This window comes from Kitasatospora sp. NPDC101801 (assembly GCF_044766665.1).
GTDB lineage: Bacteria > Actinomycetota > Actinomycetes > Streptomycetales > Streptomycetaceae > Kitasatospora.
Window position 1 is genome coordinate 1 of record NZ_JBIWML010000027.1, and the last position, 101631, is coordinate 101631.

Here is a 101631-nt window from a genome sequence, read left to right on the forward strand (position 1 = left end):
GCCGATCCCCGCTCCACAAAGCGAATCCAGCCGCAATCCATATAAACGCACACAGCAAATAGAACCGACCCGCGAGAAAGCGCGAATCAGCACGACCAGAAGATGTGTTCAGAGGATTGGCCACCCCGGGACCGTCCGCGCCGATGCGTGTCCGGTGCTCCCTGCCGAGCGACTAGGGAACACTACCCCTCCCTTTGCCCGCGCGCAAACTCCAGGTCGAGGCACCACTCGAACCGGACCGCTACCGCCCCCGGCTGGCGCAGGCCGAGTCGCTGCGTGACCTGCTCCGGGCCGGCCGGGAGCTGCACGAGGAGGAGCGCGGACACGGGAACGTGGCGCTGCTCGGCCAGTTCCTGGCGGGTGCGGCCCGCTATCCGGCGTTGGGCGCCGCGACGGCCGACGCGCTCCGGCTCTGGAGTGCGGAGATCGAGCGGGTGCTGGACCGGATCTTCGCCGGGCATCCGCTCGCCGACCTGCTGGACGTCCCCCGGCTGGCCCGGGCGGTCTCGGCCTCGTTCGTCGGGCTTGAGCTGTACGAACTTGAGCTGTACGAAGGGGTCGACCCCGACGGTGCGTCGGCCGCCTTCGACGCGCTGGACCGGATGGGCGCGCTGGTCGAGGTGGTGGACGGCCTCGGCCCGGTCGCCGCTAAGGCCCTCCGGGTCAAGCTCAGGCTGAGCACCCGGCCGGCCGGCACCGCCAAGGACCGGAACGACTGACGGCGGCCCGCCCCGAAGGGCGGACCGCCGTCAGTGGGGACCGACCGGTCTCAGGAGTTGGTCGGGAACCCGAGGTTGATCCCACCGTGCGACGGGTCCAGCCAGCGCGAGGTGACCGCCTTGCCGCGGGTGAAGAACTGGACGCCGTCCGGGCCGTAGGCGTGCGTGTCGCCGAACAGCGAGGCCTTCCAGCCACCGAACGAGTAGTAGGCGACCGGCACCGGGATCGGCACGTTGATGCCGACCATGCCGACCTCGACCTCGTGCTGGAAGCGCCGGGCCGCGCCGCCGTCGTTGGTGAAGATGGCGGTGCCGTTGCCGTACGGGTTGTTGTTGATCAGCTCCAGGCCCTCCTGGTAGGAGGCGACCCGGACGACCGAGAGCACAGGGCCGAAGATCTCGTCGTTGTAGACCGACATGCCGGGCTTGACGTGGTCGAACAGGGTCGGGCCGAGCCAGAAACCGTCGGCCGTGGGGGTGCCGGCGGCGTCCTCGCCCGCAATCGCGTGCTTCCGGCCGTCGACGGCCAGCTCGGCGCCGTCGGCGAGGCCGGACTCGACGTACGAGGTGACCTTGTCCCGGTGCTGGCCGGTGACCAGCGGGCCCATCTCGCTCTCGCCGTTGCAGCCGGGGCCGACCTTGAGGGTGGCCATCCGCTGCTTGATCTTGTCGACCAGCTCGTCGCCGATCGGGTCGACGGCGACCAGGACGGAGACCGCCATGCAGCGCTCGCCGGCCGCGCCGAACCCGGCGTTGATGGCGGCGTCGGCGCTCAGGTCGAGGTCGGCGTCGGGCAGCACCAGCATGTGGTTCTTGGCGCCGCCGAGGGCCTGCACGCGCTTGCCGTAGCGGGTACCGGTCTCGTAGACGTAGCGGGCGATCGGGGTGGAGCCGACGAAGCTGACGGCCTTGACGTCCGGGTGCTCCAGCAGGCGGTCGACCGCGACCTTGTCACCGTGCACGACGTTGAAGACGCCGTCCGGCAGGCCGGCCTCCTTCCACAGCTCGGCCAGGAAGTTGGCGGCCGAGGGGTCCTTCTCGGAGGGCTTGAGGATGACGGTGTTGCCGGCCGCGATGGCGATCGGGAAGAACCAGAGCGGCACCATGGCCGGGAAGTTGAACGGCGAGATGATCGCGACCGGGCCGAGCGCCTGACGGATCGAGTAGACGTCGATGCCGGTCGAGGCCTGCTCGGTGAAGCCGCCCTTCACCAGCTGCGGGATGCCGCAGGCGTACTCGATGACCTCCTGGCCGCGGGCCAGCTCGCCGAGCGCGTCCGAGTGCACCTTGCCGTGCTCGGAGACGATGATCGAGGCCAGCTCGTCCTTGCGGGCGTTGAACAGCTCGCGGAAGGCGAAGAGCACCTGGGTGCGCTTGGCGATCGAGGCGTGCCGCCACTCGCCGAAGGCCGCGGCGGCCGCGGCGACGGCCTGGTCGACCTCGGCGATCGAGGCGAAGTCCACCTGCCCGGTGACCTGGCCGGTGGCGGGGTCGAAGATGTCGCCGCGCCGCGGGGCGGAGCCGGCGGTGGCGACGGCGGCGCCGTCGATCCAGTGGGTGATGTGCTTGCTCAAGGTCGTCTGCCTCCGAAGTCCGTTCGGCGCCTCGGCCGACGGTCCCTGTACGGCGCCGCCGGCATCGGCCGGGCGGCGGGATCACGGGCTACCGCGCTCGTTCTCCAGTCTGCTCACCCCGGCGCCCCGGCTCAACGAACAGGCTGACGGGGAATGGAGATTCAGCCTTACAGGTCGTCGCCGCACCGCCCCAAGCAGGGACGTTTCTGCGCTGCCCGGGCAGAACCGCACCCCTCGGCAGCGACGCACCGTCACATCAGCCGTCCCGCTACCTCGTGCAGCGCCAGTTCCAGCACCGCCGGATCGGTCAGCCGGCCCGAGCCGTCCGGGGCGGCCAGCCAGCGCAGCCCCCGGCCGGCCCCGGCCGGGTGCGGCAGTGCCACCCAGGTGCCGGGGCCCGCGCTGCGCACCCCGGTGCCCACCCAGCGCGCGGCGGTGCCGACCGGGACCAGGAAGCCGAGCTGCCCGTCCGCGAAGTCCGCGTACACCGGCCCGGTCGGGGCCCGGCGGGCGAGCAGGTCGAAGGTCGGGTGCCCGAGCGGTCCGGGGACGAGTAACACGTCCCAGCGCCGGCCCGCCGGGAGCAGCATGACGCCCCGTCCGCTGTGCTCCCACTCCGCACGGCAGGCCTGTGGATCGGGCGCGGCGTCCGCCAGCCAGTCGACTCCTCGGCCGCCAGGGGTGCTCTCCATCGGTCCTCCTCCTCGGGTACCTGTCAGGAGGGAGAGGAGCGCGGCACCGCTCTCTTACACGTAAACACCGAGGCAAACGCCGAAAGGGTGGGGCGCCCCGTCGAAACGGGACGCCCCACCCTTGTGGCGCACGGCCGACCCGCAGCCGGCCGGGGGTCAGCTGTCGAAGCCGAGCCCCATCCGGTCCAGCGTGCGCAGCCACAGGTTGCGCTGCCCCCCGCGCCGGTCCGAGCGGTCCAGCGACCACTTGGTCATCTCGATCCCGGCCCAGCGCACCGGCTCGGGCGGGAACGGCAGTGGCTTGCTGCGCACCATCTCCAGCGCGGTCCGCTCGGTCCGCTCGCCCGCCAGCAGGTCGAGCATCACCTCGGCGCCGTACCTGGTGGCACCGACGCCCAGACCGGTGTAGCCGGCCGCGTAGGCGACCCGTCCCTTGTAGGCGGTGTCGAAGAACGCCGAGAACCGGGTGCAGGTGTCGATCGCGCCGCCCCAGGCGTTGGTGAACCGGACGCCCTCCAGCTGCGGGAAGGTCTGGAAGAACTGCCGGGCCAGGGTCCGGAAGGTCTCGGGACGCTGGTCGTGCTCCGCCTGCACCTTGCTGCCGAAGTGGTAGATGGTGTCGTAGCCGCCCCAGAGGATGCGGTTGTCGGCGGAGAGCCGGAAGTAGTGGAACTTGTTGGCGCTGTCGCTCAGCCCCTGCCGTCCGCTCCAGCCGATCGAGGCAAGCTGCTCGTCGGTGAGTGGCTCGGTCATCAGGGCGTAGTCGTACACCGGGACGATGTACGGCCGGACCCGCTTGACCAGCGAGGGGAAGACGTTGGTGCCGAGCGCGACCCGGCGGGCGAAGACCCGGCCGTACGGCGTGCGGACGGCCATCCCGCTGCCCTGCTCGGCGAGCGCCAGGCCCTTGGTGCGCTCGAAGATCCGGACGCCCTGGGCGAGGCAGGCGTCCCGCAGACCCCAGGCGAGCTTGGCGGGGTGCACCATGGCCACCCCCTCCTTGTCCCAGATCCCGCCCAGGAAGGTGGGGGAGTCGACCTGCTCGCGCAGCTGGTCGGCGTCCAGGAAGGTGAGCTCGCCGCCGTACTCGGCGACCGCCTCGGCCACCTCGCGCAGTTCGGCCAGCTGGTGCGGCTGGGTGGCGATGTCGATCTCGCCGGTGCGCTCCCACTCGCAGTCGATGCCGTAGTGCTTGACCGCGGTCTCGATCGCGGTCAGGTTGGCCAGGCCCTGGCGCTCCAGCTCGGCCAGCTCGCCGGGCCAGCGCTGGAGGCCGTTGCCGAAGCCGTGGGTGAGGCTCGCGGCGCAGAAGCCGCCGTTGCGCCCGGACGCCGCCCAGCCGATCTCCTGACCTTCGATCAGGACCACGTCCAGCGAGGGGTCCCGCTCCTTGGCGATCAGTGCGGTCCAGAGACCGGAGTAGCCGCCGCCGACCACCAGCAGGTCGCACCTGGTGTCACCCACCAGGGCGGGCAGGGCCTCCGGACGCCCCGGGTCCTCCAGCCAGAAGGGGGTCGGTCGGGCATCACTGAGCGCACGGGCGGAGTCCATGCCTATCAGCTACTTTCTACGGATTGACGGTGTTTCGAGGGGATGTGCACCAGGGTGTCAGGTGCTGGCCTTCCGACGGTTGCCGACCCACTGGCCGACCACCGTCAGCACCACGGCGGCGAGGAACATCGCGGTGCCGATCACGTTGACCTGCACCGGGATGCCGCGCTGCGAGGCGCCCCAGACGAACATCGGGAAGGTGACCGTGGTCGGTCCCGAGTTGAACTGGGTGATGATGAAGTCGTCGAAGGAGAGCGCGAAGCTGAGCAGCGCGCCGGCCGCGATGCCGGGGGCGGCGAGCGGCAGGGTCACCTTCAGGAAGGTCTGGACGGGGGTGGCGTAGAGGTCCTGGGCGGCCTGCTCCAGCCGCGGGTCCATGCTCATCACGCGGGCCTTGACCGCCGTCACCACGAAGCTCAGGCAGAACATGATGTGCGCGATCAGGATCGTGGTGAACCCGAACGGGATCCGCATGTTGAGGAACAGGGTGCCGAGCGAGGCGGCCATCACCACCTCGGGCATCGCCATCGGCAGGAAGATCAGGCCGGTCGCGCCGCCCCGGCCGCGGAACCGGTAGCGGGCCAGCGCGAAGGCGACCATGGTGCCGAGCACGGTGGCTCCGACGGTGGCCAGCACCGCGATCTGCAGGCTGAGCGAGAGCGAGCCGCACATGTCGGCGACGCCGCACGGGTCGGTCCAGGCGTCAGTGGAGAACTCGTTCCACTCGTAGTTGAACTTGCCGCTGGGCTTGTTGAACGAGAACGCCAGCACCACCAGGTTGGGCAGCACCAGGTAGGCCAGGGCGAGCACCCCTGCCAGCACCACCAGGTGGGACCGGACCCACTTCACGATTCGGCTCATCAGACCAGTTCCTCCGTCCCGGCCTTGCGCATGTAGACCGTCACCATGCCCAGGATCAGGGCCATCAGAATGAAGCTCAGCGCGGCGGCCGTGGGGTAGTCGAGCACGTTCAGGAACTGCTTCTGGATCGCGTTGCCGATCATCTGCTCGCTCGGCGAGCCGAGCAGCTGGGCGTTGATGTAGTCGCCTGACGCCGGGATGAAGGTGAGCAGCGTGCCCGCCACCACACCCGGCAGCGAGATCGGGAAGGTGACCTTGCGGAAGGTGGTGAACGGCCGGGCGTACAGGTCACCCGCGGCCTCGTGCAGCCGGGGGTCGATCCGCTCCAGCGAGGTGTAGAGCGGCAGGATCATGAACGGCAGGAAGTTGTACGTCAGGCCGCAGATCACCGCGAGCGGGGTGGCCAGCAGCCGCTGACCGGTGGTCAGGCCGAGCGCGTCGGTGACGGTCAGCAGGTGCAGCGCGTTCAGCGTCTCCACCACCGGGCCGCCGTCCGACAGGATGGTCTTCCAGGCCAGCGTCCGGATCAGGAAGCTGGTGAAGAACGGCGCGATCACCAGGATCAGGATGACGTTCCGCCACCGCTTGCTCGCCTTGAAGGCGATCGTGTACGCCAGCGGGTAGCCGATCGCCAGACAGAGCAGGGTGGCGATCGCGGAGAAGCCGAACGAGCGGACGAAGTGCCACTTGTACTCGCTCAGCGCGTCCCAGTAGGTCGAGAAGTGCCAGGTCAGCCGGAAGCCCTGCTCCAGCGAGCCGGTCTGCAGCGAGGTGCTGGCCTGGTAGACCATCGGCACCACGAAGAAGACCACCAGCCAGGCGAGGCCGGGGAGCAGCAGCCAGTACGGCGTCAGCCTGCGGCGCGCGGGCCGCTCCTGAAGAGGTATCACCTGGGTCGGCGCGGCCTCGGTGGTCGCGGTCACGCGGCGGCCTCCCCGGTGCCGGCGTCGATCGCCTGGGCGGCGTCCAGGCCGAAGGAGTGCGCCGGGTTCCAGTGCAGGACGACCGGGGCGCCGGGGGTGAGCCGGGCGTCGCGGTCCATGTTCTGCTCGAAGACCGCGATCTCCTGGCCGGTCTCGGCGCGCACCACGTACTGGGTGGAGACGCCGATGAAGCTGGAGTCCACCACGGTGCCGGTGAGCCGGTTGCGGCCGTCGGCCACCTCGGCGTCGGCCTGCGCGATGGTGATCTTCTCCGGGCGGACGCCCAGGTAGACGCCGCTGGCCTCGGTGGCGCAGCGGGCCTTCGGCATCGCCAGCCGGACGCCGCCCGCGCTGAGCAGCAGCGAGCCGTCCGCGCTGCCGGTGACCTCGGCCGGGATCAGGTTGGACTGGCCGAGGAAGTTGGCCACGAAGGTGCTGCCCGGGTTCTCGTACAGCTCGGCGGGCGCGCCGAGCTGCTCGACCCGGCCGCCGTTCATCACCGCGATGGTGTCGGCCATCGTCATGGCCTCCTCCTGGTCGTGGGTGACGTGCACGAAGGTGATGCCGACCTCGGTCTGGATCCGCTTGAGCTCCAGCTGCATCTGCCGGCGCAGCTTGAGGTCGAGGGCACCGAGCGGCTCGTCGAGCAGCAGCACCTGCGGGTGGTTGATCAGCGCGCGGGCGACCGCGACCCGCTGCTGCTGGCCGCCGGAGAGCTGGTGCGGCTTGCGCCGGGCGTACGGGCCGAGTTCGACCAGTTCGAGCATCTCCTCGACCTGCTTCTTGACGTCCTTCTTCCCCCGGCGGCGCAGGCCGAAGGCGACGTTCTCGAAGATGTCCAGGTGGGGGAAGAGCGCGTAGCTCTGGAAGACCGTGTTCACCGGCCGCTTGTACGGCGGCAGTGCGGTGACGTCCTGACCCCCGATCAGGACGGTGCCGCTGGTGGGCTCCTCCAGGCCGGCGATCATGCGCAGCGTGGTGGTCTTGCCGCACCCGGAGGCGCCGAGCAGGGCGAAGAAGGAGCCCTGGGGCACGGTCAGGTCGAGCGGGTGGACGGCGGTGAAGGCGCCGTAGGTCTTGCCGATACCGGTGAGGCGCACGTCGCCACCGGCCGTCGCCGCCTCGCGCAGCTGCTCAGTCATGGTGTCTCTCTGTCGGGAAGGGGCCGAGTGGTGGGGGTCAGGCGCCGATCAACTTGGAGAACTTCTCCTCGAAGTCGCTCTCCTCGGCCTCGGTCAGGCTGCGGAAGACGTGGACCTGGGCGGCCATCTCCGGGGTGGGGAGCACCAGCGGGTTCTCCGCCACCTCGGGGGCCAGCTTGGCGAGTTCGTCCTTGATCCCGGCCACCGGGGAGACGTAGTTGATCCCGGCGGTGAGCTGGGCCGCGACGGTCTGCCGGTAGTAGAAGTCGATCAGCAGTTCGGCGTTCTTCTTGTGCTTCGCCCGGGCCGGGACCAGCAGGTTGTCGGTGGAGGCGACATAGCCCTCGGCCGGGATGACGAACTCGATGTCGGGGTTGTCGGCCTTGAGCTGGATCAGGTCCCCGCCCCAGGCGATGCAGGCCGCGATGTCCCCGGAGGAGAGCTCCTGGCCGTAGTCGTTGCCGGTGAACTTGCGGATCTGCTTGTTGTCGACGGCCTTCTGCACCCGCTCGATCGCGGCGTCGTAGTCCGCGGCGGTGAACTTGGCCGGGTCCTTGCCGAGCGAGAGCAGCACCATGCCGATGGTGTCGCGCATCTCGGAGAGGAAGGTGACCCGGCCCTTCAGCTCGGGGTCGTCGAGCAGTTGGGCGACCGAGGTGACGGCCTTCCCCTGGGTGGCCTTCCGGTTGTAGGCCACCACCACCTGGATGCCGGACCAGGGGTAGGAGTACAGCCGGTTCGGGTCCCAGTCCGGAGCGCGGTAGCGGTTCTCCAGGTTGGTGATCGCATGGGTCAGGTTGGCCGGGTTGAGGCGCTGCGCCCAGCCGAGCCGGATCATCCGGCCGGCCATCCAGTCGGTCAGCACCATCAGGTCCCGGCCGGTCTCCTGACCCGCCGCCAGCTGCGGCTTGACCTTGCCGAAGAACTCGACGTTGTCGTTGATGTCCTCGGTGTACTTCACCTTGACGCCGGTGGCCGCGGTGAACGCGTCCAGGGTCGGCCGCTTGGACTCGTCGGCCGGGTCCACGTCGATGTAGAGCGGCCAGTTGGAGAAGTCGACGACCTTGTCGCTGTCGGAGTCGTCCGGGCCGGCGGTCGCCTCACCGGTGCCGCTGCTCCTGGCCGGCGGGATTCCGCAGGCTGCCAGGGTGCCCGCACCGGCCACCAGGCCGGCGGCCCGTATCAGGGCCCGCCGGCTCATCGCGGCCCGGCCGTTCGTCAGGCTGCGTTCCCAGGCCTTGCGGACCGGGTCCGGCAGACCGTCGGCGATCTCGTTGAACTCCATGCGGGGACACCCTCCGGGGGAAGAGGTGAAGGAGCAGACGGGGGTTATCTGTCTCCGAAGACCGTGCGGTGCCAGTCCTTGCGGGCGACCGCGGTGGTGTCGAACATGACGTGCTTGAGCTGGGTGTACTCGTCCAGCGAGTACTGCGACATGTCCTTGCCGTAGCCGGAGGACTTGTAGCCGCCGTGCGGCATCTCGCTGATGATCGGGATGTGGTCGTTGACCCAGACGCAGCCGGCCTGGATCTCCCGGGTGGCGCGCAGCGAGCGGTGCACGTTCTGCGTCCAGGCGGAGGCAGCCAGACCGTAGGGGGTGTCGTTGGCCAGCCGCAGGCCCTCCTCGTCGGAGTCGAAGGGCAGCACGACCAGCACCGGGCCGAAGATCTCGCCCTGCACCACCTCGCTGTCCTGCGCGGCCCCGGTGATCAGGGTGGGACGGTAGAACGCGCCGGGGGCGAGGTCGGTGCCGTCGTGGCCGAGGCCCTGGGCCTGACCACCCGTCACCACGGTGGCGTACGAGCGGGCCCGCTCCACGAAGCCGGCCACCCGGTCCCGGTGGGTGTACGAGACCAGCGGGCCGAGGTCGGTCGCGGGGTTCAGCGGGTGGCCGATCCGGACCTGGCCGTACAGCTCGGCGACCCCCGCCACGAAGGCGTCGTACAGCGGGCGCTGCACGTAGGCGCGGGTGGCGGCGGTGCAGTCCTGGCCGCCGTTGATCAGCGAGGCGGCGACCGCACCGTGCACGGCGGCGTCCAGGTCGGCGTCGTCGAAGACCACGAACGGGGCCTTGCCGCCGAGCTCCAGGTGGGTGCGCTTGACGGTCGCGGTGGCCAGTTCGGCGACCCGCTTGCCGACCGGGGTGGAGCCGGTGAAGGAGACCATCGCGACGTCCGGGTGCGAGACCAGGTGCTCGCCCGCGCCGCGACCGGCGCCGGTGACCACGTTGACCACGCCGTCCGGGATGCCCGCCTCGGAGCAGGCCCGGGCGAACATCAGCGAGGTGAGCGGGGTCAGCTCGGCCGGCTTGAGCACGATGGTGTTGCCCGCCGCGATGGCCGGCAGGATCTTCCAGGCGGCCATCTGCAGCGGGTAGTTCCACGGCGAGATCGAGCCGACCACGCCGATCGCCTCACGGCGGACGTACGAGGTGTGGTCGCCGGAGTACTCCCCCGCGGCCTTGCCCTCCAGGTTGCGGGCGGCCCCGGCGAAGAACGAGGTGTTGTCCACTGTGCCGGGCACGTCGAACTCGGTGGAGAGCTTGATCGGCTTGCCGGTCTGCGCGGTCTCCACCCGGGCGAAGTCCTCGGCGTGCTCGGCCAGTACCGCGGCCAGCCTGAGCAGCGCCTCCGCACGGGCCCCGGGGGTGGCCGAAGACCAGGCGGGCAGCGCGGCCTTCGCCGCGGCCACGGCGGTGTCCACATCGCCGGTCGAGGCGAGCGTGACGTGCTGGACGACGCTGCCGTCGGCCGGGTTGACGACCTGGAAGGGCTCCGTTCCGGTGCCCTCGGTCAGCCGACCCGCGATGTACTGCGCGCCTGCGCTGAAGTCGGTCAGGTCCATCAGGTTCCTCCAGGGTGCCCGGTGAGTCGGCCAGGGATCCTCGGGGTCCGGCGATCCTGACACCCGAGGGTTGCCTCTACAAGGGATTCCGCGGTTGCGTTCTCGTTACGCGACGGATTTCGGGGGCAACACCGTATTCATCCCACGACCCGGGGTCCGGGTCGGTACTGCCGACCCGCTGACGATGCCCCCTCACTCGTCAGGGTGACAAGGGCCACTCCGACAGCCTCGGTCACAAGGGCCTTACAGGGTGGAAAGGCAACAGGTCGTCTGGCCGATGCATGATTCACCTGACACCCTGCTGCCCATGGAAGGTCCTCCCGTGCTCCCCACCGTCGCCCGCGTGCTCGACCTCGACGTGATGCGGCGCGGCCTGCCCGAGGTGGTGGCCGGTGCCCAGCACCTGGAGCGCCCGGTCCGCTGGGTGCACGTCAGCGAGCTCCCCGACGTGGCGGGCATGCTGCAGGGCGGCGAGCTGGTGCTCACCACCGGGATCGCGCTGCCCGAGGACCGCGAGGGGCTGGCCAGGTACGTCCGCGAGCTGGCCGAGATCGGCGCCGCCGGGCTGGTGGTCGAGTTCGGCCGCCGCTACTTCGACAGCCTGCCGCGCGCCCTGGTGCACGCCGCCGAGCAGCGCGGCCTGCCGCTGATCGCGCTCCGCCGCGAGCTGCGCTTCGTCGCCGTCACCGAGGCCGTGCACGCGCTGGTGGTGAACGCCCAGCTGGAGCAGCTGCGGATCTCCGAGGCCGTCCACCAGGTCTTCAACGAACTCGCCGTCGAGGGGGCCGAACCGGCCGAGGTGGTCCGGCAGGTGGCCCGGATGGCCGGCGCTCCGGTGGTGCTGGAGAACCTCGCCCACCAGGTGCTCGCGCACGAGACGGCCGGCCGCCGGGAGACCGACCTGCTGGAGGGCTGGGAACGCCGCTCGCGCGGGGTCCGCCCGGCCGGCCGGACGGGCTACGACCCGCGCAGCGGCTGGCTGGTCACCGCGGTCGGCGCCCGTGGCCAGGACTGGGGCCGGCTGATCCTGGTCGACGACCCCCGCCCACTGCCGGACGGCGTCCCGCACCCGCACGCCATGCTGCTGGAGCGCGGCGCCGCCACCCTCGCCCTGAACCGGCTGGTGGTCCGCGACCGCGAGTCGCTGGAGCGGCAGACCCACCGCACCCTGCTCTCCGGCATCCTCACCCACGCCCTGACGGTCAGTGAGGTCGCGCTGCGGGCCGCCGCCCTGGGCGTCCCGCTGGACAGCCGCCGCCTGGTCGGCGTGGTCCTCCGCCAGCGCCGGGGCCCGATCCCGGCCGCCCTGGAGGCGCAGGCCCGGCTGCGCGACTTCACCGAGCTGGCCGCCACCGCGATCCGCAGCTGCCGGCTCTCCGCCCTGGTCGGCGCCCTGGACGACGAGGGCGTCGGCGTCCTGGTCGCGCTCGGCTCGCAGCAGGACGAGCACTCCGCGCTGGAAGGCTTCGCCGCGGCGCTGCGCAAGCTGGTCGCGGACGGGGCCCGGGACGGCGTCACCGGGCATCCGGTCTTCGAGCCGGTGATCGCGGTCGGCTCCTCGGTCGGCTCGGTCCGCGACGCCCGCCGCACCCTGCTGGAGGCCACCCAGGTCGCCGACGCCGCCCTGCACGACTCCCCCGGCGGCCGGGCCGCCTCCTACTACCGGCTGCCCGACGTCCGGCTGCGCGGCCTGCTCCACCTGCTCCGCGACGACGCCCGCCTGCAGACCTACGTCGAACGCGAGCTGGGCCCGCTGCTGGCCCACGACGCCGAGCACGGCGGCCAGTTGGTGCAGTTGCTGCGGGTCTACCTCGAACAGGGCCGCAACAAGTCGGCCGCCGCCGACGCCGCCCACCTGTCCCGCCCGTCCTTCTACGACCGCCTGCACAAGGTCGAACGCATCCTCGCGGTCGACCTCGACCAGGTCGAGTCCTGCCTCTCCCTGCACGTCGCGCTGCTGGCGCTGGACGCGGTCCGCAGATAGCCCAGGGGCTCGGGGAACTGCGAGGAGATCTGGCGGGCGGGCATCACTGCGAAAGCCTGACCCCCCTGAACGGATCACCTTGTACGACGCCGGCGTCGCCCACGCGGCGGAGCCGCACATCAGCAGGGCCCCGAGCCCCTCGGTGGTTCCGTGTGTGGTCAGACGCCCGCGACCTTGCCCCAGATCCGGTGGAAGTCCGGCCGCTCCGTCGCGGTGACGTCCCGCATGGTGTGCAGCCGCGCCCGCATCTCGTCCGTCGGGAACATCAACGGCTCCTCCGCCAGCGCGGCGGTCTCCGGGTCCGCACTTGTCGCCAGGACCTCCCGCGCCGCCGGCACCGGGCAGATGTACTGCACCGCCGCCGCCAGCTCGGCGGCCACCTCGGGCTGGTAGTAGTAGTCGATCAGCAGCTCGGCGTTGGTCTTGTGGGCGGCCTGGTTCGGCACCATCAGGCTCTCCGCCCACAGCTCGCCGCCCTCCTCGGGCACCACGAATTCGATGTCCGGGTTCTCCGCCTTGAGCTGGATCGCGTCGCCGGAGTACGCCTGGCAGGCGATCGCCGCGCCCGAGGCCAGGTCGCTGGTGTAGTCGTTGCCGGTGAACCGCCGGATGTGCTGGGTGTCCACCAGCTTCTGCACCTGGGCCATCGCCTTGTGCGCGTCGTCCGCGGTGAACTTCGAGACGTCCGCGCCCTGGGCCAGCATCAGCAGCCCGAGCGCCTCGTCCATCCCGGCGAACAGGGTGACCCGCCCCTTGAGGTCGGGCGCCCACAGGTCGGCCGTCGAGCGTAGCTCCCGCCCGAGCGCCTTCCGGTTGTACGCGATGCCGGTGATCCCGGACTGCCACGGCACGCTGTGCCGACGCCCGGGGTCGAAGGCCGGCGAGGCCAGCTGCGGGTCGAGGTGCTTGGCGACGTTCGGCAGGTTAGCGGCGTCGAACTGCTGCACCCAGCCGAGCGCCACGTACCGGCCGGCCATCCAGTCGCTGACCACCATCAGGTCGCGCCCGGGGTCGCCGCCCTGGGCCAGCACCGGGCTGATCTTCCCGAAGAACTCGTCGTTGTCGTTGATGTCCTCGGTGTACGCGACCTCGACCCCGGCGTCCTGGGCGAAGGCGTCCAGGGTCGGCCGCCCGCCCTTGTCGTCGGTGTCGATGTACTGCGTCCAGTTGGAGAAGGTCAGCGCCTTGTCGCGCTCCGAGCGGTCGGTGGCGGCCCGCCGCTCCTCCGGCACGTAGGCGGCGGGGATCCCGCAGGCGGAGAGGCCGAGCAGGCTCGCGGCGCCGAACAGGGCGCGACGGGTGAAGGTCATGGTGACTGGTCTCCGAACAGGGTGCGGCCCCGGACCGCACGAGCCCGGGGCCGCGACGGACGGTACGTCAGCTGGTGTGCGCGTCGGTGAGGGTGAGCACCTCGTCGAGGATCGCCAGGCCGGTCTTGGCCTCCTCCTCGGTGACCGTGCACGGCGGGACCACGTGGAAGCGGTTCATGTTGACGAACGGCCAGAGCCCGCGCTGCTTGCAGGCGGCGGCCAGCTCGGCCATCGGCGCGTTGGCGGCACCGGCGGCGTTGTACGGGACCAGCGGCTCCCGGCTCTGCCGGTCCTTCACCAGGTCGAGCGCCCAGAACACGCCCAGCCCGCGCACCTCGCCGATCGAGGGGTGCCGCTCGGCCAGCGCGCGCAGGCCGGGGCCGATCACGGTGTCGCCGATGTGCTTGGCGTTCTCCACGATGCCCTCCTCGGCCATCGCGTTGATGGTGGCCACCGCCGAGGCGCAGGCCAGCGGGTGGCCCGAGTAGGTGAGCCCGCCGGGGAACGGCCGCTCCGCGAACGTGGCCGCGATCTCGGCCGAGATCGCCACGCCGCCGAGCGGCACATAGCCGGAGTTGACGCCCTTGGCGAAGGTCAGCAGGTCGGGGACGACGCCCCAGTGGTCGGCGGCGAACCACTCACCGGTCCGGCCGAAGCCCGCCATCACCTCGTCCAGGATGAAGACGATGCCGTACCGGTCGCAGATCTCCCGCACCCCGGCCAGGTAACCGGCCGGCGGGATCAGGATGCCGGCCGTGCCGACCACGGTCTCCAGGATGATCGCGGCCACCGTGCCGGGACCCTCGAACGCGAGCACCTGCTCCAGGTGCTCCAGCGCGCGCTCGCACTCCTGCGCCTCGTTCTCGGCGTGGAAGTTGGAGCGGTAGGCGTACGGGCCCCAGAAGTGCACGATGCCGGAGACGCCGGTCTCGTTGGCCCAGCGACGGGGGTCGCCGGTCAGCGCGATCGCGTTGGCGGTGGCGCCGTGGTAGGAGCGATAAGTCGACATGACCTTCTGCCGACCGGTGTGCAGCCGGGCCATCCGGATGGCGTTCTCGTTCGCCTCGGCGCCGCCGTTGGTGAAGAAGATCTTGTCGAGGTCCCCCGGCGTGCGCTCGGCGATCAGCCGGGCCGCCTCGCTGCGCGACTCCTGGGCGAAGCCCGGGGCGATGGTGCAGAGCTTGGCGGCCTGCTCCTGGATCGCGGCGACCACCTTGGGGTGCTGGTGACCGATGTTGGTGTTCACCAGCTGCGAGGAGAAGTCGAGGTAGCGGTTGCCGTCGTAGTCCCAGAAGTACGAACCCTCGGCACCGGCCACCGCTAGGGGGTCGATCAGTGCCTGGGCGGACCACGAGTGGAAGACGTGCGCGCGGTCGGCGGCCTTGACAGCCTGCCCGGCGGCCGAGTCAGCAGTGGGGGTGCTCATGCCGCCAAGCGTAGGGAACCACTCGCCGCAGGTGCAGGTGCATCCTGTCAGCCGGTCCGCGTCTCACCCGACAGCCTGACAAGCGGGAGGGGCGCACCCGCCCGGGTGCGCCCCTCCCGTGAGCCTGCGTCAGGACTTCACGCTCTCCTGCACGCTGTCAGAATCCGAAGACTCAGAGCGCCGTCATGACGTGCTTCACCCGGGTGTAGTCCTCGAAGCCGTACGAGGAGAGGTCCTTGCCGTAGCCGGACTTCTTGAAGCCACCGTGCGGCATCTCGGCGACCAGCGGGATGTGGGTGTTGATCCAGACGCAGCCGAAGTCCAGTCGGCGCGACATCCGCATCGCCCGCGCGTGGTCCTTGGTCCACACCGAGGAGGCGAGCGCGAACTCGACGCCGTTCGCGTGGTTCACCGCCTGCTCCTCGTCGGTGAACTTCTGCACGGTGATGACCGGGCCGAAGACCTCGTTCTGGATGATCTCGTCGTCCTGGTTCAGGCCGGAGACCACGGTCGGGGCGTAGAAGTAGCCGACCTCGCCGACCCGGTGGCCACCGGCCTCGACCTTGGCGTGCGCGGGCAGGCGCTCGATGAAGCCGGCCACCTGCTTGAGCTGGTTGGCGTTGTTCAGCGGGCCGTAGAGCACGTCCTCCTCGTCCACCCCGCCGGTCTTGGTGTCGGCGGCGGCCTTGGCCAGCGCGGTCACGAAGTCGTCGTGGATGGACTCGTGCACCAGCACCCGGGTGGCGGCGGTGCAGTCCTGGCCGGCGTTGAAGAAGCCCGCCACCGAGATGCCCTCGACCGCCTCGGCGATGTCGGCGTCCTCGAAGACCACGACGGGCGCCTTGCCGCCGAGCTCCAGGTGCACCCGCTTGACGTCCTTGGACGCCGACTCGGCGACCTGGATGCCGGCGCGCACCGAGCCGGTGATCGAGGCCATCGCCGGGGTGGAGTGCTCGACCATCAGGCGGCCGGTCTCCCGGTCACCGCAGATCACGTTGAAGATGCCGGCCGGGAGCTCCAGGTCCTTCAGCACGCCGCCGATGATCTCGGCCAGCAGCACGGTGGAGGCCGGGGTGGTGTCGGAGGGCTTGAGCACCACGGCGTTGCCCGCCGCGATGGCCGGGGCGAACTTCCACACGGCCATCATCATCGGGTAGTTCCACGGCGCGACCTGGGCGCAGACGCCGACCGGCTCGCGGCGGACGATCGAGGTCATGCCGTCCATGTACTCGCCCGCGGCTTTGCCCTCCAGCAGGCGGGCGGCACCGGCGAAGAAGCGGAGCTGGTCCACCATCGGACCGATCTCCTCGGACAGCGTCAGCGACCGGGGCTTGCCGGTGTTGCGACACTCGGTGTCCACGATCTCGTCGGCCCGCGCCTCGACCGCGTCCGCGATCTTGAGCAGCAGCTTCTGCCGAACGGACGGCGTGGAGTCACGCCAGAGGGGGAACGCCGCGGCGGCCGAGGCCATCGCCGCGTCCACATCGGCCGTACCGGACAGCGGCGACGTCGCGTACACCTCGCCGGTGGTCGGGTCGATCACGTCCAGCGTGCGGCCGTCCGCCGCATCGACGAACTCACCGTTGACGTAGTTGCGCAGCGTACGAAGCTCGCTCACGGGTCTCTCCTCGGTCGGGGCCTGCGACGTTGCAGGAACCGGCGCCAGGGTACTCCGGCGCCGAGTGGCCGGGCTGCGGGAGCCGCGGTCCACTGTTGGGGTGTGCACGCCTCCGCGTGTACCTGACCAGCTTAACCGGTTGCCTTCGCTTCTCGGCAGTACTCCCGGACAAGTGCCACGCAATCCGCATGCAATTTTGGAAATGGCGACGAAATCAGCAGCAGACGCGGTTGCGCACGACGAAACGATCAGGCACAGTGGCGACGTGGCCAACCGCGACCGGAACGCGAGCGTTCCCCTCGATGCCGCCTCCAAGGCGATCATCGAGCAGCTCCAGGAGGACGGGCGTCGCCCGTACGCCGCCATCGGCAAGGCCGTCGGCCTGTCCGAGGCGGCGGTACGTCAGCGGGTCCAGAAGCTGCTCGACCAAGGCGTGATGCAGATCGTCGCCGTCACCGATCCCCTCACCGTCGGCTTCACCCGGCAGGCGATGGTCGGGATCAATGTGGAGGGCGACATCGAACCCGTCGCCGACGCGCTGGCCGCCCTCGACGAGGTCGACTACGTGGTCTGCACCGCAGGCTCGTTCGACCTGCTGGCCGAACTGGTCTGCGAGGACGACGAGCACCTGCTCGAACTGATCAACAAGCGCATCCGCGCGCTTCCCGGCGTGCGGAGCACCGAGAGTTTCGTTTACCTGAAGCTCCGGAAACAGACCTACACCTGGGGCACCAGATGACTGCCGACCCGGCGCAGAAGGACCTTTCCAAGACCGCCTACGACCACCTGTGGATGCACTTCACCCGCATGTCGTCGTACGAGAACTCCCCCGTGCCGACGATCGTCAAGGGCAAGGGCACCTACGTCTGGGACGACAAGGGCAAGAAGTACCTGGACGGCCTGGCCGGCCTGTTCGTCGTGCAGGCCGGTCACGGCCGCGAGGAGCTCGCCGAGGCCGCCGCCAAGCAGGCCAAGGAGCTCGCGTTCTTCCCGGTGTGGAGCTACGCGCACCCGAAGGCGATCGAGCTGGCCGAGCGGCTGGCGAACTACGCCCCGGGCGACCTGAACAAGGTCTTCTTCTCCACCGGTGGCGGCGAGGCGGTCGAGACCGCCTGGAAGCTGGCGAAGCAGTACTTCAAGCTGACCGGCAAGCCGACCAAGCACAAGGTCATCTCGCGCGCCGTCGCCTACCACGGCACCCCGCAGGGCGCCCTCTCCATCACCGGCCTGCCGGGCCTCAAGGCCCCGTTCGAGCCGCTGGTGCCGGGCACCCACAAGGCGCCGAACACCAACATCTACCGCGCCCCCGCCTTCCTGGAGCGCGACGGCAAGATCGACCCCGAGGCGTACGGCCGCTGGGCCGCCGACGAGATCGAGGTGGCGATCCTCAACGAGGGCGCCGACACCGTCGCCGCCGTCTTCGTCGAGCCGGTGCAGAACGCCGGTGGCTGCTTCCCGCCGCCGCCCGGGTACTTCCAGCGCCTGCGCGAGATCTGCGACCGGCACGACGTGCTGCTCGTCTCGGACGAGGTCATCTGCGCCTTCGGCCGGCTGGGCACCATGTTCGGCGCCGACAAGTTCGGCTACCAGCCCGACATGATCACCTGCGCCAAGGGCATGACCTCGGGCTACAGCCCGATCGGCGCCACGATCATCTCGGACCGCCTGGCCGAGCCGTTCTACAAGGGTGACAACACCTTCCTGCACGGCTACACCTTCGGCGGCCACCCGGTCTCCTCCGCGGTGGCGCTGGCCAACCTCGACATCTTCGAGCGCGAGGGCCTGAACCAGCACGTCCTGGACAACGAGGCGAACTTCCTCGGCACCCTGGACAAGCTGCGCGACCTCCCGATCGTCGGCGACGTGCGCGGCAACGGGTTCTTCTACGGCATCGAGCTCGTGAAGGACAAGGTCACCAAGGAGTCGTTCAACGACGACGAGGTCGAGCGCGTGCTCTACGGCTTCCTGTCGAAGGCGCTCTACGACAACGGCCTGTACTGCCGCGCCGACGACCGTGGCGACCCGGTCATCCAGCTGGCCCCGCCGCTGATCTCGGACCAGTCGACCTTCGACGAGATCGAGCAGATCCTGCGGGTCAGCCTCACCGACGCGTGGGCCAAGATCTGACTCAGGCCGACCGGCCGCAGGCTTTCCGTCCCACCCTCCGCCGAAGGCGGCCCCGCTCCCCGGGGCCGCCTTCGGGCGTTCCCGGCCGTACCGGAGGGGTTTTCTTGCCGCCAACACGCCGGATTCGCCGGTATTTGAACCTGATTGGGTCAGTGTGCCGCATCCTCGACCCGCCCCGGTCGTTCTAATCTGACGACTGTCATATCCCCGTCGGCACCAGGATGGACCTCATGTCAGCGGCCCCGCCCGACAACGACGTGCTGTGGGCCCGAGGGATCGTCAAGTCCCACCACGGCACCCCCGCCCTGCGCGGGATCTCGATCGGCGTCCGGGAGGGCGAGGTCCTCGCCGTCACCGGCCCCCGCGGCTCCGGCAAGAGCACCCTGCTCGGCTGCCTCTCCGCGCTGCTCCCGGTGGACGAGGGCGAGGTCTGGTTCAACAGCGCCCCCGTGCACACCCTGAGCCGGACCGGCCGGGAGCGCCTGCGCCGGGACCGCTTCGGCTTCGTCGGCTCCGAGCCGCACCTGGTCCCGGAGCTGACGGCCCGGGAGAACGTCGCGCTGCCCCTGCTGCTCTCCGGCGCCGGCCACAAGGCCGCGTACACCGCCGCCGCCGAGTGGTTGGAGCGCCTCGACGTGGCCGACCAGGCCAAGTGCCGCCCCGCCGAACTGATCCAGAGTCAGCGCCAGCGGATCGCGGTCGCCCGCGCGCTCGCCCCGCTGCCCGCGGTGGTGTTCGCCGACGACCCGACCGCCCCGCTGCACCGCGAGGCCAAGGACCAGGTGCTGCGGATACTGGCCAGCGCCGCCCGCTCCCACCAGCTCACCCTGGTGCTCGCCACCCACGACCCGGAACTGGCCAGGTACGCGGACCGCACCGTCGCCCTGCTGGACGGGCGGCTGACCGGCCCGGTCACCCCCGTCCCGCGCGGCGCGGCCGCCCTCACCGCGGGGCGCTGACCGTGCTGTACTTCCGCCTGGCCCGCGGCTACCGGCCCGCCGACCTCGGCCGCTGGCTGCTCACCGCGACCGCCGCCGCCCTGGTCGCCGCCCTGCTGCTGCGCGCGCTCGGCCGCGCCCTCGGCGAACCGGCCGTCGACTCGCTGCCCCGGCTGCTCTGGTGCCTGCCTCCGCTGGCGGCGGTCGGCTGGTTCGCCGCCGTCGCGGCCCGCGCCGTGCCCGCCGCCCGCCCCGAACGGATCAACGGCCTGACCGCCGCCGGGGCCGGCCCGGTCCGGATCCGACTGCTGATCGCCGGGGAGATCGCGCTGGCCTGCGCCCTCGGCAGCGCCCTCGCCCTGGTGCTCTTCCTGGTCCTGCGCAACGACATCGCCGACCCGGCACTGGCGGCCGACCTCGGCATGGGCAGCCCGCTGCCCGCCGCCGCCCCCGTCACCCTGCTGGCGATGGTGCCGCTGGTGGCCGGGGTCTCGGCCGGCTGCGCCGTGCCGCTCGCCGACCCGCTGCCGACCGGCCGCGAGCAGACCGGCCCGACCGGCTTCGGCCCGCTCCGGCTCGCCCTGCCCGTCGGCCTGCTGCTGACCGGCCTCGCCCTGGAGCTGTACGGCCTGCGGCCGGGCGGCTCGGTGGACGGCCGCCCGGTCGGCCTGCCCGGTGGCCTCGGCGACACCGGCGTGGCGGCCCTGGCCGGCTGGAGCCTCGCCGCGCTCGGCCTCGCCCTGCTCACCGCCCCGCTGCTGGCGCTGGCCGGCCGGCTGCTGGCCCTCGGCCGGCCCGCCCCGCTCCGGCTGCTGGCCGGCCGCGGCCTGACCGCCGAGGCTCGGCGGATCGGCACCCCACTGGCCGTCCTGGGGCTGGCCGGGGCCGCCGTGCTGGCGGCGTTCCGGTACTGGATCGGACGCCCCGGCAGCTCCGAGACGCTGACCGGCCTCGAGGGCCTGCTGGTGGTCGGCTGCGCCCTGGCTGCCCTGGTCGCCCGGGCAGCCGAGGTGCGCAGCGCCCGACGGGACGTCAGCGCCGCGCTGCTCCGGCTGGGCGCCGCCCCCGGGCTGCTGATCGGCGCGGCCGCCCTGCGGGTGCTCACGGCCGGCACGGTGCTGCTGCTCACCGGTGGGCTGACCGCGGTGCTCGCGGCGGGCGCGCTCGGCTGACGGTATGACAGTGGGGCCCGGACATCGTCCGGGCCCCACTGTCATACCGTCAGTTCACCCTGCGGCGGCCAGCTGGCCGCAGGCGCCGTCGATCTCCTGGCCCCGGGTGTCCCGGACCGTGGTCGGCACCCCGTGCGACTGCAGCCGCCGGACGAACTCCCGCTCGTCCTCGGGGCGCGAGGCGGTCCACTTCGAGCCGGGCGTCGGGTTCAGCGGGATCAGGTTGACGTGCACCCGGTGGTTCTTGATCAACCGGCCGAGCAGGTCGGCCCGCCACGCCTGGTCGTTGATGTCCTTGATCAGCGCGTACTCGATGGAGATCCGCCGGCCGGACTGCTCGGCGTAGTTCCACGCGGCGTCCAGCACCTCGGCGACCTTCCACCGGGTGTTCACCGGCACCAGCTCGTCGCGGAGCTCGTCGTCCGGGGCGTGCAGGGAGAGCGCCAGGCGGCAGGACAGGCCCTCGTCCGCGAGCCGGTTCATCGCCGGGACCAAGCCGACGGTGGAGACCGTGATGCCGCGCTGGGAGAGGCCGAAGCCGTCGGGCGCCGGGTCGGTCAGGCGCCGGATCGAGGCCAGCACCCGGTTGTAGTTGGCCAGCGGCTCGCCCATGCCCATGAAGACCACGTTGGACAGCCGCGCCTCGCCGCCGGGGATCTCGCCGGCCTTCAGCGAGCGCATCCCGGCCGCGATCTGCTCGACGATCTCGGCGGTGGAGAGGTTCCGGGTCAGCCCGGCCTGACCGGTGGCGCAGAACGGGCAGTTCATCCCGCAGCCGGCCTGCGAGCTGATGCACATGGTGACCCGGTCCGGGTAGCGCATCAGCACCGACTCGACCAGCGTGCCGTCGAACAGCTTCCACAGCGTCTTGCGGGTGGTGTCGTCGTCGCAGGAGACGTGCCGGACCACCGACATCAGCTCGGGCAGCAGCGCGTCCGTCAGCTTCTCCCGACTCGCCGCGGGGATGTCCGTCCACGCACCCGGGTCGTTCGAGAGCCGCCCGAAGTAGTGGTTCGACAGCTGCTTGGCGCGGAACGGCTGCTCGCCCAGCTCGGCGACGGCCGCCTTGCGGTCGGCGGGGGCGAGGTCGGCAAGGTGTCGCGGGGGCTTGGCGCCACGCGGCGCGACAAAGGTCAGTTCTCCGGGCTTAGGCATGGTTCAACAAGTGTCGCAGATCGACAAAGCCCCGGATGCCGTGGCATCCGGGGCTCCGGGACCGACCGGGTGGCAGCTGCCGGCCGGTCGTCAGCCGCCGACGAAGGCGGCCAGCAGCAGCCAGACCACCGGGGCGGTCGGCAGCAGCGAGTCGAGCCGGTCCATGATGCCGCCGTGACCGGGCAGCAGCGTCCCCATGTCCTTGATGCCCAGGTCGCGCTTGATCATCGACTCGGCCAGGTCGCCCAGCGTCGCGGTGACCGCCGCGCAGCCGCCGAGGATCAGGCCCTGCCACCAGGTGCCGTCGTCGATCACGTACTGCATCAGCAGCGCGCCCGCGATCATCGACAGCCCGATGCCGCCGGCCAGGCCCTCCCGGGTCTTGCCGGGGCTGATGGTCGGGGCCAGCTTGTTCTTCCCGAACTTGTAGCCGACCGCGTAGGCGCCGGTGTCACTGCAGATGGTGACGATCAGGAACAGCAGGATCCGCCGCGGGCCGTCGTCCGCCGCCAGCATCATCACCACGAAGGTGGCCAGGAACGGCACGTAGAACGCGGTGAAGATGCCTGCCGTTATGTCGCGCAGGTAGTTCTCCGGCGGCTCGCTCATCCGCCGGACCATCACCGCGAGACCGGTCAGCGCCAGCGCCGCGGCCGCCCACTGCGGACCGGCCCAGTAGCCGGCGCCAAGCATCGCCAGGCTGCCCGCCAGCAGCGGGACCAGCGGCGTGCTGATCTCCTTGCGCTCGGCCAGCCGGCTGGTCAGCTCCCACACGCCGACCAGGACCGCGGCGGCCACCACGAAGAGGAAGAGCACCTTGACCACGAACAACGAGGCGACGATCACCGCGCCGAGACCGAGCCCCACCCCTATCGCGGCCTGCAGATTGCGGCCACCGCGCTGCTTGCGGGGCTGCTGGTCGGGCTGGGCCACGGCTGTCTCCTGCCCTGGGGCGGACGTCGGTGTCGGGTGGTGCGGCATGACAGGAGTCTGTGCCGAGGGGCCGGGTCGGTACACCGGCAGCTGCTGCGAGTGACCCGTTTGGGGTCCAAGGTCACCCGCAGCAGAGGAGTCGGGCGCCGGGGACCGGCGCCCGGAAGCGTCGTGCATCAGACCTCGAGCAGCTCGGCTTCCTTGTGCTTCAGCAGCTCGTCGATCTGCGTCACGTACTTCGCCGTGGTGTCGTCGAGCTCCTTCTCGGCACGACGGCCGTCGTCCTCGCCGATCTCGCTGTCCTTGACCAGCTTGTCGATCGCGTCCTTGGCCTTGCGGCGGATCGCCCGGATCGAGATCTTGGCGTCCTCGCCCTTGCCACGGGCCTGCTTGATGTACTCGCGGCGGCGCTCCTCGGTGAGGACCGGCAGCACCACGCGGATGATCGAGCCGTCGTTGGACGGGTTGACGCCCAGGTCGGAGTCGCGGATCGCGGTCTCGATGGTCTTCAGCGCGGTCTTGTCGAACGGCGAGACCACCGCCATCCGGGGCTCCGGCACCGAGAACGAGGCGAGCTGGTTGATCGGCGTCAGCGCACCGTAGTAGTCCGCGAAGATCTTGGCGAACATGGCCGGGTGCGCCCGGCCGGTGCGGATCGCCGCGAAGTCGTCCTTGGCGACCGCGACGGCCTTCTCCATCTTCTCCTCGGCCTCGAGGAGGATCTCGTCGGTCACTGTCTGCTCCCTGTCCCGTTCATCTGCTGTGGTCCCGGCCGGCGCATTGCCCCGGTCGGCTGATTGCTGCTCAGGTGACGACTGCTCAGGCCCGGGCGGAGTCCTGGCTGATGAGTGTGCCGATCTTCTCACTGTTCACCGCGCGGGCGATATTGCCCTCCGCCAGCAGTTCGAAGACCAGCATCGGCAGGTCGTTGTCCTTGCACAGCGTGATCGCGGTCAGGTCGGCCACCTTGAGGTCGCGCGCGATGACCTCGTTGTAGTCGAGGGAGTCGAACTTGACCGCCTCGGGGTTGGTGCGCGGGTCCGAGTCGTACACCCCGTCGACGCCGTTCTTGCCCATCAGCAGCACCTCGGCGTGGATCTCCAGGGCGCGCTGCACGGCGGTGGTGTCGGTGGAGAAGTAGGGCATGCCCATACCGGCGCCGAAGATGACCACGCGCCCCTTCTCCAGGTGCCGGACGGCCCGCAGCGGCAGGTACGGCTCGGCGACCTGGCCCATCGTGATGGCGGTCTGGACCCGGGTCTCGATGCCTTCCTTGATCAGGAAGTCCTGCAGCGCCAGGCAGTTCATCACGGTGCCGAGCATGCCCATGTAGTCGGAACGGGCCCGGTCCATGCCGCGGACCTGCAGCTCGGCGCCGCGGAAGAAGTTGCCGCCGCCGATGACCACGGCCACCTCGGTACCGCCGCGGACCACCGTGGCGATCTCCCGCGCGATCTTGTGCACGACGTCCGGGTCGACGCCGAGGCCGCCACCGCCGGCGAACGCCTCACCGGACAGCTTGAGCAGAACCCGCCGACGGTTGCTCTCCTGCACGGTCTCCTGCGTCTCCGTCATGGACTTCTCCTTCTCCACCTACTGGTTCACAGACGGGGCCTCCGGCGGGCACTGCCGGGCCCCTGACCTGCGCGTACACGCAAGGAGGCCACTGCCGCGGGAACCGGTACGGTGTCCTGCACGGCAATGGCCTCCTCGTCGTTCATGGTGCCGACGTGGCCCGCCCGTTGACTTCCTGGCGCTGGTCGAGCCCGATCGGCGCGTTCCTGGCCGCCCTGATGAGCGGCCGGGCGCTTCCTACCTTAGGCGGGAAGCACGGTGGAACGTGGGTCAGGCGCCGACGCGGAAGCGGGCGAAACGCTTGAGCGCGACGCCGTTCTCCTCGAGCACCTTGGCGACGGACTTCTTGTTGTCCTTCGCGAAGGCCTGCTCCAGGACGGAGTTCTCCTTGACGAAGCCGGTGACGCGACCCTCGACGATCTTCGGCAGGGCAGCCTCGGGCTTGCCCTCCTCGCGCGCGGTGGCCTCGGCGACGCGACGCTCGTTCTCGATGTCCTCGGCCGGGATGTCCTCGCGGGACAGGTACTTCGGCGCGAAGGCGGCGATGTGCTGCGCGACGTCCTTGGCGACCTCGGCGTTCTCCTTGTCGAGCTCGACGAGGACACCGATGGTCGGCGGGAGGTCCGGGTCCGACTTGTGCATGTAGACGCCGACGTAGCCGTCACCGTCGAACTGCGCGAAGCGGCGGAACACGATCTTCTCGCCCAGGGTCGCGTTGGCCTCGTCCACGAACTGCTGGACGGTCTGGCCGGCGGCGATCTCGGAGGCCAGCGCGGCCTCCAGGTCGGCCGGGGAGGTGGCGGCCACGTGGGCGGCGATCGCGTTGGCGACCTCGACGAACTTGCCGCCCTTGGCGACGAAGTCGGTCTCGCAGTTCAGCTCGACCAGGACGCCGGACTTGGCACCCTCGGCGATGAGCGCGGCGACGGCGCCGTTGGAGGCGTCACGGCCCTCGCGCTTGGCAACGCCCTTCTGGCCCTTGATACGAAGCAGCTCGACGGCCTTCTGGACGTCGCCCTCGGCCTCGTCCAGCGCCTTCTTGCAGTCCATCATGCCGGCGCCGGTGAGCTCACGGAGCTTCTTGACGTCCGCGGCGGAGATGTTCGCCATGGTGTGAATCTCTTCTCGCGTCTCGCGTGTCTGCGTGGGGAGGTGCCTGGCGGGCTGGGTTCAGCCCCCGGCACGGGAGAGAGGGGCACTTACCGGTGTCGTACCGGCGAGTGCCCCTCACCCTTGGTACGTCAGGCCTGCTCGGCCTCGACGGCCGGAGCCTCGGCCTCGGCGGCGGGGGCCTCGACCTCGGCGGCCGGGGCCTCGACGGTCTCGGCAGCAGCCTCGGTGGCCTCGGCGGCGGCGGGGGCCTCGACGGTCTCGTCGGCCTTCGGCTCGCCCTCGAGGATGTCCTTCTCCCAGTCGGCCAGCGGCTGGTCGGCACCCGGCTCGGCCTTGACGTCACCCTTGGCGACACCGGCACGGGCCTTCAGGCCCTCGGCGACGGCGTCGGCGATGACGCGGGTCAGCAGCGTGACGGAGCGGATCGCGTCGTCGTTGCCGGGGATCTTGTAGTCGACCTCGTCGGGGTCGCAGTTGGTGTCCAGGATCGCGACGACCGGGATGTGAAGCTTGCGTGCCTCACCAACCGCGATGTGCTCCTTCTTGGTGTCGACGATCCAGACGGCGCTGGGAACGCGCTGCATGTCACGGATACCACCGAGGGTCTTCTCGAGCTTGGTGTGCTCGCGCTCGAGGACCAGGAGCTCCTTCTTGGTGAGACCGGAACCGGCCACATCCGAGAAGTCGATCTCGCCGAGCTCCTTCATCCGCTGAAGGCGCTTGTAGACGGTCTGGAAGTTGGTCAGCATGCCGCCGAGCCAGCGCTGGTTCACGTAGGGCATGCCCACGCGGGTGGCCTGCTCGGCGATGGCCTCCTGGGCCTGCTTCTTGGTGCCGACGAAGAGGACGCTGCCGCCGTGGGCAACCGTCTCCTTGACGAACTCGAAGGCGCGGTCGATGTAGTTCAGCGACTGCAGGAGGTCGATGATGTAGATGCCGTTGCGCTCCGTGAAGATGAAACGCTTCATCTTCGGGTTCCAACGACGGGTCTGGTGACCGAAGTGGACGCCGCTCTCCAGCAGCTCCCGCATCGTGACGACGGCCATGGCCGTGCTCCTCGGTGTTCTGCCCGGCGCGCCTGGTCCTCACGGACCCGGGGTGCCAGGTGTTCTCGGTTGTCCCGTGCCGGTCGGGCGACCGCCACGCCTGACGCCCCGACGTGCCGAGCCACCTGCGCCTGTGCGGTGACTTGACCGCGCCAGGCTCGGCGGACCGAGCGGCACTCGCACCGAGCGGGCCTCGGCTCCCCTTGCGGGTGGCCTCTGCCGCCGGTGGCGGGGCGTGCGAAGTCGACCCGGGCATACCGGGTCGCGTGTGAAGTGTACGGGAAGCCCCGAGCCGGGAGCGACTCCGGCTTTTCGGGGTCGGGTGGGCGTCGTCAGCGGTGCTGGGGGTGGGCTTCCCGGTGGGCTCCGGTGGGCTCCGGCGGGCTTGGAGCTGGGCTTGGAGGTGGGCTTCGGGGGCTGCGGTTGGCGGTTCGTCCGCTGACCGGTGGGCGGACGGCCTCCGGCGGATTCACCCCTGTGAGGGAATGTCGATGTCCCCAGGGCCGGGTTGTCCACAGGGTGGGTGCGGGTGCTGGTCGCTGACGGCAGCGGTCGGGAGCCTGCTCGGCATGGGCACTCCTCTCTTCCGTCCGCTCGCTCCGCTGCCACTGGCCGCCGCCGCTCCGGGCGCGGGCCCGCTGCCGCAACCTCCGCATCCGCCGGACCGGCGGGTGGTCGTGCTGCTGGTCGCGCTGCTCACCGCACTGCTGTTCGTCGGGCTGCCGCCCCGTCCGGCGTCCGGGGTGGTGGGGGTGGGGATGGCCGGGGCTCCGGCGGTTGGCCCGGGGCCCGGGCGGGCCTGGCCGGTGGGCGGGCCGGGCAGTCTGCTCCAGCGGTTCGACCCGCCGCCGGTGCGGTGGGCGGCGGGGCACCGGGGTGTCGACCTGGCGGCCTCGGTGGGGGCGACGGTCCGGGCCGCCGCGCCCGGGGTGATCTCGTTCTCCGGGATGGTCGCGGGCCGGCCGGTGGTGACGGTGACTCACCCCGCCTCGGGGAGCCCTCCGTTGCGCACCACCTATCTGCCCGTCACCGGCAGCGTGCCGGTCGGCACGGCCGTCGCGGGCGGCGAACCGATCGGTGTGCTGGCGACCGGCGTCGGACACTGCGCCACGGGGTGTCTGCACTGGGGGCTGCTGCGAGGCAAGCGCTACCTGGATCCGCTGGCCCTGCTGGGGACCGGCCAGGCGAGGCTGCTGCCGTTCGACGGCCCGGTGACTCAGGCTCAGGCCCGACTCAGGTAGTGGCGCCCTTCGGGGTCGTCGCGTCCGCGCCGAGTTGGTGGGCGGGGCAGAGGCCGTGCAGCACCATCGAGACGGCGGAGTCGGAGACCGAACCGCTCCCGTCCTCACCGGCCCGCTCGACCTGGCGCACGGCCGCCTCGACCACTCCTTGGAGCAGGGCGGCCGCCACCCGGGGCTGCTCGTGCCCGATCTCCTGCAGGGCCTGGACCACCAGGTCGACCAAGGCGTGGTGCGCCGCCCTGATCCGGCCGCGCGCGGCCTCGTCGAGTTCCAGCGCCGAGATCGCGACCACGGCGCGGTGCCGAGGGTCGGCGGCCAGTACGAGCTGGCCGCGCACATAGGCCTCGACCTTGGCGTGCGGGGTGTCGCAGGCGGCCATGCCGGCCTCGATCTCCGCCGCCCAGAGCGGGAAGTCGACCGCGCACAGCTCCTCGATGACGGCCGCGCGCGAACGGAAGTACTCGTACACCGAGGAGCGCGCGAGGCCGGCCCGCGCAGCCAGCGCGGGGAAGGTCATCGCCTCCGTGCCCCCCTCGGTGAGCAGCGTACGGGCAGCGTCGAGGAGCGCTGCGCGCTGCAGCTGACGATGCTCGGCCACGGTGGCCGCCCGGATTTTCGGCACGCCCCTACTGTACGGAGGCCGACGAAGTTCCGGGACCGCGCCATGGGGATCGCCGGGCGTGTGATGCAGCACCCCGGCGCACTCGCCTCGCCGTACGCTCTGGTCCGGCCACCTGGTACTGCGACTTGGTGTGCCGGCCAGGGCTCAGCAGACCTCGGAGAGTTTTGCGCGCAGCTGGATCACCGACTTGGTGTGGATCTGACTGACCCTGCTCTCGGTCACACCGAGCACCTGGCCGATCTCGGCGAGCGTGAGGCCCTCGTAGTAGTAGAGGGTGACCACGGTCTTCTCGCGCTCCGGCAGGGTGTTGACCGCGGTGGCGAGCAGCCGGCGGAGCTCCCGGTCCTCCGCGACCTCGACCGGGTTGTCCGCGCCGGTGTCCTCCAGGGTGTCCATCAGACTGAGCCGGTCGCCGCTCTCCCCGGCCGGGTGCAGCAACTCGTCCAGGGCCACCACGTTGGCGAGCGAGAGCTGACTGAAGATCGCGTGCAGCTCCTCGATCGCGATGCCCATCTCGGCCGCCACCTCGGGCTCGTGCGGTGTCCGGCGCAGCCGGGCCTCGAGGGTGGCGTAGGTGCGCTCCACCGCCTTGGCCTTCTGCCGGACGGAGCGCGGGATCCAGTCCAGCGCCCGGAGCTCGTCGATGATCGCGCCACGGATCCGGCTGATGGCGTAGGTCTCGAACTTGATCGCGCGCTCGATGTCGAACTTCTCGATCGCGTCAATCAGACCGAACACACCGGAGGAGACGAAGTCGGCCTGCTCCACGTTGGCCGGCAGACCGACTCCGACCCGGCCGGCCACATATTTGACCAACGGCGAGTAGTGCAGGATCAGTTGCTCCCGCAGTCTGGCGTCTCCGGTCTCCTTGTACGACCGCCATAGCAGCTCCAGAGCTGATCGGTCGTCACCTGCGGGCCTTACCGCGCTTGACGCCGACGGCTTGGCGGCTTCGCCCTCGCGACGGGCGGCCGGGGGCCGGGACGGCGCTTGGACCGGAGCCTCCTCCGTCGTACTGCGGGGTCGCACCCGACCGGCTTGCCTGGTCACACCCATCGCGCCTGGCGCTCTGCTCTGCGCCTCGGCGGCGGGTCGTGCCTCGGCCCCCGGCCCTGGCCCTCCCGAGGACCGGAGGGCGCCGGTAACCCTGTGTCCGGGAATGTGTGTGGGCATACGTTGGTCTGCGCCGTTCTGCCGAGTCATGTGCTGATAGGGAAGCCACTGCGAGCGTAGCGTGACCGAGTCGCTGCACAGTGCTACCGCCACTCGGTCGTCGCTCGAACCGGTGGTGCACCCGGCGTGGCGTGCCCCTCGCCGACCCCCGGCGTCACTCCTTCCTGGCGCGGCCACTGCGCACCAACCGCCAGTGCGCACCGCATCTCTCGACGAACCCGAGCGAGCCCAACTCGTAGAGCCGTTGCAGGACTTCGTCCGGCGAGAGCCCCGCCTCCCGGGCCAGTCGGTCCACCGGCGCCCCCTCCGCCGAGGCGGGGACGGCCTCCAGCACCCGGGCCACCGGCGGGGGCAACAGGTCCCTGGGGAGTACCGGGCCGGACCGGCGTGGCGCCAGGTCGTCCCCGATCGCGCCGACCAGCTCACCGATCTCCGCCGCGTCCGTCACCAGCGTCGCGCCGCCGCTGCGGATCAGCGCGTGGACCCCGGCCGACAGCTCGGAGGTCACCGGGCCGGCCACCCCCATGGTGTGGCGGTTCAGGTCGCGGGCCCGCCGGGCGGTGCTCAGCGCCCCGCTGCGCATGGCGGCCTCGACCACCACGGTGCCCCGGGTCAGTGCGGCTATCACCCGGTTGCGGAGCACGAACCGGAACCTGTTCGGGTGCTCGCCCGGAGGTAGCTCGCTGAGCAGCAGACCCTGGGCGGCGATCCGGGCGATCAGCTCCGAATTCCCCGCCGGGTAGGCCACGTCCACGCCGCAGGCGAGTACGCCGAGGGTGACGCCGCCGACCGCGAGCGCACCCCGGTGCGCGGCCGCGTCGATGCCGTAGGCAGCACCTGAGACCACCACCCATCCTCGCTCGGCGAGTTGGGCCGCGAGCTCACCCGCGACGTGCGCGCCGTACGCGGTGCAGGCTCGGGCGCCCACCATGGCCACCGACCGCAGGGCGAGCATCCGCAGTGATCCGGTGCCACGGATCCAGAGGCCGACCGGTCGGCCGTCACCCAGGTCGTCGAGCTGGGACGGCCACTCGATGTCGCCCGGAATGATGAACCGGCCACCGGCGGCTTCCACTCGTCCCAGGTCCGCGTCGACGTCGACCAGTGGGAGCCTGGCGCGGTAGGCGCCGAGACGGTCGGCGTCCAGGTCGAGGTAGCCGGGGACGGTGCGGCGGTGGATGGCCTCGATCAGGGTGGATGCGCCGACCTGGCCCAGCCACCGGCCGATCACCGCGTCGCCGGGCTCGATCAGACGGGTCAGCGCGGCCCGGGCACGGCGCTCGGCATCGACGGCCGGGCGGGGCGTCGGCTCCGCCTCCGATGGCGTGGACGGGCGCATCCTCGGTGCCGCCCGGGAGTTGACGGGGGCTGTCGGGGACTGGTTGCTACGGTTCACCTGCACCTCCACGGTGACGGCGGGTCGGCCGAGTCGGACGGATCTCGTGGCCGGTGCCTCCTGCTCGGCCGTCCGATCGCGCGGTCAGGACTCACCGCCGATGTCCGCGTCCGGCTCCTCGTCGGAGTGGACAGCCGGGTCCCGGACGGGCAGCCCCCGCTGCACGCCGGTGCGAAGCACCAGGGCCGTCCGGACGTCGATGCGGGTGGGTTGCTCGCGCCCGGCCAGGTCAGCCACCGTCCAGGCCACCCGGAGCACCCGGTCCAGGCCACGCGCGGTCAACAGGCCGCGCTCCAGGTCCCGTTCCGCGTCGGCCAAGGCGCCCGGGGCCAGTCGCCAGCGGGTACGGAGGGTGTGGCCCGGGACCTCCGCGTTGGTCCGCCAGGGTGTGTCGTCGAGCCGCTTGGCAGCTCGCTCACGGGCCGCCAGCACTCTGGCGCCGACCTCCCGGGTGCCCTCGGCCCGGCTCGCCTGCCCCATCAGCTCCGCCCTGGTCACCGGATCCACCTGGACCTGGAGGTCGACCCGGTCCAGCAGGGGCCCGGAGAGCCGGCTCTGATACCGGCTCACCATGGTCGGCGTGCACTCGCAGCCCTCGCCCCGGCGGGAATGGCGTCCGCAGGGGCACGGATTGGCCGCCAGGCAGAGCTGGAAGCGGGCGGGCAACCGCACGGAACCCGCCGAGCGCGCGATGGTCACCTCGCCTGACTCCAGGGGCTGGCGGAGGGCATCGAGGACCCGTACCGGGAATTCGGGTGCCTCGTCGAGGAACAGGATGCCCCGGTGCGCCAGCGACACCGCTCCCGGACGGGGCAGACCGCTGCCGCCTCCGACGATCGCGGGCATCGTGGTCGAGTGGTGCGGCGCGTAGTACGGCGGACTGTCGATCAGCGGCCGGTCGGCCGGCAACAGCCCCGCGACCGAGTGAACGGCCGTCACTTCCAGGGCCTCGGCCTGGGTCAGCGGTGGAAGCAGCCCCGGAAGTCGCTCGGCCAGCATCGTCTTCCCTGCGCCGGGCGGGCCCTTCAGGAACAGGTGATGGCCACCTGCGGCCGCGATCTCCAGCGCACGGCGGGCCTGGTGCTGGCCTGCCACATCGGCCAGGTCGAGTTCGGCGGCGCGTTCTGCGGAGAGCCCCCGGACTCCGGCGCCGGGCAGCACCAACCCGGCCAGTGCCGGATCCCTGCGGCCGACACCGTGGCCGGCCTCCTCCTCGGGCTCCGGAGCGCCGGTGAGGATCGCGATCAGTTGGCGCAGGCTGCGGACGCCCCGCACCGAGACGTGCGGGACCAACGCGGCCTCTGGCGCCGTCTGCTCGGCGACGATGACCTGCCGATAGCCGGCGTCGGCCGCCGCCAGCACTGAGGGCAGTACGCCCCGGACCGGCCGGACCCTGCCGTCGAGACCCAGCTCCCCGATGATCAGCAGGTCCGCGATCGCGGCCGGATCAAGCCGCTCGGCGGCCGCCAGGACGGCACAGGCAACCGCGAGGTCAAAGCCGCTGCCACTCTTGGGGACCGAAGCCGGACTCAGACCGACCGTCAGCTTCCGCTGGGGCCAGGGCTCCCCGCTGTTGACGACAGCGGCCCGGACGCGGTCCTTGGCCTCGGACAGCGCCTTGTCGGGAAGGCCGACCAGGGCAAAGGTCGCGAGGCCAGGCTCAAGATCGGCCTGCACCTCCACCACGACTCCGTCCACCCCGACCAGGGCGACCGAGCAGGTACGGGCGAATGCCATCTCAGACCGCCCCGCGCAGGTGTTCCACCAGGGCAGCGCCCTTGAGGCGGTTGACCACGGCGACCAGGTCGATCCGCACGCCGCCGGGCGGCAGGGGTACCGGGAGGACCGGCGGGACCGGCTCAGCGGTCTGTCTGCCCCCTCGGCTGCCCCTGCCCGAACGTGCCTTCTTCGGGCCGGCCTCGGCGGCCTGTTCCGGCGGCATCGGCACGGGGAGCCCGGCCGACGACTGGACCGCGTCGGCGAGGCGGGCGAAGTGCTCGGGCCAACGCTCACCGAGCCAGCGTTCGGCCAGCTGGCGCAGTCGAACGGCCTTGGTCTGGTCGATGCCCTCGCTCGGCTGCTGGAACCCCCGCTCGGAGCGGGTCTTCACCTCGCAGACGGCGATCGTGTCCCCGTCCAGCGCGATGATGTCCAGCTCTCCTTCGGCGCAACGCCAGTTGCGCTCCAGGATTCGCAGCCCGCCCTCGGTGAGCCAGCGGGCCGCGACTTCTTCGCCGTAGCGGCCGAGACCGTTGTTGGAACTCTGCACGGCAATCACCTCCGTGCCAGGAGGCTGTCGTATCAGTCCGAAAACGGTCCAGAGTTGATGATTTCTGTGGATAACTCAGGGGTTGTGGAAAACCGAATCACCCCTGAGGGAAGTTTTTTCGGTGACCTCTGGACATCGCGGCACCAGCTGGTAGAGCGTCTCCTCGCAAGGCCGACCTCGTCGCCGTCCCGCAGACTCAGCTGCCGAAGGAGGCATCGTCCGAGGGCAGCTCCAGATCGCTCTTGGCCAGTTCCTCGATGTTGACGTCCTTGAAGGTCAGCACCCGCACCTTGCGGACGAACCGGGCCGGCCGGTACATGTCCCAGACCCACGCATCCGCCATCGACACCTCGAAGAAGACCTCACCCTGCACCGAGTGCACCTGGAGCTCGTAGTCGTTCGTGAGGTAGAAACGCCGCTCGGTCTCGATCACGTATTTGAACAGGCCGACGACATCCCGGTACTCCCGATAGAGCTTGAGCTCCATCTCGGTCTCGTACTTCTCGAGGTCTTCGGCACTCATCCAGGTGTCCCCTCAACTCGATACGTCCACCCCATTGTGGACCACCCGGCCCTTCCGCAGAGCCGTACCGGTCGGACTGGCGGGCCGTCCGTCAGCAACCGCTCGACCAGGTCGGCCAGCTCGACCGGGTAGACCGTCTCCTCGGTCGCCCGGAGCTCCGCCACCGTCCACCACCGTGCCGTCAGCAGCTGGGCGTGCTCCTCGGCCGCTGCGGCCGCCGGCACGCTCAGCCCGGTCTCACGCGTACGAGCCAGATGGAACCACTGGTCCTGCTCGTACTGCCGTTCCAGATAGGAGAAGGACACCGTGTCGTACGCCACCACTGGTCCGAGCTCCACCCCGGTCAGGCCGGTCTCCTCGGCCAGCTCACGCAACGCGGCAGCACACAGTTCCTCACCCGGTTCCACTCCCCCACCGGGGGTGAACCACCAGAACACCCCCGGCACCGCCGGATCAGTGCCCCGGAAGAGCAGCAACCGGTCCGCATCGTCCAACAGCAGGACCCGTGCCGCCCGGCGCCGCTCCGCCGCCATCGCCGACTCCTCCGCCCAGCCGCCCGGGCCACCTCGATGTTCCTGCTGCGCCTGTTGTCGCTGTTGCGGGTCAGGCCCGGCGAAACCGTCGCACCAGCGAGGCAAGTCCACCCACCAGCGAGGCCAACACGATCATCGCCGCACCCGCCACCATCGCGAGCGTGGCGGGCCCCAGCGGCCCGGGCTTGGCGGCCACCGGGCCGGCCAGCCCGTCGAAGGCCACCGTACGCTTGCTCACCCCGGCCCGGTCGGCAGGCCAAGCCGTCCCCTCGACCCGGCCGAGCACCTCGTCGGTCGCCACCGTGCCGCCCGCCAGGTCGAGGTGGCTCCGGGAGTCGAGCGAGGAATCCCGGTTGTCCCCCATCAGGAAGAGCCGCCCCGGCGGCACGACAGTGCTGAACAGCTTGTCGTCGAGCTGCTGCTTTGCCAGGTACGGCTCGTCGATCGGGTGGTCGTTCACCGTCAGCCGGTGCTGCGCGTCGCAGCACACCACGGTGTCGCTGCCGACCGCGACCACTCTCTTGACCATCGGAACATTGCCCCAGAGCTGGTCCTGGAAGACCACGATGTCCCCTCGGCCCACCGACTCTCCACCAACCGACCGGGCCAGCACCGTGTCGCCCATGGTGAGGGTCGGAGTCATCGACTGGGTCGGGATCCGGTAGGGGCGGTACTGCATCGCAAGCACGCCGAAGGCACCGACCAGGAGGACGAAGCCGAGCCCGATCACCAGCCCCTGGGCCAGCGACCCGGCACTTCGCCGAGCCTTCACCGGGCGCGGCGGGGCAGCCGTCGGGGTCTTCACGTCGCTCATCGCCGCCACCTCCAGGTCGACCCGCAACCCACACGGGTGGGCCACGGCGGGTCCGGGAAAGCCGGCGGGCCGTGGCACCTGCGAGCAGATTACTCGCCAGTACCACGGCCCGCGCAAGACCCTGCTCCACCTCGAGGGGAGCAGCCCGAGAGGTCAGCGGCGGTATCGCCGCAGCCACCAGACCGCAGGCAGTGCGATCGCCGCACCGGCCGCGGGCGGCGCGTAGGGCAGTGCAGCGGCCGCGAGCCCCTTCTGGTCGAAGGTGTCAGGCACCGGCAGCGTCGCCCAGTTGCCGATCGGCCAGGCCACCACGAAGGCCCGTCCCACCACGTTGTCCACGGGGACGGTGCCGCCACCGGGCTGGTCCTGGTGGAACCGCGAGTCGAGCGAGTCGGCCCGGTGGTCGCCCATGACCCAGATCCGGTTGTCCGGCACCTGGACCGGCCCGAACGGCTTGTCACCGCACGGGGTGTTGCCGGGGAAGATGTAGGGCTCGTCGAGCGCGATCCCGTTCACCTTGACCGGCCCGGTGCCCTGGCATTCGACCGTGTCCCCGCCGACCGCGATGACCCGCTTGATCAGGTCCTTCTCGTTCGCCGAAGGCATCAGCCCGACAAAGCTGAGTACGTCCTGCACACCACGGACGAAGGCGTTGTCGCTCTGCTGGGCCGGCTCGTCGCTCAGCCAGCCGCCCGGGTCGTGGAAGACCACGACCTCGCCGCGCTCCGGCTCGGCGCCGAACCACGGTGTCAGCTTGTCGACCAGCACCCGGTCGCCGATCTGCAGGGTGTTCTGCATCGACCCGGAGGGGATGGAGAACGCCTGGACGAAGAAGGTCTTGATCACCAGAGCCAGAATCAACGCGATTCCGACCAGGATCGGAAGTTCCTTCCAGAAGGAACGCTGCTTCGGCTGCTTCTTCTTGGAGCTCCCTGCCTCGTCGTCGGCCGGAGCAGCCGACGCGGTCTCCGCGGACCGGTCGGAGCCGTCCAACTGCTCAGCGCCTTCGCCCTCGGGCTCAGGGCCCCCGGAACGGGCACCGATCACCAGATCCCCCACAACATCTCCTCCCTGCTGTGCGGACGCCCGCGCGTCCGCGCTCACAGTGCCGCACAGCGGGCACCACGTTGTGTGACCGGCCGTCAGGCCGCGTCAGCTCCGCCCGTCACAGGGCGATCCGACATCGGCGCACCAGCACAGCCGCCGGAGGCGATCGGACCGTACACCGAGCACTCCAGCACTTCTCTACCACTCCAGGCCAGGACGTCCGTGCTCCCACACGGCAAGACGGACGAATCAGCCGACGGGCGGCGCGCGACGCACCCGCGCGCGCCTGGGCCGCACGAGGATCGGGGTGACGCCCAACACACCCATAACGAGCGGAGGTTCCGCAAGATCCGGTTGAGTTCGAGGCAATTTAGCCCGATCAGGCTCGCTCGGGTACCGACGCGCTCCGGGAACGCTACGCCCGAACGCCTCGGTCCGCACGGGAAGCCCCGACAGGGAGGCCGGGACACCGAGTTGGCCCATCCGCTGAACCGGCCAGGCGATCACGAAGGCCCGGCCGATCACGTTGTCGATCGGGATCGTGCCCTGGCCGGCCTCGTTCAGGTGGTAACGGGAGTCTGCGGAGAGATCCCGATGATCCCCCATCACCCACAACCGCCCTGCCGGGACAGTGATTTTGAACGGCTGCTTCGACGGTACGTTCCCCGCTGCGAGGTAAGGCTCGTCCACCGGTGTGCCGTTGACGATCAGTCGGCCACTGGCGTCACAGCACTCGACGGTGTCACCGGGCACGCCGATCACACGCTTGATCAGGTCCTGCTCGTTGTCCGACGGCAACAACCCGACGTAGGAGAGTGCCTGCTTGGCCCCGCGCAGCGCGAAGTTCTCCTGCTCCGGCTGGGGAACGGGCTCGAGCCAGCCGCCCGGGTCCTTGAAGACCACGATCTCGCCCCGGCTCGGCAGGTTGCCGAACCACGGTGTCATCTTGTCGACCAGCACCCGGTCGCCGATCAGGATGGTCTGCTCCATCGAACCCGAGGGAATCACGAAGACCTGGACCGCGAAGGTCTTGAGTCCCAGGGCGATCAGCAGCGCGGCCACGGCGATCAGCGGTATCTCGCGCAGCAGCGACCGGCGCCTGCTCCGAGCGGCCCGACGAGCGGACCTGCGGCGCTCCGCCCTGCCGCGCGTGGAGGGAGCCGTCGCGCCTGGCCCCGCCGCTGCGACCGGTGCTGCCTGGGGGGCGGACCGGTCATCGACCGACACCTGGGCGGTGGCGGTCCTGACCCTACTTCTGGCCCCCATGGCCACCCGTCCCCTCCACCGGAGCGAAGCTCGCGGGCCGGTCCAACGACGTCCAGCGACCGATCGGGAAGACGATCCAGTCGGCTCGACCGATCACCCGCTTCTCGGGGACGAAACCGCCACCCGGCTCCCCCAGGTGATCGCGCGAGTCCCGGGAGTCGCTCCGGTGATCCCCCATCACCCAGAGCTTCCCAGCCGGGACCACCACGTCGAACCGCACCGACGAGGGAGCATCACCGGGATAGAGGTAGGCCGACTCGTCCAACGGCACCCCGTTGACCCTGAGCCGCCCGTCCGCCTCACAGCACGTCACCCGGTCACCCCCGACGCCGACCACACGCTTTACGTATACGGAACCGTTCCCGGAGCCCAGCCCCACGGCTGACAGGAAGCGTCGCACAGCCGGCGTCTCCTCCGCGTAAGGCAGGAAGGAGCCCGTTCCGTCGAAGACCACGACGTCGCCCCGGCGGACGTGACCGCCGAACGAGTAGGCCAGCTCGTTCACCACCAGCCGGTCTTCCGGCCGCAGCGTGTTCTCCATCGAGGCGGACGGCACCGCGAACGGCCGGGCGACGAACGCGTTGACCAACATCAGCGTCAGGACGCAGACCGCGACGATCCGTAGGAGGTCACGTGCCGACCACCGTCTCGGAAGATCGGAGTCGCTCTCGTCGGTCTCCGCGGCTTCGCCGGCCCCCTCGGCGACCAGCCCTGGGCTGCCGAGCTCAGCAGATGCCGCACCATCACCGCCTGGAGCCACGCCGCTGCCCACCCCCGCACCCACACCTGCACCCGCGGCCCCGACGCCAGCTCCCGGGGCTACGTCCGCGCCGAGGTGCACCCCACCGACACCCGGACCGGAAACGACCGCGGACCGCGACGGCGAGTCCGCACCCGGAGGTGCGGCACTGCCGTCGCGGTCCGCGACTGGTTCTTGCGTGCTCATCGGGGCAGAGCCTATCCCGAAGGGACTCCACCCAACCCGAGCGTACTGATCCCCTGGCCGGAGCCGGGGTCAGCGGATCAGCGGTCGCGCTTCTCCTTGATCTTCGCGGCCTTGCCGCGGAGGTCACGCAGGTAGTACAGCTTGGCGCGGCGAACCGCACCGCGGGTCACGACCTCGATCTTCTCGACGACCGGGGTGTGCACCGGGAAGGTGCGCTCCACACCGACGTTGAACGACACCTTGCGAACGGTGAAGGTCTCACCGATGCCGGCGCCGTGGCGACGGATGACGACGCCCTGGAAGACCTGGACACGAGAGCGGGTGCCCTCGATGACCCGGACGTGAACCTTCAGGGTGTCGCCGGCGCGGAAGGCCGGGATGTCGTCGCGCAGCGAAGCCACGTCGACAGCAGCGAGCTTGTTGCTCATGTTGCTCTCCATCGCAGGCGCCACGGGCCGCCCACGGAAGTTCGTCACAATGGGGTGTGTTGCGGGCCGCTTCGGTTCGCGATGGTCCCCCCGTGGCGGGGGCAACGCTCCACCGACCTCCACGAGGGAAGCCCGACGGCAGACAACAGTCGCCTATTCTTCCACAGCTTCCGCCAGAGACCGAAATCGGCCGAGCTCCTGGTCCCAGGCGAGCCCCAGGATGCTGAGCGCCTCGCGCTCCTTCTTGTCGAAGGCGCCGAGCTCCCAGCGCTCGACCAGATCCGGCCGGTTAGCCAGGGTCCGAGCGAACGCCTGCTCCCGCCGCCAACGGGCGATCTTGCCGTGGTGGCCGCTCAGCAGCACGTCCGGCACCTCGCGCCCGCGCCACTCGGCCGGCTTGGTGTAGACGGGCCCCTCCAGCAGGTCCGCCATGGCGCCAGGAGCGAAGGAGTCGTCCCGGTGCGACTCGGCATTGCCGAGCACCCCGGGCAGCAGGCGGGCGATCGCCTCGACCATCACCAGCACCGCGACCTCGCCACCCGCCAGCACGTAGTCACCGATCGAGGCCTCGACCACCGGCATCCGGGTGGCGGCCTCCTCGATCACCCGACGGTCGATCCCCTCGTACCGGGCCGGCGCGAACGCCAGCCACGGCCGCCCGGCGAGCTCCTGGGCCAGCTCCTGCGTGAACGGCCGTCCGCTCGGCGTCGGCACCACCAGGGTCGGGACCTCGCCCTCCGGCCCCTCGGCGAGCACCGCGTCCAGCGCCGCGCCCCACGGCTCCGGCTTCATCACCATGCCGGGCCCCCCGCCGTACGGGGTGTCGTCGACCGTGCGGTGAATGTCCGTGGTCCACGAGCGCAGGTCGTGGAGGTGCACGTCGAGCTGACCGCGGGCCCGGGCCTTGCCGACCAGCGAGACGTTCAGCGGCTCCAGGTACTCCGGAAAGATCGTGACGACGTCGATCCGCATCTCACTCACCCCGCGCACCACTGTCGCCCGCACCCTCGGAACCGCCGCCTACGGAACGGTCTTCCTCAGAACCGTCCTCCTCGGACACCTCCTCCGCCCCGGAGGCGCCGTCCGAACGAACCACCACCGCCTCCGCCGGGTCGATCAGCCCGGGGGGCGGGTCGATGACGGCCCGCTGGTTCTCCAGGTCGATGGTCGGCACGATCCGGGTGACGAACGGCACGAGCACCTCGGTCCCGTCCGGCCGGGTGACGGTCAGCAGGTCCTGGTACGGCAGGTGGACGACCTCGCTCAGCTCGCCGACCAGCGTCCCGTCGAGCAGCACCACGTCCAGCCCGATCAGCTGGTGGTCGTAGAACTCCTCAGGGTCCTCCGGCCGGTCCTCCGGGTCGATCTCCGCGATCAGCATGGTGCCGCGCAGCGCCTCGGCGGCGTTGCGGTCGTTCACCCCCGCGAAGCGCAGCAGCAGTCGGCCGCTGTGCACCTTGCCCGACTCGATGGTCAGCGGGCCGACCGTGGCCGGGTCGGTGGACAGGACCGCGCCGGGCCCGAGCCGCAGCTCGGGCTCGTCGGTACGGACCTCGACGCTGACGTCCCCCCTGATGCCGTGGGCACGGCCGATCTTGCCGACGACGAGCTGCACGGTGATCGTTCTCCTGAATCTGTACCGGCGGTCCGCTGGGTCCGGTGGGCCTGAGGACGGAGTGCCGAATGACGGTGAGCCGAAAAGCAGTGGCTGGTGGGAAAGCTGAGCCGGACGGGACGACGAACCGCAGGCAACGCCCCGGCGAGCCCAAGGAAACCCACAGAACCGCAGATCCCACAGAACATCAGATCCCGCAGTCCCGCAGTCCCGCAGTCCCGCAGAACCCGCGTCCCCCGGTCCGGCCCGGGAATGCAGAAGGACCGGCCAGGACGCCATGCGTCCCGGCCGGTCCCACAAACCTGACGGTCGAACGTCAGCGAATGCTGTCCACGTCGACCAGGTCGACCCGGACGTTGCGACCGCCGAGGGCGCCGACCACGGTGCGCAGCGCGCGGGCCGTGCGGCCGCCCCGGCCGATCACCTTGCCGAGGTCATCGGGGTGCACGCGCACCTCGATGGTGTTGCCCCGACGCAGGTTGCGCGAACGCACCTGCACCTCGTCGGGGTGCTCGACGATGCCCTTGACCAAGTGGTCGAGGGCGTCCTCGATCACGCTCAGGCCTCGGTGGAAGCGGCGTCGGCCTCAGCCTCGGCCTTGTCCGCCTTCTTGGCCTTCGGGGTGATGGCAACACCGGTGGTGCTGTCCTCGAAGCCGGCGACGGCCTTCGCGAAGAGGTGCGAGAAGTCCTCGACCTTGGGCTCGGCCACCAGCAGCGGGGCCGGGGCGGGCAGGCCCTTGAACTTCTGCCAGTCGCCGGTGAGCTTCAGGATGGCGAGGACGGGCTCGGTCGGCTGGGCGCCGACGGACAGCCAGTACTGCGCGCGGTCGGTGTCGACCTCGATCTTCGAGGGGTTGTAGGTCGGCTGGTAGATGCCGATCTCCTCGATGGCGCGACCGTCACGCTTGGTGCGCGAGTCCGCGACGACGATGCGGTAGTGCGGGGCGCGAATCTTGCCGAGACGCTTGAGCTTGATCTTGACTGCCACGGGAGTGGGTTCTCCTGGTGTTGACGTGGGTGAACAGCCGCTGCCACCGCGTGGGGTTGCGAGGGCGGCCGTTCAAGGGACACGCCAGCCGTAGGAGAGAGGGGTCCTGCTCGGCTGCCGAGTACTCAGCTGTCCATTCTGCCACACCGCGCCGGTCGGCCCGACCGAGGGCCCCCGCCCCCGGTTGAGCCGAGTCTCAGCACTACAGGTGTTGCAGAACGTGCGACACAGCCCGCTGGCAACGGACGGCAGGAACAGGACGGGACACTGACACGAACACCGAACGGAACGCGGGACGGACCTGGGATCACGCGATCCGGAACGGCTGCTGGCAGGCACCGCAGACGATCGACGCCTGGGCCAGCACCGACGGCACCACCCGGACGTTGCGGCCGCAGCCGCAGATCGCCTTGACCCGGACCCCGCCACCGGAGGAACCGTGCCGGGCCGCCGGGCCGCGGAACGCGCGGTGCCCACCCTCGCCGTTGACGGCGAGCTGGTGTGCGCCGAGCGCGCGGTCGAGCCGCTCGATCGTTCCCGAGTACCGCTCCTGAGTCTCCGTCAGCATGGTCACCTGGGAGAAGCCGCTACTGGCGTGCGGTTCGACCGGGTGGGCAAGCCCGAGCTCGGAGGCGAGCAGCAGGAAGCGCCGGTTGTGGTAGCGCCCCGCCCGTGAGGTGTCACGGATGTCGCGGGCCGCCGCCAGGCCGTGGGCGGCTTCGTGCAGCAGTCGCTCGAAGCCGAGCTGGCTGCCGCAGGCGGAGGAGGACTCACCGATCAGGGCCTCTGGCGAGGCGAGGTCGGGGAGGTCCTGGTGGTGGGCCTGGATGTCACTCCAGGCGGCGGCCAGTTCGGCCGCGAGGACGAGAGGCTGTGTCGTGCTCACGCTAGACCAACGATGCAGTGAGCGCCGATGTTCCGCGAGTTCCCGCTCTCGGGAAATTCCCAGCGAACTCCCAGGAATGCGCTGTCGCGCGTGAATTGCGCTGCCCGTATCTGACGCAAGACCAACCCCCTGCAACTTTGGGCCCGGCGAACCTCGCCAGGCTCTCGGCTATCGCCTCGGGGGACGGTTGCCCCCCTATGGCGAACGGCCCGTGGCGGTGTCGAAATTGACAGGGCCACGGGCCGTACACCGTACCGCTAGTTCAGCACGACCGGGAGTTGACCGGTCAGTAGTCTCACCAGACAGTCAGTCAGCGGTACAACAATCACACCGCATTAGTCGTACCCGATGACGCACAAAGACCGGACCGATCGCAATCGGTAAGCAAAGGGCCCGATTCATACGTCCGATCAGTAGGCGCGCGCCACGATCGCGACGTTGCCTTCCTGATCGTCCGTCAGCGGCACCGAGCCGTCGGCGGCGACGATGCAGCGGACCGACACGCCCTGCTCGGCCAGCTTGGCCTCGCCGGCCGGGCCGAGCTCGGCCCAGGAGATCCGGCCCCAGCCGGTGGCGGCGGCCTCGACGGCCTCCTCCAGGTTCGCGACCTCGACGGTGCGGGAGATCCGGCGCTCGCGGGACTGACGGAGCAGCAGGTCCTGGTCCTCCTCGAGGATGCCGGGCAGCAGCGCGGCCAGGCCGTCGATCGAGACCGGCTCCTTGCCACCGGGGATCCGGCGGGCCAGCATCGCGGTGCCGTTCTCCAGGTCGCGCGGACCGACCTCGATCCGCAGCGGGACGCCCTTGAGCTCCCAGTCCACCGCGCGGCGGCCGAACGGGGTGTCGGTCTTGTCGTCGACCACGACCCGGATGCCGGCCGCCTCCAGCTGGGCACCGATCTCGCGGACCTTGGCCAGCACCGCGTCGTCACCCTTGATGGCGAGCACCACGGCCTGCACGGCGGCCAGTCGCGGCGGCACCCGCAGACCGTTGTCGTCGCCGTGCGACATGATCAGGCCGCCGACCATCCGGGTGGAGACGCCCCAGGAGGTCTGCCAGACGTACTCGCGCTCGGCGCCCTGCAGCTGGTACGTGGTGTTGAACGCCTTGGCGAAGTTCTGGCCCAGCTCGTGGCTGGTGCCCATCTGCAGCGCCTTGCCGTCACCCATCATGCCCTCAAGGGTGAGGGTGTTGATGGCGCCCGCGAAGCGCTCCTTCGCGGTCTTCCGGCCGAGCACCACGTCGATGCCGAGCACGTTGGTCATGAAGTCGCCGTACACGGCGGTGTGGATCATCGAGGCGTACGCCCGGGCGTCCTCGTAGGTGGCGTGGGCCGTGTGGCCCTCCTGCCAGAGGAACTCGGTGGTGCGGAGGAAGATCCGGGGACGCAGCTCCCAGCGGACCACGTTGGCCCACTGGTTGATCAGCAGCGGCAGGTCGCGGTGGCTCTGCACCCACTTGGAGAAGTACTCGTTGATGATCGTCTCGGAGGTCGGCCGGACCACGACCGGCTCGTCGAGCTCCTTGCCGCCGCCGTGGGTGACCACGGCGAGTTCGGGGGCGAAGCCCTCGACGTGCTCCGCCTCCTTGGTCAGGTAGGACTGCGGGATGAACATCGGGAAGTAGGCGTTCTGCGCGCCCGCCTTCTTGATGCGCGCGTCCATCTCCTGCTGCATCCGCTCCCACAGGCCGTAGCCGTACGGTCGGATGACCATGGTGCCGCGCACCGGACCGTTGTCGGCCAGCTCGGCCTTGTTGATGAGGTCCTGGTACCAGCGCGGGAAGTCGTCCGCCTGAGGAGTGAGAACGGGTGCCTTAGCCATGGGGCAGATCGTACGGGGCCGAGGGCCCTGACTGTGAATCGGATTCGGTGGGGGAGCGCCGGGGGCGCACCCGCCCGGCGCGCGGACAGCACCCGGTACACCTCTGGACGCCGGAGCCCGGGGGCTGTTCGCTGGTCTCGGGGCGGGACTCCGGGGGGCACATTGGCAACGAGCACCCAAGGACCGGATGGAGGCCGTGATGGCTTCGGCGCAGGTGACCGGCACGATCTCGGAGCGATCCCGCACACCCGGGTGCACCGGCCCGCACAGTCGGGCCAGGGACTGGGCGGAGATCCAGGAGCGGATGCTCGTCCCGCTCTACCAGGCCGTCCACGAGCGGCTGGAGGTCGGCCCGGCGACCTCCGTACTGGGCCTCGGCTGCCGGTCGGGGCTGGCACTGCTGCTGGCCGCCGAACGCGGTGCCCAGGTGTCCGGCCTGGAGTCCGACACCGAGCTGCGGGAGCTGGCGCAGGGCCGCCGGCTCCAGGTGCAGGAGGCTCCCCTGACGGCGGAGTCCGTCGCCCACTCGGCCCACTCCCTGGTCACAATTTTCGAGCAGTTGCAGACCACCCCCTCCCCCACCCGGCTGGTGGCCGCCGCCGCCCGGCGGACACTGACGGGCGGTCACCTGGTGCTGGCCTCCTGGGGGCCGCCCGAGCGGTGCGAGAGCGCCGCCGTGCTGGAGGTCGCCCAGCGGCAGGCGGGGCGCACGCCGGGTCGTGACCCGTTCGCGCTCGGCGCGCCCGGGCGGCTGGAGGAGCTGCTCTGCTCCGCCGGTCTGCGGCCGGCCGGTGGCGGGCGGGTGAGCTGCCCGTTCGCCTACGCCGATCTGGACAGCGCGGTCCGCGGGATGCTCTCCACCGGGCTGTTCGACCTGGCCCTGGCGGCGGCCGGTCCGGCCCTGGTGGCGAAGGAGCTGGAGGAGGCGCTGCACCCGTTCGTCCGTCCGGACGCCTCCGTCCGGATGGTCAACGTGTTCCGCTACGTGGTCGGTGAACGGGTGAACTGAGCGCACCCGACACCGTAGGGGCGCGCCCGGCAGTCGGCGCGCCCCACGGTCCCTCAGATCGGGTCCGGCCAACCCGGACCAGGCGGACCCGGACCAGGCCACCCCAGGCCAGGTCCGGTCAGGCCAGGTCGAGCGCCTTCCGGTCGACCCCCGCCGCACGGTAGGCCGCCTCCTCGTCCAGCGTCTCCGCCTCCAGCAGCGCGGCGGCCAGCTCGTCCAGCTGCGGCCGGTGCTCCGTCAGCAGCCGGACGGCGTCGTCGTAGCACTCGGCGACGATCCGCCGGGCCTCCTCGTCCACCGCGTCCAGCGTGGTCGGGGCGGCCGACAGTCCGTACGCGCCCTGGGTGTCGTTGGGTACGGCGGTGAGCCGGCCGACCCGTTCGCTCATGCCCCAGCGGCCGGCCATGCCGCGGGCGATGTTGGTGACCTGCTCCAGGTCGCTCTCCGCGCCGGTGGTGATCACGCCGTAGACCACCTGCTCGGCGGCCATCCCGCCCAGCGCGCCGATGATCCGGCCGCGCAGGTAGGGCTCGGTGTAGGAGTACCGGTCGGTGTCGGGGGTGGAGAGCGTGACGCCGAGGGCCCGGCCGCGCGGCACGATGGTGATCTTGCGGACCGGGTCGGCGCCCGGCTGCAGCATGCCCAGCAGCGCGTGCCCGCTCTCGTGGTACGCGGTCCGCTCGCGCTCCTCCTGCGGCATCACCAGCGGGCGGACGGCCCCCAGTTGGACCTTCTCCAGGGCGTCCGAGAGGTCGGCCGGCTCGACCGCGTCCTGCTTGCGCTTGACCGCCAGCAGGGCGGCCTCGTTGACCAGGTTGGCCAGGTCGGCGCCGGTCATCCCGGGGGTGACCCTGGCGACCTGGCGCAGGTCCACCGCCGGGGTGAGCGGGACGGACCGGCTGTGGATCGCCAGGATGGCGGCCCGGCCCTCCCGGTCCGGCGGGCTGACGGTGATCCGGCGGTCGAAGCGGCCCGGGCGCAGCAGCGCCTGGTCGAGCACCTCGGCCCGGTTGGTGGCCGCGATCACGATCACGCCCTCGGAGCCGGAGAAGCCGTCCATCTCGGTGAGGATCTGATTGAGCGTCTGCTCCCGCTCGTCGTGCCCGCCCATCCCGCCGCCGCCCCCGCGCTGGCGGCCGATGGTGTCGATCTCGTCGATGAAGATGATCGCGGGCGCCACCTTCCGCGCCTCGGCGAAGAGTTCGCGGACCCGGCTGGCGCCGACGCCGACGATCATCTCGATGAACTCGGAGGCGGAGGCGGAGAAGAACGGCACGTTCGCCTCGCCCGCCACGGCGCGGGCCAGCAGCGTCTTGCCGGTGCCCGGCGGTCCGGACAGCAGCACGCCGCGCGGCATCTTGGCGCCGAGCTTCCGGTACTCCCCCGGGTTCTTCAGGAAGTCGACCACCTCGGTGAGTTCCGCCTCCACCTCGTCGATGCCGGCCACGTCGGCGAAGGTGGTGCGCTTGCCGTCCTCGGGGGTGACCGGTTTCGGCGGGGCCTTCCGGCCGAAGCCCGCCCCGCCCATCCCGCCGGCCATCTTCCGGGCCACCAGCACCCAGATCAGCACCAGCAGCAGCATCGGGGCGAGCGAGAGCAGCAGGTTGGCCAGGAAGCTGCGCTGCTGGACCACCGGCTCGGCGGTGACGGTGACGTTCTGCTGCTGGAGGGTGGTCCAGAGCTGGTCGTCGGCGAAGGCCGGGCGCTGGGTGGTGAACTCGGTGTAGTTCCCGCGGGCGCCGTCCGGTTTGGGGGCGGCGGCCTTCAGGGTGCCCTCGATCGCGTCGCCCTTGGAGTAGATCTTGGTGACGTTGCCCTTGCCGAGCTGGCTGTTGAACTCGGTGTAGGAGACCGTCGTACTGGCCCCGCCGCCGAAGTAGTTCAGCAGCGCCTCGGCAACCAGGAACACGGCCAGTGCGGTCAGCACCAGCCCGATCCAGCCGCCGGGCATCTTCCGGCGCGGCGGCGGCGGCGGCGGTGGCGCCCCCTCGGACCGCCAGGGCTGGTCGGGGGTCTGACGAGGCGGTACGGGATTACTCACCCATCGGACGATACGGACGTATGCCCAGGTCGGCCAACCCGCAACGCCGCCCGGCCGGCGCCGGCGGACCGCCGCCGGCCGCACTGCTCAACGGCCCGTCGTGACCCCCGGCCACTCCTCCGCCGTCAGGGCGAACCGCTCGTGGTCACGCCAGGCGCCGTCCAGGAACAGCATCCGGGGGGTGAAGCCCTCGTGCCGGAAGCCGAGCCGGCGGGCCAGCGCGATCGAGCGCTCGTTGGAGGGCTGGACGTTGATCTCCAGCCGGTGCAGCCCGAGCCCGCCGGCGGTCTGCGGCCCGAAGCAGCGGTCCACCACCAGTCGCATGCCCTCGGTCATCCGCCCGGTGCCCGCGTACGGCAGGTAGGAGTCGTAGCCGAGGGCGGCGTTGCAGAACCGGCCCATCACGATGTTGGCCACGTTGCACTTGCCGACCAGGTCGCCGGAGGCCAGGTCGGTGATCAGGAAGGTGCGCAGCCCGGGGCCCTGACGCTCCAGCAGTTCGGGCAGGCCGTCCGGTTCGACGGGGTTCCACCGCCCGACGTGGTCGGCGGAGCGGCGCACCGCCTCGGCGTACGGACCGGCGTCGGCTGTCATCGGGGGTCGAATCGTCACTCGCACCCCTCCATCATCGAACATGCCGGGAACAGCGCGAGGACCCGCCACCCCGAACGGCACGACGGCCCGCCACCCCGAACGGCACGACGGCCCGCCACCCCGAACGGGGTGACGGGCCGTCGGCCGTGGACCGCTCAGAGCAGGTCCTTGAACTCCTTGGGCAGCTGGAAGTCGGCCGGGCCCTTGCCCGCGCCGAGACCGAACGCGCCGCCCTCGGCGGGCGCGGCCGGGGCACCGGGGCCGAGCGCCTTGCGCTCGGCGGCGGCCGCCTCCTCCTGGGCCCGCTTCAGCGGGTTGCCGGACTTCTTCCGACCCTTGGCGGGCTGGGCCTTCTTCAGCGCCTTCTTGCCGCCGCCCCCCATACCGGGGATGCCCGGCATCCCGGGGATGCCCTTGCCGGAGGCCATCGCGGACATCATCTTGCGGGCCTCGAAGAACCGCTCGACCAGGTTGCTGACCTCGCCGACCTGGACACCCGAACCCTTGGCGATCCGCAGCCGGCGCGAGCCGTTGATGATCTTCGGCTCGGTCCGCTCGGCGGGCGTCATCGACTTGATGATCGCGCCGACCCGGTTGACGTCCTTGTCGTCGATGTTGTTGATCTGCTCCCGGATCTGCCCCATCCCGGGCAGCATGCCGAGCAGCTTGGAGATCGAGCCCATCTTCTGGACCTGCTCCAGCTGGGACAGGAAGTCGTCCAGCGTGAAGTCCTTGCCGCCGCCCTGAAGCTTGGAGGCCATCTTCTCGGCCTCGGCCTGCGAGAAGGTCTGCTCGGCCTTCTCGATCAGCGACAGCATGTCGCCCATGCCGAGGATCCGGGAGGCCATCCGGTCCGGGTGGAAGGCGTCGAAGTCGTCGACCTTCTCACCGTTGGAGGCGAACATGATCTGACGGCCGGTCACGTGCGCGACCGACAGCGCGGCACCACCTCGGGCGTCACCGTCCAGCTTGGACAGCACCACACCGGTGAAGTCGACGCCCTCGAGGAACGCCTGCGCGGTGACCACCGCGTCCTGGCCGACCATCGCGTCGACCACGAACAGGACCTCGTCCGGGTCGACCGCGGCGCGGATGTCCGCGGCCTGCTGCATCAGCTCCGCGTCGATGCCCAGGCGGCCGGCGGTGTCGACGATCACCACGTCGTACTGCTTCTGCTTGGCGTACTCGATCGAGTCACGGGCGACCTGCACCGGGTCGCCGACGCCGTTGCCCGGCTGCGGACCGTAGAACGCGACGCCCGCGCGCTCGGCCACCACGCCGAGCTGGGTCACCGCGTTCGGGCGCTGGAGGTCGCAGGCGACCAGCAGCGGGGTGTGCTTCTGGCTCTTCAGCCAGTGGCCGAGCTTGCCCGCCAGGGTGGTCTTGCCCGCACCCTGCAGACCGGCCAGCATGATGACGGTCGGGCCGGTCTTGGCGTAGCGGAGGCGTCGGGTCTCGCCACCGAGGATGTTGATGAGCTCCTCGTTGACGATCTTGACGACCTGCTGGGCCGGGTTCAGCGCGCCGGTGACCTCGACGCCGAGCGCACGGTCCTTGACCTGCTTGATGAAGGCCCGGACCACCGGGAGGGCGACATCCGCCTCCAGCAGCGCGATCCGGATCTCACGGGCGGTGGCGTCGATGTCCGCCTCACTGAGGCGGCCCTTGCCCCGGAGGTTCTTGAACGTCGCTGCGAGGCGATCGGAAAGAGTGTCGAACACGTCGGTCGCGGGTCCCTTGCGGCATCGGTACGGGTACGGTCGTCGCCCCCAGGGTATCGGGCCGCTCCGGGAACGTTCCCCACCGCGGTCGAATCCCCGGTCAGCCCAGCGCCGCCTGCACCGCCGCAGCCACCTCGCGGGCCCGCGCGGCGGTCAGCGGACGGCCCGCCGGATCGGTCACGTAGAAGGCGTCCACCGCGTCCGCGCCCAGCGTGGAGACGTGCGCGGTACGGACCCGGACGCCCGCCGCGTCCAGCGCCCGGCCGATCCGGTGCAGCAGGCCGGGGGCGTCGTGCGCCCGGACCTCCAGCACGGTGGCGGTGCTGGACGCGCCGCCCGGCGCGACCGAGACCACCGGCGGCGGGGTGGCGATCCCCCGGCGGCGGGGTGCGGCGGCGTCCCGCTCGGCCAGCTTGCGGGCCACGTCCAGCGAGCCGTCCAGCGCCCGGCGCAGGTCGGCCCGCAGCCTGGCCCCCTCGGGGAGTTCGCCGTACTCCGCCGCCACCGTCCAGGACAGCAGCTGCACCGGCCCCGCCCCGACCGGGTCGAGCTCGCGCAGCCCGGCCGAACGGACCGTCAGGCGGTGCAGTGCCAGCACCCCGGCCACCGTGCCGAGCAGGCCGGGCTGGTCGGGCAGCGCCAGGGTCAGTTCCACGCCCATCGGCTCGGTGGCGAACGAGTCCTGCTGGGTCTGCGCGAGCAGGGTCAGCGCCGGTCCGCCGGTGCGGCCGGCCTCCACCGCGAGCCGCTCCTCCTCCGCGGTCGGCTCGGCGTCCGCCGGGTACCAGCTGCCGCCCGCCAGCTGCTCGGCCGCCCGCTCGGCCAGCCCGCGCACCAGCGAGGCCCGCCAGCCGCTCCAGGCGGCCGGGCCGGTGGCCGTGGCGTCCGCCTCGGTCAGCGCGTGCAGCAGCTCCAGGTGCGGCAGGGTGCCGACCACCTTGGTGATCAGGTCGACGGTGGCCGGGTCGTCCGGGTCCCGCCGGGTCGCGGTGTCCACCAGGGTCAGGTGGTGCCGGACCAGCAGCGCCAGGGTGTCGGTGTCGGCCTTGTCGAAACCCATCCGGGCCGCCACGTCGCGGACGATCACCTCGCCCGCCTCGGAGTGGTCGCCCGGCCAGCCCTTGCCGATGTCGTGCAGCAGCGCGGCCACCAGCAGCAGGTCGGGCCTGGCCACCCGGCGGGTCATCGCGGCCGCCTTCACCGCCGTCTCGATCAGGTGCCGGTCCACCGTCCAGCGGTGCACCGCGTTGCGCTGCGGACGGCAGCGGACCCGCTCCCAGTCCGGCAGCAGACGGGTGATCAGCCCCTCCGCCTCGTACGCCTCCCAGACCGGGATGGCCGCCTCGCCCGCGCCCAGCAGGGTGATCAGCTGCTCGCGCGCCTCGTCCGGCCAGGGCACCGGCAGCGGCCTGGTCTCGGTGGCCAGCCGGCGCACGGTGGCGTAACCGACCGTCAGACCGGCCTGCGCGGCGGCGGCGGCCGCGCGCAGCGCCAGCACCGGGTCCTGCCCGGGCCTGGCGCCCTGGGCCAGCACCGCCTCGCCGTCCTGCTCGACCACGCCCTCGGCCAGCGGGCGCCGCTCCACCGCGCCGCGCGCCACCGCACCGCTGCCCCGGCCGGCGCCGGTGAACGGGAAGGCCAGCCGGGAGACCCGGCGGCCCCGGCCGGTGCGGGCGGCCAGTATCCGCTCGACGGAGCGCCAGGTGACGTCCCCGGCGTAGCTGATGGTGCGGGCCGCCTCGTAGACCTGCCGGAGCAGGATGTCGGCGTCCAGCACGCCGAGCCGGGCGGCCACCTGGTCCTGCTCCTGCAGGGCGAGCCGTTCGGTGGCCCGCCCGGTGGTCAGGTGCAGCGCGTCCCGGACGTCGGCCAGCCGGGCGGCGGCCGCGTCCAGACCGTCCCGGGGGGCGTCGGCCAGCCAGCTCGCGGCGATCGCGTTCAGCGCCACCACGTCCCGCAGGCCGCCCCTGGCCTCCTTCAGGTCCGGCTCCAGCAGGAACGACAACTCGCCGTGCCGCTCCGCCCGTTCGAGGCAGGACTGGCGCAGTTCGGGGAGCCTCTTCGGTGCGGTGGCCCGCCAGTCCGCCAGCACGTCGGAGCGCAGCCCGGCGGTGAGCTCCGGGTCCCCGGCCAGGTGCCGGGCGTCCAGCAGGCCCAGCTGGGCCTTGAGGTCCTCGGCCGCCACCGCGCGGGCCTCGGCCGGGGTGCGGACGGCGTGGTCCAGCGCGGCGCCGCCGTCCCAGACGGGGTACCAGATCCGCTCCGGCAGCGTCGGGTCGATCGGGCCGGTGTGCAGCAGCAGCACGTCCAGGTCGCTGCGCGGGGAGAGCTCGCCGCGGCCGTAGCCGCCGACCGCCACCAGGGCGGTGCCGGCCGGGGCGCCGGCCGCCGCGTACAGGCCCGCGAGCCAGCCGTCGGCCAGCCGGGCGAGTGCGGTGCGGCGGGTCACCCCGCCCAGGCCCGGTTCGGCCAGCAGCCGGGTCCGGGCGGCGGCGTAGTCGGAGGGCTGGTCGGTGCTGGTCACGGCGAGTTCCCCGTCCGTCGGTGCTGCGGGACATACGCGTCCGGCGGACCGGCCGCCCCGAGGGGAGACCGGCCCGCCAAGGACCTCGATTCGAATGCTAGATCGCGTCCGGGCCGCGCTCGCCGGTCCGCACCCGGACGGCGGTGTCGACCGGGACGCTCCAGACCTTGCCGTCACCGATCTTGCCGGTGCGGGCGGCCTTCACCAGGACCTCGATGACCTCGTCGGCCGCCTCGTCCTCGACCAGGACCTCGATCCGGACCTTGGGCACCAGGTCGACGGTGTACTCCGCGCCCCGGTAGACCTCGGTGTGGCCGCGCTGCCGGCCGTAGCCGCTGGCCTCGGTGACGGTCAGTCCGTGCACCCCGTGCGCCTGCAGCGCGTTCTTGACCTCGTCCAGACGGTGCGGCTTGATGACTGCGGTGATGAGCTTCATCAGGCGTCGACCTCGGCCTTCTTCTCAGCGGTGACGGCGGAGCCGACGGCGGCGGGAGCGGCGACCGAGGCACGGCCCAGGCTGGCCCCGACGGCGCTGAAGTCGTAGGCGGACTCGGCGTGTTCGGCCTGGTCGATGCCGGCCACCTCGACGTCCTCGGAGACCCGGAAGCCGATCGTCTTGTCGATCGCCTGGCCCAGCAGCCAGGACAGGACGAAGGAGTAGACGCCGACCACGGCGACACCCAGCGCCTGCTTGCCGAGCTGCCCGACCCCGCCGCCGTAGAACAGGCCCTGCGCGGTCTGGCCGACCTTGCCGGTGGCGAACAGGCCGATCAGCAGCGAGCCGATCACCCCGCCGACCAGGTGCACGCCGACCACGTCGAGCGAGTCGTCGAAGCCCCAGCGGTACTTCAGGCTGATCGCCGCGGCGCAGGCCGCACCGGCGATCAGGCCGATCGCAATGGCGCCGAGCGGGCTGACCGAACCGCAGGCCGGGGTGATCGCGACCAGACCGGCCACCGCGCCGGAGGCGGCGCCCAGCGTGGTGAACGCGCCGTGCCTGATCTTCTCGTAGGCGAGCCAGCCGAGCACGGCGGCGGCGGTGGCCACCTGGGTGTTGACGAAGGCCATCCCCGCGACCCCGTTGGCGGCCAGCGCCGAGCCGGCGTTGAAGCCGAACCAGCCGAACCAGAGCAGACCGGAGCCGAGCATCACCAGCGGGAGGCTGTGCGGACGCATCGGGTCCTTCTTGAAGCCGATCCGCTTGCCGAGCACCAGGCAGAGCGCCAGGCCCGCCGCACCGGCGTTGATGTGCACCGCGGTACCGCCGGCGAAGTCGATCACGCCGTTCCGGTCCCCGAGCCAGCCGCCGTTGCCGCCGTCGAAGAAGAACACCCAGTGCGCGACCGGGAAGTAGACCACCGTCACCCAGAGCGCGATGAACAGGCCCCAGGCGGCGAACTTGGCCCGGTCCGCGACCGCACCGCTGATCAGCGCCGGGGTGATGATGGCGAACATCAGCTGGAAGGCGGAGAACGCGGTGACCGGGATGGTGCCGGTGATGTCGTTCAGGCCGATGCCGTGCATGCCCAGGTAGTCGAGGTTGCCGATCAGACCGGCACCCGCGTCGGGGCCGAAGGCGAGCGAGTAGCCGTAGAGCACCCAGAGCACGCTGACGATCGCGAGCGAGATGAAGCTCATGGCCAGCATGTTGAGCGTGCTCTTGACCCTGACCATTCCGCCGTAGAAGAAGGCCAGGCCAGGCGTCATCACCATGACCAGGGCCGCACAGATGAATACAAAGGCGGTATCGCCCGCGCTGAAGCCGTCCGGCATCGGCGTCTCCTCGTGAATGAATGCCGCTCCACCCGCAGGATCCCTGTCCCGTGCCACCCGGGGTGTCGGCGATGAAGAGGAGAGTGTCGAAGGCTGATTTCGGCCGATGCGGCCAGGTGTTTCGCAGCCGTGACGGGGCGGACGGCGGCGTTACGAGGAGATGAACTCCGGCCGTGCCATGACAGAACTGGGTTACCGTACGGCCCCGTCGGATGCCGGGGCCCGGACGGTCACCGGCCGTGGGGCCACCGGGGCTGCGGGGCCGGGGGAGCCCAATCGCGTGCGAACCTGTGGTGGCCCCACGGCCGGGGTACGGGGGCGGAGTTGGCCGGAACCGGACGGTGCCGGGGCCGGCCCGGCGCTCAGCCGGTCGGGACGAACTCCGGGATGTCCTGCACCACCAGGTCGGCCAGCTGGCCCACCTCGGCGACGTCCTTGAAGTTCCGGGTGGCGGCGGCGGAGGTCTTCCTGATCCGGGTGTTCAGCCGCTCGGAGCGGACCCGGGTGGCGATGTCCACGGCCCTCTTGGCCATCACCACGGCCTGCTCCGGCTCGTTCTGCAGCAGGTGCACGCTGGACATGCCGATCAGGTTGAAGGCGTAGCTGCGGACGTGGTCCGGGTCCTCCCGGAACAGGTCCACCGCCCGCTCCATCACCGGCGCGGACATCGAGGCGTACAGCGGGCTGCGGGTGGTGTGGTAGGCCAAGTCCCGGTAGGAGTGGGCGTTCTCCGCGTTCAGCTCGGCCAGCGAGAAGAACTTCAGCCAATCCGGGTCGTTGTCGCCCCGGCCGCAGTCACTGAAGGTGTCCTCGGCCAGCCGGGCCGCCCGGGCGCAGCGGTTGACCTCGCCGATGGTGGAGTAGGCCCGGGCCTCCATCGCGAACAGCAGCGACTGCTGGCGCGGGCTGGCGCTGTCCCGGCTGCCGTACTGGGCCAGGTGGATCAGCTCCAGGGCGTCCTCGCCCCGGTTCAGGTGGATCATCTGGCGGCTCATGTCGGTCAGGATCTGCGCGCCGAACGGCCGGTCCCCCGCCTCCTTGGCCGCGTGCAGCGCCAGCACGTAGTACTTCTGCGCGCTCGGGTGCATGCCGACGTCGTACGACATCCAGCCCGCCAGGTGGGCGAGTTCGGCGGTGAGCCGGAACAGCCGCTTGGTGGTCTGCTCGGGGTAGCTCTCCTGCAGCAGGTCGGTGACCTCGTGCAGCTGGCCGACCACGGCCTTGCGGCGCAGGCCGCCGCCGTTCTGCGCGTCCCACTGGCGGAACATCACCGTGGTCTGCTCCAGCAGTTGGAGCTCGGGCTCGGAGAGCCGACCGCTGAACTGCTCGCCGCCGCCGGCCGCCGCCAGGATCGGGGTCGGGGTGCCGGCCTGGTTCGGGGCCAGCCAGCGCTGCATCGGCTCGATCAGCGCGGTGCCCGCCGTCAGCGCCAGCGAAGTGCCGAGGAAACCCCGGCGGTTGAGCATCAGGTCGCTGCGCGAGTACTCGCTGATCAGCTGCACCGTCTGCGGCGCGCTCCACGGCAGGTCGACGCCGCTCTCCACGGTGCTCACCGGGACGGCGGTGCGCAGCCCGAGGTCCTCGATCGAGACCACCGAGCCGAACCGCTCGGAGAACAGCTGGGACATGATCTTCGGAATCGGCTCCCTGGGCTGCTCACCGTCCAGCCAGCGGCGCACCCGGGAGGTGTCGGTGCTGACGTGGTGCGCCCCGATCTGCCGGGCCCGGCGGTTCACCTGACGCGCCAACTCACCCTTGGACCAGCCGCTTCGGCCGAACCACGAGGTCAGCTTCTCGTTCGGTTGCTTCTCTGCCATGGGAACGTCCCCATCCCGCCCGGCCCCCGCACAGAGGCCCCGCTCGTCTCGCCCGCTCTTGACCGCCTCATACCCGCCCGATGTGGACGGTCCGCTGCGCTCCGTGTGCTGAACGTAACGCGACAACCGCCATCCGGGGGAGCGTCACCCGAGAATCGCCACCTTTCGCCACCCCCACGAGTGAACTACGCAAGGGCACCGCGCGCTTCACTGGTAGTCGACGAAGCAGTCGCCCAACTCACGCGTACCACAGGGATCTTGACGGCCCGACAGGCCGGTTGGCCAGGAAGGGAACTCCCGTGCAGCACCGACGATCCGGTATCCGCGACACCGACGCAAGGAGCCTCCTGGCCCGCACCGCGCGAATCGGAGCACTTCGGCTGCTGCGCGCCGCCGACGCGCGACCCACTTCACGCCGGACAATCGACGGACCGTCACATTCCCGTAACCACCGGCAATCCGAACCTGTTGGGGGAGGCATGGACAACCTCTTCGGCGAGCTGCGCTTCGGCTCCCGCCGCCGGCTGCGCGGCACCGCATTCGAGGCGGCCGCGGAGTACACCGGCCGCTGGGGCTGGGCGGTGACCGTCGGCACCGGCACCACCCGCGCCGACGGCCGGTGCACCTGCCAGGCCACCCACTGCGCCGCACCCGGCCTGCACCAGGGGCTCGGCCCCGCCCACACCGTCGACCCGGCCACCGGCGCGGGCGCCGCCGACCTGAACCGGCTGCGCGGCGGCGAGACCGCCCTGCTGCTGCCGACCGGCCGCGCGTTCGACGTCCTGGACGTCCCGGCCCAGCCCGGTCTGCAGGCTCTGGTCCGGCTGGAACGGATGGGCACCCAGGTGGGCCCCGTGCTCGGCCTGCCGACCGGTCGGCTGCTCTTCTTCGTCGCCCCCGGCGCAGCCCAGCGGCTGCCCGAACTCCTGTACCGGATGGGCTGGGACGACACCACCCTCGACCTGGCCTGCCACGGCGAGGGCGACTACGTGGCCGCCCCGCCCACCACCCTCGGCCCCCTCGGCCCCACCCGCTGGCTCCGCCGCCCCTGTCGCGACAGCGCCGCCTGCCCCCCCGAGGCCCGCCTCCTCCTCGGCACCATCGCCTACGCCTGCCACCGCACCCGCGAACGCACCGCCGAACCGGCCTGGACGGCCTGAACGTACGGCTCCGCCGCATGGGCGCACGTGGTGCACCACCAGGGGCTCGGGGAACTGCGACGCCGACCCTTGCAAGGTGATCGTCGCGTAGATGGTCAGGCACTTTCGCAGTGACCCGCACGCCAGATCTCCTCGCAGTTCCCCGAGCCCCTGGGTAGTCGACCGCTGGGCGCCTGCCTACAGTGCAGCCCTGAGCCCCTGGGTGGTCGACGGCTGAACGCCTGCCTAGAGCGCAGCCCCGAGCCCCTGCGAAAGTGAGGCCCGGCGTTACTCGCCGATGAGCGCGTCCACGAACGCCGCCGCCTCGAACGGCGCCAGGTCGTCCGCACCTTCACCGAGCCCGATCAACTTGACCGGCACGCCCAGCTCCCGCTGCACCGCGATCACGATCCCGCCCTTCGCGGTCCCGTCCAGCTTGGTGAGCACGATCCCGGTGATGTCCACCACCTCGGCGAACACCCGCGCCTGCACCAGCCCGTTCTGACCGGTGGTGGCGTCCAGCACCAGCAGCACCTCGTCCACCGGACCGTGCTTCTCGACCACCCGCTTGACCTTGCCGAGCTCGTCCATCAGACCGGTCTTGGTGTGCAGCCGGCCCGCGGTGTCGATCAGCACGGTGTCCGCGCCCTCGGCGATGCCCTCCTTGACCGCGTCGAACGCGACCGAGGCGGGGTCACCGCCCTCGGGCCCGCGGACGGTCCGGGCGCCGACCCGCTCGCCCCAGGTCTGCAACTGGTCGGCGGCCGCCGCGCGGAAGGTGTCGGCCGCGCCGAGCACCACCTTGCGTCCGTCCGCGACCAGCACCCGGCCGAGCTTGCCCGAGGTGGTGGTCTTGCCCACACCGTTCACGCCGACCACCAGCACCACGGCCGGACGGCCGTCCTCGTGCTTGGCGGTCCGCAGCGAACGGTCCGCCCCGGTCTCGATCAGGCCGACCAGTTCCTCGTGCAGCAGGGACCGCAGCTGGTCGGGCGTGCGGGTGCCGAGCACCTTGACCCGGGTCCGCAGGTTGTCCACCAGCTCCTGGGTGGGCGCCACGCCGACGTCGGCGGTGAGCAGGATCTCCTCGATCTCCTCCCAGGTGTCCTCGTCCAGCCGCTCGCGCGAGAGCAGCGTGAGCAGCCCCTTGCCGAGCGAGTTCTGCGAGCGGGACAGTCGGCCGCGCAGCCTGACCAGTCGTCCGGCGGTGGGCTCCGGTACGTCGAGGGCGGGTGCAGCGGGTACCTCGGGCGGGAGCGTCACCTCCTCGACGGTCTTGACCGGCTCGGGCGTCGGGACCGCCGACTCCTCGCCGACCCCGGGCTCGCGCGGGGGCGTGATGACGGGCGCCTCGGCCTTGGGAGGCAGTTGCTTACGTCGTCTGCCGCTGACGACGAGGCCCGCGATCGCACCGACGGCGACCACGGCGATGACTACGGCAAGGATCAGATATTCCATAACGGACCCAGTATCCGCGACAGACCCGCCCCCGAGAACGGGGACATTCGTCCCTTATGACGTATCAGCTGGAATTTGCACCATTTCGCCCTATGCCCACGGCCCCCGGCGGGCTCACTCCGGGCCGGGCTCCGCACCGACCGGGACCTCCTGCTGTCGGGGCACCGCGCGAACCGGACGCTCGCGGTGCTCCTCGCGCAGCCGCTGGCTGATCACCTGGGAGATCCCGTCGCCCTTCATGGTGACGCCGTAGAGCGCGTCGGCCGACTCCATGGTGAGCTTCTGATGGGTGATCACGATCAGCTGCGAACTCTCCCGCAGCTCCTCCATGATCGCGATCAGCCGCCGCAGGTTGGTCTCGTCCAGCGCCGCCTCCACCTCGTCCATCACGTAGAACGGGCTGGGGCGGGCCTTGAAGATCGACACCAGCAGCGCCACCGCCGTCAGCGATCGCTCACCCCCGGAGAGCAGCGAGAGCCGCTTCACCTTCTTCCCCGGCGGCCTGGCCTCCACCTCCACCCCGGTGGTCAGCATGCTCGAAGGATCGGTCAGCACCAGCCGCCCCTCCCCGCCGGGGAACAACCGGGAGAACACGCCCTCGAACTGCGCCGCCGTGTCGTGGTAAGCGGCGGCGAACAGCTGCTCCACCCGGACGTCCACGTCCCTGACGATCTCCAGCAGGTCCCGTCGGCTCCGCTTCAGGTCGTCCAGCTGTTCGCCGAGGAACTGGTGCCGCTCCTCCAGCGCCGCGAACTCCTCCAGCGCCAGCGGATTGACCTTGCCGAGCTGCTGGTACGCCCGCTCGGCGGCCCGCAGCCGCTTCTCCTGCTCGGCCCGGACGTAGGGACGTGGCTCGCCCGCCTCCTGCCCCTCCTCCGGCAGCGGCGGCGGCACCGGCTGGGCCGGGCCGTACGCGGCCAGCAGCTCCTCGCCCTCGATGCCGAACTCCTCCAGCGCCTTGGCCTCCAACTGCTCGATCCGCAACCGCTTCTCCGCCCGGAGCACCTCGTCCCGGTGCCCCGCGTCGACCAGCTTGTCCAGCTCGCCCTTGAGTTCCCGGCCGTGCTCGCGGCCGCTGCGCAGCTCGGACTCCCGCTCGGCCCTGGCCTGCTCCACCTCGGCCCGCTCGGCCTCGGCCCGGGTCAGCGAGACCTCAAGCCGGGCCAGCAGCTGCCGTGCCCCGGCCGCCACCGCGCCCGCCACCGCGGCCTCGTACCGGGCCCGCTCGCGCCGCTCGGCCGCCCTGGCCCTGGTCTCCCGCTCGGCCCGGGCCGCCCGGTCCAGCTGGTCGGCCCGACCGGTCAGGCCCCGGACCCGCTCCTCGTGGGTGCGGACCGCGAGCCTGGCCTCCAGCTCGGCCTGCCGGGCCTCGGCGGCGCCCCCGGCCAGCTCGTCCCGGCGGGCGCCGTCCGGCTCGTCCTCCCCCGAGTCGGCCGACTCCTCGGCGGCCGCCAGGCGTTCGGCCGACTCCTCGGCCGCCGCCAGGGCCTGGGCCAGTCCCTCCTCGGCGCGGTGCACCGAGGCGGCCAGCCGTTCGGCCTCCCCCGCTGCGGCCCTGGCCTGCCCGCCGAGCCGGCCGAGTGCCCCGGCGACCCCGGCCCGCTCCTTCTCGGCGGCCCGCCGACGGGCCGCCAACTCCTCCACCTCGGTCGCCAGTTCGCGCTTCTCGGCGGTCACCGAGGCCAGCTCGCCGGCCAGCCGCTCGCACCGCTCGGCCAGCTGCTCGATCCGCCCGGCCGTCTCGGCCACCGCGGCCCGGGTCTCCAGCAGGCTCGGCGCCCCGGCCGCCCCGCCCTGCGCGTACCCGGCGGCCAGCACGTCGCCGTCCCGGGTGACGGCGGTCAGCTCGGGCCGAGACTCGACCAGTCGGCGCGCCTCGTCCAGCCCTTCCACCACCACGGTGCGGGCCAGCAGCGCGGCCACCGCCGGCATCAGCTCGGCGGGGCCGGTCACCAACTCGGCTGCCCCACCTCGCTCACCGTCCGCTGCCCCCGCTCCGGCGATCAGCAGCGCCGCCCGACCGGCGTCCTCGCCGCGCAGCAGCCGCAGCGCGGCCACCGCCGCGGCCAGCCCGTCCACCGCGACGGCCTCCGCCGCCGCGCCGAGCGCCGCCGCCACCGCCGTCTCGTACCCGGGCTCGACCTCGAGCAGCTCGGCGGCCGGGCCGAGCACCCCCGTCAGCCGCTCCCCCGCCGCCAGCAGTGCCCCGCTGCCGTCCTTGCGGCGCAGCCCGAGCGAGAGCGCCTCGTGCCTGGCCAACAGCCCGGCCCGCTCCCGCTCGGCCAGCCCGAGCGCGTCCCGTACGGCGGCCACCCCGGCCTCCGCCCCCGCCACCGAGGCCCGGGCCCGCTCGTACGCCGCGTCCAACTCCTCGTCCCCGGTGATCTGTTCGTCCACCTGTCGCTGCAACTCGTCGAACTCCGCCTGCGCCGCCTCGGCCCGCAGCACCGCCTCCGCGCCGGCCTCGGCCAGCCGACCGATCTCGGCCTGCGCCCCGGCCGCCCTGGAGCGGGCGGCGGCGGCCTGGCCCTGCATCCTGGCCAGGCCCTCCCTGCGGTCCGCGATGGCCCGCGCCGCGACCTTCAACCGGCCTTCCTCGGACGCCAGTTCACGCTCCAGCTCGCCCCTCCGCTCGACCGCCTCGGCCAGCGCGTACCGTGCCTCCTCCAGCGCCTCGGTCAGCGCGGCCTCCTCCTCCCGGACCCGCTCGGCCTCCCGCTCCAGCTCCTCCGGGTCCCGCCCGCGCCGCTCCTCGCCCTGCGCGCTGCCGGCCGCGTGCCGCACCCGGGCCTCGGCCAGCCCGACCGTCCCCCTGGTCCGCTCGGCCAGTGCGGAGAGCCGGTACCAGGTCTGCCTGGCCTCCTCCAACTGTGGCCCGAGCTGCTGGACCTGGGCCTCCAGGACGGCCTCGCGCTGCTGCGCCCGGCTCAGCTCCTGCTCGACGGTGGACCGGCGGAGCCGGAGTGCCAGCTCGTCCGCGATCTCCGCCTCGACCGCCCTGCGCAGGGTGAGCAGGTCGTCGGCGAGCAGCCGCAGCCGGGCGTCCCGCAGCTCGGCCTGGATCCCGGCGGCCCGCCGGGCGATCTTCGCCTGCCGGCCCAACGGGCCCAGCTGGCGGCGCAGTTCGGCCACCAGGTCCTGCACCCGGTTGAGGTTGGCGGCCATCGAGTCCAGCTTCCGGAGCGCCTTCTCCTTGCGCTTGCGGTGCTTGAGCACCCCGGCCGCCTCCTCGATGAAGGCCCGGCGGCCCATCGGGTCGGCGTGCAGCACGGAGTCGAGCTGGCCCTGCCCGACGATCACGTGCATCTCCCGGCCGATGCCGGAGTCGGAGAGCAGCTCCTGGATGTCGAGCAGCCGGCAGGTGTCGCCGTTCAGCGCGTACTCGCTGCCGCCGTTGCGGAACATCGTCCGGGTGATGGTCACCTCGGCGTAGTCGATCGGCAGCGCGCCGTCGGAGTTGTCGATGGTGAGGCTGACCTCGGCCCGGCCGAGCGGCTGGCGGCCGCTGGTCCCGGCGAAGATGACGTCCTCCATCTTGCCGCCGCGCAGCGACTTGGCCCCCTGCTCGCCCATCACCCAGCTGAGCGCGTCCACCACGTTCGACTTGCCGGAGCCGTTCGGCCCGACCACACAGGTGATGCCGGGCTCGAAGCGCAGCGTGGTGGCGGAGGCGAAGGACTTGAACCCGCGCAGCGTCAGACTCTTCAGGTGCACGCGCCCGCTCTCCTCACCTCGGCTTCTTCCTCCGTTTGCCGACTGTATCCGGCAGTGCGGACGATGAGCGGGCAGGCGGCGGTTTGGCCACGCCGGGGCTGGGCACTCTCCCTGGCAAAAGGTTCCGCGCACGACGAAGGGACGCCACGCGGGCGTCCCTCGAAAGCTGCGACCCGTACGGGAAGCTCAGTGCGCAGCAGCGTCGATCAGTGAAGACCGGGTCGTGATCAGGTGAGTGCCGGCTCCCGCTGATCCAACTCGATGCTGCTGAGCAGCGAGTGCTCGTCAGCGACAGCGATGAGTGCGTCGTTCTCGGCCTGCATCCGAGTGAGCTCGGATTCCAGGTCCTGGACGCGCTGCTGAAGCCGTCGCATCTCGGAAAGCATTCGCGGGTCGGGGCCGCCGACGTACCCGAGAAGCGCCTTTGCCATGATGAATGGTCCTCCACGCTGAGTGACCGAACCTGTGCGGTATGGGTCTAGGGGGAAGGGGAGTCACGCACCCGTCCGCGGGCCGGAAGTGCTGGCTGGGCACTACGGGAGAGCCGTGTGAGCTGGGCTCACGACGGCATGACCCTGCCGGGAGAACGCATATTGGTGCGCGGGCTTTCAGCGTCTCACCAAAGACGGTACGGGTCAACACGATCACCGCACGCTACCGCGACCCTGTCACCTGCATGGCGGGGAACAACACGCCGTGCGGCCGGGCGGGGGCCCATCCGACCTCAGATGGATCACTGCTCGCTGCGGAGTCAACCACGAGTCTGCCCAGAAGGCAACCGCCTGACACCGTCACTTGCCGGGGGCCTCAGGCGTACGGCTGGTCTCAGCGGATCGCGAAGCTGTCGTACCCCTCGCCGGTCGCGGTCCAGATCTCGGTCACCCCGGTGACGGCGCCCGGGGTGCCGGGCCCGCGGAGCAGGGCCAGCAGGTGCTCGCAGCCGGCGTGGCTGCCCTCCGCCACCACCTGCACCCGGCCGTCCCCGAGGTTGCTCGCGTAGCCGGTCAGTCCGATCTCCAGGGCCCGGGCCCTGGTCCACCACCGGAAGCCGACCTCCTGGACCTTGCCGCGCACCCAGGCGGTGCAGCGGACCGGATCATCGCTGTGCATGGGCACGACCCTAACCCGGGGTCAGCGGGCCGTACCGGCCAGCACCCGGGCCTGCTCGGCGTCCATCTCGATCGCGGCCAACGAGCCGTCCGCGAAGTGCAGGTCGACCCGGTCGGACATCGCGGTGTGTCGCAGCTCGACCTTGCGCAGCTGTCCGTGCGGGAGCTCGCCGAGCACGGTGACGCCGACGGTGTGCGAGGCCTTGAAGATCACCGTGCGGCCGCCGGCGAGTACCAGCTGCGCGCCGTCGTTGTCGGGCAGGCCCACGCCGGAGCCGTGCCGGACCGCGAGCACGAACTGCCCGGCCTGGCTGGTCCAGCCGCCCCGCAGGCCACGCCCGCGGAACAGCCGGCGGAGGTTGCGGACGAAGCCGAAGATGCTCTCGTAGACCGCCTCGACGACGACCGCGACCAGGTCAAGCAGCACCATCAGCCCGAGCAGGGCGGCCGGCCCTGGCTTGCCCCGCTGGTGCTTGCGCGGCACCCGGCGGATCAGGTCGCTGAGCTTGAGCTCCAGCACGGCGTGGACCTGTTCGTTCGGCCGCAGGTACGGCGCGACCAGCGGCCGGTACGAGTCGCCGCCGAGCGGACGGGGCTCGGCGAAGCCCTGGGGTGCGCCGTACTGACCCGCTGTCATCCGAATGCCTCCTCGAGCCGGGCCCGGTCGACCCGGTACGGCGCTCCCTTGGGGCCGCCGTCCAGCTCGCCGGTGACGGCGTCCACGGTGGCGTCGTCCTTGGCCGCGTCCAGCAGCGAGCCGCCGTAGTCGCCCGCGCCGATGACGGTGCCGACGCCGGTGGCGATGCCGCCCTTGACCGCTCCGAACACCATCTTGGTGCCCTGGGCGGCGGCGAACTCGCCGGCGGTGACCGCCGACGGGGCGGCGAGCAGGTTCCGGCCGGTCGCGAGCCGCTCGCCGAGGCTGCCGACCTTGCGGACCGCCTTGGCCGCGTTCAGGCCTTCCTTGATGGTCCGGAACGACTTGCCCGCGCTCTGGATCGTGCGGACCGCCTTCATCAGCTCGGTCAGCGTGTCGGCCAGCTTCTGGGAGACCCGGGCGACCCGGGCGATGAAGATGGTCACCTCGGCCTCGACCACCAGCGCGTTGGTCACCGCAGCCAGGCCCAGGGTGACGATGTCGACCAGGATCATCGCTGCCAGGGTGGCGATCAGGACCTCGATCGCCTCCCGGATCAGCTCGATCACCAGGTTCTCGGCCAGCTGACAGGCGGCGGCCGCCTGGCTGATGATCTGCGCCACCTGATTCATGTCGGCGGCGGTGGCGTCGATCGCCTCCACCACCTTGCCCATGTGGTTGCCGAACGCGGTCGCGGCCTCGCCCTCCCACTGCCCGGCCAGGGTCGCGCCGCCCGCGCGCAGCTCGGCGGCGACCTGCTGCATCGCCAGGGCCTGGGCCTGCCACTCGTCGGCGGCACGGGTGAGGGTCTCCAGCTCGCCGGTGACCTCCTCCAGCATGCCCATCAGACCGGTGAACTCCAGGGCCCCCCGGACGGCGTCGTCCAGGCCCGCGTCCAGCCCGTCGGCCACCGGGTTGCTGAAGCTCGGCAGCGGCAGCAGCGGCTCGCTGACGAAGTCCCGGGTCCACTTGAAGCCGGCGCCCAGGTCACCGAACGAGACATCGGTACCGGCGATCACCGGCCACCCCCGTAGACCGAGGCGATCGCACCGTCCTGGCCCGCGTAGTTGTCCGCCGAGTGCTGGAGCCCCTCGGCGGTGCCGGTGAGGACCTCCTGCAGGTCGACGAGGTTCTGCTGCTCGGCCTCGGCGTGCTCCTGGTACGCCTCGAACAGGTTCTGCGCGTCCGGCAGCTTGCCGAAGTCGTTGGAGTTCAGCGTCACCGCCGCCAGCCGGGCCTGGATCTGGGCGATCCGTTCCGCCTGCGCATCGACCAGTTCCGCATACGTCCTGAGTGCGCCCGGTTCGACCCGGAAGCCTTGCTCCCCCATGAAACTGCCCCTTACTGCTATGCCTGGCTGATCATCGTACTGTCAGCCTCTCGGCGATCAGCAGGCAAGGGGCTTCACACCATCCGCCGCAGAGGGCCTCAGAAGCCCCCGAAGTCCCCTCCGCCTCCGAAGTCACCGCCGCCGCCACCGTCGAAGCCACCGAAGTCCGACGGGTTGAAGTCGGCGCCGGAGTCGTCCCCGCCCTGGTAGCCCTCTCCGCCGGCCGCCCAGGCGGTACCGGGCGAGGCCACCATCGAGCCCAGCATGGTGCCCACCAGCAGCCCCGGCAGGATCCCGCCGCCGAAGTAGCCGCCGGCCCACGGGCTGTACGCCGGGCCCGCGTTCCAGTACGGCTCCCGGCCGTGCTCGGTCTGCACCGTACGGATCTCCGGTTCCTGACCCGCCGCCAGCCGGGCCGCGTCCGCCGCGCAGACCGGGACGGTACGCCGGGCCGCACCCGCGGGCGCCCAGTCCGCGTCCTTCGCGGACGGGCCGTGCCGGGGGTCGAAGAAGCACGGCGGACGGCGGTCCGGCAGCGGCCGCCCCTCCCGACGGGCCGTCAGGGTGGCCAGCGCGAACCGGCCGTCGGCCAGCGCCTCGGCCACCGGACGGACCTGCTCGGGGGCGGTAGCCGCGTCCATCGCGCGCTTGGCGCCCTCGTAGCAGTCCAGCGCGTGCGCGTAGTCGGCCCGCTGGGTGTCGTCCGCCGCCGGGTCGCCCGGCGCGAAGTCCAGCCGGTCCAGCTCCTCGCCGAACGCGGTGATGTCCTCGTCCACCACCACCCGCAGCTGCTCCAGTTCGGCCCTGGCCTGCTCCTCCTTGCGCCGCTTCGAGCGGCGGAACAGCAGGAACACGCCGGTGCCGGCCAGCGCCAGCAGGGCCACCGGGATCACCACCGCCGCCACCCCGGCCCCGCCGCCGTCGGCGGCCGCCACGCCCTTGCCCTTCACCTGGCCGACCGCCTGGCCGACGAAGTCGGTCAACGTGCCGTTGATGTCACCGGGGTGGGCCCGCAGCGCCGCGCCGGCCAGGTTGTTCGCGGCCGCGGTGGAGATCGCCGCCGGGTCGGCGAAAGCCTTGAACTCCTCGCCCCGCCAGATCGCGTACAGGCCGGTCACCCCGACCCTGGTCCGCAGGTCACGGGCCACCGTCTGGGCCGGGTACTGCTCGTCCGCCGGGACCACCGCGACGAAGACCGGCTTGTCGGCCGCCCTGATCCGCTCGGTCAGCGCCGCCGCGTCGGCCGTGGAGAACCGCCCGGTCATCGCCGGGTCCACGTAGACCTGACCCTGTTTCAGTACCCGGGCCGCCTCCTCCACCCCACCGGTCGCCGCCGAGGCGGCGGTGGCGGGCAGCAGCAACAGGGCGGCCAGCACCAGTGCCAGGAGGACGGCGGCCTTCGAGCGGCTGAGCTGCGTGGTTCTCATGCCTTCGACGCTACTCGTACCGGTGGCCTTCGGCCCCATACCTCCGGTCGGCACCTCCCCCGCCTTCGGGACGACCCCCGGTCCTCCTGGTGGCTGACTCCGGTGCCGGTCCGAGCGGGCATAGTGGTGCCTGATCCACTACGCCTGCCACATCCAGATCGGAGCACCCGGTGATCCTGGGCCTCGTCACCGCCGTCGCGGCATCCGCCTGCTACGGCATCGGCTCGGTACTCCAGGCGGTCGGCTCACGCCGCTCCGCCCGCGAGGAGGCGGCCGCCAACGGCCGCTCCGCCGGGGTCACCGAACACGGCGGCCCGAACCTCTCCTCCACCGCCAAGGCCGCCGTCACCTGGGAGTTCATCCTCGGCACGGTGCTCGACCTGATCGGCTTCGGGCTCGGCGCGCTGGCCGCCCGGCTGCTCCCGCTCTTCCTCTCCCAGACCATCATCAGCGCCAACCTGGTGGTCACCGCCGTGCTCAGCATCAAGCTGCTCGGCATCCGGCTGAAGCGGCCCGAGTGGGCCTCGATCGCGATCCTGTGCGCCGCCCTGGTCCTGCTCGCGGTGGCGGCCGGGCCCGAGGGCGGGCACCACGCGGCGATGGCCGTGCACTGGTGGCTGCTGGGTGCCTCGATCGCGATCATCGGGGGCGGTGCGCTGATCGTCCGACTCCTCGGGGCGAGCGGGGCGATCGTGGCCGGTCTGCTCTCCGGACTCGGCTTCGGCGCGCTCGGGGTCGGCGTCCGGATCCTGAACGGCATCGAGCCCTTCGACCTCGGGAAGCTGGTCTCCGACCCGGCCCTGTACGCGATCCTGATCGGCGGGATCGGCGGGATGTACCTGCACACCATCGCGCTGCAGATCGGCTCGGTGAACGGAGCCACCGCCGCCCTGGTGGTCGGCGAGACCGTCATCCCCGGCGCGGTCGGCGTCATCTGGCTCGGCGACTCGTCCCGGGCCGGCCTCGGCTGGCTGGCCGCCGTCGGCTTCGTCCTCGCCGTCGTCAGCGCGGTCGGCGTCGCCTACTACGGCCAGGGCGAACAGGACCTCTCCGAGGAATCGGAACTCACCTCGGTCTCCTAGGCAGTTGTGCTCAGCCCGCTACGGGGCCAGGGGCCTCGGGGCTGCACCGTAGGCAGGCGCCCAGCCATCTACTACCCAGGGGCTCGGGGCTGCACCGTAGGCAGGCGCTCAACGGTCGACTACCCAGGAGCTCGGGCCTGCGCCCTAGGCAGGCGCTCCACTTGCACTACCCAGGGGCTCGGGGAACTGCGAGGAGATCTGGCGCTCGGGTCACTGCGAAAGTGCCTGACCACCTACGCGACGATCACCTTGCAAGGGCCGGCGTCGCAGTTCCCCGAGCCCCTGGACCGTAGATGCCGAGCCACCTGCAAAAAGCCGGAGCCGCACAACAGCAGAGCCCCGAGCCTCTGACCGTAGCCGGTTACCCTCGCGGGGGCCGCTGGCAGCGGGGGCAGAAGTAGCTGGAGCGGTTCATCCAGGGCTCGCGCCGAACGGCGGTGCCGCAGCGGCGGCAGGCTTCGCCCTCCCGGCCGTAGGCGTCGAGGTCGCGGGAGAAGTAGCCGCTCTCGCCGTTCACGTTGACGTAGAGGCTGTCGAAGCTGGTGCCGCCGACCGCGAGGGCGGCGTTCATCACGTCGCGGGCGTGGCCGAGCAGGGTGGCGGCCTCGGGACGGGTCAGGGTGGCGGTGGGGCGCTCGTAGTGCAGCTTGGCGCGCCAGAGCGACTCGTCGGCGTAGATGTTGCCGACCCCGCTGATCAGCGTCTGGTCGAGCAGGGCCCGCTTCACGGTGGTCCGCTTGGCGCGCAGGGCGGCGACGAAGGCGCCGTCGTCGAAGCGGGCGTCGAGCGGGTCGCGGGCGATGTGGGCGATCGAGAGCGGGGTGGACTCGGGGTCGCCGGGCTCGGCCTCCTCGACCGCGAGGCCGCCGAAGGTGCGCTGGTCGACGAAGCGCAGTTCACGCCCGCCGTCGGTGAACCGGAGCCGGACCCGGAGGTGCGTCTCGTCCGGCACCGCGGCGTCCTGGACCAGGAGCTGACCGCTCATGCCGAGGTGGCCGATCAGCGCTTGGTCGCCGCCGAGCGGCACCCAGAGGTACTTGCCGCGGCGCTGCGCCTCCCCCAGGGTCGTCCCGGTCAGCCGGGCGGCGAACTCGTCCGCACCGCCCGGCTGACGCCGGACCGACCGTGGGTGCAGCACCTGGGCCTCGGCCACGGTACGGCCGGCGGCCCAGCGGGCCAGGCCACGCCTGACCACCTCGACCTCGGGGAGTTCGGGCACGCCTGCCGCCTCAACTCTGGTGTCAGCTGGTGGGGTTGAGCTGTTCCGCGTACTTGGCGCGGATCGCCCGCCAGGCGCTCTCGGCGGCCTTCTGCTCGGCTTCCTTCTTCGACCTGCCGCTGCCGTGCCCGAAGTCCTCGCCGGCCACCCGGGCGGCGGCGTCGAAGGTCTTCTCGTGGTCGGGGCCGGATTCGGCCACCACGTACTCGGGCACACCGATGCCCACCGAGGCGGTGAGCTCCTGGAGGCTGGTCTTCCAGTCCAGGCCCGCGCCCAGCTGAGAGGACTCCTCGATCAGCGGGTCGAACAGGCGGTGGACGAAGTCCGTCGCGGCGTCCAGCCCCAGGTCCAGGTAGATGGCGCCGATCACGGCCTCGACGGTGTCGGCGAGGATCGACGACTTGTCACGGCCACCGGTCCCCTCCTCGCCCTTGCCGAGCCTGATGAAGGTACCGAGTTCGAGCCCACGGCCGACCTCGGCCAGCGCGCGCGAGTTGACCACTGCGGCACGCAGTTTGGCGAGCGTTCCCTCGGCGACCTCCGGGTGGAGGCGGTAGAGGGTGTCCGTCACGACCAGGCCCAGCACCGAGTCGCCCAGGAACTCCAGGCGCTCGTTGGTGGGCAGCCCGCCGTTCTCGTAGGCGAAGCTACGGTGCGTCAGGGCACGCACCAGAAGGGCGCGCTCGAGTACGAACCCGAGGCGCCCTTCCAGAACGTCGTATTCGGTCGAAGCCGGACCGCCGGCCTTGCTCCCGTTGGCAGGAGCCGACTTGCGGGGTGAGTTACTGTCCGACATCGCCCTTACACCCCGCCGATCAGACCGAGAGGACCTGGCGACGGTTGTACGTGCCGCAGCTCGGGCACGCGATGTGACCCAGCTTCGGCTCGTGGCAGCGGTCACACGCCACCAGGGCCGGAACAACGGCCTTCCAGTTGGACCGACGGTGGCGCGTGTTGCTGCGCGACATCTTCCGCTTCGGAACAGCCACGGCTACTTCTCCTGGTTCTCGGCTCCACCCTCACGGGTGTCGCTGTTCTTGATTCCGTCACCCTCGTCGCCGGGGGCGGCGGAGAGTCCCTGCAGAGCCGCCCACCGGGGGTCGGCGGCATCGTGGTGGTGGTCCGGGTCGTCGCTCAGGCGCGCTCCGCATTCGGAGCACAGGCCCAGGCAGTCTTCCTGGCACACCGGCTGCAGCGGCAGTGCGAGCACCACCGCGTCACGCAGCACCGGCCGGAGGTCGAAGAAATCGCCCTCCAGACGGTAAGTCTCGTCGTCCGACTCCTCGTCGAGGTCGTCGGCCCCGGTGGTCCGGGCGCGGGTGCGCTCGTCGGACTCCGGGTAGTAGTAGAGCTCCTGGAACTCGACCCGGAGGCGGTCCTCGACCGGCTCCAGGCAGCGCACGCACTCACCCTCGACCGCGGCCCGGGCGCGACCGGTCACCAGCACGCCCTCGACCACGGACTCCTGCCGGAGCTCGATCTCGATCTCGCTCTTCACCGGGACGGCGATGACATCGATGATGCCCAGGCCCTCCGGGGCCTCCACGGTCCGGACGATCTTGCGCAACGATCCCGGGCGACGGCCGAGCTCATGCGTGTCGAACACGAGCGGGTCGCGGTGGTCGAGGCGGTTCAAGGTGTCCTGACTTCCTGGAGGCGGCACGCATCCCTGCATGGCGCGGATTTGGTTCGATCCGGCTGCGTCGAGGCAGCAGAACAGCCCAGCAACGGACAGGCCGGAGTGGTCAGACTACCGGACACTCCGGCCTGGCCCAACTTCGGCCGGTCTCACCGGCCGCCGAGCTCCCGCAGCCGGGTCATGTCGATCATGCTGGTGTCGAAGAAGCTGGTCTCGTCCAGTGCGGCCTGCTGCGGCACCTGGGCGGCCTGCTGCGGGTAGCCGTAGGCGTCGTACGCCTGCTGCTCCTGCGGCTGCTGCTGCTCCTGGTAGACCGGCTGCTGCTGCTGGTAGCCGTAGGCGTCGAAGCCCTGGGTGTCGAAGCCCTGGCCGCCGTAGCTGGGCTGTGGCTGCTGCGGGTAGCCGTACGGGTCGGTCTGCGGCTGGCCGGCCGGGTCGTAGCCGCCGCCGTAGACCTCGGTGTACTGCGGGGCGGCGTACTGGTCGGCCTCCGGGGCCTGCCAGCCGGCCGCCGCCGGGGTGGGCTCGGGCCAGCTCTGCTGCTGCGGGACCTCGGCCCGGTACCAGGGCTGCTCCTCGCCGTTGGCGTCGAAGCCGCCGCCACCGCTCGGGTCGAAGCCGCCGTCCGAGAAGCCGGCTGCGACCGCCTCGGCCCGGTCCTTGAGCTGCTGGGCCTCGTCGGCGGCGGCCAGGTAGGCACCCAGCTCGTCGATCGAGGCCTTGCCGAGCAGCTTGTCCCGGCCCTTGCCGACCGCCTCCAGCGTCTTGCTGAGCACCGTCTCCAGGGTGGCGAGCTTCACATCGACGTACTCGTCGACCTCGGGGCTCGGGCTGACCCGGGAGCGGAACTCCTCGCCGTCGGTCGCGTCCTCGTCGTAGGGCTGCTCGAAGACGCTGGCGTCGCCGCGCAGCTTGGTCCGGCCGCGGCCGACCGCGCCGAGCGTCTTGGTGAGCACCACCTCGAAGTTGGCCAGCTTCGAGTCGACGTAGTCGTCCGCCTCGGCCAGCTTGGTCTGCACCTCGGCCTTGGCCTCGCCGAGGATCCGGTCGGCCTCGGCCTGGGCGCGCAGCACCACCTCGGTGTCGGAGATCAGCGAGCCGCGCTCGCTGTGCGCACCCTGGATGATCTGGTCCGCCTGGGCCTGGGCGTCCGCGACCACCTGCTCGTGGTCGGCCATCACCGACTGGGCCTGGGCGAGTTCGGCGGGCAGCGCCTCACGGAGCTGCTGGAGCAGGCCGACCAGCTCGGCCCGGTTCACCACGCAGGACGCCGACATGGGCATCGAGCGGGCGTTCTCCACCGCCGTGACGATCGCGTCAAGTCTGTTCTGCACGTCCACGGGGGCTTCTGTCTTTCCGTGTGCCGCCGAGCTGCGGCGGAGGCAGTGCCCTTCGGCGTGGCGCCTGCGGGCAGGAGTACAGACTGTACGTCCAGAGCGGGGGGAGCTCACAACGCCCGAGGCCAGCCGCTCGGCCGGGCGGGGGACGCTATGTGACGCTTCGCCAGCCCTGATCCGATTTGTTCGGGTGCTACTGCGCGGACCGCTCGGCGATCCGCTCGACCAGCCGGCGGTTCACCGTCTCCGGCAGCAGGTGCGAGACGTCGCCCCCGTACGAGGCGACCTCCTTGACCAGGGTGGAGGAGAGGAAGCTGTAGGTCGGCGAGGTCGGCACGAAGAGCGTCTCGACGCCGCTCAGGCCGCGGTTCATCTGGGCCATCTGCAGCTCGTAGTCGAAGTCGCTGACCGCCCGCAGGCCCTTGATGATCGCCGGGATGCCGCGCTCCCGGCAGAAGTCCACCAGCAGGCCGTAGTGCGACTCGACCACGATGTTGCCGTACTGGGCGGTGGTCTCCTCGATCAGCGCGATCCGCTCCTCGACGGTGAACATGCCCTGCTTGTTCTTGTTGATCGCCACCGCGACATGGACCACGTCGTACAGCTTGGAGGCACGCTCGATGATGTCGAGGTGTCCGTTGGTGATCGGGTCGAAGGAACCCGGGCAGACGGCGCGGCGCATGACATGGACTCCCTTGTGGGGCCTGATGGGTGGGCTGCTACGAGTCTTCGGCAGGTCCGTTGGCGGCGCGACCGTACCAGAGGGTGCCCTCGCCGTACCGCCGGGAGCGCTCGGCCTCGAAGCCCTCGGGCCAGCCGAACTCGCCGCCCCTGGTGCTGCGTTCCACGGTGACGAGTGCGTCCACCGTGAGCCAGCCCCCGGCCAGGAGTGTGACCAGCATCTCCCGCACCTCGTCGTCGGTGACCGAGTACGGCGGGTCCAGGAAGACCAGGTCGTACGGGGTCTCCGGGGCCCGTCCCGCGATCACCCGTTCGGCCCGGTCGGCCCGCACCTCGGCACCCGGCAGGGCGACGATCCTGACGTTCTCCCGGATCACCTTCGCGGCGCCGGCGTCGGCCTCGACCAGCAGGACGTGCGCGGCGCCCCGGGACAGCGCCTCCAGGCCGACCGCTCCCGATCCGCCGAACAGGTCGAGCATCCGGGCCCCGTGCAGGGTGCCGCGCAGCGAGGCCAGTGTGGAGAACATCGCCTCCCGCGCCTTGTCGGAGGTCGGGCGGGTGGTCCGGCCGGGCAGCACGGAGAGACGGCGGCCACCGGCCACCCCGGCGATCACGCGGGTCATGAGAAGTGCGGTCCCTTCCTGGATACAGCTGCCTGGGCGCACCTGCCTGGATGCACCCGACACACGCTATCCGCTGGTCGGCCGCCGGGCGCACGCACAGCGGCGCGGGCGCCCACCGACCGCCGTCGGTGAACGCCCGCGCCGCTGGCTCCGGGGCTTCCTACTCGACCGCGCCCACGATGCTCGGCGAGGCGTAGCGGGACCAGGACAGGCAGCCGTCGGGCGGGCAGTACTCGGGCTTGCGCGGGTCGTGGCCGAGCTCGCGCAGCTTGGTGCGGACGGAGTCCGGCGTCCGGCCGAAGCGGGCGGCGATCCGGGCCACCGTGTCGGCGTCGTGGAACCGGCGGGTCAGCTCCTCCTCGTGCTGGGGCACCCAGGGGGCGCCGTGTCCGGGGTAGAGCTCGCGCAGCACGTCGCGGTCGGGGATGGGTTCGGAGACGTCGGCGACGATGGCCATCGCCCGCAGCGCGCGGTTCAGCGCGATCCGCAGGTTGGCCACGTCCTCCACCGGCAGCCGGAGCTTGCCGGTGGCCAGCGGGGTGGCGGCGGCGCCCTCGCGCCAGCCGGTCAGGGTGAGGGTGACCTCACGGTCGTCCTCGCTGGCCAGCTCGATCCGGAAGACCTTGTCGCCCAGCGGAAGCTCGTTGAGATGACGGAAAGCCAAGGCGGAACCCCCAGGTGTCGTGCCGGGAGCGCACCTTGGGGGTGCGTCCCGAACAACTACATTCTCTCCTCCGCCACTGACAATTCCGTGGCCCAACGGCCCTTGGCAGAAGGGGAATTACCCCTTCTCCAGGTACTCCGCGCGGTCCTCGTCGAGCAGGCTCTCCAGGGCCGTCCGCAGCTCCGGGTGGGCGGCCAGCGTCGGGTCCTCGGCGACCAGCCGGGCGGCCTCCTCGCGGGCGGTCGCGATGACCTCCTCGTCGTCCAGCACCGAGAGCACCTTGAGCGAGGACTTCACCCCGGACTGGGCCTGGCCGAGCACGTCGCCCTCCCGGCGCTGCTCCAGGTCGATCCGGGACAGCTCGAAGCCGTCCAGGGTGCCGGCCACCGCGTCCAGCCGGGCCCAGGCCGCGCCGGCCGCGGGCATGTCGCTGACCAGCAGGCAGAGCCCGGGGGCCGAGCCGCGGCCGACCCGGCCGCGCAGCTGGTGCAGCTGGGAGACGCCGAACCGGTCGGCATCCATGATCACCATCGCGGTCGAGTTGGGGACGTTCACGCCGACCTCGATCACCGTGGTGGCGACCAGCACGTCCACCTGCCCGGCCGCGAACCGCCGCATCACGTCGTCCTTGGCCTCCGGCGTCAGCCGCCCGTGCAGGATCTCCACCCGCAGCCCGGCCAGCGGGCCCTTGGTGAGCATCTCGGCGGTATCCACCACCGACAGCGGCGGGCGCTTCTCGTCGCTCGCGGCACCGAGGTCCTCCGGGTCGTCCGCCGCCTTGCGCTTCTTCTTCCCCGGCGCGTCAGGCGGCTCGTCGCCGATCCGGGGGCAGACCACGTACGCCTGGTGGCCCTTGCCGACCTCCTCGCGGACCCGCTCCCAGGCCCGGGCCAGGAAGTTGGGCTTCTCCAGGGCGGGCACCACGTGGGTGGAGATCGGCGAACGCCCGGCCGGCAGCTGGTCCAGCACCGAGGTCTCCAGGTCGCCGAAGACCGTCATCGCGACCGTGCGCGGGATCGGCGTGGCCGTCATCACCAGCAGGTGCGGCGGCTGCTCGCCCTTGGCCCGCAGCGCGTCCCGCTGCTCGACGCCGAACCGGTGCTGCTCGTCCACCACCACCAGGCCGAGGTCCTGGAACTGCACCTTGTCCTCGATCAGCGCGTGCGTCCCGATCGCGATCCCGGCGTCCCCGCAGGCCATGTCGAGCATCGCCTGCCGCCGCGCGGCCGTCCCCATCGAGCCGGTCAGCAGCGCGACCTTCGTCCCCAGGTCGGAGCCGCCCAGCATGCCGCCCTCGGCCAGGTCGCCCATCATCTCGACGATCGACCGGTGGTGCTGCTGCGCGAGCACCTCGGTCGGCGCCAGCAGCACCGCCTGCCCGCCCGCGTCCACCACGGCCAGCATCGCCCGCAGCGCCACCAGGGTCTTGCCCGAGCCGACCTCGCCCTGGAGCAGGCGGTGCATCGGGTGCTCGGTGGCCAGGTCGGTGAAGATCTCGGCGGAGACGGTCTTCTGCCCGTCCGTCAGCTCGAACGGGAGGCGGGCGTCGAAGGCGTCCAGCAGGCCGTCCGGCACGGGCTTGCGGGCGACGGCGGGCAGGGCGGAGTCGGCGGCCCGGCGCTGGGCCAGCGCGACCTGGAGGACGAACGCCTCGTCCCAGCGCAGGCGGTCCTGGGCGCGCTCCTTGTCGGCCTGGTTGCGCGGGCGGTGGATCAGCTCCAGGGCCTCGGGGAGCGGGATCAGCTCGTGCTTCCCGCGCAGCTCGGCGGGGAGCGGCTCGCCGACGTCGGCGAGGTGCTTGTCGAGGGCCACCTCGACGCAGAGCGAGAGCTTCCAGCTGGGCATCTGGGCGCTCGCGGGGTAGACCGGGATCAGCCGGCCGGCGAACTTGTCCGCCTCCGGGGTGCCGTCCTCGGCGTCGATCAACTGGTAGTCCGGGGAAGCGAGTTGGCGCTTGCCGTTGAAGACGCCGACCTTTCCGGCGAACAGGCCCTGGGAGCCGGTGCGGAGGTCCTTCTGCCGCCAGCCCTGGTTGAAGAAGACCAGGCTGAGCCGCCCGCGCCCGTCGGTGACCACCACTTCGAGGCGGTCGCCCTTGCGGGCCTTGAACGGGATCAGGGTGACCTTCTCGATCCGGGCCAGCACGGTGACGTGCTCGTCCACCTCGAGGTCGTCCAGGCTGGTGAGCTGGCCGCGTTCCACGTACCGCCGGGGGTAGTGGTGCAGCAGGTCGCCGACCGTGCGCAGCTTGAGGCTGTCGGCCAGCACCTTGGCGGTGCGGTCGCCGACCAGCTTGGTCAGAGATTCATCGAGAGCGCCCATCAGGACCTATTGGACACCACGAGGGCGACAGTCCGGGTCACTCGACCCCGATCAGCAGGGTGGCCGACTCCTGGCGGCCGTCGTAGACCACGGTGTCCACCTCGGGGCGCTGCCGGCGGGCGTGCGCCACCAGCCGGTCGGCCAGCTCGGCGGGGGCGCCCTCGCCGAGCACCAGGGTGACCAGTTCACCGCCGGCCGCCAGCATCCGGCCGAGCAGCTCCTCGCCGATGGCGACCAGGTCGGCGCCGATCACCACCACGTCGCCGTCGATCAGGCCGAGCACGTCGCCGGCCTGGCAGACCCCGGCCATGGTCCAGGACTCGCCCTCGGCGACGGCGAGTTCGGCGTACCGGGTGGCCCCGGCGGCGGAGGTCATCGCCACCACGTCCTCGTCGAACCGGCGGGCGGGCTCGTGCACGGCGAGCGCGGCCAGGCCCTGCACCGGCGAGCGGGTGGGCAGCACCGCGATCCGTACGCCGTCCTGCCGGAGCTGGTCGGCGGCGGCTCCGGCGGCGGCCCGCAGCTCGGGGTCGTTGAGCAGCAGGACCACCTCGTGCGCGGCGCAGCGGCGGACGGCGGTGACCAGTTCGGCGCTGGCCGGCGGCCGGTCCGGGTCGGCGTGCAGGACCTGGGCGCCGGCCCGTTGGCAGAGCTCGGCCAGGCCGGCGCCGGTCACCACGCTGAGCACGGCCCGGCCGACGGTGGTCTCCCGCCGCTCGCCGGCCCGGGCGGCGGCCTCGGCGAAGTGGGTGATCCGGATCTGGAACGGCCGGCCGGCCCGCACCCCGGCCTCGACGGCGGCGCCCGCGTCGTCCACGTGCACGTGCACGTTCCACAGGCCGTCGCCGCCGCCGACCACCAGCGAGTCGCCGAGCCCGGCCAGTTCGGCGCGGAGCCTCGGCAGGCTCCGGTCGGGGGCTTCCAGCAGGTAGATCACCTCGAAGGCGGGGTGGCCGGGGCCGGGCGGGCGTTCGTGCCCCTCGCAGCCGGCCGGGCGGACCTCACGGACGAACTCCTGCCGGAGCGGCCCCATCGGGGTCTTGCCGGTGACGGCGTCCGAGAGGGTGCCGAGGATGGCGACCAGTCCGCGCCCGCCGGCGTCCACCACCCCGGCCTCGGCGAGGACGGCGAGCTGGGAGGGGGTGCGCAGCAGCGCCTCCCGGGCGGCCCGGTAGGCGGCGTCGGTGGCCTCGGCCAGCGAGCCCGCGCCCTGGGCGGCGGCCCGGGCGGCGGCGGCCGCGACGGTGAGCAGGGTGCCCTCGACCGGTTCGGCGACCGCCTGGTAGGCGGACTCGGCGGCCCGCAGCAGCCCCTTCCGCAGGTCGGCGGGCTCGCCGCCGAGCGCGAGCGCCTCGGCCAGGCCGCGCAGCCACTGGGCCAGGATCACCCCGGAGTTGCCCTGGGCACCGACCAGCGCACCCCGGGCGCCCGCGCTCATCGCGGCGCCGAGTCCGGGGTCGCCCTGCTCCGCGAAGCACTGCTCGACCGCCTCGGCGGCCGACTCCACGGTGAGGTAGAGGTTGGTGCCGGTGTCACCGTCCGGCACGGGGTAGACGTTGAGGGCGTCGATCTCCTCGCGGGCCTGGCCGAGCGCGGTCAGGGCGAGGCGGCACCAGGTGCGGACGGTGGTGGCGTCGAGCGTGTCCAGCACCAGGTCTCTCCTCCGGGTGAACGCGACCCGAACCCCGGGCGGGGACACGGGTGAACGCGGTGGCAAGGGGCGATGCTGGCAGGTTATCCGGACCGGGTCGGGATCGGTGCTGGCCGGAGGGCCGCAGGGGATGATCAAGGGCCGGGCCGTGGTAGTTTCGTTGAACGGGATTCGGCGTTGTATGCTCTCCCGGTTGCCCGGAACAGTCCGGGCTCACCCCTTGAAGCGGTCCGGTCCACGCGAGTGGCCCGAGTTGGTTCAGCCGGGGTTTTCGAACGTAAATGATCTGAAGTCTTGGAGTGACTCCTGTGGCTGCCAACTGCGACGTCTGCGGCAAGGGGCCGGGCTTCGGCAACAGCATCTCCCACTCGCACCGCCGTACTCCCCGTCGTTGGAACCCCAACATTCAGACGGTGCGTGCGACGGTCGGTCGGACGCCGAAGCGGCTCAACGTCTGCACCTCGTGCATCAAGGCCGGTAAGGTCTCGCGCTGACGCGCAGACCGGTTAGCCGGTCCTCCAGATCGCCGATTCACCCTCGGGTGGGTCGGCTTTCTGTCTTACTGCCTTGCCGTGTACCGGTTGAAGGGCGGGCCCCCGGGCCCGCCCTTCGGTCGTTTCCGGGACCGGGTCAGCGCCACTGCCAGGCGTGGTCCACCGGGCCGATGCCCGCGCCCAGCGCGAAGCCGCCCTCGATCGCGCCCGTGACGTACGCCTTCGCGGCCGCCACCGCCGCCGGCATCGCCGCACCCTTGGCGAGCTCGGACGCGATCGCGCTGGCCAGGGTGCAGCCGGTGCCGTGGGTGTGCCGGTTGTCGTGCCGGGGCGCCCGGTACCAGTGCGCCGAGCCGTCGGCGCCGACCAGCAGGTCGGCGGCCTCCCCTTCCAGGTGGCCGCCCTTGATCAGCACCCAGGCCGGGCCGTGGCCGAGCAGCGCCTCGGCGGCCGCCGCCATGTCCCGTTCGCCGGTCACCTCGATGCCGGTGAGCTGGGTCACCTCGTGCAGGTTGGGCGTGGCGAGGGTGGCCACCGGCAGCAGCCGCTCCCGTACGGTGGCCACCGCCTCGGCGGCCAACAGCGCGTCGCCGTGCTTGGAGACGCCGACCGGGTCGACCACCACCGGCGCGTCCACCCCGGCGAGCAGCTCGGAGACGGTCTCCACCAGGGCGACCGAGGCGAGCATGCCGGTCTTCACGGCCTGCACGCCGATGTCGTCGACCACGCTGCGGAACTGGGCCCGGACCGCCTCGGCCGGGAGTTCCCAGTAGCCCTGGACCCCGACCGAGTTCTGCGCGGTGACGGCGGTGAGCACGCTCATGCCGTGCACACCGAGCGCGAGCATCGTCTTGAGATCGGCCTGGATGCCGGCGCCGCCCCCGGAGTCCGAACCGGCCACGGTGAGGACTGCGGGAGGCGCCGTCGAGCCGGCCACCGTGCGTACGCGAGGAGGAGCAACCATGCCCGCCAACCTATCGAACATCCGTCAGAGGACGGCTTCGGACTCCGTCCAGCGGTCCTGCGGCACGGTCTTCAGCCGGGTGACCGCCTCGGCCACCGGGGCCAGCACGATCTCGGTGCCGCGCAACGCGGTGAAGTGCCCGAAGGCGCCCTTGTGCACGGCCTCCACGGCGTGCCAGCCGAACCGGGTGGCCAGCACCCGGTCCCGCGCGGTGGGCGTGCCGCCGCGCTGGGTGTGCCCGAGGATGACCGGCCTGGACTCCTTGCCGAGCAGGTCCTCCAGCTCGTGCGCGAGCCGGGTGCCGATCCCGCCGAAGGTCTGGTGACCGTACTGGTCGACCGCGCCGTGGTCGAAGCGGAGCGTGCCGGGCATCGGCCTGGCCCCCTCGGCGACCGCGATGATGGCGAACTTCTTGCCGCGCTGGAAGCGCTCCTCGATCATCCGGGCGACCGCCTCGATGTCGAACGGCTTCTCCGGGATCAGGATCCCGTGCGCGCCACCGGCCATCCCGGCGGTGAGCGTGATCCAGCCGGTGTGCCGTCCCATCAGCTCGACCACCATCACCCGCTGGTGCGACTCGGCGGTGGTCTTCAGCCGGTCGATCGCCTCGGTGGCCACGTGCACGGCGGTGTCGAAACCGAAGGTCACGTCGGTGGCGTCGATGTCGTTGTCGATCGTCTTCGGTACGCCGACCACCGGCAGCCCGGCGTCGCTGAACATCTTGGCGGCCGTCAGGGTGCCCTCGCCGCCGATCGCGATCAGCGCGTCGATGCCGATGTTCTTCGCCAGCAGGGCGGCGTTCTCCACCGCCCAGTCGATCCGCTCCCGCTGCACCCGGGCCGAGCCCAGGATGGTGCCGCCCAGGGTGAGCAGACCGGTCACGTCGTCGTGCGAGACGGGCCGGGTGCGGCCCTCGATCAGGCCGAGGAAGCCGTCCTCGATCCCGATGATCTCGTCGCCGTGCACGTCCGTGCCGCGATGGACCACCGAGCGGATCACCGCGTTGAGGCCGGGGCAGTCTCCACCGCTGGTCAGGACACCGATTCTCATGGGGGTGTGCTCTCCCGCTCCTGGGGCAGCGCAGGCCCCCGAGTTGATGGATTCTCATACGAACCGGACACCCCGGACAGACCGGACATGCCGACAGCGACAGGCTACCCGCCCGACCTGTCGTCAGCTCAAATCCTGCGCTCCGGCCTCACTGCTCCGCAGCACAGCGTTGAGGTCACTGCTCCGCAGCGAAGCGTTGATGTCACTGCTCCGCAGCGAAGTGATCCCAGCCGCCGGCCCGGTCCCACGGAGCGCCGTCCACGGTGACCTGTCCACCCCGGGCCGCGCTCGCCGTGCGCACCACCTCGCCGACCACACGCCATCGGGCGGGCAGCTGGACGGTGCTCGGGAAGGTGGCCACGATCGCGTGGTCCTCCCCACCGGACAGCACCCATACAAGCGGATCGACCCCGACCGCCTGGCCGATGTCCGCCATCTGGGCAGGCACGTCGAAGTCGGCCGCGCGCAGGTCGATGTCCACCCCGCTGGCCTTCGCGACATGGCCCAGGTCGGCCACCAGACCGTCGCTCACGTCGATCATCGAGGTGGCGCCGAGGTCGGCCCCGGCCGGGCCCGCGTGGTACGGCGGCTCCGGACGACGGTGTGCCTCGACGAAGGCCCGGGGCGAGCGGAAGCCCCGGGACAGCACGGTCAGCCCGGCGGCGGACCAGCCCAGCCAGCCGGTCACCGCGACCACGTCGCCGAGCTGGGCGCCGGAGCGCTTCACCGGGGCCCGGCCCTGCAGGTCGCCGAGCGCGGTGATGGCCAGCGTGATGGTCTCCCCGCGCACCACGTCGCCGCCGACCACGGTGGCCCCCGCCACCTGGCACTCGTCCCGCAGGCCGTCCATCAGCTCGGTGGCCCAGGTGGTCGGCAGGTCGCCCGGCGTGACCAGGCCGAGCAGGATCGCGGTCGGCACCGCCCCCATCGCGGCGATGTCGGCCAGGTTCTGCGCGGCGCACTTGCGGCCGACGTCGTACGCGGTGGACCAGTCCCGGCGGAAGTGCCGGCCCTCGATCAACACGTCGGTACTGGCCACCACCCGGCCGTCGGGCGTCTTCACCACGGCCGCGTCGTCACCCGGCCCGAGCTCCACGGCCGGGGTGAGCGGCAGCCGGGCGGTGAGCTCCCTGATGAGTCCGAACTCGCCGAGCTCGCCCACGGTCCCCTGCATCTGCCGTCCTCTCTCACTGACCTGACTCCAGGCCGCTCCTGCGCGCCCCCGCGCGCAGCGTACGCCCTCGGGCGGTACCGGGGTCTCCCGTACCCGGCCCACCGGGCGGTAGCGTGGTGATCAGACTGCCGATCAGCCCACCCCGCTGGAGGTCCCCCGTGGTACAGGCATACATCCTGATCCAGACCGAGGTGGGCAAGGCCACCGCGGTGGCCCAGTCGATCGCCAAGATCGACGGAGTGCTCACCGCCGAGGACGTCACCGGGCCGTACGACGTGATCGTGCGCGCCGAGGCCGAGACCATCGACGACCTCGGCCGCCTGGTGGTCGCCCAGGTCCAGCAGGTCGAGGGCATCACCCGGACGCTGACCTGCCCGGTGGTCCGCTTGTAGGGCCTGGCTACCATCGCGGGGTGACCCGTCTCCGGAGCCTGCCCGCCGCCGTCCGCTGGGGTGTCCCGCCCGCCGTCCTGCTGACCTGCACCGGTCTGCTCGGCTGGAGCTGGAGCCTGCCCGCCGACGTCACTCCCCCGACGCCCCGCGCGGCCGAGGCGGGCTTCTGCGAAGCACTCGACCGGGCCCTGCCCGGCTCGGTGCTCGGCCACCACCGTGACGACCCGTCACCCGCCTCGCCGTACACCGCCGGCTGGGACAGCTCGCCCCGGACGGTGCTCCGGTGCGGGCTGGCCCGGCCCGACTACCTGAACGACGACCCGCTGGCCTCCGCCCCCGAGGTCAACGACGTCCAGTGGGGCATGACCCGTGACCCCGACGGCGGCTACCGTTTCGTCACCACCCTGCGGAAGACCTACGTCGAGGTCACCGTCCCCCCGGGCGCCTACCCCAACTACATCGACCCGCTCAGCTCCCTGACCGACGCCATCAAGGCCACCGTCCCCGAGGGCCTCTAGGTCCAGGGGCTCGGGGCTGCGCTGTAGGCAGGCGCCCGAGCATCTACGGTCAGGGGCTCGGGGAACTGCGAGGAGATCTGGCGTTCGGGTCACTGCGAAAGTCCCTGACCACCTACGCGACGATCACCTTGCAAGGGCCGGCGTCGCAGTTCCCCGAGCCCCTGGACCGTAGACGGCTGAGGCAGTTCCCCGAGCCCCTGACTCCGTAGCCGGCTGAGGCAGTTCCCCGAGCCCCTGACTCCGTAGCCGGCTGAGCACCTGCCAAGAGCCGAGCCCGGAGGGCTAGCGCAGGCCCGTGGAGCGGGCGAGGGCCGCCGTGAGGAGGCGGTCGATCAGCTCCGGGTAGGGCAGGCCGGTGGCCTCCCACATCTTGGGGTAGGCCGAGATGGGGGTGAAGCCGGGCATGGTGTTGATCTCGTTGACCATCCAGCTGCCGTCGGGGAGCAGGAAGAAGTCGACCCGGGCCAGGCCCTCGCAGCCGAGCGCGTCGAAGGCGAGCACCGCCTGCCGGCGGATCTCGGCCGTCTCGGCCTCGGTCAGCCGGGCCGGGATCTGCACCTCGGAGGAGTCGATGTACTTCGCCTCGAAGTCGTAGAACTCGTAGTCCCCGTCGACCAGCACCTCGGCCGGCAGGCTGGCCCGCGGGCCGTCCTCGAACTCCAGCACGCCGCACTCGAGCTCGCGGCCCTCCACGCCCAGCTCGACGATCACCTTGGGGTCGTGCCGACGGGCCTCGTCGATCGCGGCGTCCAGGTCAACCAGGTCCTTGACCTTGGTGATGCCCATGCTGGAGCCGGCCCGGCAGGGCTTGACGAAGAGCGGCAGGCCGAGCGCGGCGATCCGCTCCCGGGCGGCGGTGCGGCCGGCCTCGGTCTCCCACTCGCGCGGGCGGACCACCGTGTAGTGGCCGACCCCGATGCCGTGCGACTCCAGGATCCGCTTGGTGAACTCCTTGTCCATGCCGGCCGCGCTGGCCAGCACGCCGGAGCCGACGTACGGGACGCCGGAGAGCTCCAGCAGGCCCTGGATGGTGCCGTCCTCGCCCCACGGGCCGTGCAGCAGCGGCAGCACCACGTCGACCTCGCCGAGCACCTTCGGCGTGGCGCCGGGCTCGCTCCAGACCACCTCGCGGCTGGCCGGGCTGCCGGGCAGCGTGACCTGGCCCTCGGTGGATTCGGAGACGGCGTCGACGTCGGGGAGCTTCCCCTCGGTGATGGCCATCCGGGACGGTTCGTCGCCGACCAGGGCCCAGCGGCCCTCATGGGTGATGCCGATCGGCAGCACCTCGTACTTGCTCCGGTCGATCGCCCTGAGCACACTGCCGGCCGTGACGACCGAGATGCCGTGCTCGGAGCTGCGGCCGCCGAAGACGATCGCAACGCGCGGCTTGGCCGCGTTGGGGGAGGTCTTTTCGATGCTCATATCGTGTTCGAGACTACCGTGCGGGTCTTTCGGCGAAAGTCACCCGCGCGGTGGTGAGTTCAGTGGCGTTCGGGCTTCGCCGACCTGGCCATCAGCCCGGCCAGCACTTCCTGGGTGGGCCGGCCGTGGTGCACCACGTCCACCACGGCCGCCACGATCGGCATGTCGACCCCGTGCCGGCGGGCCAGGTCGAGCACCGACTCGCAGGACTTGACGCCCTCGGCGGTCTGGCTGGTGGCGGCGACGGTCTCGGCGACCGTCATGCCGCGGCCGAGGTTGGTGCCGAAGGTGTGGTTGCGGGAGAGCGGCGAGGAGCAGGTGGCCACCAGGTCGCCCATCCCGGCCAGCCCGGCGAAGGTGTGCGGGTCGGCGCCCAGGGTCAGGCCGAGCCGGGTGATCTCGGCCAGCCCACGGGTCATCAGGGTGGCCTTGGTGTTGTCGCCCAGGCCCATCCCGTCGGCCATCCCGACCGCCAGGCCGATCACGTTCTTCACCGCGCCGCCGAGCTCGCAGCCGACCACGTCGGTGTTGGTGTACGGGCGGAAGTACGGCGTGTGACAGGCCGTCTGGAGCCGCTTGGCGACCAGCTCGTCGGTGCAGGCGACCACGCTCGCGGCGGGCTGCTTGTTGGCGATCTCCAGGGCCAGGTTGGGACCGCTGACCACGGCGACCCGCTCGGGGCCGACCTCGGCGATCTCCTGGATCACCTCGGACATCCGCTTGGCGGTGCCGAGTTCGATGCCCTTCATCAGCGAGACCAGCACCGTCTCGGGGCCCAGCAGCGGGGCCCAGGCGGCGAGGTTCTGACGGAGCGTCTGGGAGGGCACGGCGAGCACCGCGAACTCCGCCCCGGCCAGCGCCTCGGCGGGGCCGGTGGTGGCCCGGACGCTCTCCGCCAGCCGGGTGTCAGGCAGGTAGTCCGGGTTGACGTGGGTGGCGTTGATCGCGTCCACCAGCTCCTGGCGGCGGCCCCACAGGGTGACCTCGCAGCCGGCGTCGGCCAGGATCATCGCGAAGGCGGTCCCCCAGGACCCGGTCCCGAACACGGCGCAGCGGGTCACTTGGTGGTCTCCTCGTCGTTCCGGTGGCCCGCCGCGCGGTCCTTCTTGGCGGCGTGGTGGTCGGCCCGTTGCTGGGCCGCCTTCCGCATGTCGTAGCGCTCGGCCGGCGGCTGCTCGCCGCGGATGTCCGCGAGCACCCCGGTGATCGCGGTCATGATGTCCTCGGTGGCGTCCCGGAGCACCTCGGCGGTCAGCTCCTGCCCCTGGTACCGGGTCAGGTCCACCGGCGGCCCGGCGGCCACGGTCACCTTGTGCCGGGGGAACAGGTTCAACTTGCCCTTACCGCCCCGGCCGTACGGCGGGATGATCTCGTGGGCGCCCCAGTGCGCGACCGGGATGACCGGCGCGCCGGTCATCAGCGCGACCCGCGCCGCGCCGCTCTTGCCGGTCATCGGCCAGACGTCCGGGTCCCGGGTGAGGGTGCCCTCGGGGTAGAACTGCACGCACTGCCCCTGCTCGACGGCGGCGATCGCGGCACGGAACGCCTTGGCCGCGTCGGTGGACTCGCGGAACACCGGGATCTGGCCGGTCTTCTTCAGCATGAAGCCGATGAACGGCACCGAGAACAGCCCGGCCTTGCCGAGCATCCGGGGCGGCCGACCGCTGTTGTACTGCCAGTGCGCGTAGACCACCGGGTCGATCAGCGAGTTGTGGTTCACCACCACCAGGAAACCGCCGCGCTCGGGCAGATGCTCCCAACCGCGCCAGTCCGGCTTCACCAGGGCGGTGGTCACCGGCTTCACGAGTGCGGCCGCGAAGCGGTACCAGATCCCGTAGTCGGCGTTGCCGAACCTGGCGTACGAGCGGCGAGCCACTCCTGCTCCTCTTCCTCGGGCTGCGGCACGTGGGGTACCGCAGGTCGTTCGTCGCCCGTCGAGGCGCGGACCAGTCTCACCCCTGGCCCCGTCGCTGTCGAGCGGCTTACCGGGCCGCCCCGGCATCGGAGGCGTCACACCTCGCTCCGGCCGGGCCGCCTGGTCAGCGGTCCGCCACCGGCGCGAGAATGGCGCCGATGACCCAGGACACCGTACGCCCCGCAGTGCCGCCCGTGCCCACGCCCCACCCCGCGTGGTCGTTGGTGTTGCCGGTGAAGCCGCTCGCCCTGGCGAAGAGCCGGCTGGCGCCGTTCGCCGGTGCGCACCGGCCGGCGCTGGCGCTGGCGTTCGCGCTGGACACCGTGACGGCCGCGCTGGCCTGCCCGCTGGTGGCCCGGGTGCTGGTGGTCACCCAGGACGCGCTGGCCGGGGCGCAGCTGGCCCGGCTGGGGGCGCTGGTGGTGACGGACGAACCCGGCGGCGGCCTCAACCCCGCGCTCGACCACGGCGCCGCGCTGGCCCGGCGGCTGGCGCCGGACACCCCGCTGGCGGTGCTCTCGGCCGACCTGCCGGCCCTGCGCAGCGCCGAACTGGCCCGGGTGCTGGCCGCCGCCTCGGCGCACGGCGGGCGGTGCTTCCTGGCCGACTCCCCCGGGCTCGGCACCACCCTGCTGGCCTGCCCGCCCGGCAGTGCGCTGGCCCCCCGGTTCGGCGACGGCTCGCGGGCCCGGCACGCGGCCGGCGGCGCCGCCGAGCTCAGCCCGGACGACGTGGTGTCGGTGCGCCGGGACGTGGACACCGGGGCGGACCTGCTGGCCGCCCTGGCGCTCGGGGTCGGGCCGCACACCGCCGCCGTCGCCTGCGCGCCGGTCTGCTCCTGACGGCCGCGGGCCCGTCGCTATGCTGCTGCCATGCAGGCCACCTCGTACACCTTCGACCCAGCCACCCGCACCGGCTCGGTCCTCCTGGACGACGGCACCCCCGTCCCGTTCGACGCCCCGGCCTTCGACGCCGGCGGCCTGCGGCTGCTCCGCCCCGGCCAGCGGCTGCGGATCCGCACCGAGGGCAGCGGCGAGGCCCGCCGGGTGGTCTTCCTGACCCTGCAGACCTTCCCCGACCCGGCGGACCGGGCGAGCTGACGCCCCCCGCGCCGCCCGGCCGGACTCAGGCCCGGGTCACCTCGATCAGGTGGGACCGGCCGCCGATCGCGAAACTGAGCGTCAATTCGCCGTCGCGATCGAGGAATTCCGTGACCCGCTCGACCGCTCCGTCGCCGAGGAAGAACCGGTAGGCCTCGAACTGGTTCCAGCCCAGCGGCAGCACCCGGAGGGCCTCCCAGAGGGCGTTCAGCGCGTCCTGGAGGTGGGTGAAGGTCGCGGGGGCGGCGATGTCCTCGATGGAGACGGTGAAGGCTCCGGGGGTGTTCACAGCTGCGGCTCCTGCTCGTGGTCACGGTCGAAGTCGGCCCAGACCCGCTGCGCGGTGTCGGTCCGGTCGTGGCCGAAGCGGTCCGCCCCGGCCAGCAGATCCAGCACCGTGAGCTGCGCCTCAGCGCTCAGCCCGTCGGGCAGCACCAGGTACAGCCGCCAGCCGCCGTCCAGCCCGACGCGGATGCTGGGCCGCCCTCCGGTGGCCCTGGCCAGGCGGTTCGCCACGTCAAACACCCTGGTGGTTCGCACGCAACGACTCTCCCCGCGAGCAGCTGGTTACGGAACGTGAATCTAAGTAATTAGATTCCACCTGATGCATTAGATTGTCAACGCTGAATCACCCGCCCTGCCGAACTCGGTCGGGTCGTGCCTGCCGCCGGGAGAGCCAGATGTCACCTGCTGAGCGCCAGTACCAGCGCATCGCCGCCGATCTGCGCCGCCGCATCGACCTGGGCGAGTGGCAGATCGGCGACGTCCTGCCGTCCCGCGCCAAGCTGGCGATCGAGTACGACGTCGACCCGAACGTGCTGCAGCGCGCCCAGCAGCTGCTGATCACCGAGGGCCTGCTGGAGGGCCGCAGCGGCTCCGGCACCTACGTCCGCCGCCCGGTGCCACGGCGCGCGATGGTCCGCTCCAGGATCGGCACCCCGGCGTCCTTCCGGGCCGACCTGGGTGAGATCGACGGCACCGGCAGCTGGGAGTCCAGCACCGGGACCAACGTCCCCGCCCCGCCCGAGGCGGCCGCCCGGCTGGGCCTGGAGCCCGGGACGCCGACGGTGCACACGGTCTACGAGTTCCTGATCGACAGTCAGCCCGTCCTGCTCGCCAACAGCTGGGAACCGCTGGCGCTGACCGAGGGCTCGCCGGTGATCTGTCCCGAGTACGGCCCGCTGGCCGGCCAGGGCGTGGTGCGCCGGATGGCGGCGATCGGGGTGCGGGTGGAGCGCGCGCTGGAGCGGACCCGCCCCTCCCGCGCCACCGCGCAGCAGGCCAACCTGCTCGGGGTGTCGGCCGGCGACCTGGTGACGCTGATCGAGCGCACCTACTACGACGCGGACGGCCGGGCGGTGGAGACCGCCGAACTGGTGGTACCGGATTCGCGCTGGGACATCAGCTACGAACTCCCGGTCGGCCGTCAGGGGTCCTGACCGCAAAGAGCCGTGGCGGCCCGCTCCGGGAATGACCCGGATGCGAGCCGCCACGGCTCACGGCGGATTGACCCGCCGTCGGTTGACCGATCGCCAGAACTACTTGGCGGTGGACCGGCGCGCGGTGGTCTTGCGCGTGGCGGTCTTCTTCGCGGGGGCGGTCTTCTTCGCCACCGCCGTCGCCTTCTTGGCGGGAGCGGCCTTCTTGGCCGCCGCGGTGGTCTTGGCCGCCGTGGTCTTCTTGACCGCGGTGGTCTTCTTCGCGGCGGTGGTCTTGCTGGCCGCCGCCGTCTTCTTGACCGCCGTCGCCTTCTTGGCGGCGGTCGCCGTGGTCTTCTTCGCCGCGGTGGTCTTGGCCGCCGTGGTCTTCGCCGCGGTGGTGGCCTTCTTGGCCGCGGTGCGCTTGGCCGGAGCAGCGGCGGCGGCCGTGGCGGCACGCTTGGTCGCGGCGCGCTTGACGGCGGCGGTGGTGCCGCTCTTGCCCGGGGTGAGGGAGCCCTTGGGCGCCTTCTTGACCGACGGACCCTCCTTCGGCAGCTTCTTGCTGCCGCTGACCAGGTCCTTGAAGCCCTGGCCGGGACGGAAGCGCGGCACGGCGGTCTTCTTGACCTTGACCTTCTCGCCGGTCTGCGGGTTGCGGGCGAACCGCGCGGAGCGGTCGACCTTCTCGAAGGTGCCGAAGCCGGTGACCGACACCCGGTCACCGGCCACAACGGCACGCACCATGGTGTCGAGCACTGCGTCGACGGCCTCTGCGGCAGCCTTGCGACCGCCCAGCTGCTCGGCCACCGCTTCGACAAGCTGAGCCTTGTTCACGTCTTCCCCTTCGGAAACGGGCGCCGGATGATTCCATCCGTTCAATTCGCACGTTAGGTATGTATCTGCGGAGTTTCAATTACCAAACGCGCGAATCACCCTAGTGTCGCAATGGATTTGCGCGTCCGGGACCTCATCCGAGTGGCGGGCGCCCCTCGTCGAGGTCTTGCACAAAGCGCGCCAACCGCCTTGCCGCCCCCGGAAGATCGCGCTTGGCGGTCTCGGTGACGATCAACAGTTGGCGGGTGAGAGCGGTCTTTGCCTCGGTTGACACGTTCAGCGCATGAACGCGGGCATGTGCCTGCTTCAACCGCTCGGCCACCAGCGCGAAGAGCACGGTGACTTCCGGGTCGCCCATCCCCTCCGAGGACGCTGGTTCGCAGTCCCCGTACGGAGGTTCATGGTGCCGGTGCATGCAACGATTGTGCCATCTGTACGGAGTTGCGCTGCCCGGGGGTTTATCCGGAGCTCAACTCGGGCCCGGAACAGACCGATGGCCCACCCCTCGGGAGGGGTGGGCCATCCGGCGGACCGTCAGGAATCAGGGGCTCAGAGCACCGGCAGCGTACGCGGCTTGAAGCCCGGCCTGGTGGCCTCGAACTCGGCGATGTCGCCTTCGTTCCGGAGCGTGATGCTGATGTCGTCCAGACCGTTGAGCAGACGCCAGCGGACGTTGTCGTCCAACTCGAAAGAGGCGGTCACGCCGGGGGCGCGGACCTCCCTGGTCTCCAGGTCAACGGTGATCTCGACGGTCGGATCGGCCTCGGTCAGGGCCCACAGCTGATCCACCGTCTCCTGCGGCAGCAGCACGGTGAGCAGACCGTTCTTCAGCGAGTTACCGCGGAAGATGTCGGCGAATCGGGACGAGATGACGGCCTGGAAACCGTAGTTCTGAAGTGCCCAGACCGCATGTTCGCGCGAGGAACCGGTACCGAACTCGGGACCGGCCACCAGCACCGAGGCACCCTGTCGCTCGGGCTGGTTGAGGATGAACTCGGAATCCTTGCGCCAGGCCTCGAACAGCCCGTCCTCGAATCCCGTCCGGGTGACCTTCTTCAGCCAGTGCGCCGGGATGATCTGGTCGGTGTCGACATTGCTGCGGCGCAGCGGAACGGCCCGGCCGGTGTGCGTGGTGAACTTCTCCATGGCTGCTCAGACCTCCACAGCGACGTCGGACGACAGATCGGCGGGTGCGGCCAGCCGGCCCAGCAGGGCGGTGGCGGCGGCGACCTGAGGGGACACCAGGTGGGTACGGCCGCCCTTGCCCTGCCGCCCCTCGAAGTTGCGGTTGGAGGTCGAGGCGCAGCGCTCGCCCGGCGCCAGCTGGTCCGGGTTCATGCCCAGGCACATCGAGCAGCCCGCGTGCCGCCATTCGGCGCCGGCGGCGGTGAAGACCTTGTCCAGGCCCTCCTCGATCGCCTGCAGCGCGACCCGGACCGAACCGGGGACGACCAGCATCCGGACGCCCTCGGCGATGGTGCGGCCCTCGACGATGGCCGCGGCGGCCCGAAGGTCCTCGATCCGGCCGTTGGTGCAGGAGCCGACGAAGACCGCGTCGACCTTGACCTCGCGCAGCGGCGTACCGGCCTCCAGGCCCATGTACTTGAGCGCGTTCTCGGCCGCGACCCGCTCCGAGGGGTCGGCGAACGAGGCCGGGTCCGGCACGTTCGCGCCCAGCGGCGCGCCCTGGCCCGGGTTGGTGCCCCAGGTGACGAACGGGGTCAGCTCGGTGGCGTCGATGAACACCTCGGCGTCGAAGACCGCGTCCTCGTCGGTGGCCAGCGTGCGCCAGTACTCCACCGCCGCGTCCCACTCGGCGCCCTTGGGGGCGTGCGGGCGGCCCTCCAGGTAGTCGAAGGTGATCTGGTCCGGGGCGATCATGCCGGCCCGGGCACCCGCCTCGATCGACATGTTGCAGATCGTCATCCGGGCCTCCATGGAGAGGCCGCGGATCGCCGAACCGCGGTACTCCAGGACGTAGCCCTGGCCGCCGCCGGTGCCGATCCTGGTGATGATGGCCAGGATCAGGTCCTTGGCGGTGACGCCGTCGGGCAGCTCGCCCTCGACCGTGATCGCCATGGTCCTGAACGGGGCCAGCGGCAGCGTCTGGGTGGCCAGCACGTGCTCGACCTGGCTGGTGCCGATGCCGAACGCCAGCGCCCCGAAGGCGCCGTGGGTGGAGGTGTGCGAGTCGCCGCAGACCACCGTGGTGCCGGGCTGGGTCAGGCCGAGCTGCGGGCCGACCACGTGCACCACGCCCTGCTCGACGTCGCCGAGCGAGTGGATCCGGACCCCGAACTCGGCGGCGTTGGCGCGCAGCGTCTCCAGCTGGACCCGGGAGACCGGGTCCGCGATCGGCTTGTCGATGTCCAGCGTCGGGGTGTTGTGGTCCTCGGTCGCGATCGTCAGATCGGTCCGGCGGACCTTCCGGCCGGCCAGCCGGAGCCCGTCGAAGGCCTGCGGGCTGGTCACCTCGTGCAGCAGGTGCAGGTCGATGTAGAGCAGGTCGGGCTCGCCCTCGGCGCGCCGGACGACGTGGTCGTCCCAGACCTTCTCTGCGAGTGTCCGTCCCATCGCTTTCCCTCCAGCCGGCCGCTCTGCCGGCCTTCTCGTGTGATCGAGGTCGTGTGTCCGCCCGCCCTGGTGAGGCGCTGGTCCGGACGACCTGCACGCCGGATCGTGTCCAGCATGCGGACGTTGGATGATGGTCCGAAGCTGGGTGTCTCCCGGGCTGCTCCACCAAGAGTGGCGCTTTTCCCGGAGAATTGAACTTGCGTCTCGCGGAATGAGACTGCAGTATCAGGGCATGGACAACTCTAGCGGCGTCGGCGTTCTCGACAAGGCCGCTCTGGTGCTCAGCGCACTGGAGTCGGGCCCCGCCACGTTGGCGGGGCTGGTCGCCGCCACCGGTTTGGCGCGGCCCACCGCCCACCGACTCGCCGTCGCACTCGAACACCACCGCCTGGTCACCAGGGACATGCAGGGCCGGTTCATCCTCGGCCCCCGACTCTCCGAGCTCTCCGCCGCGGCGGGCGAGGACCGCCTGCTCGCCACCGCAGGGCCGGTGCTCACGCACCTGCGCGACGTCACCGGCGAGAGCGCCCAGCTCTACCGCCGGCAGGGCGAGATGCGGATCTGCGTGGCCGCCGCCGAGCGGCTCTCCGGTCTGCGCGACACCGTGCCGGTCGGCTCCACGCTGCCGATGAAGGCCGGCTCCGCCGCCCAGGTCCTGCTGGCCTGGGAGGAGCCCGAGCGGCTGCACCGCGGCCTCCAGGGCGCCCGCTTCACCGCGACCGCCCTGAGCGGCGTACGGCGGCGCGGCTGGGCCCAGTCGATCGGCGAGCGCGAGCCGGGCGTGGCGTCCGTCTCCGCACCCGTCCGGGGCCCCTCCAACCGGGTGGTGGCCGCCGTCTCGGTCTCGGGCCCGATCGAGCGCCTGACCCGCCACCCCGGCCGGATGCACGCCCAGGCCATCATCGAGTCCGCCAACCGCCTCACCGAGGCCCTGCGCCGCGGCTAGACCCCGTCCGTCCCGGAAACGCCGAACGGCCCCCTCGGGGGCCGTTCTTCCGCTCTCCCGCGCCCGTCCCGGAACGCAGAAAAGCCCCGGATCACCGGGGCCGTACTACTGGCTGGGGTACCAGGACTCGAACCTAGACTAAATGAACCAGAATCACTCGTGCTGCCAATTACACCATACCCCAACAAAGCATCGGGCCAGTGGGCTGCGAAGCCCACCGGCCGTTCCGCTCTGGTACCCCCGACCGGATTCGAACCGGCGCTACTGCCGTGAGAGGGCAGCGTGCTAGGCCGCTACACAACGGGGGCAAACTTGGTGATCCCATGCTTCGTCAGGACCGGGGTTGCGAACTCGTCCGGTGGTGACAGTGGAGAGGATCTGGTACCCCCGACCGGATTCGAACCGGCGCTACTGCCGTGAGAGGGCAGCGTGCTAGGCCGCTACACAACGGGGGCTTGATCTCGATTTGTTGCGTACCCCCGACCGGATTCGAACCGGCGCTACTGCCGTGAGAGGGCAGCGTGCTAGGCCGCTACACAACGGGGGCTTGTACTTCGATACTGCGCTGGGGTACCAGGACTCGAACCTAGACTAAATGAACCAGAATCACTCGTGCTGCCAATTACACCATACCCCACCAGAGTTCAACCCCTGACGGGGTTCATCTCGGCGTTGCGACCGCTGGTCTGTCCCTGACGAGGTTTCTGGTCCCTCGCCCTGTCCGTCCCGGGCGGCGCAGAAAGAACATTACCCGACACCCGGCCCCGCTCCAAAATCCATAACCGCAGGCAGTGCCCCGAGGGGCTGCGTCGCTGGTCAACGCAGCCCCTCGGAGCGGGCCGGATCACGCCTCCGGCGTCAGCTCCAGCGCCGCCGTCAGCCGGCGCAGCGTCTCGGCGCGGCCGAGCAGCTCCATCGACTCGAAGAGCGGCGGGGAGACCCGGCGGCCGGTGACGGCCACCCGGAGCGGGGTGAAGGCGAACTTGGGCTTGATGCCCAGGCCGTCCACCAGGGCCGCGCGCAGCGCCGCCTGGATCGGCTCGGGGGTGAAGTCGGCCAGCTCGGTCAGCGCCGCGACGCTGGCGGTCAGCACCGGGCGGGCGTCCGCCGTGAGCACCTTGGCGGCGTCCTCGGCGTCCACCGTGAAGTCGGCCGGGTCGACGAAGAGGAAGCCCGCCATGGTGACGATCTCGCTCAGCACGACCATCCGCTCCTGGGTGAGCGGCGCCACCGCGGCGAGCAGGTCGAGCTGCTCGGCGGTCGGCTCGGCCGGCAGCAGGCCCGGGGCCTGCAGGTACGGCACCAGGCGGCGGACGAACTCGTCCGGCGCGAGCAGCCGGAGGTGGTCGCCGTTGATCGACTCGCACTTCTTCAGGTCGAAGCGGGCCGGGTTGGCGTTCACCTTGGCGATGTCGAAGGCCGCGACGAACTCCTCCATGGAGAAGCGGTCCTGCGTCTCGGAGAACGACCAGCCCAGCAGCGCCAGGTAGTTGAGCAGGCCCTCGGGCAGGAAGCCGCGCTCGCGGTAGAGGTTGAGGCTGGCCTGCGGGTCGCGCTTGGACAGCTTCTTGTTGCCCTCGCCCATCACGTACGGCAGGTGGCCGAAGCGCGGGGTGGAGCCGTCGCCGACGCCGATCTCGGCCAGCGCGGCGTAGAGGGCGATCTGACGCGGCGTCGAGGAGAGCAGGTCCTCACCGCGGAGCACGTGGGTGATGCCCATCAGGGCGTCGTCCACCGGGTTGACCAGCGTGTACAGCGGCGCGCCGTTGGCCCGGACGATGCCGTAGTCCGGCACGTTCTCCGGCTCGAAGCTGAGCTTCCCGCGGACCAGGTCGTCGAAGACGATGGTCGAGTCGGGCATCCTGAACCGCAGGATGGGCTGACGGCCCTCCTGCCGGTAGACCTCGACCTGATCGGCGCTCAGCTCACGGCAGTGGCCGTCGTAGCCGGAGGGCTTGCCGGCCGCCCGGGCCGCCTCGCGGCGGGCGTCCAGCTCCTCGGTGGAGCAGTAGCAGTGGTAGGCGTGGCCGCCCTCCTGCAGCTTGCGGGCGACGTCGGCGTAGATGTCCATCCGCTGCGACTGCCGGTACGGCTCGTGCGGGCCGCCGACCTCGGGGCCCTCGTCCCAGTCGAAGCCGAGCCAGCGCATCGCGTCCAGCAGCTGGTGGTACGAGTCCTCGGAGTCCCGGGCCGCGTCGGTGTCCTCGATCCGGAACACCAGCTTGCCGCCGTGGTGGCGGGCGAAGGCCCAGTTGAAGAGGGCGGTCCTGACCAGGCCCACGTGCGGGTTGCCGGTCGGGGAGGGACAGAAACGGACCCGGACGGTCGGGTCCAGGTCGGCGGTGTTAACCACGCTTACAGCTCTTTTCAGCGAGAGATGACCTTGTTGGCGAGAGTGCCGATGCCTTCGATGGAGACGGCGACCTCGTCGCCGACGTTGAGCGGGCCGACCCCGGCGGGGGTGCCGGTGAGGATGACGTCACCGGGCAGCAGGGTCATGGCCTCCGAGATGTGCACGATCAGCTCGGCGATCGAACGGACCATCAGGGAGGTCCGGCCGGTCTGCTTGAGCTCACCGTTGACGGTGCAGGTGATCGCCAGGTCGCTCGGGTCCAGCTCGGTCTCGATCCACGGGCCGAGCGGGCAGGAGGTGTCGAAGCCCTTGGCGCGGGCCCACTGGCCCTCGCGCTGCTGGACGTCGCGGGCGGTCACGTCGTTCGCACAGGTGTAGCCGAAGATGATCTCGGGCACCCGCTCCAGCGGCACCTCGCGGCCCATCCGGCCGATCACCACGGCGAGTTCGGCCTCGTGCTGGACGTCCGAGGAGAACGGCGGGTACGCGATCGCCTCGGTCGGGCCGATCACGGCGGTGGAGGGCTTGAAGAAGGTCAGCGGGACGTCCGGGACCTCGTTGCCGAGCTCCTTGGCGTGCGCCGCGTAGTTGCGGCCGACCGCGACCACCTTGTTGGGCAGGATCGGCGACAGCAGCCGGATGTCCTGCATCCGGTAGCTCTCGCCGCTGAGCTGCATCGAGACGATCGGGTGGCCGGCCAGGCCGTGCACCACCAGCGACTCGGGCTGGGTGGGGTCACCCTCCACCACGCCGAAGGAGACGCTGCCCGCGGCAGGACTCCCTTCCCGGACGGAGAACCTGGCAATGCGCACGGTGGGGAGCCTCTCGGTCTGTCGGGCGCCGGCCTGACCGGGCCCTGCTCGAACGGTCCCCAGGCTATCGCGAGAGGGGCGCCGACCCGGCGGTGTGCGGGTCGGCGCCCCTCGGGCGGTGCTCGAAAACCGAGCCGGGCGCGGGTCAGTCGCGCGGCCGGCGCGGGGCCGGGGCGACCGACAGCACGGTGCGGCGCGGGTTGGCGGTGACCATCGGCAGGTCGGTCGCGTACTCGCGCGGACCCTGCGAGGCGTGCAGGCCGGGCAGCTGCCCGAAGTCCTCGATCGAGGCCAGCGAAGTCCGGCGCGGATTGGCGGTCGAGCCGCTCGCGGACACGGACGTGGTGGCCTGGTTCGCCGGCTGGGACATTGCGTCACACCTCTGGGTTCGGGGCCGCTCGGAGGAGTCGGCGACGGTGATTCTGGGCAGGCTGACGCCTGGGCACAGCGCTCCAGGGTAGACGGTCCGGCGGCGGGGCAACGGATGCTCTTTCCACAGGCATCCTGATCACGGCTACATATTTCCGCTGTGATTTTGCTCACAAATTGCCGGACAATGCCGCCATCCCCGGCATTTCGCACCCCTGAGCCATGCCGACAATTCCGATATCTCGGACATTCAGGAACGTCTGCGACTCCGGGGGATCCGAGGTCCAGTTGGCATGTATCCGGCGAGTGTCCGAAAAGGGTGGTATTCCGGCCCGATTGCCGCACACTCAGTGAGACGGTGCGCGCAGTGGGTAGCCCAGGACACCGACAGGTAACGCCCCTTGTTGGACTTCTCCCGCTGTGCTGGAATGCGACGGAAAAACTCGACACCGCCCCATCCGCGCAAGCGGGGAGGGGCGCCCGGTCCAGAGGTTGCGACGCCAGTGCAGGGACGTTTCAAGAGGGGCAGCGGCGCCGCGGGAGACCCGGAGTCGCGTGAGCCCGTGGCAGGCCCCCACCAGGCAACGCCGCTCACCGGCCCCGGTGAGCAGATAGTCGGCGGCGGTGAGCCCGAGCCGCAGGACGGCCCGGAGGGCGCGGAGTCCGAGCAGCGCGGTCGCTCCCGGCTGCGCAACACGCTGACCCGGCGCCGGGCCACCGGTCTGCGCCGGTTCGCGATGCGCAACTGGCGGATCCGTACCCGTCTGATCGCCCTGCTGCTGCTCCCCGTGGTGGTCGCGCTGGTCCTGGGCGGCCTCCGGGTCGAGGCCTCGCTGCAGAACTCCAGCCAGCTCTCCCAGATGGCCAACCTCGCCGACCTGGCCAAGAAGGCCACCGCCCTGGCCAGCGCCCTGCAGACCGAGCGCGACATCAGTGCGGGCCCGATCACCAACGGCGGTCTCGAGCACGCGGCCGAGCGGGCCAAGGACGACGACATCGTCACCGCCCGGAAGAACTCCGACGCGCTGAGCAAGGCGTTCGCGGCCAGCTCGGACAACTTCGACGAGCTCGACCTGGCCGGTGGCAAGGCCCTGCTGCTGCAGGTCCGCCGCGACCTCAACCAGCTCGCCGAGGCCCGCAGCAACGCGTACCGGGACACCAACAACATCCAGGCGACGATCACCAACTACGACGTGATCATCAAGAACCTGCTGTCCATCACGCAGGACATCGCGATCGCCTCGAACTCGACCGAGCTGGTCAAGATCACCCGCGCCCTGCAGCAGTTCTCGCTGGCCAAGGAGAACACCTCCATGCAGCGCGCGCTGATCAGCGCCGCACTGGCCAACCCGCAGGGTCCGAACCTGAGCCCCTCGGACGAGACCTTCGGCATCCGGCTGCAGATCTCCGAGGGCAACGCGCTCACCAACTTCACCGCGATCTACGGTGACAGCGAGGCCCAGGCGCTGAACGCCGGGATGGCCCGCAACCAGCAGATCGCCGACTCGGACCGCTACACCAAGCGGGTCCTCACCGCGAACGGCATCAAGCAGACCGACTCGCTCTCGTACAAGCTCTGGTACGACCAGGCCAGCGTGAAGATCAACGCGCAGCAGAAGAGCGAGACCAAGCTGCTGGAGGCGCTGGACGGCAAGGCCGGCGAGCTCCAGGACGCGGCCGACACCGAGGCCCTGGTCAACGGTGCGCTGATCGCCCTGGTGCTGATCGTCGCCATCGCCGGCGCCGCCCTGGTGGCCCGCGGCATGGTGCGCTCGCTGACCCGGCTGCAGGTCGCGGCCGAGGACGTCGCCGAGCGGCGGCTGCCCGAGCTGGTCAAGACCCTCTCCGAGAGCGACCCGCACGACGTCGACGTCACCGTCGAACCGGTCGGTGTCGACTCGGCGGACGAGATCGGCCACGTGGCGCACGCCTTCGACATGGTGCACAAGCAGGCGGTCTCGCTGGCCGCCGAGCAGGCGCTGCTGCGAGGCAACATCAACGCGATGTTCACCAACCTCTCGCGCCGCAGCCAGGGCCTGATCCAGCGTCAGCTCTCGCTGATCTCCGAGCTGGAGAGCCGCGAGGCGGACCCGGACCAGCTGGCCAACCTGTTCAAGCTCGACCACCTCGCGACCCGTATGCGCCGTAACGGCGAGAACCTGCTCGTCCTCGCGGGCGAGGACCCGGGCCGCCGCTGGACCCGCCCCGTCCCGCTGGTCGACGTGCTCCGGGCCGCCGCCTCCGAGGTGGAGCAGTACGAGCGCATCGAGCTCGCCTCGGTGCCGTCGGCCGAGGTCGCGGGCCGGGTCGTCAACGACCTCGTCCACCTGCTCGCCGAGCTGCTGGAGAACGCCACCTCGTTCTCCAGCCCGCAGACCCGGGTCCGGGTCACCGGCCACGCGCTGCCGGACGGCCGGGTGCTGGTCGAGATCCACGACACCGGCATCGGCCTCTCCCCCGACGACCTGGCCGACATCAACGAGCGCCTGGCCAACCCGCCGGTGGTGGACGTCTCGGTCTCCCGCCGGATGGGCCTGTTCGTGGTCGGCCGGCTGTCGCTCCGTCACGGCATCCGGATCCAGCTCCGCCCGAGCGACTCCGGCGGCACCACCGCGCTGGTCATGCTCCCGCTCGACGTCACCACCTCCGGCGACCGGCGCGGCCCCGGCCGTCCCGGCTCCGCCCAGGGCAAGCAGCAGCGCGGCGTCGGTCCGACGCCGCGTCAGCAGGGCCGTCCGAACGTCGCCGAGGCGCTGGCCGGCCGTGGTGCCGCCGCGCTCGGGCAGGGTGGCCCCGGTGCCGCTCCGGGCGCTCGTCCGCAGCTCCAGGGCGGTCGCCCCGGCGGTCCCGGCGGCGCCCCCGGCGCCGGCGGTCTGTTCGGTGCCCCGGCCGGCGCGCTGCCGACCCGGGAGGCCGGGCAGGCACTGCGCGAGACCCCGGCCGAGGGCCTGCCGCCGCGGCGTGTCCCCGGTGCCTCCGGTGCGCCCGGCCTGCCGGGCCGGGCCGGCCCCGGTGCGGGCCAGCAGCGCCGTGCCCCGCAGGAGCAGGGCCCCGGTCAGGGCCGTCCCGGCCCCGGCCAGCAGCAGCGTCCTCCGGTCGGCGGGCCCACCGGGAACGCCGCCGACACCGCCTGGGCCGACCAGCCGCAGCACGGCCGGGCCACCCAGCCCGACCCCGCGCGGCGCCGTCCGCAGGAGCCGGCCCAGCGTCAGCCGTTCGAGCAGGGGGCCCCGCAGGCTCCCGTCCAGCAGCCGGCCCCGGCTCCGCAGCAGCAGCAGTTCCCGGCGCCGCTGGAGTCCGGTGCCCCGGACTCCACCGCGCAGTTCGCCCGGCCGCGCTTCGAGGCCAGCGAGATCGACCCGCGCGACCCGCTCGGACTCGGGCTGGTCGAGCCGGTGCTGCCCACCGTGCCCACCCCGGCACCGCAGCAGCACGCCCCGCAGCCGCTCCCCCAGCCGGTCCAGCAGCAGCCGATGGCGCTGCCGACCGGTCCCGGCGCGGAGGACACCCAGCAGTGGACGCGTCCGCAGGACGCGTCGGCGGGCCGGCTCCGGCCGGGCCAGGACCTCGGTCAGCGCCCGCAGGCCCAGAGCCAGCAGGCCCCGCGCGCGCAGGGTCAGGGCCAGCAGGGCCATGGCCCGCTCGGTCAGGGCGGCGGCCAGCCACTGCCCGGCCGGGCCAGGGGCACCGAGGGCCGGCCGGCCCCGCAGCAGGGTCCGGCCCAGCCCGGTGGCCCGGAGGACCGTCCGCGGTCCTACCAGCCCCGGCGGCCCGGCACCTCCGCCCCCGGCTTCACCGAGCCGGGCGCCGCCCCGCGTCCGCAGCAGCAGGCCGGTCCGGCCCAGGGCCCGCAGCAGCCGCAGGCGCCCCAGCAGGAGCAGGCCCAGCGGGCCCCCGGCTTCGGGGACGCGCCGTGGCGGCCGTCCGCCAACGACGAGCGCTGGCGCCGGGCCGAGCAGGTCCGGGAGCCGTCCTCCGACGGGCTGACCATGTCGGGCCTGCCCCGGCGGACCCCGCAGGCCAACCTGGTCTCCGGCACCGCCGAGGCGGCGCCGCTGACCGGTCCGCAGGTCTCCCGCGCCCCCGAGGAGGTGCGCGGCCGGCTCACCAACCTGCGCCGCGGCATCCAGCAGGGCCGGCAGGCGGGCGCGGAGCAGGCCCAGGGGCAGCAGCCGGGCCAGGGGCAGCCCGGCCAGGGGCAGCAGCAGAGCCGTGGCCCGCAGGGCTTCGACGGCTTCGGGGGAGGCCACCGCAACGGCGGCGGCCGGCAGAACGGTGCGCAGGGCAACCCGGGTTCCGGGGAGTTCGGCCCAGATCACCAGGAGCGTTGAGTTGAGTCAGATGAGCCAGGCCGCACAGAACCTGAACTGGCTGATCACCAATTTCGTGGACAACACCCCCGGGGTGTCGCACACGGTGGTGGTCTCCGCCGACGGTCTCCTGCTCGCCATGTCCGAAGGCTTCCCCCGCGACCGGGCCGACCAGCTCGCCGCCGTCGCCTCCGGCCTGACCTCCCTCACCTCCGGCGCCAGCCGGATCTTCGAGGGCGGCGACGTCAACCAGACCGTCGTCGAGATGGAACGCGGCTTCCTCTTCCTCATGGCAGTCAGCGACGGCTCCTCCCTCGCCGTCCTCGCCGCCCCCGACTCCGACATCGGCCTCGTCGGCTACGAAATGGCCCTCCTCGTCGACCGCGCCGGAGCCGTCCTCACCCCCGCACTCCGCGCCGAACTCCAGGGCAGTCTCCTGCACTGACGGTTCGTCACCCTCGATGCGCCGGACCGACCGACCCGGTCCGGCGCCCCAGCCGTCAGCCGCCGCAGGGCAGTTGACACCACCGCCTCGGCTGGCCTTCACCCAGCCGGAACCTGCTGCGAACGGCGGCAGCACAAGGAGGACTCATGACCCCGACACCCGCCGGCTCCTACGGCAACAACGGGTACGGCGGCGGCGGTTACGGCCCCCGGCAGTCCGGCAGCGGCAGCGGCAGTGGCTACGGCGGCCAGGAGTCCGGCGGGTACGAGCAGCAGCCGCTGGTCCGTCCGTACGCGATGACCGGCGGCCGCACCCGGCCCAGGTACCAGCTCGCGATCGAGGCGCTGATCTCCACCACCGCCTCCGCCGAGCGCACCGGTGGCCTGCTGCCCGAGCACGCCCGGATCGTGAGTCTCTGCCGCGAAGTGAAGTCCGTCGCCGAGATCTCCGCGCTGGCCGGTGTGCCGCTCGGGGTCGCCCGGATCCTCGTCGCCGACCTGGCGGAAGCCGGTCTTGTCGCCATCCACCAGCCCGCCGCCGCGGGCGAGTCGGGCGGAACGCCTGACGTCACGCTGCTCGAAAGGGTCCTCAGTGGACTTCGCAAGCTCTAACGCGGCCGCCCCCGCCCGCGCGACCACCTCCGCGAAGATCGTCGTGGCAGGCGGCTTCGGCGTCGGCAAGACCACCCTGGTCGGCGCGGTCTCCGAGATCAACCCCCTGCGCACCGAAGCCGTCATGACCAGCGCCAGCGC

95 protein-coding genes, 5 tRNA genes and 1 pseudogene are annotated in these 101631 nt (G+C 71.5%); 21 read left to right on the forward strand and 80 right to left on the reverse strand.

Annotated features, from left to right (window positions below; all coding sequences use genetic code 11):
• The first annotated feature begins 194 nt into the window (after positions 1 to 194).
• Positions 195 to 719, forward strand: coding sequence for a hypothetical protein (locus ACIRPK_RS25120; protein ID WP_403041909.1), 525 nt, complete (start codon positions 195 to 197; stop codon positions 717 to 719).
• Between the two features lie 50 nt (positions 720 to 769).
• Here the strand turns inward: ACIRPK_RS25120 and ACIRPK_RS25125 are convergent, their stop codons facing one another.
• The 8 genes from ACIRPK_RS25125 to ACIRPK_RS25160 all read right to left on the reverse strand — a co-directional run bounded on the left by ACIRPK_RS25125 (position 770) and on the right by ACIRPK_RS25160 (position 10306).
• Complete coding sequence (locus ACIRPK_RS25125) at positions 770 to 2293, reverse strand: CoA-acylating methylmalonate-semialdehyde dehydrogenase (protein ID WP_403041911.1); 1524 nt, start codon at positions 2291 to 2293, stop codon at positions 770 to 772.
• Positions 2294 to 2544: 251 nt separating this feature from the next.
• Entirely contained in the window at positions 2545 to 2985 is a 441-nt protein-coding gene (locus ACIRPK_RS25130) for a hypothetical protein (RefSeq protein WP_403041913.1), read from the reverse strand.
• Positions 2986 to 3141: 156 nt separating this feature from the next.
• Complete coding sequence (locus ACIRPK_RS25135; RefSeq protein WP_403041914.1) at positions 3142 to 4536, reverse strand: NAD(P)/FAD-dependent oxidoreductase; 1395 nt, start codon at positions 4534 to 4536, stop codon at positions 3142 to 3144.
• A gap of 57 nt (positions 4537 to 4593) precedes the next feature.
• Entirely contained in the window at positions 4594 to 5397 is an 804-nt protein-coding gene (locus ACIRPK_RS25140) for an ABC transporter permease (protein ID WP_403041916.1), read from the reverse strand.
• Positions 5397 to 6320, reverse strand: a complete 924-nt coding sequence (locus tag ACIRPK_RS25145) for an ABC transporter permease (protein WP_403041918.1) — start codon at positions 6318 to 6320, stop codon at positions 5397 to 5399. Before ACIRPK_RS25145 ends, ACIRPK_RS25140 begins: the two co-directional genes overlap by 1 nt.
• Complete coding sequence (locus ACIRPK_RS25150) at positions 6317 to 7462, reverse strand: ABC transporter ATP-binding protein (RefSeq protein WP_403041921.1); 1146 nt, start codon at positions 7460 to 7462, stop codon at positions 6317 to 6319. Before ACIRPK_RS25150 ends, ACIRPK_RS25145 begins: the two co-directional genes overlap by 4 nt.
• A gap of 37 nt (positions 7463 to 7499) precedes the next feature.
• Positions 7500 to 8747 (reverse strand): spermidine/putrescine ABC transporter substrate-binding protein, encoded by a 1248-nt coding sequence (locus ACIRPK_RS25155; RefSeq protein ID WP_403041924.1) that lies wholly within the window; start codon positions 8745 to 8747, stop codon positions 7500 to 7502.
• Positions 8748 to 8791: 44 nt separating this feature from the next.
• Positions 8792 to 10306, reverse strand: coding sequence for a gamma-aminobutyraldehyde dehydrogenase (locus ACIRPK_RS25160; protein WP_403041926.1), 1515 nt, complete (start codon positions 10304 to 10306; stop codon positions 8792 to 8794).
• 307 nt (positions 10307 to 10613) lie between these two features.
• Between ACIRPK_RS25160 and ACIRPK_RS25165 the strand changes: the two genes are divergently transcribed.
• Entirely contained in the window at positions 10614 to 12290 is a 1677-nt protein-coding gene (locus tag ACIRPK_RS25165; protein WP_403041929.1) for a PucR family transcriptional regulator, read from the forward strand.
• A gap of 158 nt (positions 12291 to 12448) precedes the next feature.
• On the opposite strand, the gene ACIRPK_RS25170 is transcribed toward ACIRPK_RS25165, so the two are convergent.
• The 3 genes from ACIRPK_RS25170 to ACIRPK_RS25180 all read right to left on the reverse strand — a co-directional run bounded on the left by ACIRPK_RS25170 (position 12449) and on the right by ACIRPK_RS25180 (position 16644).
• A complete protein-coding gene (locus ACIRPK_RS25170; RefSeq protein WP_403041932.1) occupies positions 12449 to 13600 on the reverse strand; it encodes a spermidine/putrescine ABC transporter substrate-binding protein in 1152 nt (383 codons plus the stop codon).
• A 67-nt stretch (positions 13601 to 13667) separates the two neighbouring features.
• Positions 13668 to 15026: an aspartate aminotransferase family protein gene (locus tag ACIRPK_RS25175; protein ID WP_403041935.1), complete on the reverse strand. Its 1359-nt coding sequence runs from the start codon at positions 15024 to 15026 to the stop codon at positions 13668 to 13670.
• 172 nt (positions 15027 to 15198) lie between these two features.
• A complete protein-coding gene (locus ACIRPK_RS25180; protein ID WP_403041938.1) occupies positions 15199 to 16644 on the reverse strand; it encodes a gamma-aminobutyraldehyde dehydrogenase in 1446 nt (481 codons plus the stop codon).
• A 265-nt stretch (positions 16645 to 16909) separates the two neighbouring features.
• Here ACIRPK_RS25180 and ACIRPK_RS25185 point away from each other — a divergent pair, with 265 nt between their 5' ends.
• The 4 genes from ACIRPK_RS25185 to ACIRPK_RS25200 all read left to right on the forward strand — a co-directional run bounded on the left by ACIRPK_RS25185 (position 16910) and on the right by ACIRPK_RS25200 (position 20881).
• Positions 16910 to 17383: an Lrp/AsnC family transcriptional regulator gene (locus ACIRPK_RS25185; protein WP_057232352.1), complete on the forward strand. Its 474-nt coding sequence runs from the start codon at positions 16910 to 16912 to the stop codon at positions 17381 to 17383.
• The gene (locus tag ACIRPK_RS25190; RefSeq protein ID WP_403041941.1) at positions 17380 to 18771 is read left to right on the forward strand and encodes an aspartate aminotransferase family protein; all 1392 of its coding nucleotides are present in this window, start codon (positions 17380 to 17382) and stop codon (positions 18769 to 18771) included. Before ACIRPK_RS25185 ends, ACIRPK_RS25190 begins: the two co-directional genes overlap by 4 nt.
• Positions 18772 to 19001: 230 nt before the next feature.
• A complete protein-coding gene (locus tag ACIRPK_RS25195) occupies positions 19002 to 19730 on the forward strand; it encodes an ABC transporter ATP-binding protein (RefSeq protein ID WP_403041943.1) in 729 nt (242 codons plus the stop codon).
• Between the two features lie 2 nt (positions 19731 to 19732).
• Positions 19733 to 20881, forward strand: coding sequence for a hypothetical protein (locus ACIRPK_RS25200; RefSeq protein WP_403041945.1), 1149 nt, complete (start codon positions 19733 to 19735; stop codon positions 20879 to 20881).
• 54 nt (positions 20882 to 20935) lie between these two features.
• Here ACIRPK_RS25200 and rlmN read toward each other — a convergent pair whose 3' ends face one another.
• From rlmN to rpsB, 6 genes are all read right to left on the reverse strand, one after another.
• Positions 20936 to 22036, reverse strand: coding sequence for a 23S rRNA (adenine(2503)-C(2))-methyltransferase RlmN (gene rlmN / locus ACIRPK_RS25205; RefSeq protein ID WP_403041946.1), 1101 nt, complete (start codon positions 22034 to 22036; stop codon positions 20936 to 20938).
• Positions 22037 to 22126: 90 nt separating this feature from the next.
• Positions 22127 to 23146: a phosphatidate cytidylyltransferase gene (locus ACIRPK_RS25210; RefSeq protein ID WP_403041947.1), complete on the reverse strand. Its 1020-nt coding sequence runs from the start codon at positions 23144 to 23146 to the stop codon at positions 22127 to 22129.
• Complete coding sequence (gene frr / locus ACIRPK_RS25215; protein ID WP_403041949.1) at positions 23146 to 23703, reverse strand: ribosome recycling factor; 558 nt, start codon at positions 23701 to 23703, stop codon at positions 23146 to 23148. The genes ACIRPK_RS25210 and frr overlap by 1 nt, the downstream gene beginning before the upstream one ends.
• An 85-nt stretch (positions 23704 to 23788) precedes the next feature.
• On the reverse strand, positions 23789 to 24544 hold the full coding sequence (pyrH, locus tag ACIRPK_RS25220) for a UMP kinase (RefSeq protein ID WP_403041950.1): 756 nt from the start codon (positions 24542 to 24544) through the stop codon (positions 23789 to 23791).
• A 270-nt stretch (positions 24545 to 24814) separates the two neighbouring features.
• On the reverse strand, positions 24815 to 25654 hold the full coding sequence (gene tsf, locus ACIRPK_RS25225; protein WP_403041951.1) for a translation elongation factor Ts: 840 nt from the start codon (positions 25652 to 25654) through the stop codon (positions 24815 to 24817).
• 131 nt (positions 25655 to 25785) lie between these two features.
• Complete coding sequence (rpsB, locus tag ACIRPK_RS25230; protein ID WP_403041952.1) at positions 25786 to 26703, reverse strand: 30S ribosomal protein S2; 918 nt, start codon at positions 26701 to 26703, stop codon at positions 25786 to 25788.
• A gap of 569 nt (positions 26704 to 27272) precedes the next feature.
• Between rpsB and ACIRPK_RS25235 the strand changes: the two genes are divergently transcribed.
• The gene (locus ACIRPK_RS25235; protein ID WP_403041954.1) at positions 27273 to 27944 is read left to right on the forward strand and encodes a murein hydrolase activator EnvC family protein; all 672 of its coding nucleotides are present in this window, start codon (positions 27273 to 27275) and stop codon (positions 27942 to 27944) included.
• On the opposite strand, the gene ACIRPK_RS25240 is transcribed toward ACIRPK_RS25235, so the two are convergent.
• The 18 genes from ACIRPK_RS25240 to proS form a co-directional block, all read right to left on the reverse strand.
• On the reverse strand, positions 27937 to 28566 hold the full coding sequence (locus ACIRPK_RS25240) for a TetR/AcrR family transcriptional regulator (protein WP_403041955.1): 630 nt from the start codon (positions 28564 to 28566) through the stop codon (positions 27937 to 27939). The two genes, ACIRPK_RS25235 and ACIRPK_RS25240, sit on opposite strands and share 8 nt — an antisense overlap.
• 144 nt (positions 28567 to 28710) lie before the next feature.
• Positions 28711 to 29595, reverse strand: a complete 885-nt coding sequence (gene whiG / locus ACIRPK_RS25245) for an RNA polymerase sigma factor WhiG (protein WP_403041957.1) — start codon at positions 29593 to 29595, stop codon at positions 28711 to 28713.
• A 298-nt stretch (positions 29596 to 29893) separates the two neighbouring features.
• Positions 29894 to 31078 carry a DNA-processing protein DprA gene (gene dprA, locus ACIRPK_RS25250; RefSeq protein ID WP_403042107.1) on the reverse strand — a complete coding sequence of 395 codons (1185 nt, stop codon included), beginning with the start codon at positions 31076 to 31078 and terminating at the stop codon, positions 29894 to 29896.
• 141 nt (positions 31079 to 31219) lie between these two features.
• The gene (locus ACIRPK_RS25255) at positions 31220 to 32872 is read right to left on the reverse strand and encodes a YifB family Mg chelatase-like AAA ATPase (RefSeq protein ID WP_403041958.1); all 1653 of its coding nucleotides are present in this window, start codon (positions 32870 to 32872) and stop codon (positions 31220 to 31222) included.
• Position 32873: 1 nt separating this feature from the next.
• Positions 32874 to 33404 (reverse strand): YraN family protein, encoded by a 531-nt coding sequence (locus tag ACIRPK_RS25260; protein WP_403041960.1) that lies wholly within the window; start codon positions 33402 to 33404, stop codon positions 32874 to 32876.
• A 196-nt stretch (positions 33405 to 33600) separates the two neighbouring features.
• Positions 33601 to 33927: a DUF2469 domain-containing protein gene (locus ACIRPK_RS25265; protein WP_145793704.1), complete on the reverse strand. Its 327-nt coding sequence runs from the start codon at positions 33925 to 33927 to the stop codon at positions 33601 to 33603.
• On the reverse strand, positions 33924 to 34460 hold the full coding sequence (locus ACIRPK_RS25270) for an NUDIX hydrolase (protein ID WP_403041962.1): 537 nt from the start codon (positions 34458 to 34460) through the stop codon (positions 33924 to 33926). The genes ACIRPK_RS25265 and ACIRPK_RS25270 overlap by 4 nt, the downstream gene beginning before the upstream one ends.
• Before the next feature lie 70 nt (positions 34461 to 34530).
• Entirely contained in the window at positions 34531 to 35274 is a 744-nt protein-coding gene (lepB, locus tag ACIRPK_RS25275) for a signal peptidase I (protein WP_403041964.1), read from the reverse strand.
• A 153-nt stretch (positions 35275 to 35427) separates the two neighbouring features.
• The gene (lepB, locus tag ACIRPK_RS25280; RefSeq protein ID WP_403041966.1) at positions 35428 to 36333 is read right to left on the reverse strand and encodes a signal peptidase I; all 906 of its coding nucleotides are present in this window, start codon (positions 36331 to 36333) and stop codon (positions 35428 to 35430) included.
• A gap of 237 nt (positions 36334 to 36570) precedes the next feature.
• Positions 36571 to 37383 (reverse strand): signal peptidase I, encoded by an 813-nt coding sequence (gene lepB, locus ACIRPK_RS25285; protein ID WP_403041968.1) that lies wholly within the window; start codon positions 37381 to 37383, stop codon positions 36571 to 36573.
• Positions 37384 to 37570: 187 nt separating this feature from the next.
• Positions 37571 to 38359, reverse strand: a complete 789-nt coding sequence (gene lepB, locus ACIRPK_RS25290) for a signal peptidase I (protein ID WP_403041971.1) — start codon at positions 38357 to 38359, stop codon at positions 37571 to 37573.
• A gap of 251 nt (positions 38360 to 38610) precedes the next feature.
• On the reverse strand, positions 38611 to 38961 hold the full coding sequence (gene rplS / locus ACIRPK_RS25295; RefSeq protein WP_403041973.1) for a 50S ribosomal protein L19: 351 nt from the start codon (positions 38959 to 38961) through the stop codon (positions 38611 to 38613).
• A 153-nt stretch (positions 38962 to 39114) separates the two neighbouring features.
• Complete coding sequence (trmD, locus tag ACIRPK_RS25300; protein WP_403041976.1) at positions 39115 to 39933, reverse strand: tRNA (guanosine(37)-N1)-methyltransferase TrmD; 819 nt, start codon at positions 39931 to 39933, stop codon at positions 39115 to 39117.
• 1 nt (position 39934) lies between these two features.
• The gene (gene rimM, locus ACIRPK_RS25305; protein ID WP_403041979.1) at positions 39935 to 40576 is read right to left on the reverse strand and encodes a ribosome maturation factor RimM; all 642 of its coding nucleotides are present in this window, start codon (positions 40574 to 40576) and stop codon (positions 39935 to 39937) included.
• A gap of 316 nt (positions 40577 to 40892) precedes the next feature.
• The gene (locus ACIRPK_RS25310) at positions 40893 to 41132 is read right to left on the reverse strand and encodes an RNA-binding protein (protein WP_030306741.1); all 240 of its coding nucleotides are present in this window, start codon (positions 41130 to 41132) and stop codon (positions 40893 to 40895) included.
• Positions 41133 to 41134: 2 nt separating this feature from the next.
• Positions 41135 to 41566 (reverse strand): 30S ribosomal protein S16, encoded by a 432-nt coding sequence (gene rpsP / locus ACIRPK_RS25315; protein ID WP_057232313.1) that lies wholly within the window; start codon positions 41564 to 41566, stop codon positions 41135 to 41137.
• Positions 41567 to 41873: 307 nt separating this feature from the next.
• Complete coding sequence (locus tag ACIRPK_RS25320) at positions 41874 to 42452, reverse strand: hypothetical protein (protein ID WP_403041982.1); 579 nt, start codon at positions 42450 to 42452, stop codon at positions 41874 to 41876.
• A gap of 410 nt (positions 42453 to 42862) precedes the next feature.
• A complete protein-coding gene (gene proS / locus ACIRPK_RS25325) occupies positions 42863 to 44275 on the reverse strand; it encodes a proline--tRNA ligase (RefSeq protein ID WP_403041985.1) in 1413 nt (470 codons plus the stop codon).
• 199 nt (positions 44276 to 44474) lie between these two features.
• Here proS and ACIRPK_RS25330 point away from each other — a divergent pair, with 199 nt between their 5' ends.
• Complete coding sequence (locus tag ACIRPK_RS25330; RefSeq protein ID WP_403041987.1) at positions 44475 to 45284, forward strand: class I SAM-dependent methyltransferase; 810 nt, start codon at positions 44475 to 44477, stop codon at positions 45282 to 45284.
• Positions 45285 to 45402: 118 nt separating this feature from the next.
• Here the strand turns inward: ACIRPK_RS25330 and ftsH are convergent, their stop codons facing one another.
• The 7 genes from ftsH to ACIRPK_RS25365 form a co-directional block, all read right to left on the reverse strand.
• Positions 45403 to 47325 carry an ATP-dependent zinc metalloprotease FtsH gene (ftsH, locus tag ACIRPK_RS25335; RefSeq protein WP_403041990.1) on the reverse strand — a complete coding sequence of 641 codons (1923 nt, stop codon included), beginning with the start codon at positions 47323 to 47325 and terminating at the stop codon, positions 45403 to 45405.
• Positions 47326 to 47412: 87 nt separating this feature from the next.
• Positions 47413 to 47961: a GNAT family N-acetyltransferase gene (locus tag ACIRPK_RS25340; protein ID WP_403041993.1), complete on the reverse strand. Its 549-nt coding sequence runs from the start codon at positions 47959 to 47961 to the stop codon at positions 47413 to 47415.
• Positions 47962 to 48074: 113 nt separating this feature from the next.
• On the reverse strand, positions 48075 to 49640 hold the full coding sequence (ffh, locus tag ACIRPK_RS25345; RefSeq protein WP_403041995.1) for a signal recognition particle protein: 1566 nt from the start codon (positions 49638 to 49640) through the stop codon (positions 48075 to 48077).
• 100 nt (positions 49641 to 49740) lie between these two features.
• Entirely contained in the window at positions 49741 to 52164 is a 2424-nt protein-coding gene (locus tag ACIRPK_RS25350) for a [protein-PII] uridylyltransferase (protein ID WP_403041997.1), read from the reverse strand.
• Between the two features lie 97 nt (positions 52165 to 52261).
• Positions 52262 to 52600, reverse strand: a complete 339-nt coding sequence (locus ACIRPK_RS25355) for a P-II family nitrogen regulator (protein ID WP_403041999.1) — start codon at positions 52598 to 52600, stop codon at positions 52262 to 52264.
• Positions 52600 to 53937 carry an ammonium transporter gene (locus ACIRPK_RS25360; RefSeq protein WP_403042001.1) on the reverse strand — a complete coding sequence of 446 codons (1338 nt, stop codon included), beginning with the start codon at positions 53935 to 53937 and terminating at the stop codon, positions 52600 to 52602. Before ACIRPK_RS25360 ends, ACIRPK_RS25355 begins: the two co-directional genes overlap by 1 nt.
• 362 nt (positions 53938 to 54299) lie before the next feature.
• Positions 54300 to 55754: a hypothetical protein gene (locus tag ACIRPK_RS25365; protein WP_403042003.1), complete on the reverse strand. Its 1455-nt coding sequence runs from the start codon at positions 55752 to 55754 to the stop codon at positions 54300 to 54302.
• A gap of 479 nt (positions 55755 to 56233) precedes the next feature.
• Between ACIRPK_RS25365 and ACIRPK_RS25370 the strand changes: the two genes are divergently transcribed.
• Positions 56234 to 56914, forward strand: a complete 681-nt coding sequence (locus ACIRPK_RS25370; protein ID WP_403042006.1) for a bifunctional DNA primase/polymerase — start codon at positions 56234 to 56236, stop codon at positions 56912 to 56914.
• Positions 56915 to 57181: 267 nt separating this feature from the next.
• Here ACIRPK_RS25370 and ftsY read toward each other — a convergent pair whose 3' ends face one another.
• From ftsY to ACIRPK_RS25410, 8 genes are all read right to left on the reverse strand, one after another.
• The gene (ftsY, locus tag ACIRPK_RS25375) at positions 57182 to 58351 is read right to left on the reverse strand and encodes a signal recognition particle-docking protein FtsY (protein ID WP_403042009.1); all 1170 of its coding nucleotides are present in this window, start codon (positions 58349 to 58351) and stop codon (positions 57182 to 57184) included.
• A gap of 114 nt (positions 58352 to 58465) precedes the next feature.
• Complete coding sequence (smc, locus tag ACIRPK_RS25380; RefSeq protein ID WP_403042011.1) at positions 58466 to 62065, reverse strand: chromosome segregation protein SMC; 3600 nt, start codon at positions 62063 to 62065, stop codon at positions 58466 to 58468.
• Between the two features lie 227 nt (positions 62066 to 62292).
• Positions 62293 to 62496 (reverse strand): hypothetical protein, encoded by a 204-nt coding sequence (locus ACIRPK_RS25385; protein WP_184913900.1) that lies wholly within the window; start codon positions 62494 to 62496, stop codon positions 62293 to 62295.
• Positions 62497 to 62890: 394 nt separating this feature from the next.
• Positions 62891 to 63175 carry an acylphosphatase gene (locus ACIRPK_RS25390; RefSeq protein ID WP_403042014.1) on the reverse strand — a complete coding sequence of 95 codons (285 nt, stop codon included), beginning with the start codon at positions 63173 to 63175 and terminating at the stop codon, positions 62891 to 62893.
• Between the two features lie 21 nt (positions 63176 to 63196).
• Complete coding sequence (locus ACIRPK_RS25395; RefSeq protein ID WP_403042016.1) at positions 63197 to 63811, reverse strand: hypothetical protein; 615 nt, start codon at positions 63809 to 63811, stop codon at positions 63197 to 63199.
• On the reverse strand, positions 63808 to 64830 hold the full coding sequence (locus ACIRPK_RS25400) for a WXG100 family type VII secretion target (protein ID WP_403042018.1): 1023 nt from the start codon (positions 64828 to 64830) through the stop codon (positions 63808 to 63810). The genes ACIRPK_RS25395 and ACIRPK_RS25400 overlap by 4 nt, the downstream gene beginning before the upstream one ends.
• Positions 64827 to 65141, reverse strand: a complete 315-nt coding sequence (locus ACIRPK_RS25405; RefSeq protein ID WP_403042020.1) for a type VII secretion target — start codon at positions 65139 to 65141, stop codon at positions 64827 to 64829. The genes ACIRPK_RS25400 and ACIRPK_RS25405 overlap by 4 nt, the downstream gene beginning before the upstream one ends.
• A gap of 98 nt (positions 65142 to 65239) precedes the next feature.
• A complete protein-coding gene (locus ACIRPK_RS25410) occupies positions 65240 to 66568 on the reverse strand; it encodes a hypothetical protein (RefSeq protein WP_403042022.1) in 1329 nt (442 codons plus the stop codon).
• 170 nt (positions 66569 to 66738) lie between these two features.
• Here ACIRPK_RS25410 and ACIRPK_RS25415 point away from each other — a divergent pair, with 170 nt between their 5' ends.
• Complete coding sequence (locus ACIRPK_RS25415; RefSeq protein WP_403042025.1) at positions 66739 to 67650, forward strand: hypothetical protein; 912 nt, start codon at positions 66739 to 66741, stop codon at positions 67648 to 67650.
• A 361-nt stretch (positions 67651 to 68011) separates the two neighbouring features.
• Here the strand turns inward: ACIRPK_RS25415 and mutM are convergent, their stop codons facing one another.
• From mutM to ACIRPK_RS25465, 10 genes are all read right to left on the reverse strand, one after another.
• The gene (gene mutM / locus ACIRPK_RS25420; RefSeq protein ID WP_403042028.1) at positions 68012 to 68869 is read right to left on the reverse strand and encodes a bifunctional DNA-formamidopyrimidine glycosylase/DNA-(apurinic or apyrimidinic site) lyase; all 858 of its coding nucleotides are present in this window, start codon (positions 68867 to 68869) and stop codon (positions 68012 to 68014) included.
• Between the two features lie 22 nt (positions 68870 to 68891).
• Positions 68892 to 69665, reverse strand: a complete 774-nt coding sequence (rnc, locus tag ACIRPK_RS25425; protein ID WP_403042031.1) for a ribonuclease III — start codon at positions 69663 to 69665, stop codon at positions 68892 to 68894.
• Between the two features lie 19 nt (positions 69666 to 69684).
• Positions 69685 to 69858 (reverse strand): 50S ribosomal protein L32, encoded by a 174-nt coding sequence (rpmF, locus tag ACIRPK_RS25430; protein ID WP_030056747.1) that lies wholly within the window; start codon positions 69856 to 69858, stop codon positions 69685 to 69687.
• Between the two features lie 2 nt (positions 69859 to 69860).
• Positions 69861 to 70544 (reverse strand): YceD family protein, encoded by a 684-nt coding sequence (locus tag ACIRPK_RS25435; RefSeq protein ID WP_403042033.1) that lies wholly within the window; start codon positions 70542 to 70544, stop codon positions 69861 to 69863.
• A 113-nt stretch (positions 70545 to 70657) separates the two neighbouring features.
• A complete protein-coding gene (locus ACIRPK_RS25440; protein WP_403042036.1) occupies positions 70658 to 71842 on the reverse strand; it encodes a cell division initiation protein in 1185 nt (394 codons plus the stop codon).
• A gap of 196 nt (positions 71843 to 72038) precedes the next feature.
• A complete protein-coding gene (gene coaD, locus ACIRPK_RS25445; RefSeq protein WP_403042038.1) occupies positions 72039 to 72527 on the reverse strand; it encodes a pantetheine-phosphate adenylyltransferase in 489 nt (162 codons plus the stop codon).
• Positions 72528 to 72564: 37 nt separating this feature from the next.
• A complete protein-coding gene (gene rsmD / locus ACIRPK_RS25450) occupies positions 72565 to 73149 on the reverse strand; it encodes a 16S rRNA (guanine(966)-N(2))-methyltransferase RsmD (protein WP_403042040.1) in 585 nt (194 codons plus the stop codon).
• 160 nt (positions 73150 to 73309) lie between these two features.
• The gene (locus tag ACIRPK_RS25455; RefSeq protein ID WP_403042042.1) at positions 73310 to 73813 is read right to left on the reverse strand and encodes a hypothetical protein; all 504 of its coding nucleotides are present in this window, start codon (positions 73811 to 73813) and stop codon (positions 73310 to 73312) included.
• Between the two features lie 117 nt (positions 73814 to 73930).
• Positions 73931 to 76135 (reverse strand): ATP-dependent DNA helicase RecG, encoded by a 2205-nt coding sequence (gene recG, locus ACIRPK_RS25460; RefSeq protein ID WP_403042044.1) that lies wholly within the window; start codon positions 76133 to 76135, stop codon positions 73931 to 73933.
• A 37-nt stretch (positions 76136 to 76172) separates the two neighbouring features.
• Positions 76173 to 77786, reverse strand: coding sequence for a DAK2 domain-containing protein (locus ACIRPK_RS25465; RefSeq protein ID WP_403042047.1), 1614 nt, complete (start codon positions 77784 to 77786; stop codon positions 76173 to 76175).
• A 308-nt stretch (positions 77787 to 78094) separates the two neighbouring features.
• Here ACIRPK_RS25465 and rpmB point away from each other — a divergent pair, with 308 nt between their 5' ends.
• Positions 78095 to 78280 carry a 50S ribosomal protein L28 gene (gene rpmB / locus ACIRPK_RS25470; RefSeq protein ID WP_082598345.1) on the forward strand — a complete coding sequence of 62 codons (186 nt, stop codon included), beginning with the start codon at positions 78095 to 78097 and terminating at the stop codon, positions 78278 to 78280.
• A 136-nt stretch (positions 78281 to 78416) separates the two neighbouring features.
• Here rpmB and thiD read toward each other — a convergent pair whose 3' ends face one another.
• The 3 genes from thiD to ACIRPK_RS25485 form a co-directional block, all read right to left on the reverse strand.
• Positions 78417 to 79244 carry a bifunctional hydroxymethylpyrimidine kinase/phosphomethylpyrimidine kinase gene (gene thiD, locus ACIRPK_RS25475; RefSeq protein ID WP_403042049.1) on the reverse strand — a complete coding sequence of 276 codons (828 nt, stop codon included), beginning with the start codon at positions 79242 to 79244 and terminating at the stop codon, positions 78417 to 78419.
• 24 nt (positions 79245 to 79268) lie between these two features.
• Complete coding sequence (locus ACIRPK_RS25480) at positions 79269 to 80294, reverse strand: 6-phosphofructokinase (protein WP_403042052.1); 1026 nt, start codon at positions 80292 to 80294, stop codon at positions 79269 to 79271.
• Between the two features lie 202 nt (positions 80295 to 80496).
• Positions 80497 to 81468 (reverse strand): thiamine-phosphate kinase, encoded by a 972-nt coding sequence (locus ACIRPK_RS25485; protein WP_403042054.1) that lies wholly within the window; start codon positions 81466 to 81468, stop codon positions 80497 to 80499.
• Between the two features lie 158 nt (positions 81469 to 81626).
• Here ACIRPK_RS25485 and ACIRPK_RS25490 point away from each other — a divergent pair, with 158 nt between their 5' ends.
• Both ACIRPK_RS25490 and ACIRPK_RS25495 read left to right on the forward strand, forming a co-directional pair.
• Positions 81627 to 81860: an Lrp/AsnC family transcriptional regulator gene (locus ACIRPK_RS25490; protein ID WP_057232247.1), complete on the forward strand. Its 234-nt coding sequence runs from the start codon at positions 81627 to 81629 to the stop codon at positions 81858 to 81860.
• Positions 81861 to 81880: 20 nt separating this feature from the next.
• Positions 81881 to 82378: a DUF3515 domain-containing protein gene (locus tag ACIRPK_RS25495; RefSeq protein ID WP_403042058.1), complete on the forward strand. Its 498-nt coding sequence runs from the start codon at positions 81881 to 81883 to the stop codon at positions 82376 to 82378.
• A 282-nt stretch (positions 82379 to 82660) separates the two neighbouring features.
• Here the strand turns inward: ACIRPK_RS25495 and ACIRPK_RS25500 are convergent, their stop codons facing one another.
• From ACIRPK_RS25500 to ACIRPK_RS25510, 3 genes are read right to left on the reverse strand one after another with little or no spacing between them, the layout of a single operon-like run.
• Complete coding sequence (locus ACIRPK_RS25500; RefSeq protein WP_403042061.1) at positions 82661 to 83800, reverse strand: D-alanine--D-alanine ligase family protein; 1140 nt, start codon at positions 83798 to 83800, stop codon at positions 82661 to 82663.
• A gap of 59 nt (positions 83801 to 83859) precedes the next feature.
• On the reverse strand, positions 83860 to 84861 hold the full coding sequence (locus ACIRPK_RS25505) for an NAD(P)H-dependent glycerol-3-phosphate dehydrogenase (RefSeq protein ID WP_403042063.1): 1002 nt from the start codon (positions 84859 to 84861) through the stop codon (positions 83860 to 83862).
• On the reverse strand, positions 84858 to 85676 hold the full coding sequence (locus ACIRPK_RS25510; protein WP_403042066.1) for a lysophospholipid acyltransferase family protein: 819 nt from the start codon (positions 85674 to 85676) through the stop codon (positions 84858 to 84860). The genes ACIRPK_RS25505 and ACIRPK_RS25510 overlap by 4 nt, the downstream gene beginning before the upstream one ends.
• A gap of 197 nt (positions 85677 to 85873) precedes the next feature.
• On the opposite strand from ACIRPK_RS25510, the gene cofC reads away from it, so the two are divergent.
• Positions 85874 to 86557, forward strand: a complete 684-nt coding sequence (gene cofC / locus ACIRPK_RS25515) for a 2-phospho-L-lactate guanylyltransferase (protein WP_403042068.1) — start codon at positions 85874 to 85876, stop codon at positions 86555 to 86557.
• A gap of 30 nt (positions 86558 to 86587) precedes the next feature.
• Positions 86588 to 86815 carry a hypothetical protein gene (locus ACIRPK_RS25520; protein WP_403042071.1) on the forward strand — a complete coding sequence of 76 codons (228 nt, stop codon included), beginning with the start codon at positions 86588 to 86590 and terminating at the stop codon, positions 86813 to 86815.
• 25 nt (positions 86816 to 86840) lie between these two features.
• On the opposite strand, the gene ACIRPK_RS25525 is transcribed toward ACIRPK_RS25520, so the two are convergent.
• On the reverse strand, positions 86841 to 87104 hold the full coding sequence (locus tag ACIRPK_RS25525; RefSeq protein WP_403042073.1) for a hypothetical protein: 264 nt from the start codon (positions 87102 to 87104) through the stop codon (positions 86841 to 86843).
• Complete coding sequence (locus ACIRPK_RS25530; RefSeq protein WP_403042076.1) at positions 87101 to 87331, reverse strand: hypothetical protein; 231 nt, start codon at positions 87329 to 87331, stop codon at positions 87101 to 87103. Before ACIRPK_RS25530 ends, ACIRPK_RS25525 begins: the two co-directional genes overlap by 4 nt.
• A gap of 164 nt (positions 87332 to 87495) precedes the next feature.
• On the opposite strand from ACIRPK_RS25530, the gene ACIRPK_RS25535 reads away from it, so the two are divergent.
• On the forward strand, positions 87496 to 88254 hold the full coding sequence (locus tag ACIRPK_RS25535) for a GntR family transcriptional regulator (protein ID WP_403042079.1): 759 nt from the start codon (positions 87496 to 87498) through the stop codon (positions 88252 to 88254).
• A 99-nt stretch (positions 88255 to 88353) separates the two neighbouring features.
• Here ACIRPK_RS25535 and ACIRPK_RS25540 read toward each other — a convergent pair whose 3' ends face one another.
• The 4 genes from ACIRPK_RS25540 to leuC all read right to left on the reverse strand — a co-directional run bounded on the left by ACIRPK_RS25540 (position 88354) and on the right by leuC (position 91644).
• Positions 88354 to 89070 (reverse strand): HU family DNA-binding protein, encoded by a 717-nt coding sequence (locus ACIRPK_RS25540; protein WP_403042082.1) that lies wholly within the window; start codon positions 89068 to 89070, stop codon positions 88354 to 88356.
• A 133-nt stretch (positions 89071 to 89203) separates the two neighbouring features.
• Positions 89204 to 89428 (reverse strand): hypothetical protein, encoded by a 225-nt coding sequence (locus tag ACIRPK_RS25545; RefSeq protein WP_403042085.1) that lies wholly within the window; start codon positions 89426 to 89428, stop codon positions 89204 to 89206.
• 191 nt (positions 89429 to 89619) lie between these two features.
• Complete coding sequence (gene leuD / locus ACIRPK_RS25550; protein WP_403042088.1) at positions 89620 to 90216, reverse strand: 3-isopropylmalate dehydratase small subunit; 597 nt, start codon at positions 90214 to 90216, stop codon at positions 89620 to 89622.
• A 6-nt stretch (positions 90217 to 90222) separates the two neighbouring features.
• Positions 90223 to 91644, reverse strand: a complete 1422-nt coding sequence (gene leuC / locus ACIRPK_RS25555; protein WP_403042090.1) for a 3-isopropylmalate dehydratase large subunit — start codon at positions 91642 to 91644, stop codon at positions 90223 to 90225.
• Positions 91645 to 91876: 232 nt separating this feature from the next.
• Between leuC and ndgR the strand changes: the two genes are divergently transcribed.
• Positions 91877 to 92590 (forward strand): IclR family transcriptional regulator NdgR, encoded by a 714-nt coding sequence (gene ndgR / locus ACIRPK_RS25560; protein ID WP_057232382.1) that lies wholly within the window; start codon positions 91877 to 91879, stop codon positions 92588 to 92590.
• A 109-nt stretch (positions 92591 to 92699) separates the two neighbouring features.
• Here ndgR and ACIRPK_RS25565 read toward each other — a convergent pair.
• The 8 genes from ACIRPK_RS25565 to ACIRPK_RS25600 form a co-directional block, all read right to left on the reverse strand.
• Positions 92700 to 92774 (reverse strand) — tRNA-Gln (locus tag ACIRPK_RS25565).
• A gap of 48 nt (positions 92775 to 92822) precedes the next feature.
• Positions 92823 to 92898 (reverse strand) — tRNA-Glu (locus ACIRPK_RS25570).
• Positions 92899 to 92969: 71 nt separating this feature from the next.
• Positions 92970 to 93045, reverse strand: a tRNA-Glu gene (locus ACIRPK_RS25575).
• Positions 93046 to 93064: 19 nt separating this feature from the next.
• Positions 93065 to 93137 (reverse strand) — tRNA-Glu (locus tag ACIRPK_RS25580).
• A gap of 18 nt (positions 93138 to 93155) precedes the next feature.
• Positions 93156 to 93227, reverse strand: a tRNA-Gln gene (locus ACIRPK_RS25585).
• A gap of 207 nt (positions 93228 to 93434) precedes the next feature.
• Complete coding sequence (gltX, locus tag ACIRPK_RS25590; RefSeq protein WP_403042092.1) at positions 93435 to 94943, reverse strand: glutamate--tRNA ligase; 1509 nt, start codon at positions 94941 to 94943, stop codon at positions 93435 to 93437.
• A gap of 14 nt (positions 94944 to 94957) precedes the next feature.
• Entirely contained in the window at positions 94958 to 95755 is a 798-nt protein-coding gene (locus tag ACIRPK_RS25595; RefSeq protein ID WP_403042095.1) for a fumarylacetoacetate hydrolase family protein, read from the reverse strand.
• A gap of 145 nt (positions 95756 to 95900) precedes the next feature.
• Positions 95901 to 96125 carry a hypothetical protein gene (locus ACIRPK_RS25600; RefSeq protein ID WP_403042098.1) on the reverse strand — a complete coding sequence of 75 codons (225 nt, stop codon included), beginning with the start codon at positions 96123 to 96125 and terminating at the stop codon, positions 95901 to 95903.
• Positions 96126 to 96687: 562 nt separating this feature from the next.
• Here ACIRPK_RS25600 and ACIRPK_RS25605 point away from each other — a divergent pair.
• The 4 genes and pseudogenes from ACIRPK_RS25605 to ACIRPK_RS25620 form a co-directional block, all read left to right on the forward strand.
• Positions 96688 to 100455, forward strand: coding sequence for a nitrate- and nitrite sensing domain-containing protein (locus ACIRPK_RS25605; RefSeq protein ID WP_403042101.1), 3768 nt, complete (start codon positions 96688 to 96690; stop codon positions 100453 to 100455).
• Between the two features lie 10 nt (positions 100456 to 100465).
• Positions 100466 to 100879 (forward strand): roadblock/LC7 domain-containing protein, encoded by a 414-nt coding sequence (locus ACIRPK_RS25610; RefSeq protein ID WP_057232378.1) that lies wholly within the window; start codon positions 100466 to 100468, stop codon positions 100877 to 100879.
• Positions 100880 to 101025: 146 nt separating this feature from the next.
• Positions 101026 to 101490: a DUF742 domain-containing protein gene (locus tag ACIRPK_RS25615; protein WP_403042104.1), complete on the forward strand. Its 465-nt coding sequence runs from the start codon at positions 101026 to 101028 to the stop codon at positions 101488 to 101490.
• A pseudogene (locus ACIRPK_RS25620) lies at positions 101471 to 101631 on the forward strand (ATP-binding protein); the annotation flags it as partial. The gene ACIRPK_RS25615 and the pseudogene ACIRPK_RS25620, both read left to right, overlap by 20 nt.

Coding starts and splice junctions, on each gene's coding strand:
- ACIRPK_RS25130 (WP_403041913.1), bottom strand. CDS start 2,985: ATGGAGAGCACCCCTGGCGGCCGAGGAGTCGACTGGCTGGCGGACGCC.
- ACIRPK_RS25135 (WP_403041914.1), bottom strand. CDS start 4,536: ATGGACTCCGCCCGTGCGCTCAGTGATGCCCGACCGACCCCCTTCTGG.
- ACIRPK_RS25140 (WP_403041916.1), bottom strand. CDS start 5,397: ATGAGCCGAATCGTGAAGTGGGTCCGGTCCCACCTGGTGGTGCTGGCA.
- ACIRPK_RS25150 (WP_403041921.1), bottom strand. CDS start 7,462: ATGACTGAGCAGCTGCGCGAGGCGGCGACGGCCGGTGGCGACGTGCGC.
- ACIRPK_RS25155 (WP_403041924.1), bottom strand. CDS start 8,747: ATGGAGTTCAACGAGATCGCCGACGGTCTGCCGGACCCGGTCCGCAAG.
- ACIRPK_RS25160 (WP_403041926.1), bottom strand. CDS start 10,306: ATGGACCTGACCGACTTCAGCGCAGGCGCGCAGTACATCGCGGGTCGG.
- ACIRPK_RS25165 (WP_403041929.1), top strand. CDS start 10,614: ATGGAAGGTCCTCCCGTGCTCCCCACCGTCGCCCGCGTGCTCGACCTC.
- ACIRPK_RS25170 (WP_403041932.1), bottom strand. CDS start 13,600: ATGACCTTCACCCGTCGCGCCCTGTTCGGCGCCGCGAGCCTGCTCGGC.
- ACIRPK_RS25175 (WP_403041935.1), bottom strand. CDS start 15,026: ATGAGCACCCCCACTGCTGACTCGGCCGCCGGGCAGGCTGTCAAGGCC.
- ACIRPK_RS25190 (WP_403041941.1), top strand. CDS start 17,380: ATGACTGCCGACCCGGCGCAGAAGGACCTTTCCAAGACCGCCTACGAC.
- ACIRPK_RS25195 (WP_403041943.1), top strand. CDS start 19,002: ATGTCAGCGGCCCCGCCCGACAACGACGTGCTGTGGGCCCGAGGGATC.
- rlmN (WP_403041946.1), bottom strand. CDS start 22,036: ATGCCTAAGCCCGGAGAACTGACCTTTGTCGCGCCGCGTGGCGCCAAG.
- ACIRPK_RS25210 (WP_403041947.1), bottom strand. CDS start 23,146: ATGCACGACGCTTCCGGGCGCCGGTCCCCGGCGCCCGACTCCTCTGCT.
- pyrH (WP_403041950.1), bottom strand. CDS start 24,544: ATGACGGAGACGCAGGAGACCGTGCAGGAGAGCAACCGTCGGCGGGTT.
- tsf (WP_403041951.1), bottom strand. CDS start 25,654: ATGGCGAACATCTCCGCCGCGGACGTCAAGAAGCTCCGTGAGCTCACC.
- rpsB (WP_403041952.1), bottom strand. CDS start 26,703: ATGGCCGTCGTCACGATGCGGGAGCTGCTGGAGAGCGGCGTCCACTTC.
- ACIRPK_RS25235 (WP_403041954.1), top strand. CDS start 27,273: ATGGGCACTCCTCTCTTCCGTCCGCTCGCTCCGCTGCCACTGGCCGCC.
- dprA (WP_403042107.1), bottom strand. CDS start 31,078: ATGCGCCCGTCCACGCCATCGGAGGCGGAGCCGACGCCCCGCCCGGCC.
- ACIRPK_RS25255 (WP_403041958.1), bottom strand. CDS start 32,872: ATGGCATTCGCCCGTACCTGCTCGGTCGCCCTGGTCGGGGTGGACGGA.
- ACIRPK_RS25265 (WP_145793704.1), bottom strand. CDS start 33,927: ATGAGTGCCGAAGACCTCGAGAAGTACGAGACCGAGATGGAGCTCAAG.
- ACIRPK_RS25270 (WP_403041962.1), bottom strand. CDS start 34,460: ATGGCGGCGGAGCGGCGCCGGGCGGCACGGGTCCTGCTGTTGGACGAT.
- lepB (WP_403041964.1), bottom strand. CDS start 35,274: ATGAGCGACGTGAAGACCCCGACGGCTGCCCCGCCGCGCCCGGTGAAG.
- rplS (WP_403041973.1), bottom strand. CDS start 38,961: ATGAGCAACAAGCTCGCTGCTGTCGACGTGGCTTCGCTGCGCGACGAC.
- trmD (WP_403041976.1), bottom strand. CDS start 39,933: ATGCGGATCGACGTCGTCACGATCTTTCCGGAGTACCTGGAGCCGCTG.
- proS (WP_403041985.1), bottom strand. CDS start 44,275: ATGGCTAAGGCACCCGTTCTCACTCCTCAGGCGGACGACTTCCCGCGC.
- ACIRPK_RS25330 (WP_403041987.1), top strand. CDS start 44,475: ATGGCTTCGGCGCAGGTGACCGGCACGATCTCGGAGCGATCCCGCACA.
- ACIRPK_RS25340 (WP_403041993.1), bottom strand. CDS start 47,961: ATGTTCGATGATGGAGGGGTGCGAGTGACGATTCGACCCCCGATGACA.
- ACIRPK_RS25355 (WP_403041999.1), bottom strand. CDS start 52,600: ATGAAGCTCATCACCGCAGTCATCAAGCCGCACCGTCTGGACGAGGTC.
- ACIRPK_RS25360 (WP_403042001.1), bottom strand. CDS start 53,937: ATGCCGGACGGCTTCAGCGCGGGCGATACCGCCTTTGTATTCATCTGT.
- ACIRPK_RS25365 (WP_403042003.1), bottom strand. CDS start 55,754: ATGGCAGAGAAGCAACCGAACGAGAAGCTGACCTCGTGGTTCGGCCGA.
- ACIRPK_RS25370 (WP_403042006.1), top strand. CDS start 56,234: ATGGACAACCTCTTCGGCGAGCTGCGCTTCGGCTCCCGCCGCCGGCTG.
- ftsY (WP_403042009.1), bottom strand. CDS start 58,351: ATGGAATATCTGATCCTTGCCGTAGTCATCGCCGTGGTCGCCGTCGGT.
- ACIRPK_RS25385 (WP_184913900.1), bottom strand. CDS start 62,496: ATGGCAAAGGCGCTTCTCGGGTACGTCGGCGGCCCCGACCCGCGAATG.
- ACIRPK_RS25390 (WP_403042014.1), bottom strand. CDS start 63,175: ATGCACAGCGATGATCCGGTCCGCTGCACCGCCTGGGTGCGCGGCAAG.
- ACIRPK_RS25395 (WP_403042016.1), bottom strand. CDS start 63,811: ATGACAGCGGGTCAGTACGGCGCACCCCAGGGCTTCGCCGAGCCCCGT.
- ACIRPK_RS25405 (WP_403042020.1), bottom strand. CDS start 65,141: ATGGGGGAGCAAGGCTTCCGGGTCGAACCGGGCGCACTCAGGACGTAT.
- ACIRPK_RS25410 (WP_403042022.1), bottom strand. CDS start 66,568: ATGAGAACCACGCAGCTCAGCCGCTCGAAGGCCGCCGTCCTCCTGGCA.
- rnc (WP_403042031.1), bottom strand. CDS start 69,665: ATGTCGGACAGTAACTCACCCCGCAAGTCGGCTCCTGCCAACGGGAGC.
- ACIRPK_RS25435 (WP_403042033.1), bottom strand. CDS start 70,544: ATGCAGGGATGCGTGCCGCCTCCAGGAAGTCAGGACACCTTGAACCGC.
- coaD (WP_403042038.1), bottom strand. CDS start 72,527: ATGCGCCGCGCCGTCTGCCCGGGTTCCTTCGACCCGATCACCAACGGA.
- rsmD (WP_403042040.1), bottom strand. CDS start 73,149: ATGACCCGCGTGATCGCCGGGGTGGCCGGTGGCCGCCGTCTCTCCGTG.
- recG (WP_403042044.1), bottom strand. CDS start 76,135: ATGGGCGCTCTCGATGAATCTCTGACCAAGCTGGTCGGCGACCGCACC.
- thiD (WP_403042049.1), bottom strand. CDS start 79,244: ATGGTTGCTCCTCCTCGCGTACGCACGGTGGCCGGCTCGACGGCGCCT.
- ACIRPK_RS25480 (WP_403042052.1), bottom strand. CDS start 80,294: ATGAGAATCGGTGTCCTGACCAGCGGTGGAGACTGCCCCGGCCTCAAC.
- ACIRPK_RS25485 (WP_403042054.1), bottom strand. CDS start 81,468: ATGCAGGGGACCGTGGGCGAGCTCGGCGAGTTCGGACTCATCAGGGAG.
- ACIRPK_RS25500 (WP_403042061.1), bottom strand. CDS start 83,800: ATGAGCATCGAAAAGACCTCCCCCAACGCGGCCAAGCCGCGCGTTGCG.
- cofC (WP_403042068.1), top strand. CDS start 85,874: ATGACCCAGGACACCGTACGCCCCGCAGTGCCGCCCGTGCCCACGCCC.
- ACIRPK_RS25520 (WP_403042071.1), top strand. CDS start 86,588: ATGCAGGCCACCTCGTACACCTTCGACCCAGCCACCCGCACCGGCTCG.
- ACIRPK_RS25535 (WP_403042079.1), top strand. CDS start 87,496: ATGTCACCTGCTGAGCGCCAGTACCAGCGCATCGCCGCCGATCTGCGC.
- ACIRPK_RS25545 (WP_403042085.1), bottom strand. CDS start 89,428: ATGGGCGACCCGGAAGTCACCGTGCTCTTCGCGCTGGTGGCCGAGCGG.
- leuD (WP_403042088.1), bottom strand. CDS start 90,216: ATGGAGAAGTTCACCACGCACACCGGCCGGGCCGTTCCGCTGCGCCGC.
- leuC (WP_403042090.1), bottom strand. CDS start 91,644: ATGGGACGGACACTCGCAGAGAAGGTCTGGGACGACCACGTCGTCCGG.
- ndgR (WP_057232382.1), top strand. CDS start 91,877: ATGGACAACTCTAGCGGCGTCGGCGTTCTCGACAAGGCCGCTCTGGTG.
- ACIRPK_RS25600 (WP_403042098.1), bottom strand. CDS start 96,125: ATGTCCCAGCCGGCGAACCAGGCCACCACGTCCGTGTCCGCGAGCGGC.
- ACIRPK_RS25610 (WP_057232378.1), top strand. CDS start 100,466: ATGAGCCAGGCCGCACAGAACCTGAACTGGCTGATCACCAATTTCGTG.
- ACIRPK_RS25615 (WP_403042104.1), top strand. CDS start 101,026: ATGACCCCGACACCCGCCGGCTCCTACGGCAACAACGGGTACGGCGGC.